Below are 82,711 nucleotides of genomic sequence, written 5' to 3'. Positions count from 1 at the left end.
CGGCTGTGACGGCGATCGGGGCCGGCCGGCAAGGACCCGCCGCCCGCGCGGGTCGTTGCCGGTGGTGACTGCGCCGCCCGCAGGCGGAGCCCCCGTTGTCGGGTGCGGTGGCCCGGCCTCGGGCGAGGACGCCGGACGGGTGGTTGTACGGGTCCGGTTGCGGGAGGTCGTCGGGCGGCTGTGACGGCGATCGGGGCCGGCCGGCAAGGACCCGCCGCCCGCGCGGGTCGTTGCCGGTGGTGACTGCGCCGCCCGCAGGCGGAGCCCCCGTGGTCGGGTGCGGTGGCCCGGTCTCGGGCCGGGACGCCGGGCGGGTGGTCGTACGGATCCGGTTGCGGGAGGGGTGAGGAGCGTGTCGGCGGGGCGTGGCGGGGGCCGGTTCCGTGGTGACGCGGCATCCTGGCGGGAAGGCGCATGGCACTGCCCGGGGCCCACTACTCTGGAGTGGTGACTATTCGCCTGTACGACACCAGCGCCCGGCAGATCCGTGACTTCACCCCGCTCAAGCCGGGCTGCGTCTCGATCTACCTCTGTGGCGCCACCGTGCAGGCGGCACCCCACATCGGCCACATCCGCTCGGGCCTCAACTTCGACATCATGCGCCGCTGGTTCGCGTACCGTGGCTACGAGGTGACGTTCATCCGCAACGTCACCGACATCGACGACAAGATCATCGCCAAGAGCCACGAGCAGAGCCGGCCCTGGTGGTCGATCGGGTACGAGAACGAGCGCGCCTTCAACGAGGGCTACGCCGCCCTCGGCTGCCTCCCGCCGACCTACGAACCCCGCGCCACCGGCCACATCCCCGAGATGGTCGAGATGATGCGGGGCCTCATCGAGCGCGGGCACGCCTACGAGGCCGACGGCAACGTCTACTTCGACGTACGGTCCTTCCCGCACTACCTGGAGCTGTCCCGGCAGGAGCTGGACAACCTGCTCCAGCCGTCCGGCGAGGGCGAGACCGGCAAGCGGGACCCGCGCGACTTCGCCATGTGGAAGTCCGCCAAGCCGGGCGAGCCGACCTGGCCGACCCCGTGGGGACCGGGCCGCCCCGGCTGGCACCTGGAGTGCTCGGCGATGGCCCACAAGTACCTGGGCAGCGCCTTCGACATCCACGGCGGCGGCCTCGACCTGATCTTCCCGCACCACGAGAACGAGATCGCCCAGGCCAAGGCCTACGGCGACGAGTTCGCCCGGTACTGGGTGCACAACGCCTGGGTGACCATGGCCGGCGACAAGATGTCCAAGTCGCTCGGCAACAGCGTGCTGGTCAGTGAGATGGTCAAGCAGTGGCGGCCCGTCGTGCTCCGCTACTACCTGGGCACCCCGCACTACCGCTCGATGATCGAGTACAGCGAGGAGTCCCTGCGCGAGGCCGAGTCCGCGTTCGCGCGGATCGAGGGCTTCGTGCAGAGGGTCACCGAGCTGGCCGGGAAGCCGGTCGAGCCGGCCGCCGAGGTCCCGCCCGCCTTCGCCGAGGCGATGGACGACGACCTGGGCGTCCCGCAGGCCCTCGCCGTCGTGCACACCACCGTCCGGCAGGGCAACAGCGCGCTGGCCGCCGACGACAAGGAGGCCGCCGTCGCCCGGCTCGCCGAGGTGCGGGCCATGCTCGGCGTCCTCGGCCTGGACCCGCTCGACCCGCACTGGGCCGGTGAGGCCGGCGACCGGGGCGAGGACCTGAACGGCGTGGTCGACAGCCTCGTACGCCTCGTCCTCGACCAGCGCGAGTCCGCCCGCGCCCGCAAGGACTGGGCCACCGCCGACGCCATCCGCGACCAGCTGGGCCAGGCCGGGCTGGCCATCGAGGACGGCCCGCAGGGCCCGCGCTGGAGCCTCGGCCCGCGCTAGCGCCCCGCTTGATCGATTGTGCCGCCCGGCCCTTCGGGCGGCACACTGCATAAGACGTACGTACGAAAGCTCACGAAGACAGGTAGGTCATGGCCGCGAACAACCGTCGCATGTCCGGCAAGAAGGGCGCGCAGGTCGGCAGTGGCGGCCAGCGGCGCAAGGGGCTGGAGGGCCGGGGGCCGACCCCGCCGGCCGAGATGCGCAAGGGCCACAAGAAGAACCGCATCGCCAACGCCAAGGCGAAGCAGGCCGTGCGCCGCCCCGTGGCCCGGGGCCGTGGCGGCAAGTCCGCCTCCGAGCTGGTCGTCGGCCGCAACCCGGTCGTCGAGGCGCTCCGCGAGGGCGTCCCCGCCTCCACCCTCTACGTCCAGCAGTTCATCGACAACGACGAGCGCGTCCGCGAGGCTCTCCAGCTCGCCGCCGAGCGCGGCGGCATCAACCTCATGGAGGCCCCGCGTCCCGAGCTGGACCGCATGACGAACGGCCTCAACCACCAGGGCCTGGTCCTCCAGGTCCCGCCGTACGAGTACGCGCACCCGGAGGACCTGCTCGACGCCGCGGCCGAGGAGGGCGAGGACCCGCTGGTCGTCGCCCTGGACGGGGTCACCGACCCGCGCAACCTGGGCGCCGTCGTCCGGTCCGTCTCCGCCTTCGGCGGCCACGGCGTCCTCGTGCCCGAGCGCCGCTCGGCCGGCATGACCGCCGGCGCCTGGAAAACCTCCGCCGGTACGGCCGCCCGTACGCCGGTCGCCCGCGCCACCAACCTCACCCGGACCCTTGAGGCCTACAAGAAGGCCGGCCTCACGGTGGTCGGCCTGGCGGCGGACGGCGAGGTCGAACTCGGCGACCTGGAGGCCCTGGGGGGTCCGGTCGCCATCGTCGTCGGCAGCGAGGGCAAGGGCCTGTCCCGCCTGGTCGGCGAGACCTGCGACTTCCGCGTCCGCATCCCGATGCCGGGCGGCGCCGAGTCGCTCAACGCGGGTGTGGCCGCCGGCATCGTGCTGTACGAGGCCGCGCGCCGGCGCAGCTGAACAACCGTCCGGACGGGCCTGAACGCCCGTCCGGAAGTTCACCCTTGCGGGGTAATTCGGGCGGCCATATGGCGCTCGGGGCCGCTTTGACGGGGTCCGGACACATCCGGGCGGTCAAAGCAGTGTCCTAACGCCACGTCACTCGGTTAGATGAGTGTGGACACCAGAACACCCCGCACACCCACGGGCGACCGTTCGTCGGGTTTCGACGACGCTCCCGCGCTGAGCATGGTGAAGGTGCCGAGCGATCCGGCGCAGGTCATCGTCAACCACGCCAGCTTCCGCGTGCAGCTGGGCGCGGCGGCCCGGCGCACCCAATCCCCGCGGATCGCCCGGCATCTGAGCGCCGGCCAGGACACCGCCCGGATGCCCGTCGTGGGCACGGCGGGCCGGGCCGGCGCCACCGGCCGCCGCCGCCCCGTCGTGTGGAGCGGCAAGTCCGCCCCCGACGACACCGGCGCCCACCGGCTCCTCCAGGCCGTGCGGGGCAGCAGCGTCCGCCACGCCGACGAGCCCGAGGCCGGCGCCACGCAGGTCATCCCGCGCGTCCAGACGGGTTACGCCGACACCTACGACGAACGCGACCTCACCGTCGAGACCCCCGTCGTCGGCCACCAGCGCACCGCCCCGGGCGCCGACGGCACCCGCCTCCTGCCGCACATGCGCACGGCCACCGGCGCCTACGACGACCCGCCCTACCCCGCCTACCCCGACGATCACGAGCCGTACGACACCTACCCGGCCGGCACCGACCCCGAGAGCGACCCCGCCGCGGACGCCGACGCCCCGCGCCGCGCCAGGCGCCAGGGCGACGACCCGGCCCGGCACGCCTACTACCCCGGCCGCCGGCTCAACCTCGGCGTCGTCCTGCTCCCGCTGCGCATCTTCCTCGGCTTCATCTCCATCTACGCCGGCATGGGCAAGCTGTGCGACCCCGTCTACTTCGACGGCGGCAAGCGCGGCTCCATGGTCACCTGGCTCAACACGCTGCACCCCTGGGACGTCGCCGAGCCGCTGCGCCAGTTCGCCCTGCACCACCCGGTCGGCTCCGGCCTGGTCATCGCGTTCCTCCAGGTCGTCGTCGGCGTCCTGACCATCCTGGGCTGCTGGCAGCGCGTCGCGGCGGTCGTCGGCGCGATGCTCTCCGCCGCCCTGATCGTCACCGTCAGCTGGAAGACCGTCCCGGTCTACGACGCCCCGGACATCATCTACCTCGCCGCCTGGTCCCCGCTGATCATCGCCGGCGCCCCCGTCTACTCCGTGGACGGCCGTCTCGCGGGCGGTGCCTGGCGCCGTCTCGGCCCCCGCGCCGACATCTGGGAGCTGCGCCGCCACGTCCTGCGCCGCGGCGCGCTGATCACGGCCGTCACGGTCGGCCTGACCCTGTTCATCGGGTCCCTGCTGGGCGGCGCGGTCCGCGACTCCAGCCGCGTGGTCGTCCCCGGACCCGGCGAGGCGCCCCGCAACCAGCTCCCCGGCTCCCCGCTCCCGCAGGAACCCGGCACGCGGCACGAGAAGACCCCGTCGGCGTCCAGCTCCCCGACGGGCGGCGCCACGGTCGGCGCGAGCCCCTCGGGGGCGGCGACGACCCCGGGCACCAGCCGGGCCACCTCCGGCGGCACCACCACGACCCCGACCCAGACCCAGGGCACCACGGGTCAGGTCCCGCCCCGCCGGACGTCCCCGACGACGGGCGGCGCCCCGAGCACGACGGCGGGTCCGACGAGCACGGGCGGCGGCGGCACCAGCACCGGTGGGTCGACGACGGGCGGCGGCAGCACGTCCACGGGCGGCGGCAGCACTTCCACCGGTCAGCCGGGCCTGGTGGGCGGCCTGCTGGGCTGACGGAGCAGGAACAGAACAGCAGGAGGGCCCCGTACCGGGAAAGGTACGGGGCCCTCTTCGCTCTCGGGGACTCGGGGACTCGGGGACTCGGGGCCGGCGGGCCCGCCCAGGGGCCCGCGGAGCCGTTCAGCGGCCGAGCGTCGCCAGCTCCTTGGCCGCCTCCGTCAGGTCCTTCGCCGTGTCGATGGCCCGCCAGTACGCGCCCTGCGGGATGGGGAACCCGGCCAGCTTCTTCTCCCGGGCCAGCCGGGGGAACGTGGTCCGCTCGTGGTCGCCCCGCTCGGGCAGCAGGGAGGCGAACTCCGGCGAGAACACGTAGACACCCGCGTTGATCTCGAACGTCGACGGCGGTGCCTCGATGAAGTCGGTGATGTGCCCGAACCCGTCGGTCTTCACCGCCCCCCACGGGATCCGCGGCCGGGCGAGCGCCAGCGTGGCGACGGCGTCCCGCTCGGTGTGGAAGTCGGCCATGTCCCGCAGGGAGAACCGCGTCCAGATGTCACCGTTCGTGGCGTACCAGGGCCGCTCCGGATGGGGCAGACGGGCCGCCGCGTACCGCAGGCCGCCGCCGCGGCCGAGGGGCTCGCTCTCCACGACGGTGGTGACGGAGACGGGAAGGTCGGCCGAGTCCAGCCACTTCTGCAGGACGTCGGCGAGGTGGCCGCAGGAGACCACGACGTCCGTCACACCTTCCTCGGCCAGCCAGGTCAGCTGGTGGCCGATGATCGGAGTGCCCGTACCGGGGATCTCGACCATCGGCTTGGGCCGGTCGTCGGTGTACGGACGCAGCCGGGAGCCCTGGCCACCGGCCAGGACCACGGCTTGAGTGGGGCGCGACGCGGCGTTCGGATGGGTCATGACCGCACTGTACGTGGCGCCCCACCGCTGTCCACGGGCGGCGGCGCGCTCCTTGGGGAGCCGTTACCCGGTTCTCACCGGCAACCCGCCGCCGGGGCTCAGCTGTGCGCGGCCAGCACGCCGGAGGCGAAGGCCGTGTCGCACACCGGGCGGGCGTACGACTGGGCGCGGGAGGCGCCGTAGATGTGCACCGCGGCCCTGCCGAGGGCGCGGGCGATGGAGGAGCAGTGCCGGGCCAGCGCGGGGCGGCCGTTGACGGCCTGCTGGAGGTGGGTGAGGACCACCCCCGGGTTCTTGTGCTGGAGCTCGGTCATCAGCTGGTCGCGGAGCACGTCCTGCGGGGCGCGGGTGGTCTTCTTGGCGGAGACCTCGACCGACGAGACGTCGGAGGCGGCCAGCACCGAGCTGGAGGGGCTCCCCGTCCAGTTGACCCGGGTGACCGCGAGGGTCCCGGAGAGCACCAGGACGACGGGCAGGACGAGGGCGAGAGTGCGGCCGATACGGCGGGCAGGGCCGCCCCGGTGGCCGCGTCGTGTCTGTGGGGTGGTGGAGTGCTTCACGCGTGTGAGGGTAGCGCCCCGTGATGATTTGGAGACATTGAGTCACCCTTATGGGGGATGAGAAGGTGCTGATTTCCGGGTAACGGGTTGACGAAGTGCCCCACCACAAGATCGACGGGAAGGGCCCCGCACGCCGAGCGTGCGGGGCCCTTGCGAAGCCGTCGGTCGTCGGCCGTCGGCCGTCAGTCGGACAGCCGCTCGCCGGTGGACGTGGAGAACACGTGGGTCTCGCCCGGCCGCGGCACGACGTGCAGCGTGGAGCCCTTCTCCGGCACGGAGCGGCTGCTGACGCGGACCACGAGGTCCTTCGTCTCGCCGCCGACCTCGACGGTGCCGTAGACGTAGCCGTCGGCGCCGGTCTCCTCGACGACGTTCACGGAGACGGCGAGGCCGGCCGGGGCGTCGGAGGCGTCCTTGGACAGGGAGGCGGCGACGGAGCCGTTGTGCTCGACCACGTCGAAGTGCTCGGGACGCACACCGACGGTGACCGTGCGGTCGCCCTTGTCGGCGGCGGCCTTCAGGGCCTCCCGGTTGACCGGGACGACGCTGTTGCCGAACTTCACGCCGCCGTCGGTGATCGGCACCTCGATCAGGTTCATGGCGGGGGAGCCGATGAAGCCGGCGACGAAGAGGTTCGCGGGCTTGTCGTACATGTTCCGCGGCGAGTCGACCTGCTGGAGGATGCCGTCCTTGAGCACGGCCACCCGGTCGCCCATCGTCATGGCCTCGACCTGGTCGTGGGTGACGTAGACCGTGGTGATGCCGAGGCGGCGCTGGAGGGACGCGATCTGCGTACGGGTGGAGACGCGGAGCTTGGCGTCCAGGTTGGACAGCGGCTCGTCCATGAGGAAGACCTGCGGCTCGCGGACGATCGCGCGGCCCATGGCGACACGCTGGCGCTGACCGCCGGAGAGCGCCTTCGGCTTGCGGTCCAGGTACTCGCTGAGGTCGAGGATCTTCGCGGCCTCCTCGACCTTCTGCCGGATCTCCGCCTTGTTCACGCCGGCGATCTTGAGCGCGAAGCCCATGTTGTCGGCGACCGTCATGTGCGGGTAGAGGGCGTAGTTCTGGAACACCATGGCGATGTCCCGGTCCTTGGGCGGCAGGTGCGTGACGTCGCGGTCACCGATGCGGATGGCACCGCCGTTGACGTCCTCCAGGCCCGCGAGCATCCGCAGGGAGGTGGACTTTCCGCAACCGGACGGGCCGACCAGGACGAGGAACTCGCCGTCCTCGATCGCGATGTCGAGTGCGTCGACGGCGGGCTTGGTGGAACCCGGGTAGATCCGGGTCGCCTTGTCGAACGTGACTGTGGCCATGGTGATGGGCCCCCTTCTACCGGCAGGAACGTGCCGGACGATCCGTTGTAGGAAGGTGGTTGGTGTAGTCCACGCGGGTGAACTGGATCAGGACGGTACCTGGCGTTCACTCGATCTGTCAGTAGCCCGGCCGGTGTGAACTTCACGGAAATTCTCGACGGAGCGGCCCCGAGACGTGGGTACACTGCACGGGCACCCAGGTGCACGCCTCCTTAGCTCAGCTGGTCAGAGCGCCGCTCTTGTAAAGCGAAGGTCGTCGGTTCGAATCCGACAGGGGGCTCGTGCGGTCCAGGTGGGACACCGTCCCGCCTGGGCTTTCTCATGTGAGCAGGCGGGCGATCTCCAGTCGGCGGGCCTCGATCGGGCGGCCGTCCTCCACGTCCCACAGGGCGTTCTGGAGCAGGCGGCCGAGGGTCCACGCGCGGGCCCGGGCGCGGTCCAGGCCGAGGACGTCGGTCATCGCGTCGAAGCGCCAGCGCACCTCGGCCGCGTCGAAGCGGTTGTCCAGGGCGGGCCACAGTTCGAAGCCGGGGTCGCCGGCCAGCGGCTTGGGGTCGATGGCGAGCCAGTCGGCGCGGTCGGCGGCGAGGACGTTCTCGTCGTGCAGGTCCCAGTGGAGCAGCCGGTCGCCGGGCTCGTGGGCGACCTCGCGCACGGCGGCGGCGCAGTCGGCGACGATCCGGCGGACCCCGGGGTCCGGGATGCGCGGCAGCGCCCGCGGGGTCCGTTCCAGCATGGCCTCGGCGATGTCGCCCAGGCGGCGCAGGCCGGGCGGGGCGGGGAAGGAGGTGAGGTGGGCCAGCAGCCGGGCGATGACCAGGACGGCCTCGCGGGTGTCGCCGAGGCCCGCGAGCATCCGGGACTCGTCCAGGCGCTCCAGGAGCATGGTGCCGGTGGCCGGGTCGTGGTCCAGGAGCCGTACCGCCCCGTCGCCGTCCCACACGCGCAGCGCGACCGGTTCGCCCACGCTCTCCGCGTCCGTCAGCTGGAGCTTGAGGACCGCGCGGAGGCCGTCGGCGCGGACGACGGGCAGGACGAGGGCGCTGACGCCGTTCATCGACGGCCCGTCGAGCGTGAGCCGCCAGCGGCCCAGGAACTCGGCCGCGAGGCCGGGCAGCGCGGCGATGAACGCCCGCCCCGCCGCGCCGTTGTACGTCTCCTGTGCCTTGGCCAGCTCGCCGGGGATGTCAATCACGAAGCGGACGATACTGGCGTGCGTGAATCGGCTCATGCGATTTCTCCGGGGCCTGAGCGGGGTGTGGGCGTACGTCCGCGCCGCTCCCGGCACGTACGTGTGGCTGGGCGTCCTGGTCGTGACGACCGTCGCGCTGCACCACATGTCGCCGGAGTTCGAGGAGCACTTCCTGCGGCGCCGGTCGACCAACATCCATGAGCTGTCCCGCAATCCGGTGCGGGTGCTGGTGGCCAGCGCGATGTGGATCGAGAGCGGGCACTGGGTGCCGTACGCCCTGCTGTACACGGTGTTCCACGCGCCGGCCGAGCGCTGGCTGGGCACGGCCCGCTGGCTGGCGGTGTGCGCACTCGCGCACGTGCTGGCCTCGCTGATCAGCGAGGGGGCGCTGCTGGAGGCGATCCGCCATGGCATGGCACCGCAGTCGGCGGTGAACACCCTGGACATCGGGGTGAGTTACGCGCTGGCCGGGGTGATCGCGGTGCTCGCCTACCGGATCGCGGCGCCCTGGCGGTACGTGTACCTGCCGGTGGTGCTGGCCGTGTTCGGGCTGCCGCTGGCCGCCGGGCCGACCTTCACCGACTTCGGTCACATCGTCGCCGTACTGATCGGTCTGGCCTGCTATCCGCTGGTCAGGGGCCGCGGAAAAGCATGGAATCCGAAGGAGACACTGGACGGGCTCAGGGGTTAACGTCCCCGCCATGAGCAGCTCGGCGAGCAGTGTCGTGAACGGTGGCATCTCCTTCTGGTACGCGGACGACGGCCTCCCGGCGGTGCGGGAGCCGCTGCCCGGGGACGCGTCCGCCGACGTCGTGATCGTGGGCGGCGGCTACACGGGGCTGTGGACCGCGTACTACCTGAAGAAGGCGGCGCCCTTCCTGCGGATCACCGTCCTGGAGCAGAAGTTCTGCGGCTACGGCGCCTCCGGCCGCAACGGCGGCTGGCTGTACAACGGGATCGCGGGCCGCGACCGGTACGCGAAGCTGCACGGCCACGAGGCCGCCGTACGGCTCCAGCGGGCGATGAACGACACCGTGGCCGAGGTGATCGCGGTCGCCGAGGCGGAGGGCATCGACGCCGACGTGCACCGGGGCGGCGTCCTGGAGGTGGCCACCACTCCGGCGCAGCTGGCCCGGCTGAAGGCGTTCCACCGGCACGAGCTGTCGTACGGGGAGAAGGACCGGGAGCTGTACGGGGCCCGGGAGACCGCCGAGCGGATCCGGATCGCGGACGCGGTCGGCTCCACCTGGACCCCGCACGGGGCCCGGCTGCACCCGGTGAAGCTGGTCAAGGGGCTCGCGGCGGCCGTGGAGGCGCTCGGTGTGACCATCCACGAGTCGACGCCGGTGACGGAGATCCGCCCCAAGCACGCGGTCACTCCCTACGGGACCGTCCGCGCGCCGTACGTGCTGCGCTGCACCGAGGGCTTCACCGCGTCCCTGCGGGGGCAGCGGCGGACCTGGCTGCCGATGAACTCCTCGATGATCGCGACCGAGCCGCTGACCGAGGAGCAGTGGGCGGCGATCGGCTGGTCGGGCCGGGAGACCCTAGGCGACATGGCGCACGCCTACATGTACGCCCAGCGCACGGCGGACGGCCGGATCGCGCTCGGCGGGCGCGGGGTGCCGTACCGCTTCGGTTCGCGCACCGACAACGACGGCCGGACGCAGGCGGCGACGGTCGAGGCCCTGCGGGAGATCCTGACCCGCTTCTTCCCGTCCCTGGCCGGGGTGCGGATCGAGCACGCGTGGTCGGGGGTGCTCGGGGTGCCGCGGGACTGGTGCGCCACGGTGACGCTCGACCGCTCCACCGGCCTCGGCTGGGCGGGCGGTTACGTCGGCTCCGGCGTCGCCACCACCAACCTGGCCGCCCGCACCCTGCGCGACCTGGTGCAGCGGGACTCCGGACAGGGCGGGCGGACCGCGCTGACGGACCTGCCCTGGGTGAACCACAGGGTCCGCAAGTGGGAGCCGGAACCTTTCCGCTGGCTGGGCGTCCAGGGCATGTACGCCACCTACCGCGCCGCCGACCAGCGTGAACGCCTCCACCCGGGCACGGAGTCCTCGCGCCTGGCGAAGGTGGCCGACCGGGTGGCGGGACGGCACTGAGGCCCGGTGGGCGGGCCGGTTACCCTCACGGCATGATTCGTACCGCGACCCCCGACGACGTCCCCGTCATCCACACCATGGTCCGTGAGCTGGCCGAGTACGAGAAGGCGCCCGAGGAGGCCCGGGCGAGCGAGGCGCAGTTGCGGGAGGCGCTGTTCGGGGAGCGGCCGGCCGCGTTCGCGCACATGGCGGTGGACGAGGCGAGCGGGGAGCCGGCCGGGTTCGCGCTGTGGTTCCTCAACTTCTCCACCTGGCGCGGGGTGCACGGCATCTACCTGGAGGACCTGTACGTCCGTCCGGAGGCGCGCGGCGGCGGCCACGGGCGGGCGCTGCTGGCCGAGCTGGCGCGGATCTGCGTGGAGCGCGGGTACGAGCGGCTGGAGTGGTCGGTGCTGAACTGGAACCGGCCGGCGATCGGCTTCTACGAGGCGCTGGGCGCCCGGCCCCAGGACGAGTGGACGGTGTACCGGCTCACGGACGGGGCGCTGACCGCACTGGGCTCGGCCGGCTGACACCGGTTCCGGCGGCGGTCGCGGTCGCGATCACGGTCGCGATCACGGTTTCGGTCCCGGCCGCCGGGGCGGTGGCGGTGGTCCGGTGACCCGGGGGCGTCCGTGGCCGGCCGCGCCGTTCCCCGCGCCCCGGGGGCCGGCGAGCCGCAGCAGCCCGCTCGCAGGCGCGGGTCCGTGCCGCTGTGCGGTTCCGCCGGGTGGTGGGTGTGAGCGACCGGCGGGCGCCCGCCCGGGACACCGAACCGCGCGGCCCCACTTCCGCGCGGCCCCGCCCCGCCGTCGCGGCGGCCCGCCTTCGTGCCGCCCCGCCTCCGCGCCGGCCCGCCCTGCGCCCTCGCCCTGCCCCGCCAACGCCCCGTGCCTTCACGCCCTCCCCCCCGCCCCCGCCCCGCCCCGCGCCTCCGCGCCAACCCGGTCACCGGCCGTCAGGGTTCCAGTACGACCTTGCCGATGGTTGCCCGTCCCTCCAGTGCCCGGTGTGCGGTGGCGGCCTGGGTGAGGGGGAAGCGGGTGACGGCCGGGCGCAGCCGGCCCCGGGCGGCCTCGGCGAGGGCGCGCAGTTCCAGCGCGCGCAGGCCGCCGGCGCGCTCCAGCATCGCCGGGCCGAGCACCGACTCCGAGACGCCCTCGACGTGGTACCCCCGGCCCTGCCCGATGCCCTCCGCCGACCAGCCGAACACCAGGTGCCGGCCGCCGGGGCCGAGCAGGGCGACGGCGTCCCGGGCGACCCGGCCGCCGACGCCGTCGTAGACGAGGGTGGCCGGCCGGCCGCCGAGGTGGGCGCGGACCTTGGCGGGCCAGTCGGGGTCGGTGTAGTCGACGGCGAGGCCGGCGCCGTCGGCGCGTACCCGGGCGGTCTTCTCCGGGCCGCCCGCGAGCCCGATCACGGTCGCCCCGGCGTTCCTGGCGTGCTGTACGAGCAGGGTGCCGATGCCGCCGGCCGCGGCCGGTACGACCACCACGTCGTCCGGTCCCGGCTCGGCGAAGCCCGCGATGCCCAGCGCCGTACGGCCCGTGCCGATCATGGCGACGGCGGCGGCGGGGTCCAGGCCGTCCGGGATGTCGTGCACACGCTCGACCTCGGTGACGGCCAGTTCGGCGTAGCCGCCGGGCGCGAAGCCGAGGTGGGCCACCACCCGCCGGCCGAGCCACAGGCCGTCCACGCCGTCGCCGAGCGCGTCCACGACCCCGGCGACCTCCCGGCCGGGCACGGTCGGCAGCCGGGGCGGTTCGGGCAGCGGGCCCTGGTGGCCCTCCCGCAGGGCCGCGTCGAGCAGGTGCACACCGGCCGCGGCGACCGCGATCCGCACCTGGCCGGGGCCCGGGACGGGGTCCGGGAGTTCCTCGTAGGTCAGGTTCTCGGCCGGGCCGAAGGCGTACAGGCGGACGGCGTGCATGGGACCCCCAGGGAGACGAGGTTCGGTGTGGTCCCCACCCTCGGACCTCAAGCGCGCTTGAGGTCAAGGGCGGGCCGGCCGAGGACCAGGGACACCGCCGTCACCGCGCTGTTGAACGACACCTCCGCGAGCACCCCCGGGGCCGCCACCTGGTCCCCCACGAGGTAGACCCCGTCGCCGCGGTCCACGGCGGGCCGGTCCCGCCAGCTGCGGCCCGGCAGGTCCACGGCCCCCGTACGGCCGTCCGCCACGGCCTCCCGCCGCCAGGTCACCCGCTCCCGCCACCCCCGGAAGCCGAGGTCCAGCAGCTGCTCGGCGCGGGCCACGCCGTCGGCCCGGGTCTGGCCGGGCCCGATCGGGAACTGCCCCTGGACCAGTTGCTCCCCGGCGGGCGCGAGGGACGGGTCCTGCGCGGTGAAGCGCTCGATCCAGCCGGGCGCGTCCAGGTCGGAGACGGCGAAGGCGTCCCCGCGCCGGGTGCGTACGGCGAGGTCGAGCAGGACGGTGCGGCCGCTCGGCCACTCCAGCGCGTCGTCGCGCAGCAGCCGCCGGGCGGCGGGCAGGCCGGTGGCGACGACCACCGGGGTGTCCTCCGGCAGCGCGTCCACCCGGGCACCGGTCTCGATCCGCACGCCCATGTTCCAGGCCCGTGCGGCCATCCGGTCGACGACCCCGCCCCAGCCGCCGCGCGGGTAGTGCGCCTCCGGCGGCAGCTTGGCGGCCCGGCGCAGCCGCTCCTGCACGAAGGCGGCGGACAGGCCGCCCGGGTCGTGGTGGAACAGGGCCACCGCGGCGTAGTGGGCGGCCGCGCGGGCGCCCTCCTCCCCGGCGATCCCGCTCGCCCAGCCGAGGAAGTCGACGTCGGCGGGGGCCGGGCCGACCCGGCGCCGCAGCAGCTTGAGCATGGCGAAGGGCGGGGTGCGGCGCAGTACGCCGTGGTGGCGCAGCCGCAGCCGGGCGGCCTGAAGGGGCGGCAGGGTGGCGAGCGGGCCGATCAGGTCCCGCTGCCTCAGCCAGGTCCAGTGCGGGCCGCCGGCGTAGAGGGCGTGCGGGCCCTCGTTGGTCCGGTACGGCCCCTCCGCCGTCCGGGCCCGCCCGCCCAGGGTGCCGTGGGCCTCGTACACGGTGACCCGGGCGCCGGCCTCGGCGGCGGTGATCGCGGCGGTGAGTCCGGCGAAGCCGCCGCCGATGACGGTGATGTGGTGCGCGGGCTTGTGCATGGTTCTCCCTGCGGTCGGTGCACCTGTCCGGCAGTACGACGGCCCGTGCCCCGCCGTGTGTGACATCCCGGGTGTTTCCCCAGCCCGGCGCCGGTTGTCAGTGGCGGGGTGCAGCATGGGCGCATGGTGAGGCGAGCGACGGGAAGCCGGCCCGCGGGCCGGGAGGCGGTGCGGGGCGCGCGGCGGCCGGAGGTGCGGCTGCCGCCGCTGGAACCGTGGACCGAGGGGGAGCTGGCGCCGGACGGCGACTACGACGGGCTGGAGTTCAGGGAGTGCGACCTCGCCGGGCAGGACGGCGCGGGCGCCCGGTTCATGGACTGCGCGCTGACGGGCTGCGCGGTGGACGAGACCGCGCTGGGCCGGGCCCGGGTGCTGGACTCGGTGCTGACCGGACTGCGCGGGGTGGGGACGCGGCTGGCCGAGGCCACGCTCAGGGACGTCGAGCTGGTCGACGCCCGTCTGGGCGGTACGCAGTTGCACGGAGCCGTGCTGGAGAGAGTCGTGATCCGGGGCGGCAAGATCGACTACCTGAACCTGCGCGAGGCCCGTCTCAAGGACGTCGTCTTCGAGTCCTGCGTGCTGGTCGAGCCGGACTTCGCGGGGGCGCGCCTGGAGCGGGTGGAGTTCACCGACTGCGCCCTGAAGGGGGCCGACTTCGGCGGGGCGACCCTGACCGACGTCGACTTGCGCGGGGCCGCTCCGCTGGAGATCACCCGGGGCCTGGACCGGCTCTCCGGCGCGGTGATCAGCACGGGCCAGCTCCTCGACCTGGCCCCGGTGCTGGCGGCGGCGATGGGCATCCGGGTGGAAGGCTGAGTCGGAGCCCGTGGTCCGGGCCGCCCGTCCTCACGGGTGGTCCGGCTTGCCGGCGCCGTACAGCCAGTCCTTCCAGATCCCGCCGAAGTCCTGGTCCGGGGCCTTCTCCTCGACGTACGCGGTGAAGTCGGCGGTGCTCGCGGTGGCATGGCGGTGGGCGGCGGCCCAGCCCTGGAGGATGGCGTAGAAGGTGTCGTCGCCGACCTTCTGGCGGATCTTCTGCAGGACCATCGCGCCGCGCTCGTAGACCGGGCTGCCCGAGATGTGCGCGGCGTCCGGCTGCTTCGCCGGCGGGAACGCCCAGACGTCCTGGCGGTCGCCCTCGTACAGGCGGGTGAACGTCTCCTGGGCGGTGGGCCCGCCGTGGTCCTCCTGGTACAGCCACTCCGCGTACGTCGCGAAGCCCTCGCCCAGCCACATGTCCCGCCAGGACCGCGGGGTGACCGAGTCGCCGTACCACTGGTGGGCGAGTTCGTGCACGAGGATCGAGGTGTCGAGCTGGTCGGCGGGGAAGACGGGCCGGTTCTGGGTCTCCAGGGCGTAGCCCGCGTCGTGCGGGCGGTCGACGATCGCCCCGGCCGAGGAGAACGGGTACGGCCCGAAGTTGTACTCCTCCCAGTCGAGGATCTCCGGGAGCTTCGCGAGCACCTTCGCGCTCGCCCCGGCCTGGGTGGGGTCGACGGCGGTGAGGACGGGCAGGCCGTGCGGGCCGGTGCTCCGGGTGATGTCGTAGTGGCCGATGGCGACGGTGGCGACGTAGCTCGCCATGGGCTGGCCGGTGTGCCAGTGGTAGGCGGTACGGCCGTCCTTCGTGCTCTGGCCCGTCAACTCGCCGTTGGAGACGGCCTGGAGCCCCTTCGGCACGGTGACCGTGATGTCGTACGTCGCCTTGTCGGAGGGGTGGTGGTTGCCGGGGAACCAGGCCATGGAGCCGACGGGTTCACCGAGGGCGAGGGCGCCGTCGGCGGTGGGCAGCCAGCCCTCCTCGGAGCCGTCGGGGTCGGTGAGGGTGCGCGGGGTGCCCGAGTAGCGGACGGTCGTGCGGAACGTCTCGCCCCGGGCGAGGTCGTCGTGCGGGCGGACGGTGAGTTCCTGGCCGGCGCGGTTCCAGCGGGCGTCCTCGCCCTCGACGGTGACCGAGTCGACGTGCAGCCCCGCGAGATCGAGGTCGAAGGCGGGCAGGTCCCGGGTGGCCCGGGCGGTGATGACGGCCGTGCCGGTGAGCCGGCGAGTGGCCGGGGTGTAGTCCAGGGTGAGGGCGTAGTGGCCGACGTCGTAACCGCCGTTGCCCGCCTTCGGGAAGTACGGGTCGCGCACCCCGGAGCCGCCCGGGGTGCCCCGCACGCCGCCGTCGCACGCGGTGCCGGTGAGGGCGAGGCCGAGGAACGCGGCGAGGACCGGGACAAGGCGCACGGATCTGGACATGCCAGCGATCTTAGGCACGGGGCCCGCCCCGGGCAGGCCCACCGCATCGACGACGAGACCGGGCCGGCGGGGGCCGCTGCGGGAGTCGGGCCGGCAGGGGCTGGTGGCGCGCGGTCGGGGCCGGGCCGGCAGGGCTCGGGGGCCGTGGGGTGGGACCGGGCCGGGTTGTGTCGGGGCGGGAGCCGGGTCGGCGGGACCGTGGCTGCGGAGACGGGCCGGGCCTCGGGCAGAGTTCCGCGAACCTCGGTGAGGCGGGCCGGCAGGGCTCGGGGGACCGGGGCTGGGCCGGGCCGGCGGGGCCGTGGCTTCGGTGGTGGGCCGGGTCGGCGGGGTCGGGTGACCGTGGGCGCGGCTCGGGTGGGGTGGCGTGACACCATCTCCTCCGTGCTCGACATCGGCTACGCCCTCTCCAACCGGTTCCCGGACCCCCCGCAGACCGACTACCGCCGCGCGGACGTCCACGCGCTGCGGCACGACCTGTTCTGCGGGGACGTCTACCTCGCGGACACCGAGTCCGACCGGGAACTGTCCACAGCCTGGGGATGGGTGCCGGTGCTGGACTTCGCGTGGGCGCTGTGCGACATCGTGGAGCGGCTGGACCGGGACCCGATGGGCTCCCGCGCCGCCCGCCCGCAGCGCGCGGAGCTGGACTTCACCGAGTCCACCGACCGCATGCTCTTCGAGCGCCGTTTCGGCTGGGTCGACGTCACCGCCGACTGGGTGCCGGCCGAGGAGTCCCCGCTGGCCTTCTCGCACGCCGAACTCCGCCGCGAGGCCCGCGACTTCCTGCACGACCTGCTCGCGGACCTCACCGACCTCCACGAGGACCTGGCGGAGAACCCGGCGGTCTGGACCCTCCAGGCCCGCTTCCCCCGGGTGCCGTGAAGCGGGCGCGGTGAAGCGGGTGCGGTGAGGAAGGCCCCTCGAATCCGTCGTGAACCGGGGGCCTCCTCGCACGGCTCACACCCGTCAGACGTTCACACCGAAGTCCTGGGCGATGCCCACCAGGCCCGAGGCGTAACCCTGGCCCACCGCGCGGAACTTCCACTCCGCGCCGTTGCGGTACAGCTCGCCGAAGACCATGGCCGTCTCGGTGGCCGCGTCCTCGGACAGGTCGTAGCGCGCGATCTCGGCGCCGCCCGCCTGGTTGACGATGCGGATGTAGGCGTTGCGGACCTGGCCGAAGTTCTGGCCGCGGTTCTCGGCGTCGTAGATGGAGACCGGGAAGACGATCTTCTCGACGTCGGCCGGGAGCGCGGCCAGGTTGACGTTGATCGCCTCGTCGTCGCCGGCGCCCTCGCCCGTGCGGTTGTCGCCCGTGTGGACGATCGAGTTGTCCGGGGTCTGCTTGTTGTTGAAGAAGACGAAGTGGGCGTCCGAGTAGACCCTGCCCTGGCCGTTCACCGCGATGGCGGAGGCGTCCAGGTCGAAGTCCGTGCCGGTCGTGGTGCGGACGTCCCAGCCGAGGCCCACGGTGACGGCGGTCAGGCCCGGAGCCTCCTTGGTGAGCGAGACGTTGCCACCCTTGGACAGGCTTACAGCCATTGTTGGGAGTCCCTTCCTTAGATATCCGTGCGTATCGGTGCACTCTGTGCCGACGAAGCTACCGTCACCGGGGACAACGTCGAGGGGGGTCCCCGTGGTTCCTGATCCCTTTACCTTTTTTACCGAACCGGAAATCCAGGTGACGTGAGGCGGGCCGGGCCGGGAACATGAAAGACATGTCCGGGCCCTACCTCATCCGTGGCTCGGTCTCGCTTCCCGAGGCCGAGCTGATGTGGCGTTTCTCCAGGTCGTCCGGGCCCGGGGGGCAGCACGTCAACACCAGTGACTCGCAGGTCGAGCTGCGCTTCGACCTCGCCCGCACCGAGGCGCTCCCTCCGGTGTGGAAGGAGCGGGCACTGCGGCGGCTGGCCGGCCGCCTCGTCGACGGGGTGGTGTCCGTACGGGCCTCGGAACACCGTTCCCAGTGGCGCAACCGGGAGGCCGCCGCCGTACGCCTCGCCGCGCTCCTCGCGGAGGCCACCGCGCCACCGCCCAAGCCCCGCACGCCGACCCGCATCCCGCGCGGCATCAACGAACGCCGGCTGCGGGAGAAGAAGCAGCGCGCGCAGACCAAGCGGGGCCGTTCGGGCCGGGACTGGGGCTAGCCGGGCCGGAGTCGCGCCCCGTCACGTCTCCCCGCGCCCCGTCTCATCTCCTGTCACATCTCCGCGCTCCCCGTCGTCAAGGTGGTGCAGGAGGACTCGGGACCGCCGGGGACGACGACGGAGAGGCCGCAGCCACCCATGACCGACGACGACTTTCTCGCCGAGCGCTTCGAGGCGCACCGGGGGCACCTGCGGGCCGTCGCCCACCGGATGCTCGGCTCCGCCGCCGAGGCCGAGGACGCCGTCCAGGAGACCTGGTTCCGGCTGAGCCGGTCCGACACCCGCGAGGTGGCGAACCTCGGCGGCTGGCTGACGACCGTCGTCGGCCGGGTCTGCCTCGACATGCTCCGCTCCCGCCGCTCCCGGGGCGAGCAGCCGCTGGAGACCTGGCGGCCGGCGCCCTCCGCCGAACCGGACCCGGTGCGGGACGCCCTGCTCGCCGACTCGGTCGGGCCGGCCCTCCTCGTCGTCCTGGACACGCTCTCCCCGGCCGAGCGGCTCGCCTTCGTGCTGCACGACCTGTTCGGGGTGCCCTTCGAGGAGGTCGGCGGCATCCTGGGCCGCAGCCCGGCCGCGGCCCGGCAGCTCGCCAGCCGGGCCCGGCGCCGGGTGCGGGGCGTGCAGGCGCCGGAGACCGACCTGGCCCGGCAGCGGGAGGTGGTGGACGCCTTCCTGGCCGCCGCGCGGAACGGTGACTTCGACGGGCTGCTGGCGGTGCTCGACCCCGCGGTGGAGGCCCGTAGCGAGGCCGGTGTGAACAGCGGCGCGGCCCGGGTCGCCGCCGCCGCGGCGACCTTCGCCCATCTGGCGCACGTCGCGCGTCCGGTGCTGGTGGACGGCGCGACCGGCCTCGCCGTGTTCGCCGGCGGCCGCCCGGAGCGGGTGCTGGCCTTCACCTTCGCCGCCGGCCGCATCTCGGTGATCGACGTCGTCACCGGGCCCGCCCGGCTGGCGGAGCTGACCGTCGAGGAGCTGTGAACGGGCCCGGCTCAGGCCAGGTCCAGCACCCCCACCGTCTGGCCCCCGCTCGTCTCCCCGTTCTTCCGGAAACCCAGGCGGAGGTAGAACTCCTCGGGGCCGTGCGGGCCGGGATGCCAGCTGACGTACATGCGCTTGCCGCCCCGGCGGCGGATCTCGGCGGCCACGGCGTCGACGGCGAAGCGGCCGTAGCCGTTGCCCTGCTCGTCGGCGGCGATGTTCAGCCGCCACAGCCCGGAGCGGCGCACGCTGCCGTCGCCGTGCCAGTCGATGTCGAAGAAGGCCATCAGGAAGCCGGTCGCGCGTCCGCCGTCGACGATATATAGGCAGGCGCTCCCCGGGTCCGCCACGCAATGAGCGGGCCGGCCCGGCGGGGCCGCGCGGTGCCCGGCTCAGCCCAACTGCCGGTACCGCCCCCGGAAGTACAGCAGCGGGCCCCCCTCGGCGCTCGGCACCCGGGCGGTGAGGACGCGGCCGATGACCAGGGTGTGGTCCCCGGCGGTCACCCGCTGCTCGGTCCGGCACTCCAGCGTGGCCAGCGCGCCGCCGACCAGCGGGGCGCCGGTGACCTCGCCCCGGACGTAGGGGATGTCCTCGAAGAGCAGCCGATCGCTGATGCGGCCCTTCATGGCGAAGCGGCCGGCGATGTGCCGCTGGCTCTCGGTGAGGACCGACACCGCCCACAGCGGCTGCTCGTCGAGCAGGTCGTCCATGCGGGCGCCCGTGCGCAGGCTGACCAGGACCAGGGGCGGGTCGAGGGAGACGGACATGAACGCGGTGGCGGTCATGCCGACGTCCTCCACGCCCGGCGCCTCGGGGTCGTCCGGGTCCAGCGGCGGTTCCTGCGCGGTGACCAGGACCACGCCGGCGGCCAGCCGGGACATCGCGGCCCGGAACTCGTCGTTGCTCACCCCCTCAGCATGCCCGGTAGGCAGGGGGGTCGTGGGGGAGGGAGTCTTCAGCACGCCGGAAACGCTAGTCGCCGCCCCGCGCGGCCCGCATCGGCCCTCCGCCCGAGCCGGGTCCTAGGACCAGCGGCGCACACAGGCGCCAATCGGCCGGATACGCGCATGATGTGAGCACGGGCGCACGCTCTGCGTTCAGGAAACGCACAGGGCAAACGCAGAAACTCCACTCAATTGTTCACGTTCTCCTGTGACTTGAGTCACAAGGGGCAGGAATTGTTGACCCTGTGTACCGAGTGGGCTTCGCGCTGTGATTCAGTGGCGGGGAAGCCACGAAGAGGTTCAGACACAACCCTTGATTCGCTGCGAGGTCTCGGGGGGAGGGTGAGCATGGAGACCGAGTCGGAGCCGTATGTCCGTCTTGCGTCCCTGCGACAGCTGCACCAGGTCATGGCCGACATGAACACGGCACGCAGCCTGGCGGACACACTGCAGACCGTCGCGGACGGCGCCGTGTCCGCCCTCGGCTACGAGATGGCGGCCGTCAACCTGGTACGCCAGGACGGCGATCTCGTGGTCGCCGCCTTCTCCGGCAACTCCGCCGCCGAGGCCCTGATCACCGGCCGGGCCGGCTCGCGGGAGTCCTGGGACCGGCGGCTGGGCATGGGCGAACGCTGGGGCGACCTCGTCTTCATACCGCACACCGAGGGCTGGGTCCTCGACGACGACGACGTCCCCCAGTGGTACACCGACGGGCCCGAGCCGCGCTTCCAGGACGAGTGGCACCCCTCCGACCGGCTCTTCGCGCCCATGTACACCCCCGGCGTGCAGGGCACCACCTGCGGCGAACTGCTCGGCGTCATATCCGTCGACCGGCCGCGCAACGGCCGCCGCCCCGGCGCCTGGGGCCGCGAGGCCCTCCAGATGTACGCCTTCCAGGCCGCCATCGCGATCAGCAACGCCCGCCTGCGCGCCAACATGCAGCGCGCCCTGGTCCGGCTGGAACGCGAGCAGCAGGCCCTGCGCGCCAGCGAGGAATCCTTCCGGCAGGCCTTCGAGTACGCCCCCTCCGGCATGGCCATCGCCGAGATGGGCGGCGACCAGCACGGCCGCATCCTGCGCACCAACGACGCCCTGTGCCGGCTGCTCGGCCGGCCCGCCTCCGCGATGCGCCGCTACTCCTTCGCCGACCTCGTCCACCCCGAGGACGTCGGCACCCTGCTGCGGACCTCCGCGGAGGGCGGCCGGGCGGAACTGCGGCTGGGCCGCCGCGACGGCACCTACGTCTGGGTGTCCCTGCGCAACAGCGTCGTCGCCGACGCCGCCGACGGCCCCCGCTTCCTGCTCACCCACGTCGAGGACATAGAGGAGCGCAAGCGGCGCGAGCTCCAGCTCGCCCACCGCGCCTCCCACGACTCGCTGACCGGCCTGCCCAACTCCGCCGAACTGCGCTCGCGGCTGTCCGCCCGGCTGTGCCGGCGCCCCGCGCACGCCGGCGCGCTGGAGTCCCTGGACGCGGCCTACGGCCACCCCGCCTTCGACGCCCCCGCGGACCACGGCTTCGACTTCACGCCGGGCGCGGAGGGCTTCGACGCCTACGACCACCATGTGCACACCGTCGCCCCCGAGGAAGGCCGCGACGACGGCACCAAGGGCCTCGCGGTCCTCTTCTGCGACCTCGACGGCTTCAAGTCGATCAACGACCGGTTCGGGCACAACGCGGGCGACGCGGTGCTCATCGAGGTCGCGCGGCGGCTGAGCAACGGCGTCCGGGACGGCGACACGGTCGCCCGGCTCGGCGGCGACGAGTTCGTGATCCTCGCCGACGGTCTCGGCCGGGCCGACGCCCAGGACCTCGCCGTACGGCTGCGCAACGAGATCATCCAGCCGATCCGCGCCGAGGGCCGGGCCGTCCGGGTGGGCGCGAGTTTCGGCATCGGCTGGGCGCACTGCGGGATGACGGCGGACGAGGTGCTGAAGTCCGCTGACGAGCGGATGTACGTAGAGAAACGATCTCGTCCCAAACAGCACCGTCGCGCTGGATGATGCGCAGGTCAGCGAGTTGATGCGGTCCGAGTCACCTGTTTGGGCCAGCGAGAGCGGGTAGGCTCGCCATTCCACACCCGTACCGCATCCGACCGCATCTGTTGAGGAGTACCAAGGGATGACGCCCGGCGACAACGGCGCGAGCACGCCCGAGGACGACGACCCGTTCGGCTACCTGTACGCAGACGGCCAGGCCCGGGGAGCCCAGCCGCCGTCCGGCGGTTACGGCTACCCGAACTCGGTCAGCAGGGTGCGCGCGGTCGGCGAGCGCAGCTACGGCGCGCAGCAGGCGACGTACGGCCAGGGCGTCCCCCAGCAGGGCGCCCACGGCCAGCCGAACGCCCACTACCAGGCCCCGGAGACGCTCCCGGGCGGCGCCCCGGCCTCCCACCGCCCCGCGGCCCCCGCGCCCGGCCGTCGCGGCCCCAACACCAAGGGCCTGCTGATCGGCGCGATCGCCGTGGTCGCCGCGGTCGTCATCGGCATCGGCGTCGCGATGATCAACGGCAACACGGGCGACGACAACTCCGGCAACGAGGCCGGCTCCACCCCGACCCAGTCCCAGACCAGCAGCCCGAGCCCGTCGGGCAGCGGTTCGGCGGCCCCGGGCGAGCTGCCGAAGTCGGACGCGAGCGCGCTCCAGCTGGCCGGCGGTGCGACCAAGGCGACGGACGTGCAGGGCGCACGGGCGGCCGGCGGCACCTATGTGGGCGGCCTGAACACGGTGGGCGCCTCGGTGACCTGGACCGTCGACATCCCCGAGGAGGGCGCGTACACCCTCCTCGCGCGGTACAACAACCCGGGTGAGAACCAGTCGATGACCCTCACCGTCAACGGTCAGAAGTACGGCAGCGGGTTCAACTTCGCCAACTGGACGCACCTGTCCGACCCGGCGAAGGCGTGGACCGAGAGCTACGCCTACCCGACGCTGAACAAGGGCTCCAACACCATCTCCCTGTCCTGCCAGCCGGGCGACAAGTGCGACGTCCTCCTGGACCAGCTCTGGCTGAAGAAGGGCAAGGTCGGCCGGGGCTAGGCCGCGCTGACCGCCCCGGTCACCGCCACCCGTTCCCGCAGCTCCTCGTAGGCCGCCCGGTCGAACTCGCCCGCCACGGGGGACCGCACCGTCGCCGCCGACAAGGCGACCGCGCGGGTGAGGCGGTCCGGCCAGGGGAGGTGTTCCGCCAGGCCGGACAGCAGGCCCGCCACCGCCGAGTCGCCCGCGCCGGTGGGGTTGCCGAACTCGGGGGCCGGCGGAGTGGCGCGCCAGCGGCCCTCGGGGGTGACGGCGAGCAGGCCGTCCGGGCCGAGGGAGGCGACCACCGTGCGGGCGCCGCGGCGCCGGGCGTCCTGGGTGGCGCGCAGCGGGTCGTGGGAGCCGGTGAGTTCGGCCAGTTCGTCGGCGTTCGGCTTGATGATGTCCGGGCGGGCCGCGACGCCCCGGCGCAGCGGTTCGCCGCTCGTGTCCAGCAGCACCGGCACACCGGCGGACCGGGCCGTGCGGACCAGGTTCGCGTACGCGCCGACCGGGACCCCCGGGGGCAGGCTGCCGCACAGGGCCACCGCCGAGGCGCCGCCCAGCAGTTCCTCGTAGCGGTCGAGGAAGGCGCCCCACTCGGCCGGCGCGATCTGCGGGCCGGGCTCGTTCAGCTGGGTCGTGTCACCCGCCAGTTCGTCGGCCACGGCTATCGTGCGCCGGGTCGCCCCGGCGACCGGCACCAGCGCGTCCGTCAGTCCGGGCGTGCCGGCCAGCCCGTCGCGTACCGCCCGGCCGGTCCCGCCGCCCGCGAAGCCGGTGACCGTCACCTCGTGGCCGAGCGCGGCCAGCACCCGGGCCACGTTGACGCCCTTGCCGCCGGGCCGTTCGGCCACCTCGGAGACGCGGTGCGAGGCATGCGGCCGCAGCGACCGAACGCGATAGGTGATGTCGAGAGCGGTGTTCAGCGTGACCGTGAGGATCACCCGGGCCGACCTCCCTCGAAGTCCGTGCGGCTGTCTCGGTTTCCGGGGCTTCGATCATGCCAAAGAGACGGCGGCCGGCCCAGTGCGCGGGTCGGCCTCCGTCTCCTCGACACCGGTACGGATCAGGGCAGTTGGGGCGCTACCACCCATTCGCCCTGCCGCATCACGCCCTTCAGCGCGAAGTCCGCGTCCAGCAGGACCAGGTCGGCGTCCTTGCCGGGCTCCAGGGACCCGACGCGGTCGGAGAGGCCGAGCAGCCGGGCCGGGTTGGCCGACAGGGCGGTCACGGCGTCCTCCACCGACAGCTTGTCGACGGTCACCGCCCGCTGGAACGCGCGGTCCAGCGTCAGCGTGGAGCCCGCGATCGAACCGCCCTCCACCAGCCGGGCCACGCCCTCGCTGACCTCGACCTCCAGCGGGCCGAGCATGTAGCGCCCGTCGCCGGTGCCGGCCGCGTCCATCGCGTCGGTGATGAACGCCACCCGCTCGGCGCCCGCGTGATGGAACGCCAGCTCCAGCGCGGCGGGGTGCAGGTGGACGCCGTCGTTGATCAGCTCGACCGTGACCCGCTCGTCCTCCAGCAGGGCGGCGATCGGGCCGGGCGAGCGGTGGTTGAGGGCGGGCATGGCGTTGAAGAGGTGGGTGGCGACGGTGGCGCCCGCGTCGATCGCCGCGGACGTCTGCTCGTAGGAGGCGTCCGTGTGCCCGATCGCCGCGATCACGCCGTGCTCGGCGAGCAGCCGTACGGAGTCGATGCCGCCCGGCAGCTCGGCCGCGAGGGTGACCATCCTCGCCTTGCCGCGCGCCGCGTCGATCAGCTTGCGGACCTCGGCCGGGTCCGGGTCGCGCAGCAGCTTCTCGGAGTGCGCGCCCTTGCGGCACGGCGAGATGAACGGCCCCTCGAAGTGGATGCCCGCGATGTCGCCCTGCTCGGCCAGCTCGCTCAGCAGGCCGGCCTGACGCACCAGCAGGTCCATCTCGTCGGTGACGGTGGAGGCGACGAGGGTGGTGGTGCCGTGGCGGCGGTGCGTGTGGATGGCGGTGAGGATCTGCTCGGCGGTGCCGGAGAAGGAGGCTCCGCCTCCGCCGTGGTTGTGGAGGTCCACGAAGCCGGGGACGAGCCAGTGGCCGGTGACGTCGACGACTTCGGCGCCGGCCGGGGCGGTACCGGCGATGCGCTTGCCGTCGACGGCCACCTGGCCGTTCTTCACCGTTCCGGTGGGGAGCACCACGTTCGCGCCGGTGAGCAGCTGCGGGCCGGTGGGGGTCGGCCGCGCCCCCGACGGGGCGCCGTGCCTGCCCGGAGTTTCCCGCTCGGTTGCCATCAGGTGCTTACCTCCGGAGTCGTAGAAGTGGCTGTCAGCAGGTCCTGCGCGAGCAGCCCCGCGCCCAGGCAGCCGGCCGCGTCGCCCAGCGCCGCCGGGACGATCGCCGGCAGTTTCTGGAAGGTGACCCGGTGCCGGACGGCGTCCCGCAGGGGCTGGAACAACACTTCCCCCGCCTCGGCCAGGCCGCCACCGATGATCAGCGTGCGGGGGTCCAGCAGGGTGAGGGCGGTGACCAGCCCGTCGGCGAGCGCGTCCACCGCCTCCCGCCAGACCCGGACGGCGTTCGGGTCACCGGACGCGACGGCGCGGGCGCAGTCCGCCGCGTCCGCCCCGGGGTCGCCGCAGGCCGCCGCCCAGGCCTCGCTGACGGCGGACGCGGAGGCGTACCGCTCCAGGCAGCCGCGCTGCCCGCAGGGGCAGAGCGTGCCCCCGGGGCGCACGACGATGTGGCCGATCTCGCCCGCGAAGCCGTGCGCGCCGGCCTCGACCCGGCCGTCGATGCCGATGGCACCGGCGATCCCGGTGCCCAGCGGCACGAACAGGAACCGGTCCGCGCCCCGGCCCGCGCCGATGCGGCCCTCCGCGAGGCCGCCGGTGCGGACGTCGTGGCCGAGGGCGACGGGCACCCCGAGCCGGTCGGTGAGCAGGTCCCGCAGCGGGACGTCCCGCCAGCCGAGGTTGGCGGCGTAGACGGCGGTGCCGGTCGTCTCGTCGACGATGCCGGGGACGGCGATGCCGGCCGCTCCGGCGGGCTCGCCGAGGTGCTCGACGCCGTACGCGCGCAGTTCGGCGGCGAAGTCGAGGATGCCCGCGAGCACCGCCTCCGGGCCGCGCTCGCGGCCGGTGGCGCGGCGGGCGCGGTGGAGCAGCCCGCCGTCGTCGCCGACCAGGGCGGCCTTCATCCCGGTACCGCCCACGTCGAGGGCGATGACATGTCTCACCACGGGCCTAGTGTGGCCCTCCCACCCGCGAGAGGTCTAGTCCACTCACGTGGTGTAGACCTTATGTGTCCACATATTGAACCGTCAGACAGCAGGGTTGGGGATTGAGCGTGCGTCGGCGTACGGCAGGAACGATCGCGGTGGTGTCCGCACTGGGCATGACGGCGGTCCTCGGCGGCTGCGGGAGTACGGGCTCCTCCGACGTGACCCTCAGGCTCGTCGCCGCCGACTACGGCGACTCCGCCGCCAACAGCTCCAGGAAGTACTGGGACGCCCTGGTCAAGGAGTACGAGAAGCAGCACCCGGACGTGAAGGTGGAGGTCAGCGTCTACTCCTGGAACGACGTCGACCGCAAGGTCAAGGAGATGGTCGACGCCGGCCACGCCCCGGACATGGCCCAGATCGGCGCCTACGCCGACTACGCCGCCGCCGGCAAGCTCTACCCGGTCTCCGACCTGCTCTCCATACGCACCCAGGCGGACTTCCTCTCCCCGCTCTCCGACGCCGGGCAGTGGAAGCACACGCAGTACGGCATCCCGTTCGCCGCCTCCACGCGCGTGCTCTTCTACAACAAGACCCTGTTCGCCAAGGCCAACCTGACGGCGCCCACCACCTGGGACGAGCTGGCCGCCGACGCCAGGGCGCTCAAGGCGCAGGGCGTGCAGTACCCGTACGCGCTGCCCCTCGGCCCCGAGGAGGCCCAGGCCGAGACCATGCAGTGGCTGCTCAGCGGCGGCAACGGCGGCAGCGGCTACACCGACGACGTCGGCACCTACACCATCGACTCCGCCACGAACGTCGAGACCTTCACCTGGCTCAAGGACGAGCTGGTCGGCAAGGGCCTGACCGGCCCGGTCGCCCCCGGCAAGCTGAACCGGGCCGCCGCGTTCGCCGCGTTCGCCGACGGCCGGGTCGGCATGGTCAACGGCCACCCCACGCTCATCCAGCAGGCGGCCAAGAAGGGCGTGAAGTTCGGCACGGTGCCGATGCCCGGCCGCACCGGCAGGGCCAGGGCCTCCATGGGCGTCGCCGACTGGATGATGGGCTTCAGGCAGAACGGGCACGCCGAGCAGATCGGCGACTTCCTGGACTTCGCCTACAACGAGAAGAACGTCCTCGAGTTCTCCCGCGAGTACGGGCTGCTGCCGGTCACCAGCTCCGCGTCCAACACCATGGCGGCGTCGGACGCCTCCGCCGACAAGGCCCTGCGCCCCTTCCTGGAGCAGCTGCCGACCTCGGAGCTGTACCCCGTCGGCAAGACCTCCTGGGCGGCGGTCAGCGCGGCCGTGAAGCAGAACATCGGCCAGGCGGTCGCCCCCGGCGGCAGCCCCGCCGGTGTCCTGACCCGCCTGCAGTCGGCGGCCCTGGCGGCCGACAGCAGCAGCGTGAACTGAAGCCCGCTGTCGGTGCCCGCCGCTACCGTGGCAGGCATGGAACTGGGCACCCGCGAGCAAGCGGTCCTCGCGCTGGAGCGCCGGGCCTTCCCCGGCCCCGGCGCGAAGGAACGCGCGATACGGGAGGAGCTGGACCTGTCCCCCGTCCGCTACTACCAGCTCCTCAACGCCCTCCTGGACGACGAGCGGGCCCTGGCCCACGACCCGGTGACGGTCAACCGCCTGCGCCGGATCCGCGAGACGAGACGCGCGGAACGCTGACCTTCCGCACGCCCCGGCGGGGGACCGGAGCCGGACCCCGGGGCGTGCGGCGCCGGCCCAGGCGTGAGCCGCCCCGAGCTGGATAGTGTCGCGGTATGGACGCTATGGACGCTCTGCCGACCCCGCGCACCCAAGCCGGCCAGGACGGCCTCGCCGCCCTGCTCGCGCAGCCCCGCACCGCCCTGGTCGGCCTGGACTTCGACGGCACGCTGGCCCCGATCGTCGCCGACCCCGAGCAGGCCCGCGCCCACCCCGGGGCCGTGCCCGCCCTCGCCGCCCTCGCCCCCGAGATCGCCTCCGTCGCCGTGATCACCGGCCGCCCGCCCGAGGTCGCGGTCCGCTACGGCGGCTTCGCCGGCGTCCCCGGCCTGGAGCACCTCACCGTCCTCGGCCACTACGGCGCCGAGCGCTGGGACGCGGCCACCGGCGAGCTGACCGCCCCGCCCCCGCACCCCGGCGTGGCCGCCGCCCGCGCCGAACTGCCGGGCCTGCTGGAGCGCGCCGGAGCGGGGGAGGGCACGTGGATCGAGGAGAAGGGCCGGGCGCTGGCGGTGCACACCCGCCGCGCCCCCGATCCGCGGGCCGCGTTCGAGGCCCTGCGCGCCCCCCTCGCCGACCTCGCCACCCGCCACGGCCTGATCGTCGAGCCCGGCCGGATGGTCCTGGAACTGCGCCCGCCGGGCATGGACAAGGGCGTGGCCCTCCTGGACCACGCCCGCGCCGTCCGGGCCGGCTGTGTCGTCTACGCCGGCGACGACCTGGGCGACCTCCCCGCCTTCGCCGCGATCGAGAAGCTGCGCACCAACGGCGTCCCCGGCCTGCTGGTGTGCAGCGGCAGCACGGAGGTCACGGAACTGGCGGACCGGGCCGATCTGGTGGTCGACGGCCCGGAGGGGGTCGTGGGCCTGCTGCGGGCGCTGGCCGCTCAGCTCGGCCGGGGGTCCAGCGCCGCCAGCTGATCGAGGAACCACCGGGCCGGCGGCAGCGCGGTCGCGGCGGCGGCCAGCCGCTTCGAGCGCTCCGCCCGCGCGTCCGCCGGCAGGCTCAGCGCCTCGTGCAGGGCCCGTGCCGTGCCCGCGATGTCGTACGGGTTCACCACGAAGGCGTCCTCGCCCAGCTCCTCGTACGCCCCCGCCTCCCGCGACAGCACCAGCGCGCAGCCCTCGTCGGAGACGACCGGGACCTCCTTGGCGACCAGGTTCATGCCGTCCCGGATGGGGTTCACCAGCGCCACGTCGGCCAGCCGGTAGGCGGCGAGGGAGCGGGCGAAGTCGTCCTTCACGTGCAGCACGACCGGGGTCCAGCCGGCCGTGCCGTACCGCTCGTTGATCTCGTCCGCGACCCGCCGCACCTCGGCGGTGTACTCCCGGTACACGGCGAGGTCCTGCCGGGACGGGTACGCGAAGGCCACGTGGACGACCTTCTCCCGCCACTCGGGGTGGTCCTCCAGCAGCTGCTCGTAGGCCAGCAGCCCGCGCACGATGTTCTTGGACAGCTCGGTCCGGTCCACCCGGACGATCGTCTTCCGGCCCGCTCCGATCTCCGCCCGCAGCGCCGCCATCCGCTCGTCCACGTCCGGCTCGTGCGCCCGCTCGCGCAGGAAGTCCGCGTCCGCGCCCAGCCCGTGCACCCCGATCCGGGTGCCGGAGGGGATGCCCGGCCCCAGCACCGCGTGGCAGCAGTCCGTGAACGCGTCCGCCCACCGCCGGGTGAGGAACGCCGCCCGGTCCGCGCCCAGGATGCCGCTGAGCAGCTCGGCCGCGATGTCGTCGGGAAGGAGCCGGAAGTAGTCCGGCGGCGCCCACGGGGTGTGCGAGAAGTGGCCGATGCGCAGGTCGGGCCGGAGCTGGCGAAGCATCCGCGGGGCCAGGGCCAGGTGGTAGTCCTGGATCAGCACGGCCGCGCCCTCGGCCGCCTCCTCGGCCAGCGCCTCGGCGAACGCCCGGTTGTAGGCCTCGTACGACGCCCACTGCCGCCGGAAACCGGCGTCGAAGACCGGCTCCAGCGGGGTCTGGTACAGCATGTGGTGGACGAACCAGAGCACCGAGTTGGCGATGCCGTTGTACGCCTCGGCGTGCACGGCCGCGTCGATGTCGAGCATCCGCACGCGCTGCCCGCCGGTCTCCTCGGCCGGCAGCAGCCCGCCGGCCGCGCGCCGGACGGCCGCCCGGTCGCCGTCGCCCAGCGCGGCGCACACCCACACCGAGCCCGCGTCGGAGCCGATGGCGGACAGTCCCGAGACCAGCCCGCCGCCGCCCCGCCGGGCGTGCAGCGAGCCGTCCTCGCCCACCTGATAGGAGACCGGGCCGCGGTTCGACGCGACCAGCACCTGAGCCTTCTGAGCAGCATCGAGCGTGGAAGCCATACGCCTCAACCTAGCCCGGCCCCCAACCGCTCAAACGTACGGCCCGCCCGGCGGACGGACCGTGTACGGCCCGTTCACGCCACCTTGCGCTCGGCGTACTCCGCGATCTCCGCCATGGGCGGCCGCTCCTCGGTGTCCACCGAGTAGGTGCGCGGCTCGAACCCCTCCTCCCCCCGCTCGAACTGGGTCAGCGCGGGCCGGATCAGATGGCCGCGGGCCAGCCGGAGCTGGGCGGTGCGGTAGATCGCGGCGGCCATCCGGCCGAGCGCCTGACCGTCCTGGTGCCGGTGCCTGCGCACGCCCACGTCGACCTGGGCCAGCGCGTCCAGGCCCACCAGGTGCAGCGCGTCCACCAGCATGCCCAGCTCCACGCCGTAGCCGACGGGGAAGGGCAGCTGTTCCAGCAGGGTGCGGCGGGCCGCGTACTCGCCGCCCAGCGGCTGCACGAACCCGGCCAGCCGCGGCCAGTGCATGTTCAGCAGCGGGCGGGCCATGAGCTCGGTGACCCGGCCGCCCTGCCCGGCACTGCCGCCGAGCGGGCGGTCGTACATCGCCTTGACCAGGTCGACGTCCGGGTCGGTGAGCAGCGGGCCGACGATCCCGGAGACGAAGTCGGAGGAGAACTCCCTGAGGTCCGCGTCGATGAAGCAGACGATGTCCCCGCCGGTCACCAGCAGCGACCGCCACAGCACCTCGCCCTTGCCGGGGACGGCCGGGAGGCGCGGCAGGATGGTGTCGCGGTGGACGACCCGGGCGCCGGCGCGCGCGGCGACCTCGGAGGTGCGGTCGGTGGAGCCCGAGTCGACGACCACCAGCTCGTCGACGAGCGGCACCCGCTCCATGAGGTCGCGGCGGACGACCGCGACGATGTCGCCGACGGTCTCCTCCTCGTTGAGCGCGGGCAGCACGACACTGACGGTCTGGCCCGTGCGCTGCTTGGCGGCGAGGATCTGGTGCAGCGGCCGGTCGGCCACGGACCAGGACCGGGTGGTCAGCCAGCGCTCGACTTCTTCCAGCACAGTCTGCGGCTCCTCACTCGTGTCTCGCGGTTCGGACGACTATCTCAACTGTCCCTGCCGTCGGTTACAGTCTTGAACAACGCCGATGACCATCGCATGTCGGGGGTCGCGTGCGTTCCACAACCGCATACCGCTCATCCAGAGGGGCAGAGGGACACGGCCCGGTGAAGCCCCGGCAACCCCCCTGACCGGACTCGTTCGCGCGAGGCTCACGGCCAGGGAAGGTGCCAATTCCGTCTCACGGCGAGGTGCGCCGTGAGGAAGATGAGGAGAAAGGGCCTCGCCTCCATGGCTGTGCAGACAGTTGCCACCACCAGCGAATCCACCGTCGACCTCGGCCCCGCCGCGGCCCTGAGCTGTCGCGAGTGCGGCCACCGGGTGCCGCTCGGCCCGGTCTTCGCCTGCGAGGAGTGCTTCGGCCCGCTGGAGATCGCCTACGACTTCTCCGCCTACGACACCGAGGACCTGCGCCGCCGCATCGAGGCGGGCCCCGCGAACATCTGGCGCTACGCGCCCCTGCTGCCGGTCCCGGCGGACGTCGCCGGCAAGCCGAACATCAACCCCGGCTGGACCAAGCTCGTCAAGGCCGACAACCTGGCCCGCGAGCTGGGCGTGACCGGCGGTCTGTACGTCAAGGACGACTCCGGCAACCCGACCCACTCCTTCAAGGACCGGGTCGTGGCCCAGGCCCTGGAGGCCGCCCGCGCCTTCGGCTTCACCACCCTGTCCTGCTCCTCGACCGGCAACCTGGCCGGCGCCGTCGGCGCCGCCGCCGCCCGCGCCGGCTTGCGCTCCTGCGTGTTCATCCCGCACGACCTGGAGCAGGGCAAGATCGTCATGGCCGCGGTCTACGGCGGTGAACTCGTCGGCATCGAGGGCAACTACGACGACGTGAACCGCTTCTGCTCCGAGCTGATCGGCGACCCGGCCGGCGAGGGCTGGGGCTTCGTCAACGTCAACCTGCGGCCGTACTACGCGGAGGGCTCCAAGACCCTGGCGTACGAGATCTGCGAGCAGCTCGGCTGGCGGCTGCCGGACCAGATCGTGGTCCCGATCGCCTCCGGCTCCCAGCTCACGAAGATCGACAAGGGGCTCCAGGAGCTGATCAAGCTGGGGCTGGTCGAGGACAGGCCGTACAAGATCTTCGGTGCCCAGGCCGAGGGCTGCTCCCCGGTCTCGACCGCCTTCAAGGCCGGCCACGACGTCGTACGGCCCCAGAAGCCGAACACCATCGCCAAGTCGCTGGCCATCGGCAACCCGGCCGACGGGCCGTACGTCCTGGACATCGCGCGCCGCACCGGCGGTGCCGTGGAGGACGTGACGGACGAGCAGGTCGTGGACGCGATCAAGCTGCTCGCGCGGACCGAGGGCATCTTCGCGGAGACCGCCGGCGGCGTGACGGTCGGCGTCACCCGCAAGCTGCTGGAGGCGGGCGTGCTGGACCCGGCGAAGACGACGGTCGTCCTGAACACCGGTGACGGCCTGAAGACCCTGGACGCGGTGGCCGGGACCGGCCTCACCGCCACCATCCGCCCGACCCTGGACTCCTTCCGCGAGGCCGGCCTCGCATGACAGGCCCCGCCGTACCCGTGAACCCGACCGGAGGTCCGACCGCATGAGCGTGACCGTTCGCATCCCCACCATCCTGCGCACCTACACCGGCGGGCAGGCCGAGGTCGCCGCCGAGGGCGCGACGCTCGGCGAGGTCATCGCCGACCTGGAGAAGAACCACACGGGCATCGCCGCGCGCGTCCTGGACGACCAGGGCAAGCTGCGCCGGTTCGTCAACGTGTACGTCAACGACGACGACGTCCGCTTCGAGCAGGGCCTGGACACGGCGACCCCCGAGGGGGCCGGCGTCTCGATCATCCCGGCGGTCGCCGGCGGCTGAGCCGCGGATCCGCCCGCTCATTACCTTCGGTAACCGCGATTACCGGCTGTTCGCCCGATTGCCCCCTCCGTGAGAGAAGCGGAGGGGGCAATTCTGTGTGATTGAGCGCGGTAGAGTTGGGGAACGCGGTCGCGGCCTCCGGGTCGCGGGCCCTGCGTTCCATGCCGCCCGCCCGACAAGAAGTAGCCAAAGTGTGTGGGTTGTCTGCGGCTTTTGTGGCTTTTATGGGGCCCGACTTGCCCTGAATTCCGATGAATTCTCACTACATTCCGGACCGCTCGCGTCCAGAATTCTCGTCCGATTGACCTGTTGCAGACGGCAGTTGGACAGATACATTCAGCCGCGGTCGACGCGTTCCGGCGCACGCCCCCGACCAATTGGGGGGTGAGGTCTGACCCGGGTCCGCGAAGTGTGGATCTGTGCAAGGGCCAGTAATAGGGGAGTTAGGCATGGCTCAGGGCACCGTCAAGTGGTTCAACGCGGAGAAGGGGTACGGCTTCATCGCGGTCGACGGTGGTGCGGACGTCTTCGTCCACTACAGCGCGATTCAGATGGACGGCTACCGCACCCTGGAAGAGGGCCAGCGGGTCGAGTTCGAGATCTCGCAGGGCCAGAAGGGTCCGCAGGCCGACATGGTTCGCGTCACCGCCTGAACGTCTCTTGTCCGAAGGGCCCGCACCTCGCAGAGGGTGCGGGCCCTTCGCCGTGCCCCGGTTCCGCTGTTCGCGTGCGGCTGACGGGGGGCTCCCACCCGCCCAGGCGCTTGCACTCGACCATGCCGAGTGCTAATCATTGGCGTTAGCACTCTGAAGGTGAGAGTGACAGCGAAGGACCGGGTCGGTGAGGCCCGCGGGCCGGGTGGGGCAAGGAACCACGAGGCGCGCGAGCCGTCCGTCGCGGGCGCGGGCGCGGTCCGAAGGAATCACCCCCAGTCCTGGAGGGACCACTTCACATGGCCAAGATCATCGCGTTCGACGAGGAGGCGCGGCGCGGCCTCGAGCGCGGCATGAACCAGCTCGCGGACGCCGTGAAGGTGACGCTCGGCCCCAAGGGCCGCAACGTCGTCCTCGAGAAGAAGTGGGGCGCCCCCACGATCACCAACGATGGTGTCTCCATCGCCAAGGAGATCGAGCTCGAGGACCCGTACGAGAAGATCGGCGCCGAGCTGGTCAAGGAAGTCGCCAAGAAGACGGACGACGTCGCCGGTGACGGTACGACCACCGCGACCGTGCTCGCCCAGGCCCTGGTCAAGGAGGGCCTGCGCAACGTCGCCGCCGGTGCCAACCCGATGGCTCTGAAGCGCGGTATCGAGAAGGCCGTCGAGGCCGTCTCCGCCGCCCTGCTGGAGCAGGCGAAGGACGTCGAGACCAAGGAGCAGATCGCCTCCACCGCGTCCATCTCCGCCGCCGACACCCAGATCGGCGAGCTGATCGCCGAGGCCATGGACAAGGTCGGCAAGGAAGGCGTCATCACCGTCGAGGAGTCCAACACCTTCGGTCTGGAGCTCGAGCTCACCGAGGGCATGCGCTTCGACAAGGGCTACATCTCCGCCTACTTCGCGACCGACATGGAGCGCATGGAGGCGGTGCTGGAGGACCCGTACATCCTCATCGCCAACTCCAAGATCTCCTCGGTCAAGGACCTGCTCCCGCTGCTGGAGAAGGTCATGCAGTCGGGCAAGCCGCTGCTGATCATCGCCGAGGACGTCGAGGGCGAGGCCCTGTCGACCCTGGTCGTCAACAAGATCCGCGGCACCTTCAAGTCCGTCGCCGTCAAGGCCCCGGGCTTCGGTGACCGCCGCAAGGCCATGCTCGGCGACATCGCCATCCTCACGGGCGGCGAGGTCATCTCCGAGGAGGTCGGCCTCAAGCTGGAGAACGCGACCCTGGACCTCCTGGGCCGCGCCCGCAAGGTCGTCATCACCAAGGACGAGACCACCATCGTCGACGGTGCCGGCTCCTCCGAGCAGGTCAACGGCCGTGTGAACCAGATCCGCACCGAGATCGAGAACAGCGACTCGGACTACGACCGCGAGAAGCTGCAGGAGCGCCTGGCGAAGCTCGCCGGCGGTGTCGCGGTCATCAAGGCCGGTGCCGCCACCGAGGTGGAGCTCAAGGAGCGCAAGCACCGCATCGAGGACGCCGTCCGCAACGCGAAGGCGGCCGTCGAGGAGGGCATCGTCGCCGGTGGTGGCGTGGCCCTGCTCCAGGCCTCCCAGGTCTTCGAGAAGCTGGAGCTGGAGGGTGACGAGGCGACCGGCGCCAACGCCGTGCGCATCGCCCTGGAGGCCCCGCTGAAGCAGATCGCCGTCAACGCCGGCCTCGAGGGCGGCGTCGTGGTGGAGAAGGTGCGCAACCTGACCCCGGGTCACGGCCTGAACGCCGCGACCGGCGAGTACGTCGACCTGGTCGCCGAGGGCATCATCGACCCGGCGAAGGTGACCCGTTCCGCGCTGCAGAACGCCGCCTCCATCGCCGCGCTGTTCCTCACCACCGAGGCCGTCATCGCCGACAAGCCGGAGAAGGCCGCGGCCCCGGCCGGCGGCGGCATGCCGGGCGGTGACATGGACTTCTGATCGACCTGACGGCCGATCGCTCGTCCTGCGGACCGAGGGCGGCACTCCCAGCTACCGGCTGGGGGTGCCGCCCTCGGCGTTTCCCGGGACCGGCGGAGAGTGTCCGGTATCACGTGAGCGAAACGGAGACCGGTCCGGTACACGGGCCGGTGGGGTGTTTACTTAAGACGCTGCAACAATGCGTGCGCACATACCAACCGGTTCACCCCGTCGACTCACGAGGAGCCCCCCACGTGACCGTGACCACGCCCGCCGCCTCGCGCGCGGCCCGCGTCCTGTCCCGCCCCGTCAGGCTGAACGGCCTCACCGTCCCGAACCGCATCGTGATGGCGCCCATGACCCGCATGTTCTCGCCGGGCGGCGTCCCGGGCGAGGACGTCCGCTCGTACTACGCCCGCCGGGCCGCCGCCGGTGTCGGCCTCATCGTCACCGAGGGCACGTACGTCGGCCACGAGTCGGCCGGCAACAGCGCGCGCGTCCCGCGCTTCCACGGCGAGGAGCAGCTGGCGGGCTGGGCGAAGGTCGCCGAGGACGTGCACGCGGCCGGCGGCACGATCGTCCCGCAGCTGTGGCACATCGGCATGGTCCGCAAGCAGGGCGACGCCCCCTTCCCGGACGCGCCCGCCGTCGGCCCCTCCGGCCTGGAGGCCGCCGGCGCCGAGCCCACCGGCAAGGCGATGACGCAGTCGGACGTGGACGACGTCGTCGCCGCGTTCGCCGAGGCCGCTGCCGCCGCCGAGCGCATCGGCTTCGACGGCGTGGAGCTCCACGGCGCCCACGGCTACCTCCTCGACCAGTTCCTGTGGGCGGGCACCAACCGCCGCACCGACGCGTACGGCGGCGACCCGGTGGCCCGCACCCGGTTCTCCGCCGAGATCGTCGCCGCCGTGCGGGCGGCGGTGTCGCCGGACTTCCCGGTCCTCTTCCGCTACTCGCAGTGGAAGCAGCAGGACTACACCGCCCGGCTCGCCGAGACCCCCGAGGAGCTGGAGGCCATCCTCACCCCGCTCGCGGAGGCCGGCGTCGACGCCTTCCACGCCTCCACCCGCCGCTACTGGCTGCCCGAGTTCGACGGCTCCGACCTGAACCTGGCCGGCTGGACGAAGAAGCTCACCGGCAAGCCCGTCATCTCCGTCGGCTCGGTCGGCCTCGACGGCGACTTCATCAACGCCTTCCAGGGCGAGGGCTCCCCGGTCAAGGGCATCGACAACCTCCTGGACCGCCTGGAGGCGGACGAGTTCGACCTGGTGGCCGTCGGCCGCGCGCTGCTCCAGGACCCCGAGTGGGCGGCCAAGGTGCTCTCCGACCGCTTCGACGAGCTGAAGCCGTACGACGCGGCGGCCCTGAAGACCCTGAGCTGACCGGGGTCCCCCCGGGGGGCGCCGGGGGCTAGAGGTTGCCCATCGGCTCGATGTCGACCCGCACCGGCGTCCCCCACACCCGCAGCACCTCGTAGTCGGTGAACTCGTGCACGAGCCGGTACGCCAGGGCGGGCCGGGAGCCGCGCCGCTGGGCGGCGAGGTACGCCTCCGCCTCGCGCCGGTCCCGCCTCGGCGTCCCGCACAGCTGCCACTCCTGGCCGTTCCACAGCTCCGGCAGCCACCGCTGCTGCGCCTGCGGCCGGTCACCGCGCACGCCGTACCGGGAGGGGGCGGTGGGCACCGGCTCGCCCGGCCGGGGCCTGCCGCCCTGGAACTCCGACCGCCGGGCGGCCCGGCGCCGGGTCTCGCACAGCAGGCACAGGTCGGGCGCGCTCTCGTCCACCGGTCCCTGCGGGTGCTCCGGGCAGCGGGTGGCGGGCGCGGCGGTGGTCACGGTGTCGTCCAGCAGGTCGAGGGCCCGCCGCAGGTCGTCCTTGATCTCGTGCAGCCGGGCGTCGGGCGTGTCGGCGGTCAGGGCGTCCCCGTGCTCCCCGAGCAGCCGGAGAGCCCGTCCGAGGGCGGTGAGCTGGGCGTGATTCATGTCGGTGGGTGCCTCCTTGCCTCCATGGTGCCCTGACCGCGCGGTCCGTCAGCGTGCCGCGTGGCCCAGCGCCGTGCGCAGATGGCCGCCGGACTCCGCCAGCAGGCGGGCCGCCGTCGGGCCGTCCACGCCGGCGAGGAGGGCCAGGATCGCGTGCTTCACCTCGCCGCCGGTCTGAGTGAGGGCCTTCTCGATGTCGGCGTCGCTCGCTCCGGTGGCCAGGGAGACGATCCGGTGGGAGCGGGCCCGGAGCTTGTCGTTGGAGGCGCGCACGTCGACCATCAGGTTCCCGTACGTCTTGCCGAGCCGGATCATCGTGATCGTCGAGAGCATGTTCAGCACCAGCTTCTGGGCCGTGCCCGCCTTCAGCCGGGTGGAACCGGTGATCAGCTCCGGCCCCACGACGACCTCGATGGGGTGCTCGGCCGCGGCGGCCAGCGCGCTGCCCGCGTTGCAGGCCAGGCCGATGGTCAGCGCACCGAGCGCGCGGGCGTGCTCGACGGCGCCGACGGCGTACGGGGTGCGGCCGGAGGCGGAGACGCCGACCACGGTGTCGTCCGGGGTGAGCTTCAGCGCGTCCAGGTCCCGGCGGGCCAGCTCCGCTGAGTCCTCCGCGCCCTCGACCGAGGTGACCATGGCCGCGGGACCGCCCGCGATCAGGCCGACGACCCGCTCGGGGTCGGTGTTGAAGGTGGGCGGGCACTCGGAGGCGTCCAGCACGCCCAGCCGGCCGGCGGTCCCGGCACCGGCGTAGACGAGCCGCCCGCCGCGGCCCATGCGCGCGGCGACCGCGTCGACGGCGGCGGCGATCCGGGGCAGCTGCGTCGCCACGGCGGCGGGCACGCCCGCGTCCTCGCCGTTCATCAGCCGCGCGATGTCGAGGGTGGGCAACCGGTCGATCTCGGCGAGTTCCGGGCGGAAGGCCTCGGTGGTCAGCGAGGCCAGCTGGTCGCGCAGGTCGAGGGAGGTCATGTCGTGCGAGGTCGTGTCGCGAGAGGTCATAGGGGGCGGCTCTCTCCGGTGACGTGTGAGGGGGGTGAACCTGGTGCGGTTCCTTCCTACCCCCTAGCGCGAACCGCTCCGGTGCCGGTGCGCCAACGCCTCGTAGGAGGCGGCCAGCGCGGGCGCCGCCGTCTCGTACGTCCGCTGCGCCACTCCCACGAACAGACAGTCCACGACCAGCAGCTGGCTCGTCCGGGAGGACATCGCGGCGGGCCGCAGCTCCGTCTCCCGTGACGTCGACGTCGTCAGCACGAGGTCGGCGTACTGCGTGACCGGCGAGTCCGGCCGCCCGGTGATGGCCACCGTCGTCGCCCCCCGCTCGAAGGCCACCCGGAGCGGTTCGATGACGTCCCCGGTGGACCCGGAGTGCGTGATCGCGAGGGCCACGTCACCCGAACGGAGCTGCACCGCGTTGGTCACCGCGAGGTGCGGGTCGCTGTGCGCGTGGGCTATGAGCCCTATCCGCAGCAGCTTCTGGGTGAGGTCCTGGGCGACCAGCCCGGACGCCCCTATGCCGTACACGTCGGTGCGCCGGGCGGCGGCCAGCGCCGTGACGGCCGCGCCGAGCTGGACGGTGTCGAGTCCGGCGGCGGTGTCGGCGAGGGTCTGCTGCTCCTCGTAGGCGAGCTTGGTGACGACGTCGGCGATGGGGTCGTCCACCGCGATGTCCGTCGTGATCGCGGGCGCGCGCCCGGACTGCTGCTGGGCGGCGAGCCCGGCGAGGGCGAGGCGCAGGTCGCGGTAGCCCGGATAGCCGAGCAGCCGGGCGGTGCGGACGACCGTCGCCTCGCTGGTGCCGGTGAGTTCGGCGAGGCCCGTGACCGTGAGGGCGGCGCAGCCGGCCGGGTCACCGGCGACGGCCTCGGCGACGCGCTGCATGGACCGGGTCATGGACGGGGCGAGCGTGCGCACCTTGGCGGCGAGTGATCCGCCCGGACTGCCGAAAATTTCCTTCACGTCCTGGGTCACTCCTGAAAGATATTTTCGGTTCGGTGTCCTGGTCAAGAGTGCGCACAATGGGGGCATGGACCCCATCAGCCCCCTGGAGCAGTCACTGCACGCGGCCCGCGCCCTCGTGCTCGCGGATCTCGTCGCGGGAGACGTCGCGGAGGCCGACGTCGTCTCCCTGGTGGAGGACTCCATCGCCCAGCGGCGCTGGTGGGTCGAGCAGTGGCCGGACGGCGCCGCCTTCGTGGCCGGGCTGGTCGCCCAGGACGTGCAGGACGCGCTGCTGGAGCGGTACGGCCGCTGGCCGCTGTGCCCGGTCTGCGGCTCGGGCGACCCGCACGCGCTGGACGTGGAGCCGGAACTGGGCCCCGATCCGCACTGGGTGTGCCACAAGGCCGGCGTGAAGGTCTCGCCGGTGGGCTCGCTGGGGCCGGCCCTGCGCGGGACGACGTCCTCCTGAGGCGCCGGTGACCCTCTACATCGACCCGCCGACCTGGCCCGGCCACGGGCGCATGTGGTCGCACCTGGTCAGCGACGTGTCGTACGACGAACTCCACCTGTTCGCCGAGGGCCTGGGCATGCCCCGCCGGGCCTTCGACAGCGACCACTACGACGTCCCGTCCCACCGCTACGCGGACGCGGTGGCCGCGGGCGCGGTGCAGGTCAGCAGTCGCGAGGTGGTCCGCCTGCTGCACTCGGCCGGTCTGCGCAGGCGCAAGGGGCGTCAGGCCCGGCGGACGTAGAGCCGCAGCCCGGCCTCGGTGTCGTCCTCGTCGTGGGCCGTGCGCTCCTCCTCCACGGTCGCGCGGGTGAAGCCCGCCCGGGTGACCACCCGTTGGGACGGCAGGTTGGCCGGTTCGATCGTGGCGATGACCGAGTCGACGTCGTCCCGGGCCAGCGCCCACTCGGTCAGCGTGCGCAGCGCCTCGGTCGCGTAGCCGTGGCCGCGGGCGCTGCCGACCAGGTCGTAGCCGATCTCCACCCGGCGCTCGTCGTCCGGCGCGCCGTGGAAGCCCATGCCACCCACCGCCCGGCCGTCCTCGGCCCGCACCAGGGCGAAGACCCCGAACTCGGGGCGGTGCACGCCGGCTTCGTACGCCTTCGTCAGATAGGAGCAGGCCTCCCGGGTGCCCTCGTACGGGCCGTCGTCCAGCCAGTCGAAGCCGCCGTCGCCGCCGAGGGCCAGATCGCGGGCGGCGGCCGGGCGGATGCCGGTGAGGGTGACGCGTCCGGCCGGCAGGACGAGGTTGTTGTACCAGGTCCAGTCGGTGACCGGGGCGCGGCCGGGCAGCTCGCCGCGGCCGGTCGCCCACAGCAGCGTCGGCCAGGGCGCGGGGCCGGGCTGGACGTGCGGGAAGAGCCGGGTCAGAACGGACTCGGCGAGTCCGGCGGGCGGTTCGTAGGGCAGGCCGAGGCCCCGGGCGATGTCGTGGGTGTGCAGCAGGGCCTCGGCGACGCCCATCGCGGCGTAGCCCTCGCCGTCGGCGCTGCCGAAGCGGGCGGGGTGGAAGGCGCGGACGCCGGGCGGGGTGGTGCGGACGGCGGCGGCCAGCAGGGCGCCGGTGGCCTCGATCACCTGGAGCAGGCCGGCGTTGTCGGTGCCCTCGGGGAGGGTGATGCGCAGCGGGAGGCGGTCCTGGGCGCGGGCGGCGAGGCGGCTCGCGTACGCGGCGAAGTCCTCGGCGATGTGAAAGGCCGTGGTACGGCAGCTCCACTCCAGACCGGCCGCGCCGACCGCGTCCCAGTCCCGGTCCAGCGCCGTGCGCAGGACCGCCGCGCAGCTCGCGACGGCCTCCTCCACCTGATCCCCGCTCATGGTCCGCATGCGCGCACAGTACGGCGGTGGTGTCCTCAGGTCGACAGCATTTCCAGCTCGGACGTGAGGTTGTAGCGGGCGGTGGCCTCCCAGTGCTCCTGCCCGTACGGGGTGCGGTACAGCCGGGGCAGGGCGAGGAGCTGACGCAGGACCGCCGAGCGGCCGGCGCGGAAGGCGTCGCCCGGTACGAAGTGGTACTCCTCGCGGACCTCGGCGGTGTAGACGGCGTACGCCGACGGGGGCGCGGCCAGGATCGCGAGGTCGGCGTCGCACAGCACCTGCCCGTCGCGGTCGTCGTCGGCCGGGTCGTGGCCGACGGTGAGCCGGACCAGCCGGGCCACCTCGGCCGTCCTCGCCTCCGGCACGCCGGCCTCCGGGAGGGCGCGCTCGGCCAGCCGCGCGGACCGCTCCTCGTTCTCGGAGCGTTCGGGGAGGTAGACGGCGTCGTGGAACCAGGCGGCGAGGCGGACCGCGTCCGGGTCGGCCGCGTACTCCTCCAGCACGTCGACGTGGTCGAGCACGGCGGTGAGGTGGGCCACCGTGTGGTAGCGGCGCTGCGGCTCCTGCCAGCGGGCGAGCAGGTTGTCGGCGTAGGGGGCGGGGTCGGGGCCGCCGCCGGGGGAGCGGGCTGCTTCCAGGGCGCGGGCGAAACGGAGGCGCAGGGCGTCGAGGTCGGCCATGTCCCCATTCTGTCGGGTGCCGGTGCCGGTGCCGGTGCCGGTGCCGCGTCCCGGCCGCCCGTCCGTTTCGCGCGTGACGGGCGTCCCCGGCGGCCCTAGCGTGCTCCCCATGACTGAGACGCAGGAAGTACGCGATCCCGAGCTCCCCGGGCGGTTGCTGGCCACCGAGCGCGACGCCCTCGTACCGCTGCTGCGGTCGCGGCCCGACGCCGACTTCGCGCTGCCGTCGGCCGGGTGTCCCGGCTGGTCGGTGCGGGACGTGCTGGCGCACTGTTCCGCCGTGCTGACGCGGGTGGTGGAGAACCGGTTCGAGGCGGGCGTGTTCTCGCCGGAGTCGAACGAGCGGGACATCGCCGAGCGGGCCGGCTGGACGAACGCGCGGGTCGTGGACGAGCTGGAACGCGGGATGACGGAGGCCGGACCGGTGATCGCCGGGTCGGACGGTTCGCTGGACGCGATCGCCCTCGGTGAGTGGGTGCACGCCGGGGACGTGCGGGAGGTGCTGGGGGCGCCGGGGGCGTACGCCGGGGCCGGGCTGCCCCACGCGCTGACGCTGCTGGCGCGGCTCACCCGGCAGAAGGAACACGTGCCGCTCCACGCCGACCTGGACGACCTCGACGAACCGCTGCGGCTCGGCGCGCCGGCCGCCGACGGCCCGCCCGCCCGGTACATCGGCGACGCGGCCACGCTCGTACGGCTGTACGCGGGGCGGCCGCTGAACGGGGCGTCCTACGAGCTGGCGGGGGCCCGGGAGGAGGAGCTGAACATCTTCGGGTGAAGGGCGTCCTCCGGCAGGCGTAGTCTTGGACCGGATTGGACTAGACCTGTAGCGCCGACGAATGGGGTGCCATGAGCAAGCGTGCAGTCCTGGAGGTGATCGCGCTCGACGTCGAGGACGCGGTCGCCGCCCAGGCCGGAGGCGCGGACCGACTGGAGCTGGTCACCGAGATGGCGGCCGACGGGCTCACCCCCGCGCCCGCCACCGTCGCCGCGATCCGCGCCGCCGTCGACATCGACCTGCGCGTGATGCTCCGCCTCGCCGACGGCTTCGCGGCCGGCGACCTGGACCGGCTGATCGGCGTCGCCGACGCGCTGCGCCAGGCCGGCGCCGACCAGTTCGTGCTCGGGTTCCTCGACACGGACGGCGGCGTGGACCTGGGCGCGGTGGAGCGGGTCGTCGACGCGCTCGGCGGCTGCCGCTGGACCTTCCACCGGGCGATCGACCGGGCCGCCGACCGGGACGCCCTGCGCAAGCAGCTCGCCGACCTGCCGGGTCTGGACACCTACCTCACCGCCGGCTCCGCCACGGGCGTGGACGACGGCCTGCCCACGCTGCTCGCGGAAGCGGCACACGATGGCGAGCCCGGGTACGAGCAGCAGATCATGGTCGGCGGCGGACTGCGCCTCGACCATGTCGCGCGGCTGCGCGCGGGCGGGATCACCGCGTTCCACATCGGCGGCGCGGCCCGCCCCGACGGCTGGCAGGGCCCGGTCTCGGCAGCGGCGGTCGCCCAGTGGCGCACGACGCTGGACGGCGAGGCCGCCTAGCCGCGCGCGCGGCGCGGGCCCCGCGGTTGCGGTCGCGGTCGCCGGGTGGCGCACGGCGCGGACGGCGACGCGAGCCCCGGCTTCGGTAGCTGCGGTCCGCCCAGTGGCGTACGGCGTTTGACGGCGGGGCTGCCCAGTCGCGCGCGCAGTGCGCTCGGGGCGGTCGCCCACCCAGTGGCGGACGCACTGGGACGGGGGCACGGCTGTCGGCGCGCGACCTGGTTCCGGTGGCGGCGCTCGGCGGCGACGCACCCGTTCGCGCGCGGGTGGCGCACGGCGCTGGACGGATGCGCGCGGCCCGGTTTCGGCGGCTGCCCGGTCCGCCCAGTGGCGTACGACCTTTGACGGCGGGGCTGGCCGGTCGCGCGCGGGGTGCGCTCGGGGCGGTCGTTCACCCAGTGGTGTTCGCGCGCGGCGCGGTCTCGCCGGCCGCGGTCGCCGGGTGGCGCTCGGCGCTGGACGGCGCCGCCGCCTCGCGCGCGGGGCCCGGTTTCGCCGGACGGGGTCTCCGGGGCGGCGCCCTCGTCCCCGCTGCCTACTCGGTGAGCTGCGGCGGCAGAGGGGCCGTGTGCGTCACGATCAGGCCCGACACCGCGCGGGTCAGCGCCACGTACAGGCGCCGCAGGCCCGTGCGTTCGTCCGGCTCGCCGTCCACCACGGCCTGCGGCTCGTCGAGGACCACGTAGTCGTACTCCAGGCCCTTGGCGAGCGAGGCGGGGACCAGGGTCAGCCGGGTCTCGCGGGTGGTCTCCTCACCGGGGGCCAGGTACGGGATGCCGGCCGCCGTCAGGGCCTCGGCGAGCGCCGGGACGCGGGCGTCGGCGGCGATCAGGCCGGTCGAGCCCTCGTTGCGCAGCAGCTCGGTGCACGCGGCGACGACGTCGCCCGCCCCCGTGGCCGTACGCACCTCGAAGAACCCGGGGTTCTCCCGGACGGAGGCGACCGGGGTGAGGCCGGGCGCGATGTGCGGCAGCAGCCGGGAGGCGTACGCGATGACGTCCGCCGGCACGCGGAAACCGGCCGTCAGCTCCTCGACGGCACCCTCCGGCTTGCCGAGGTGGGCCAGTGCCTCCGCCCAGCTCCGGGTCGCCCACGGGGTCGTCCCCTGCGCGAGGTCGCCCAGCACGGTCGCGCTGCCGGTGGTGCAGCGGCGGCCGACGGCCCGGTACTGCATGGGCGAGAGGTCCTGCGCCTCGTCCAGGACGACATGGCCGAGCGAGTGCGTGCGCTGGATCAGATCGGCCGCCTCGTCGATCAGCACGGCGTCCGCCGGCGACCACGTGGCCGCCTTCACGCTGCGCACCGCCTTGGCCCACAGGATCGTCTTCTGCTCGTCCTCGTCCAGGAGCCCGTCCGCGTGCTCGGCGAGGAACTCCGCGTCGGTCAGCAGCCGCAGCACCAGCTTGGCCGGGTCGACGGCCGGCCAGACCGCCTTCACGGCCGCCTTCACCGCGCTGTTGCGGGCGACCGCGTCCTGCACCCGGTCGTCCGGGGCCTCCCCGGCCCGCTCCATCTGCACCAGCACCGCGTGCGCGATGCGCTGCGGCAGGGCCTCGCGGGCCGCGCCGTAGCGGATGTCCCGGTCCAGCAACTCCCGGACGATCTCCTCCAGTTCGTACGCCGGTACCCGCCAGCGCCGCGAGCCGCGCACGACCACCACCGGCTCGCCGGGCATGGTCACGTGGGAGTACAGCGCGCGCCGGAGGACCTCGGCCATCCGGGCGTCGCCCTTGACGATCGCGGCGGCGGCGTCGTCCGTGCCGCGCACCTCCACCTGCGCGACCAGGTCGTCCACGGTCGCCTGCCGCACGCTCAACTCGCCGAGCGCCGGCAGGACCTGCTCGATGTAGTGCAGGAAGGACCGGTTCGGCCCGATGACCAGCGTGCCGGTGCGGGCCAGCCGCTCCCGGTGGGCGTAGAGCAGGTACGCGACCCGGTGCAGGCCGACGGCGGTCTTCCCGGTGCCCGGGCCCCCCTGCACGCACACCGTGCCGCCGAGCCCGCTGCGGACGATCTCGTCCTGCTCGGGCTGGATGGTGGCGACGATGTCCCGCATCGGGCCGACGCGGGGCCGCTCGATCTCCTGCTGGAGCAGCTTGCTGGTGGTGGCGGCCCCCGACGACTCCGCGGGGTCGGAGAGGTGCTCGTCCTCGTAGGCGGTCAGATCGCCGCCGGTGTACCCGAAGCGGCGGCGCAGCCCGACGTCCAGGGGGTCCTTCCTGGACGCCCGGTAGAACGGCTGGGAGACCGGTGCGCGCCAGTCGATGACCATGGGGTCGCCGTCGGCGTCGTGGACGTGCCGCCGCCCGATGTAGAACCGCTCGCCGCCGGCGCCCTCGGCCCGCTCGGCGCCCGGGGCGTGCAGGTAGTCGAGCCGGCCGAAGAACAGCGGGGTGTCGCTGAGGTCGGCCAGCGCCTTGATGCGGTCGTCGATCTGGCGGGAGAGCACCGCGGCGTTGACCCAGTTGGCGGTGACGTCGCTGATGTCGAGCGCCTCCACGTCCTCGCGCATGGCGCGCAGGGCGGTACGGGACGCGGCGAGGTGGGCGCGCTCCCGGGCAAGGGGGTCGTCGAGCGGGTCGTGGGCGGGCGTGGACAAGGGGGTGCCTCCGGTTGGCCTGCTGCGGGCTACGACGATGCCGCCCGGTTTCCGGCCGGGCGACGGCACTCCGTGGGGGAGGCGGGCAAGAGCGGAGATTTTAGGTGAGGGGGCCGGGTCGGGGCCACTGCATTTCCGAGCCCCGCCGGCCGGGACCCCTAGGGGACGGGTGGTCCCAGGGCCAGGGACGGCGTCCACCCGGAGATCTACGCGGGGCCGTCCAGGTCTGCACCCGCAGACCGATGCGGCCGAGGGGTCCGGAGTTCCACCATGGAGACATGAGCGCAGCAAGCATCACACCGGCACCCGTCCGCCCCCCATCCGGCGCCACGGCCGTCGACGGCCCCCACCACCACCCGCTGGGCAACGCCCTGCGCGCCGTGAAGGTGTTCCTGGAGGCTGCCTTCAGCGTCGTCATCCTCGGCGAGTACGGCGAGGAAGCGGGCATACACCACAAGTGACGGCATAGGGTCGCGTCCGTGCGGAAACGGACGTTGACGCCCTCCTGCCCTGCCCTGCTCCTCCTCGCCCTCTCCCTCGCCGCCTTCGTCACCCTGTGCGTCCTGCGCGGCGCGCCCATGGCCGATCTCCTCGTCTACCGGGCCGAGGGCGCGGCGGTGGTCCACGGCACCGACCTGTACGGCTTCACGGTCACCGAGTGGCACCTCCCGGCGACCTATCCGCCCTTCGCGGCGCTCCTGTTCGTCCCCGCGGTCTGGCTTCCGCTCCCGGTCCTGAAGGCCCTCTTCCTCGCGGGCAACGCGCTGCTGCTCGCCGCCCTGGTCGCCCTCTCCGCCCGCCTGGCCTCCCGGCCCCTGCCCCCGGCCCCGCTCTGCGCGGCCACGGCCCTCGCCCTGTGGCTGGAACCGGTCTTCCAGACGCTCCTGTTCGGGCAGATCAACCTGGCCCTCGCCTGCCTCGTCCTGTGGGACCTGACCCGCCCGCCCGGTGCCCGCGCCAAGGGCGTGGCCCTCGGCATGGCGGCCGGGCTCAAGCTCACCCCGGCCGTGTTCATGGCGTACCTGCTCGTGCGCGGCCGGGTGCGGGAGGCGGCGACGGCGGGGGCGGCCTTCGCGGGGACGGTCGCGCTCGGTGCCGCCCTGCTGCCCTCGGCGAGCGTGGACTTCTGGACCCGGCGGCTGTTCGAGACCGGCCGGGTGGGCAAGGCGTGGATCGTGGACAACCAGTCCCTGCGCGGGCTGGTCGCCCGGGCGCTGGGCGACCCCGCGCCGGGCCTGGCCTGGGCGCTGCCGGCGGCGGTGGTCGCCGTGGTGGGCCTGGCGCTGGCCGCACGGGCCCGCCGGGAGAGCCACGGCCTCCTGCTGACCGCGGGCACGGCCCTGCTGGTCTGCCCGATCAGCTGGACCCACCACTGGGTGTGGTGCGTGCCGCTGCTCGCCGTGCTGCTGGCGGAGGGCCGCGCCCGCACGGCCGTACTGGTGGCCCTGGTCTTCACCGCCCGCACGATGTGGCTGGTGCCCCACGAGGGCGCCCGCGATCTGCAACTGCCCTGGTGGCAGCAGCCGTTGGCGGCCGCGTACCCCCTGCTGGCGCTGGGGCTGCTGGTGTCGTACGACAGCGTGGCCGGCCGCTGTGCACCGGCCCCGGCCACCAGTCCCCGGTGAAGGGGCCGGCCAACCGGTCCGGTGTCACCCCGCCGACGGGTCCGTGCCGTCCCCGGCACGGGTGTCCGGGGCGCGGGCGTCCCCTCCCGAACGGCCGTCGCCGTGGCCGTCACCGTCGTGGCGTTCGTCCCGCGCCTCGCGGCTCCGCGGAACGCGCCCGCCGCCGCCCGCGCGGCCCTGGCCGGCGCCGGCGATGACGACGACCTCGTCACCGGCGGTCCAGCACCGGCGTTCGGCCTTGGGCGGATTGACGCGCAGCCCGTAGCCGGGGGCGCGGCCGGCGTCGGCGTGGCTGCGGTACCCGATGGCGCACTCGCCCCGGCCGCGCGCCGCGGCGACGACCGTGGCGAACGACGCCTCCTGGCCGGACAGGACGTAGTCGGCGGCCGGCCGCAGATGGACCTGGGTGCCGCCGGCCGAGAACAGCTCGTCGAACACCGCCGCCAGATGGCGGTTCTGGGAGATCTGCGTCATCAGCAGCCCGACCAGCTTGCCGCTGATGATCACGTCGGCTCCGGGGCCGAGCGGTGCGAGGGGCCGGTTGCCGTCGTCGGCGAGTTCGGTGACCACCGGCAGCTCCCGGCCGATCCGCTGTTCGAGGTGGCGCAGCACGAGCAGGGTGACGAGCGTGCGGTTGTCCGGCTCCTCCGGGGGTTCCCCGGGCCGCGGGTCCCGGCCGAGCACGATGACGCTGTCGTAGGAGGCGATGTCCAGGCCGTACAGCGTCTCCGGCCGGGTGGTGTCGCCCGCGCGGTGCACACATCTCCCATGGGCCTCGCCGGTGCCGCACGCCGTCCGCACGCTCGCCCCGTCCTCCTCCGTCACCACGTCGGCGACGGAGCCGGGCGGTGCGTTGCGGCCCCACTCCCGCAGGATGAGCGGCGCCCGGCGGTTCCAGCCCAGCACCAGCAGCCGCTCCGGCCGGGTCTCCCGCGGCCGGGGTGCCGCCACGAGCCGCTCCTCGACCCACCGTGTGCAGTCGGCGAGTTCGGCGGTGTCGTCGTCGGCGGCGATGACGATGATCCGGTCGTCCGGCCCGATCACCGTCCCCGCCGGGGGGTTCAGCCAGGGCCCGTCGGCACGGACCAGCCCGACCGCGCACGCGTTGCCGTAGGAGAGCAGCACGTCACCGAAGTCGCGGCCGACCAGCGACGGGTGTGAGGCCGGGTAGAACTCGTCCCCGGCGAAGTCGAGGAGTTCGCGGTGGACGAGGGACAGCCCCGGGCGGCGCGCGGCCTGGGCGATGAGCCGCGCGGTGACCGTGTCGCTCTCCACGACGATGCCGTGCTCTCCCGCCGCCAGGCGGGCCGCGAGCAGGTAGGCGCTGTCCCGGACCGCGGCCACGACGGGCGCGGCGGCGTCGTCCCCGGACACCGCCGCCCGCAGGGCCAGCAGGGTCTTGACCACGTCCGCGTCGCCGCGCGGGTCGTCGGGCGGCAGCACGAGCACCGAGTCGGCCGTGGCCGGACTGGTCAGCGCCAGCACGGCCGGATCGGTCGGCGGACCGCTGCGGCAGACCAGCCGGGTCCGGCCGGTGGGCCCCACCTTGCTGTACAGGGCCTCCTCCATGGCCGTCTTGTCCCGGTCGGCCAGGACGGCCACGGCCGAGCGCCGCTGGTTGGCGCCCGCCGCGACCAGTTCGCCCACTACCGTGAACACCTGCTCCGACCAGCCCAGCACCACCACGTGGCCGTGCTCGACCAGCGTGGAGCGGCCGCGCCGCAGGGCGATGAGCCGCTCGGTCAGCCCGGTGGTGATGAGGCCGACGAGGGTCGAGACGTACACCAGGGCGACGAGGGCCAGCAGCACCGACAGCAGCACCCGCACCGGGGTGCCGGTGGTGCCGCCCAGCCGCAGCGTCTCCCCGGTCAGGCGCCAGACCTGCGCCAGTTTCCCGGAGAGGCCGGCCGGGGGGTGCGGAGCCGTCCACACCAGCACCGCGCTCGCGGGGACGACGAGGGCCAGGCAGACCGCCACCAGCCAGCCGACCAGGGCCGAGGTGCCGCGCGCCAGGGTCGTGTCGAACCAGTACCGCGCTCGCGCACCCGCCCCGGGACGCCGCTGTTCCACCTTGTTCCCCCTCCGCACACGGGCCTGTAGGGGGCAGTGTCCTGACCCGGCGCCCCGCGACGCGCGGCGCGCGGCGCGATTCATCCCTTCGCCGTAATCGGGTGCGGCCGGACCACCCCGGCGTGCCCCCGCGCACCCCTGCCGCACCGGTTTGAACGGCGGTCTTCGCCCGTCCGTGCCCATTCGCCGCGATCCGGGGTGCGGCGGCCCGGCGGGCCAGTAGAAGTTCGCCATGACCGAAGACCACCAGGCGGGCGCCGGCAACGGCGGCCTGACCAGGCGTACGCTCACGGCCGCCGCCGGCACGACCACCGCGGCCACCCTCCTCGGCGCGGGCAGCGCGGCGGCCCTGCCCGCCGCGGCGCCCCCTCGCGCCCCCGCCCCGGCGGCCCCCTCCGGCGGGCGCGGCCCGGACTTCGACCGCTGCCTCGCCGCCGCACGGGCCCTGCTCGTCGTGGACTCCGGCGACCGGCCCCTCGTCCCCGGCTACCAGCGCGTGCTCAAGGACGGCCTCCCGCGACGGCGGGCGGGCGGGCCGAGGAGCGTCCTGGTCATCGGAGCGGGCCCGGCCGGCCTCGTCACGGCCTGGCTGCTGAAGCGGGCCGGGCACCGCGTGACCGTCCTGGAGGCCAACGGCAACCGGGCGGGCGGACGCATCAAGACCTTCCGCCGCGGCGGCCACGAGAAGGCGGCGCAGCCCTTCGCCGACCCTCACCAGTACGCCGAGGCCGGCGCGATGCGGCTGCCCGGCAGCCATCCGCTGGTGATGGACCTCATCGGCCAACTGGGCCTGAAGAAGCGGCCGTTCTACTACGTCGACGTCGACGCGGACGGACGCCCCGCCTCCCACACCTGGATCCACGTCAACGGCGTCCGGGTGCGGCGCGCCGACTACGCCCGCGCACCCCGGCGCGTCAACCGCTCCTTCGGCGTCCCGCGCGCCCACTGGGACACACCGGCCGCGGCCATCCTGCGCTCGGTCCTCGACCCGGTGCGCGACGAGTTCAGCACCGTCGGCCCGGACGGCAAGCGCGTCGACAAGCCGCTGCCCGAACGGGTGCGGGGCTGGGCCAGGGTGATCCAGCGCTTCGGCGACTGGTCGATGTTCCGCTTCCTGACCGAGCACGCGGGCCTGGACGAGCGGACGGTCGACCTCATCGGCACCGTCGAGAACCTCACCTCACGGCTGCCCCTGTCCTTCGTCCACAGCTTCATCGGCTCCTCCCTGATCAGCCCGGACACCGCGTTCTGGGAGCTGGAGGGCGGCACGGCCGTCCTGCCCGACGCCCTGCTGGCCAAGGTCCGCGACACCGTGCGGTTCGACCGGCGGGTCACCCGGATCGAGTACTACGACCCCGCCCGCGCCGCCGGCGACACGCGGCACGTCCACGCCAAGGGCCCCCACGTGTGGGTGGACACCGTCTCCGAGGGGCGCGGGGGCCGGGTCGTGCGGGAGCAGTTCACCGCGGACGCGGCCGTGGTGACCGTGCCCTTCTCCGGACTGCGGCACGTGCAGATCAGCCCGCTGATGTCGTACACCAAGCGCCGCGCGGTCACCGAACTGCACTACGACTGCGCGACCAAGGTGCTGCTGGAGTTCAGCCGCCGCTGGTGGGAGTTCGACGAGGCCGACTGGAAGCGGGAGCTGAACCGCGTCGACCCCGGCCTCTACGACGCCTACCGCACCGGGCGGACTCCCGGCGACGGCCGCCTGCTCGGCGCGCACCCCTCCGTCCCGCGCGGGCACATCACCCCCGGCCAGCGCGTGCACTACGCCGCCAACCGCGCCGGCGGCCGGGACCAGCCGGAGGCGGCCCACGTCATCGGCGGCGGCTCGGTGTCGGACAACGCCAACCGCTTCATGTACCACCCGTCCCACCCGGTCCCCGGCAGCGAGGGCGGGGTCGTCCTGGCCTCCTACAGCTGGGCCGACGACGCCCTGCGCTGGGACTCCCTCGACGACGACGCCCGCTATCCGCACGCCCTGTGCGGCCTCCAGGAGGTCTACGGCCAGCGGATCGAGGTCTTCTACACCGGCGCGGGCCGCACCCAGAGCTGGCTGCGCGACCCCTACGCCTACGGTGAGGCGTCCGTGCTCCTGCCCGGCCAGCACACCGAACTGCTGCCGTCCATCCCGGAGCCCGAGGGCCCCCTGCACTTCGCGGGCGACCACACCTCCGTCAAACCGGCGTGGATCGAGGGGGCCCTGGAGTCCGCCGTGCGCGCCGCCCTGGAGGTCCACTCGGCCTGACGGATCAGCTCTCGGCCAGGATCTCGTCCGCGTCGACGATCCGGTAGGCGTACCCCTGCTCGGCCAGGAAGCGCTGCCGGTGGGCGGCGAAGTCCTGGTCGATGGTGTCGCGGGCGACGACCGAGTAGAAGTGGGCCTGGTGGCCGTCGGCCTTGGGGCGCAGCACCCGGCCGAGCCGCTGGGCCTCCTCCTGCCGGGAGCCGAAGGTGCCGGACACCTGGACGGCGACCGTGGCCTCGGGCAGGTCGATGGAGAAGTTGGCGACCTTCGACACCACCAGCACGCTGATCTCGCCCTCGCGGAACGCGTCGAAGAGCTTCTCGCGCTGCGCGTTGGAGGTCTCGCCCTTGATCACCGGGGCGTTCAGGTGCTCGCCCAGCTCGTCCAGCTGGTCGATGTACTGCCCGATGACGAGGATCTGCTGCCCGGCGAACCGGCGGACGATCGCCTCGGTGACCTTCCGCTTGGTCGCCGTCGTGGCGCAGAAGCGGTACTTCTCCTCCGTCTCGGCCGTCGCGTACGCCAGCCGCTCGGATTCGGTCAGGTTGACCCGGACCTCGACGCAGTCGGCGGGCGCGATGTAGCCCTGCGCCTCGATCTCCTTCCAGGGCGCGTCGAACCGCTTGGGCCCGATGAGGGAGAACACGTCCGACTCGCGGCCGTCCTCGCGCACGAGGGTGGCCGTGAGCCCGATCCGCCGCCGCGCCTGGAGATCGGCGGTGAACTTGAAGACGGGCGCGGGCAGCAGGTGCACCTCGTCGTAGACGACCAGGCCCCAGTCCCGGGAGTCGAACAGCTCCAGGTGCGGGTAGACGCCCTTCCGCTTGGTCGTCAGCACCTGGTAGGTCGCGATGGTGACGGGCCGGATCTCCTTCCGCGTCCCGCTGTACTCGCCGATCTCGTCCTCGGTCAGCGAGGTCCGCTTCACCAGCTCGTGCTTCCACTGCCGGGCGGAGACGGTGTTGGTGACGAGGATCAGCGTGGTCGACTTCGCCTGGGCCATGGCCCCGGCCCCGACCAGCGTCTTCCCGGCGCCGCAGGGCAGCACGACGACCCCGCTGCCGCCGTGCCAGAAGTTCTCCACGGCCTGCTTCTGGTACGGGCGCAGCGTCCAGCCGTCCTCCAGCAGCTCGATCGGGTGCGCCTCGCCGTCGACGTATCCGGCGAGGTCCTCGGCCGGCCAGCCCAGCTTCAGCAGCGTCTGCTTGATCTGCCCGCGCTCGGAGGGGTGCACGGCCACGGTGTCCGGGTCGAGCCGGGCGCCGACCAGCGGGGCGATCCGCTTGGACTTCAGCACCTCCTCCAGCACCGGCCGGTCGGTGGTGGTGAGGACCAGCCCGTGCGCGGGGTGCTTGGTCAGGGTGAGGCGGCCGTAGCGGTCCATCGTCTCGGCGATGTCCACGAGCAGGGCGTGCGGCACGGGGTAGCGGCTGTACTGCACCAGGGCGTCCACGACCTGCTCCGCGTCGTGCCCGGCGGCGCGCGCGTTCCACAGCCCGAGCGGGGTGACCCGGTAGGTGTGGATGTGTTCGGGGGCCCGCTCCAGCTCGGCGAAGGGCGCGATGGCACGCCGGCAGTCGTCGGCCCGCTCGTGGTCGACTTCCAGGAGCAGGGTCTTGTCGGACTGGACGATCAGCGGACCATTCACGCGCGGCACCCTTTCCATGACGGCCAAACGTCCAGTGTGCCTCATGCGGCCTCAGGGCTCCACGGCCGCAAGATCGGCGGCGGCGCCGGACACCGGGCGCAACCCCCGCGCCCCGCCGCGAGTCCTGACACACGACGAGGCGGCGCGGGTGCGCGGCCGGGTGAGGAGTTCGGGGATGTCGGCACGCAGATGGGCCGTCGGCAGCGGAGCCGTGGTGGTCCTGGTGGCCACCGGCACCTGGGCGATGCGGCCGGGAACCGTCGACACCCGGCTGTGGGAGGAGATACGGCCGGTCGTCGAGGCCCGGCTCGCGGCGGACAGCCACGGCACCGGCTACGGCGAGGACGTGCCCGCGCTGCACGCGCGCTGGTTCTGCCGGGCCGAGGCGCTCGACGTGGCGGAGCACGGCGGCGAGGTGCGCGCGGGCGTCGACACGCTGTGCCTGGAGTACGGGGTGCGCGGCGGCGGCCTGGTGGAGTGCGGCGGCGGACGGGGGCCGCAGGTGGTGCGGCTGGAACGGGACACGGACGGCGGGTACCGGGTCCTCTCGCGCGAGGCGCCGCCGGACGGCGCCGGGAACGAGGACTGGACCGAGGCCCACTTCGGCTTCCTGGCCCGTTCCCCCCTGGACGACACGACCCCGTCCGACGTCCTGGAGAGCGCCGCCCGCGCCCACTTCGGCCTCCCGGCGGACACACCGGTCGGGGACTGCTAGAACCCTTTCAGTCGTCCGCCAGCTCCGCGACCCCGGTGATCCGGTGCAGGGGGAACGTCCGCACCTCGTCCGCCGTGTGGTCGTACGCCGTCACGAAGCCGCCCTCGACCCGGATCGGGGCGATGACCCGCTGGCTGGCGGCGCCCTCGGCGTTGACGTAGCCGATCCACACCGAGTCGCCGGTCAGGACGGCGGCCTGCACGGTGGCCAGGGTCTCGGCGGCGGAGGTGCGGGGCAGCTCGCCACCCGCCAGGGGCTCGCCGACGGGCTTGCGCGGGGTGGTGGCGGCCAGGTCACCGGCCCGGATCGCGCGGATCGCCGCCGAGAGCAGCGTGGCGTCGGGCGGCGGCGGCCCGTCCGGCACCGGCTCGGGCGCGGTGCGCGGCGGGGTGCGGTGGGCGTGCGCCCGGGTGATCAGGACATCGCCCTCCGCGGACTCGGCGGCGGGCGCGTACCCCATCGCGCGCAGCCCCTCCAGCAGCGCCGCCGGGTCGGCCGGGGCGGCCAGCACGGTCGGCGCCAGGCGGCGCAGGCTCAGGGCCGCGGCGCGCTTGTCGGCGAGGATCTCGTTCAGCAGGGCGTCGTCGTCGCAGCGGACGTACGCCGAGGCCGCGCCGACCCGCAGGTGGCCGTGCCGGCGGGCCACGTCGTCGATCAGGTAGGCGAGCGGCTGCGGGATCGGGGTGCGGGAGTGCTCGACGAGGAAGGCGTGCAGGTCGGCGGCGGTCCGGCCGGCGTCCAGGGCACGGCGGACGGAGGCCGGGGTGAACCGGTACACGGTCGCGCCGCCCTTGGACTCCACGTTCGCGAGCACCCCCAGCATGTCCGCGAGCGGGCGCCGCAGCGGGCCGGGCGCCACCGCCGTCAGGTCGGCCTGGAGCAGCACGTGGTCCAGCGGCTCGGGCAGCAGCGGGGCGAGCAGCCGGGCAGCGGCGTCGGCCGCGGCGCCCTGCTCGGCGGGGGAGAGGGGCGCGGGCCGCTCGGGGGCCCGGTGGTGGTGCACCGGGAGCTTGTCACCGGGGCCGGTGGGCTCGGCGGGGCCGGCGTCCGGGGCGGCGGGGCCGGCCGGTGCCCCCAGCAGCGCGCGTCCCTGGGACGACAGCGCGCCCCGGCCCGTCACCCCCAGCAGTTCCGCCTCCGACAGGGTCCAGCGGGCCAGCCGGGAGCGCAGGTCGTCGTCGCGGGCACCGTCGCGCCGGGCCCCCCGCAGGGGCCGCTCCCAGCGCAGCCGGGCCAGCACCGACTCCGCGTCCGGCGCCGCGCCCCGCGGCAGCGCGGCCAGCAGGGACAACACCCGGTGCCGCACCTCGGGCGCGGCGGAGCGGTCGAGGCCCGGACCGAGCGCCGACAGCGTCCGGTCCTTGGCGTCCCGGCCGCCGACCAGCCCCGGCGTACGGGTGGCCGTCAGCCAGGTCCGGGCGAGCCGGGCCCAGCGCTCGGCCGGGGGCAGCTCCAGCCACTCGTCGTAGGCCGGGGTGGCCGCGTACCGCTCGTCGGCCTCGCCGTCGGAGGCGATCAGGCCGGACGCGTAGGCCAGCTCGGCCCAGAACGCGGCGACCGGCTCGGACACGTCCAGCGCCACGGCGGTCCGCTTCAGGTCACGGACGCTCAGACCGCCCGCCCGCAGCACCGCGGGCCCGCCCTCGTCCCAGTCCTTGAGCAGCTCCTCCACCGTGGCCAGCGCGGTGTACGCCTGCCCGGCCGCCGTCGCGTCGACCACCTGCGGGCTGTGGGTCGCGGCCGGCGCCACGGCGGGCGGCAGCGGTTCGGGCGCGCGGTGGGCGCGGCCCTCGCGCAGATGCAGGGCGACCTCGCGGGGCAGCACGACCGTGCCGGGCGCCGTCGGCAGCAGCAGACCGCGGTCCAGCAGCCAGCGCAGGTGCGCCGCCGGATCGGCGGTGACCTGCCCGTACGGCGGCCCCCACACCAGCCGGGACAGCACCTCGCGGGCCGCCTCCGGGGCCCCGGCGAGCAGCTTCGCCATCTTCTTGCGGTGGGTGAACAGCCCGGTCAGCGCGGCCACGGCGGACACCGAGTCATGGGTCGACGGCAGCCCGGCCGTCGTCACGATCTCCTGGATCCGCCCCGGCGACATGCCCGAGGTCGCCTCCTGCACGGTCGGGCCCAGCCCGGTCGGGGACGGGTGCTGCGCGGACGGCGCGAGCAGCTCACGGGCGGTCCGCACCAGCCGCAGCCGGTCGTCGTCGCCCCACACCAGGGCCTGCTCGCGCAGGGTGGCGACGGCCCGGGGCAGCGCGCGGGCGACCGTCTCGTCGCCGGCGTCCCCGGCCATCAGACCGAGCAGCGTGTCGTACGACGCCGGGTCCGGGGCCACGGCCAGCGCCTCCGCCGTCTGCAGCGCGAACCGGTCCAGCCGCTCCAGGGCGCGCAGCACCGAGGCACGGGTGCCGGCGCGGGTGGCGAGCTGGGTGAGGTCGGTGGGGACGGGGGTGATGAGGTCGGGGCGGCTGCGCAGCAGCGCGGCCAGGGAGGCGTCGTCCCGCGCGCGGAGCGCCTCCGCGAGGGACCGAGGGGCTGAGTGGGCCTCGGGGCTCATCCGGCCAACGGTAGCGGACTTCCATATGCCTGCGGCATCCGCGAGAAGCGGTACGGTCCTCACGGAGTATCAGTCGGCGTCACCCCGGAGGGGTCGCGTGGGGATCGAGAGCGACCAGGTCGTCTACGAGTATCTGAGCCGCGTCGGAGACATCGCCCAGCAGCGCCAGCTGCCGTCGGCGACGCGGATGCGGCTCGTGTCGGAGCTGCGCAACGAGATCGACCGGCACCGGGCGCAGTCGACGGTGGACTCGCCCGCCGCGGTCCGCCGCATCCTGGACCGCATGGGCAGCCCGGACGAGGTGGTCGCGGCGGCGGGCGGCACCGGCGGCCTCCCGCAGCCCCCGCCCACCGCCGTACCCGAGCAGCCCTCCTCGCGGGAGCGGGCGCCGGAGCCGGCCGGGCGGACGCGGCCGAAGGGGTTGCGCCGGGTAGTGCCGCGCCCGCGCCCCGCCGAGCCGGAGCCGCCGGCCGCGCGGGACGTACCGGCCCCGCCGCACCTCGCCCCCGCGCACGAACTGGGGGACGCCGCGGCACCGCCCGACTGGTGGCGCGTGGGCACCGCCGGGCCCGCGGGGGACACCGACCCGGTGCCGGGGTTCGTCGGCGGCGTGGAGATCCCGGAAATGCTCAGGAAGCCCCCGCGGGCGGCTGCCGCCGAGAAGGCCGAGCCGGCGCCGGAGCCCGCCGTGGCCGCGCCGGAGGCGGCGCCCAAGCGCCGCCGCCGCCGCCTCCTCCTCCCCCTCCCGTCCGCCGGCTGGTCCAACCCCCTGCTGCTGCTGGCCGCCGCCGCGCTCGTCGCCGGCGCGGTGCTCGGCAACTGGTTCGCGCTGCTCCTCGGCTGGGCCATCGCCTACGGCTCCCGGCGGCTGACCCCCGCCGAGACCAAGTGGGCGGTGATGGTCCTGCCGGGCACGGCGGTCGCGGCGGGGCTGGTGTGGCTGTGGGGCCGCAACGAGGGCCGCTGGGGGGACCCGATCGCCCAGGGCCACATGAACGACGCGGTGACCGCCACCTGGCCGTGGGTGGTCAGGGGAGCGGCGCTCGCCTCGGCCCTGTTCCTCCTCTGGCGCTCCCAGAGAAAGTCCGGTTAGCCGCCGTGGGGCTTGCGGCCGTCGTCAGGCCGCGGGTGCGTGGGGGCTGATCGCGCAGTTCCCCGCGCCCCTTGACCACGCTGCGGCTGACCCACCCAAGGGGCGCGGGGAACTGCGCGGGCGACCACGACGCACCCGCACCCGGCGGACAACCCTCACCCCCCGAACCCCACCCGGCCGAACCGCCGGAGGCACCCGGCACAATGGCCCCCATGGCCTCCTCGCTGACCGTCGGTTTCGACCTCGACATGACCCTCATCGACTCCCGCCCGGGCATCCGTGCCTGCTACCTGGCCCTGGCGGAGCGGACGGGGACGTTCATCGACGCCGACCTGGCGGTGACCCGGCTGGGCCCGCCGCTCGCGGAGGAGCTGATCCACTGGTTCCCGGCCGACGAGGTGCCGGCGGTGGCCGACCTGTACCGGGAGATGTACCCCTCCATCGCCATCGCCGCGACGCCCGCGATGGACGGCGCCCGGGAGGCGATCGAGGCGGTGCGGGCGGCCGGCGGGCGGACGATGGTGGTGACGGCGAAGTACGAGCCGAACGCCAAGCTGCACCTGGCCCACCTCGGCATCGAGCCGGACGTGGTCGTCGGCGACCTGTGGGCCGAGCAGAAGGCGGCGGCGCTGCGCGAGTACGGCGCGGGCGTGTACGTCGGCGACCACGTCGGGGACGTCCGCGGGGCCCGTGCGGCGGGTGCGTTCTCGGTCGCCGTGGCGACCGGCCCGTGCCCGGCCGGTGAGCTGCGCGCGGCCGGCGCGGACGTCGTCCTGCCGGACCTGTCCGCGTTCCCCGCGTGGCTCGGCGGCTACCGCGAGGCGCCCGGGGCCGCGCCCCTCGCCTGACGCCGCCCGGCGGCGACGGAGCGCAGGACACCCGCGCCGGCCACGAGAAATCCGACGGCCATGAGCATGCTCAATCCGAACATGTAGGCCGGAAAAGGCTTCGCTCCGAGGAACAGCGGGGCCACCGTGACGAGGGTGGCCACGGCCCCGAGGAAGAAGACGACGGCACCGGCGCGGATCAGTCGGTCGCCGGGCGCGGGGGAATTCGGTTGGGTTTTGTCACGCACCGGACCAGGGTAGTTCCCTGCGCGAGAGAACAACCGGGGGACGTCTTGTCACCCGCCCCAAGACCATTAGCCTTGGTACCGGCGGGTCGTGGTCGACCCGCTCTAGTGCTATCAAGAGCCGTTTCCAAGCAGTTTTCCCGACGAGATACGAGGACGAGGACAGACGTGCCTACCGGCAAGGTCAAGTGGTTCAACAGCGAGAAGGGCTTCGGCTTCCTCTCCCGCGACGACGGCGGTGACGTCTTCGTCCATTCCTCGGTTCTCCCCGCCGGAGTCGATGCGCTCAAGCCGGGACAGCGCGTGGAGTTCGGTGTCGTCGCCGGTCAGCGCGGTGACCAGGCCCTGTCGGTGATCGTGCTCGACCCGACGCCGTCCGTCGCCGCCGCCCAGCGCAAGAAGCCGGACGAGCTGGCGTCGATCGTGCAGGATTTGACGACCCTTCTCGAGAACATCACGCCGATGCTGGAGAAGGGCCGTTACCCCGACAAGACCTCCGGCAAGAAGATCGCCGGTCTGCTCCGCGCGGTCGCCGATCAGCTCGACGTCTGAGCGGTATCCGGAGGTCCGGCCCGCATTACGGGAAAGCGAGCGCGTCGGGGCCGAGGGGCGGCACCAGTCCCTCGGCCGCCGCGCGCGTGAGGAGGCCCCGGACGGCCGCGTAGCCGTCCTCGCCGAGGCCGGCCGTGAACTCGTTGACGTACAGCCCGATGTGCTGGTCGGCGACGGCCGGGTCCATCTCCTGGGCGTGCTCCATGACGTACGGCCGGGAGGCCTCCGGGTCGTCCCAGGCGGCGCGTACGGAGGCCCGGACGGCGTCGGCGAGCCGGCCGAGCCGCTCGGCGCCCAGGGACCGCTTGGCGATGATCGCGCCCAGCGGGATCGGCAGCCCGGTGGTGCGCTCCCAGTGCTCGCCCATGTCGGCGAGCTTGTGCAGTCCGTAGTTCCGGTAGGTGAAGCGGGCCTCGTGGATGACCAGGCCCGCGTCCACCTTGCCGTCCCGCACGGCCGGCATGATCTCGTGGAACGGCATGACCACGATCTCGCCCACTCCGCCCGCCCGTCTCCCACCACCGCCCTCAACCGAGGGCCCTGCGGGCCCGCCCCTCTCAATCCCAAGGGTGTCGGCGGCCCACAGCCGGAACAGAAGGTACGCGGTCGATTTCTCGCTCGGCACCGCGACCGTACGGCCCGTCAGGTCGGCGTCGGCCTCCCGGGTGAGCACCAGCGGTCCGCAGCCCCGGCCCAGCGCACCGCCGCACGGCAGCAGCGCGTACTCGCCGAGGACGTACGGCAGGACGGCGTACGACACCTTCAGCACGTCGAACTCGCCGCGCTCGGCCATGCCGTTGGTGATGTCGATGTCGGCGAAGGTCACGTCCAGCGCGGGGGCGCCGGAGACGCGGCCGTGGGCGAGGGCGTCGAAGACGAAGGTGTCGTTCGGGCAGGGGGAGTACGCGATCTGCAGCGGTTCAGCGGTCATGTGCGTTCCAACTCTCCAATGCGGGCGCGAGCTTCCCGAAGCCCCCGGTGAGGGCGGCGAGGGCGTCACCGATGCGCCAGGCGGCGCGGTCGCGGGGCCCCACCGGGTTCGAGACCGCGCGGATCTCCAGCACGGGCACCCCGTGCGCGGCGGCGGCCTCCGCCACCCCGAACCCCTCCATGCCCTCGGCGAGCGCGCCGGGGTGCCGGTCGCGCAGGGCGGCGGCGCGGGCGGCGGTGCCGGTCACCGTGGACACGGTCAGGATCGTGCCGGTCCGGGCACCGGTGGCCTCGGACACGACTCGTACGAGTGATTCCGGCGGCCGGTGGGTGACGGTCCCGAATCCGAGTTCGGTGACCGGCAGGAACCCGTCGGCGGTCTCGGCGCCGAGGTCGGCGACGGTGATCGCGTCCGCGACGACGAGCGAGCCGAGGGGCGCCCGGGGGGCGAAGCCGCCGCCGATCCCGGCCGAGACGACCAGGCCGTAGGGGCGGCCGGCCAGCGCGGCGGCGGTGAGGGCGCCGGCGGTCGTGGCGGCGGCGAGCGCCGGGCCGACGCCGGCGGCGAGCAGGTCCCAGCCCGCGGCCGTACGGACCAGGGACGCGCCCGGCAGCCGTACCTCCCCGCCCGGTCCGGGCAGCGCCCCGGCCACCGCGTCCCGCTCGACGGGGACCGCGGTGGCGACGAGGACCGGGACCGGAAGAGACGTCGTGATCAGGCCTTCTTCAGCTTGAAGGACCACATGCCCTTGTTCGTGTTCTCGCCCATCCGGATCGACAGGGTGTTGGTGTTGCCCTGGGTGCCGTACTGGACGTTGAAGAACGCGCTGCTCGGGATCGTGCGGTACGTCTCCTTGCTGGAGTCGCTGAACTGGCGGCCGTTGACCAGCACGATCCAGCCCGCGTCCGCGATCTTCGGGTCGACGCCGATGCGGACGGTCTGGTCCTGGCCGATCTTGATCGACTTGATGTCGTCGGCGTTCTTGACGCACTCCTTCAGCGACTTCTCGTCCAGCGCCTTGCCGTCGTTGTAGCAGACGGCCTCGGAGTTGACCGAGTCCCCGCCGACGGTGATCGTCGCGACGGGGCTCGGCTTGTCACAGGCCGACAGGACGAGCAGTCCGGCGGAAACGGCGCCGGCGGCGGCGACGACGCGGCGGCGTCGCGCAACGCGGGGTACATCAGCGGCTTCGCCGCGGGGCAGCGTGGTCATGGCCGAAGGCTATCGGGCGCCCCGAGCCGTCCCCCCACGTGGGGTACGGCGTGCCCGGTTCGTTACGCCACGCGTGCCCGTGCCCGCCAGGGCGTCACGCCACCCGGGTCCGGGCCCGGCCGCCCTGCCGGGCCGAGGCGAGCAGCCCCCTGAGCGTGCTCAGCCAGCCGACGGCCACGAATGCGGCGCCGACCAGCAGCCCGACCGCGCCGTTGAGCGGCATCACGATGCCGACCGCGCCGCCGAACACCCACGCCATCTGGAGCAGCGTCTCGGAGCGGGCGAACGCCGAGGTGCGCACCAGCTCGGGCACGTCCCGCTGGATCAGCGCGTCCAGCGCCAGCTTGGCCAGCGCCTGTGCGAACCCGGCGACCGCGGCCAGGCAGGCCACCAGGAACGCCCCGAAGAGGATCGCCGCGACGACCGCCGTGCCGAGCACCACCGCCACCACCGTCACGATGATGATTTCCGGCGCGCGGGAGCGGAACCAGGCGCCCACGGCCGTGCCGAGGGCGTTGCCCGCCCCGGCCGCGACGCCCACTATCCCCAGCGACACCGCCGCGCTCTCCCCGGTCAGCGGGTGCTCGCGCAGCAGGAAGGCGAGGAAGAAGATCAGGAAGCCGGACAGGCAGCGCAGGGCGGCGTTGGCGCCGAGCGCGTGCGTGACGGCCGGCCCGACCGTCCGCAGCCCCGGCCGCCTGGCCTGCCCCCGGTGCGGCCCGCGCAGGTGCTGCTCGTCGGCCGCGAGCAGCGCCACGTCCTCGCCCTTGGCCGAGTCCACCTTGGGCGGCAGGGAGAACGACAGCAACGTACCGGCGACGAAGATCACGAAGGCGCCGTAGAGCGGCCACGGATCGCCGAGGGCGTGCAGCCCCGCCGCGACCGGCGCGGCGGCACCGGTGGCCAGCAGCCCGGCGAGGGTCACCCGGGAGTTGGCCTTCACGAGCGAGAACCGCGGCGGCAGCAGCCGCGGCACGACGGCACTGCGGACCACCCCGTACGCCTTGGACGCCACCAGCACGCCCAGCGCGGCCGGGTACAGCTCCAGGCTGCCGCTCGCCACCGCCCCCGAGATGATCAGCGAGAGCAGCGCCCGCGCCAGCATCGCCCCGGCCATCGCGGCCCGCCGCCCGTGCGGCAGCCGGTCCAGGAGGGGGCCGATCACCGGCGCGAGGACCGTGAAGGGCGCCATGGTGATCGCGAGGTAGAGGGCGACCCGGCCGCGCGCCTCGTCGGTCGGCACCGAGAAGAACACCGTGGACGCGAGGGCCACGGTGACCATGACGTCCCCCGCGCCGTTCACCGCGTGCAACTCGATCAGCTTGCCCAGACCCGACTCGCCCGCGCCGTGCGCGTGCGTGGCCCTGCGGATGCCGCGGGCCGTTCCGGTCACGGGAAACTGCAGGGCACGGCCGACCGAGCGGACGGCACCACCCACCCGGCCCGAACCGCCGCCCCGACCATTCGCCCTGTCCGCGGCTGCCACGACGTTCATAGTGCCCCGAGATACGGCCGGATAGTGCGGATCGGACGGGTGTGGCGGCTCACGACCCCGGTCGGCGCAGGCAGAGGGGCGGGTGGGAATATGCACGAATCCCGTCCGGTGTAGCGTGCCTATCTCAGCCATAACGCAGAATGGATGGCAGAGGTGCGCCCAGGCGCGCGGATGCAGACGTCGATGCGGTCCCCAGGTCCGCTCCGTCGGCGAAACCGCCGGAGGCAGCCGCACTCGACGAGACGGCGTAGGAGAGAAGCGATACCTGTGAGCGCAGCGACCACGCGAAGCCGCACCCCCGACCGCCTGTGCGCCGAGGCCGTCGACCTCGCCCGCGCCGCCGCCGAGGAGGCCGCCGCGCCCGGCGTGGTCGGCGAGCACGCCGGCCTGGTGTCGGAGGGCGACCGCGTCGTCACGCACTTCTTCGCGTGCGAGGAACTGGGCTACCGCGGCTGGCGCTGGGCGGTGACGGTGGCCCGCGCCTCCCGCGCCAAGATCGTCACGCTCGACGAGGTCGTCCTGCTGCCCGGCCCCGACGCCCTCCTCGCCCCCGAGTGGGTCCCGTGGAGCGAGCGCCTGCGCCCCGGCGACCTCGGCCCCGGCGACCTGCTCCCCACCGACCAGGACGACCTGCGTCTGGAGCCCGGTTACACGGGCGAGGAGGAGCCGCCGCCGAACTCGGCGGTGTCCGAGGAGATGCGGGAACTGGCGGAGGCGGAGGACGCCGACGTCACGCCGGGCACGCCCGCCGTCCAGCCGACGACCCCTTCGCGCGGCACCATCGCGTCCTTGGCCGAGGAACTGGGCCTGCGCCGCGCGCGCGTCCTGTCCCGCTACGGCCTGCACACCGCCGCGGACCGCTGGGAGGAGGCCTTCGGCCCGAAGACGCCGATGGCCCAGGCGGCCCCCGCCACCTGTGTGAGCTGCGGCTTCCTCGCCCCCATCGGCGGCTCCCTCGGCCAGGCCTTCGGCGTCTGCGCCAACGAGTTCTCCCCGGCCGACGGCCGCGTGGTCTCCCTCGCCTACGGCTGCGGCGGCCACTCGGAGGCGGCGGTCATGCCCAAGCCCCCGCAGCCGGCCCCGCCGGTCGTCGACGAGACCCGGGTCGACGCCTTCCCGCTCCGCCCGGCCCGCGACTCCGGTTCGGTGCCGGAGACCGGCGACGACGAGACGGCGGAACTCGGCCACTCCTGACCCCCCACGCGCACCTCGGCCCACACCGTCTTCCGCGGCGCGGGCCCGTGCGCCGTACCCCAGCGCTCCGCCAGCGCCTCCACGAGGAGCAGCCCCCGCCCGCCCTCGGCGTCCGGTTCCGGACGGCCGAGTTCGGGCAGCCGGTCACCGCGCGTGTCGGTCACCTCGACACGGAGCGTGTCCCCGACGGCGTACAACGTCAGCCGGAAGTCCCGTCCGGCCACCCGGCCGTGACCGGCCGCGTTGGCGGCCAGCTCGGCCACGATCAGCTCCGCCGGGTCCAACGGCAGGCCCCAGGAGCGCAGTTGCTCCCTGGCGAGCAGCCGGGCGAGACGGGCCCCGCGGGGCGTGGGGGAGAGCCGCACCGTGAAGTGCGGGACGGGGGTGGAGATGTGGGTGGAGATTTCCTGGTTCACATCACTCAGAGTGGCTGTGCCTGTTACCCCTGAACAGTGACGACGCGGTTGCGTAGGGTCACTGTCCAGCGCGTGTCCGGTGGTGTCCGGGCATGTCGAGAAGGGGGTGGTGCGGTGTGGGTGAGGAAGAGGAGCCGGGCTGGGAGGTCGAGCCGGACGACGAGTGGGGCGTCGCCGTCATCGCCACCGTGGGCCGCCAACTCAGGCTGCGCCGGGAAGCGGTGGCCCTGCGCGCCGCCGACTTCGCCAAGGCCGTGGGCTACAGCGAGGACATGGTCTACAAGGTCGAGTCGGGCAAGCGGATTCCTCGGCCGGAGTACCTCGACAAGGCGGACAAGCTTCTCGATGCGGGTGGGTTGCTCGCGGCGATGAAGGAGGACGTGGAGAAGGTCCGCTATCCGAAGAAGGTTCGGGCTTTGGCGGAGGTGGAGGCGAAGGCGGTGGAGCTTCAGCTGTATGACCCGCTCAGCGTCCATGGGTTGTTGCAGACGCCGGAGTACGCGCGTGCGCTCCTGATGATGCGGCGCCCGGCGTACAGCGACACCGAGATCGAGCGGTACGTAACGGCGCGCATGGCTCGCAAGTCCGTCTTCGAGCGGGACCCGGCCCCGGAGATCAGCTTCGTCTTGGAGGAGTGGACCCTGCGTCGGCCCCTGGGAGGGCGGGAGGCGCTCCGTAGCCAGCTGCAACATCTGCTGGAAGTCACAAAGTTGCGGAATGTCGAGCTACAGGTGATGCCGATGGACCGCCAGGAGCATGCTGGAGTGGACGGGAGTATCGAGATGCTGAAGTTCTCCGACGGGTCAGCCGTAGGACGGTCGCCCGCATTGGCCAATGGCCGACCGGTCGAGCAGCCCAAGCACCTCCGTATCCTTGAGCTGCGCTACGGCATCATCCGGGCCCAGGCGCTCACTCCACGCGAGTCGACATCCTTTATCGAGCAACTGCTGGGGGCAACATGATCCGTTGGTTCAAGAGCAGCTACAGCAGCGGCAGTGAAGGCGACTCCTGCGTCGAAGTCGCCCTGGACTGGGACGCCGCCCCCACCCCCGCCACCATCCACATCCGCGACTCCAAGCAGGACAACGGCCCCCTCCTCACCGTCGCCCCCGCCACCTGGACGGAGTTCGTCACGTACGCCGCCCGGCGCTGAATCACCCGGTGAGGCTCGCCTCGTGGACCGTTTCGAGGCTCGCCTCCTTGCCGGTGCGTTCCAGGCGCAGGCGGGCCGAACGGCCGTGCAGCGTCAGCGTCATGAGCTGGTTGCCGAACCACGGCCCACCCCGCTTGCGCCACCGCACCGGCGGCTTGGGCGTGCGGCCGTGCCGGGCGAGGAGGCGGCCCAGGACGCGGGCCGGCGCGCTCCAGCCGACGCGGAAGCCGACCCGCATGGCCGCCGGCACGGAGTTGTGCACGGGTGAGCAGGTGAGCTGGACGACGGGCACGCCGAGGTCGCCGGAGCGCCAGGTGGCCTCGGCGACGTAACCGTGGTGCACGTCCCCGGAGAGCACGCACACGCTCGCCGGGGCGCCCGGTGCCGTCGCCACCTCGGCTATGAGGCCGGCTAGGTCGGCGAAGGAGCGGGGGAAGGCCGCCCAGTGCTCCAGGTCGGCCCCGCGGCGCAGCCACTCGCCGAAGCGGGCCCAGCGGTCGCCGCGTTCCCCGGCGCACAGGGCCGCGTCCCAGCCCTCGGTGTCGTGCACCAGGTGCGGCAGCAGCCAGGGCAGGGAGGTGCCGATCAGGAGGTGGTCGTAGGCCCCCTCGTCGCCCAGGACCTGCGCGCGCAGCCAGTCGGCCTCGCCCGGGTCCAGCATGGAGCGGCGGCCCTCCTCCAGGACCCGCGCGGCCCGGGAGTCGACCATCACCACCCGGACCCGGCCCAAGTCGCGCCGGTAGCTGAAGCGGACCGTGGCGGAGTCGGCGTCGGCCTGTTCGGCCAGCGCGCGCAGCGCCTTCGTACCGTCCGGGGTGGCCCGTACCGCGGCCCAGGTCGGGTCGTCGGCCAGTTCGGCGGGGGAGAGGTTGCCGATGTGCTGGTGGACCCAGTACGACATCAGGCCGCTCAGCAGCCGTTCCTGCCACCAGTCGGTGGCGCGCATGTCGGCGAGCCAGGAGGCGGAGGTGTTCCAGTCGTCCACGATGTCGTGGTCGTCGAAGATCATGAAGCTGGGCACGGTGGACAGCAGCCAGCGGACCTCCGGGTCGAGCCAGGACTCGTAGTAGAGGTGGCAGTACTCCTCGTAGTCGGCGACCTGGCCGCCGGGCGGCTCGTCCAGGCTGCGGCGGCCGGCCAGCCAGCGCCGGGTCTCCTCGGAGGTCTCGTCCGCGTAGATCTGGTCGCCCAGGAGCAGCAGGACGTCGGGGCGTTCGGCGCCAGGGTCGGCGGACAGCCGGCGGGCCAGGGTGTCGAGGGCGTCGGGGCCCACCGGGTCCTTGCCGTCCGCCGGGGGCGCGGCCCAGCGGCACGACCCGAAGGTGACGCGGACGGTGTCGCCGCTGCCGGGCGTGCGGATGACGGACGGCGGGAAACGGGAGTCGGGCAGGGGCCACACCGGGGTGCCGTCCAGCACCACCTCGTAGGAGGGGGCGGTGCCCGGTCGCAGTCCGGTCACCGTGACGAGCGCGTAGTGGTGCCCGGCCACCTGGAAGGTGGGGGCCGTGCCCGCCGCGCCGTCGGAACAGCGCACCTCGGCCGTGCAGGGCGCGCTCGTCTCGACCCACACGGTGGCGCGGGAGCCGTCGGTGTACCTCAGCAGCGGGCCAAGGCGCAGTTCGGGCATGTGATCGCCTTCCTGTCTCGGACGGTACGGAAAGGAACGGCCACAGCGACGGTACAGGCGTCTGGGACCCGTCCGGGCGGGCACGTGTGAGGAGACCGGGGCGGGGCGGCCCCGGTGCGGGGCGAGGCGGAAAGGTGGTGCCGTGGCCGAGCACGGGCGGGCGACGGAGGCACGGGAGACCCGGGGCACGGGGGGCGAGGACGACCTGCTGCGCGGGTTCGAGGTGGACGACCGGCAGCCGGAGCGGCCGGTGCTGCTGGACGCCGGCGGCCGGCCGGTGGAGACCTGGCGGGAGAACCACCCCTACGACCACCTGATCGGCCGGCGCGAGTACGAGCGGACCAAGCGGATCCTGCAGATCGAACTCCTCAAGCTCCAGCGCTGGGTGAAGGACACGGGGCAGCGGATCGTCGTGGTGTGCGAGGGGCGGGACGCGGCCGGCAAGGGCGGCACCATCAAACGGTTCACCGAGCGGCTGAACCCGCGGGGGGCACGCGTGGTGGCGCTGGACAAGCCGACCGAGCGGGAGGCGGGTCAGTGGTACTTCCAGCGGTACGTGACGCACCTGCCGGCCCGCGGGGAAATGGTCTTCTTCGACCGGTCCTGGTACAACCGGGCCGGCGTCGAGCGGGTCATGGGATTCTGCACGGAGGCCGAGTACCGGCAGTTCCTGCGGCAGGCACCGCTGTTCGAGCGGCTGCTCACCGACGACGGAGTCCTGCTGGTCAAGCTCTGGTTCTCGGTGTCCCGCGCCGAGCAGCGGACCCGGTTCGCCATACGGCAGGTCGACCCGGTGCGCCGCTGGAAGCTCTCCCCCACCGACCTGGCCTCGCTCGGCCACTGGGACGAGTACACCGCGGCCAAGGTCGACATGTTCCGGGCGACCGACACCGCGCACGCGCCCTGGACGGTCGTGAAGAACAACGACAAGCGGCGCGGCCGGCTGGAGGCGATGCGCAGCCTCCTGGACCGCTTCGACTACCCCGCCAAGGACCACGAAGCGGTCGGCACCCCCGACCCGCTGATCGTCGGCGCCGCGGACACCCTGCTCGAACCGGGCGAGGAACCCACGGCCCTGTCGCCGACCCCGCTGGCCGGACCGGGCGGCGGACCCGGGAACCACCCGGACCCCGCGGTGCCGGCCGGCCGCGGCCACAGCTGAGGAGGGACCCGGACCATGGGAACGGTGGTGCACGTCCCGCAGACACGGGACATGATCGGGGACGAACTCTCCGGCGACGAGGCCTTCACCGCGCTGCGCCGCTACGGGGGCACGCGCCTGCTGCTCGACGCCTTCTCCCGGTTCCGCTACGCCGACGGCTTCACCAACGCCCGCGCCCTCGGCTTCCAGATCGTGCTCGGCCTGGTGCCGTTCACCATCGCGCTCGTCGGCCTCGCCACGGCCGCGCACACGGAGAGCCTGGGGCGGATCGTCGAGCTGACCCTGGGCAGGATCGTGCCGGGAGCCAGCGCCGACGTGGTCCGCGAGGCGCTGCGCGGCACCCGCCGCACCGCCGGCTCCGACGCGTGGAGCACCGTCGCGCTGTGCCTGGGGCTCGCCTTCTCCGTCCTCAACCTCGCCTCCGCCATGGGCCAGGTGGAACGGGGCGCCAACCGGATCTACGGCATCGAACGGGACCGGCCCTTCCCGCGGAAGTACGGCAGGGCCGTGCTGCTCGCCTTCGCCGCCGGCGTGCCCATGGTCCTGGGCTTCCTGGTCCTGGTCGCCGGGCAGGCCGTGACCGCGGCGACGGCCGAGGCGCTGGGCACCTCCCGGCCCCCGGCGTGGTGGGGCGCCCTGGAGGTGCCCGTGGGAATCGCCCTCGCCTGGATCGCCTCCGCCGTCATCTTCCGCTGGTCGCCGCGCCGGGACCAGCCCGGGTACACCTGGCTGGCGTTCGGTTCCGCCGTCCACCTGGTGCTGTGGGTCACCGCGACCTGGCTGCTGACGCTCTACGTCTCCCGCAGCGGCTCCTTCGGCGCCGTGTACGGGCCGCTCACCGCCTTCGTGGCCCTGCTGCTGTGGGCCAACCTGACCGGCATCGCCCTGTTCCTCGGCATCGCGTTCGCCGCCCAGCTGGAAGCGGCCCGCGCCGGCCTGGGCCGTGCCGTCGAGCCGGACCCGGGGCCGGGCCCCTGAGCCCCCGGCCCCGGGGGCGCGGGTCAGGACGACTTCACGAGCCGGCGCACGTTGTCGGCCGAGCCGCACCCGGACTTCAGTAGACGCTCACGCTCCTCCCAGAACGCCGCGCCCAGCTCCGCGCGCCGCTCCGCCGCCACGTTCTCGCGCGCGCCGTTGAGGATCGTGCGCTCCTCCTCGTCGGCGTGGTGGGTGACGGCCTCCACCAGCGCCTCCAGCTTCTCGTCCCACTCCTCGGAGCCGACCTCCTCGACCTGTAGGAGTTCCAGCAGGGCCTCGTTGCCCTCGTCGTGCTCGTGCTCGCCGTGCTCGACCTCTTCGTCGTCGATGTTCTTGTACCGCTTCAGGGCGGGGTAGACCTTGGCCTCCTCGGCCAGCGCGTGCGCGATCAGCAGGTCCGCGAACTCCTCCAGCGCGGCCGCGCGGTCGGCCTCCACGCTGCGCATGAGGCGGAACAGGTCCTCCATGCGGCGGTGGTCCTTCAGGATCAGCTCGACGACATCCCGGGTCTCGGCCATGGAACGGGCACCACTTTCGTACGTACCGGCACTACCGTGCCAACGGATGGTCCCTACCGCCTACCCTCACCGTCCGCGTTGATGGCCTCCCCGCTTTGCGCTGTACCTTCGTCCTCACGTCGTAGAGGAGAGTCAACGTGAGCAAGTTCGTGCGGCCGGCGGCCGAGGGCGCCGACCCCTTCGGCACCGCCCGTCTGCGTCGCGGTGTCCTCGACGCCTGGGCGACCAGCCCCGCCCGGTTCCGGGAGGACGCCAACGCCGAGGAGGACCTGGTCCTCGGGGGGTACCGGGACCGGCTCGTCGTCGAGCTGGCCCAGAACGCCGCCGACGCCGCCGCGCGGGCGCACGTGCCGGGCCGGTTGCGGCTCACCCTCCGCGACGGCGTGCTCGTGGCCGCCAACACCGGGGCCCCGCTGGACGCGGCCGGTGCCGAGTCGCTGTCCACGCTGCGCGCCTCCGCGAAGCGGGACGCCGAGGCGACGCCCGGTGCCGTCGGCCGGTTCGGCGTCGGGTTCGCCGCCGTGCTCGCCGTCACCGACGAACCGGCGATCGTGGGGCGGCACGGCGGGGTGCGCTGGTCCCTCGCCGAGGCCAGGGAGCTGGCCGCCGACACCGCCCGGCACAGCCCCGGGCTCGGGGACGAGGTGCGGCGGCGCGACGGGCACGTGCCCCTGCTGCGGCTGCCCTTCGCCGCCGAGGGCACCGCTCCGGAGCCCTACGACACCGCCGTCATCCTGCCGCTGCGGGACGCCGCCGCCGCCGACCTCGCCGAGCGGCTGCTCGCGGGCGTCGACGACGCCCTGCTCCTCGCGCTGCCGGGGCTGGCGGAGGTCGTCGTGGAGGTCGGCGACGAGGCCCCCCGCACGATCAGCCGGCGTACCGACGGCCCCTTCACCATCGTGGAGGACTCCCGGGACGGCATCACCAACTGGCGCACGGTCTCGGCCGACGGGCCGCTCACGCCCGACCTCCTCGCCGGCCGGCCGGTCGAGGAACGGCTGCGGCCGCACTGGTCGGTGACCTGGGCCGTGCCCGTCGACGCCTACGGCGCCCCGGCCCGGCCCCGTACGAGCCCCGTCGTGCACGCGCCGACGCCGAGCGACGAGCCCCTCGGCGTGCCCGCCCTGCTCATCGCCTCCTTCCCGCTGGACACCACCCGCCGGCACGCGGCGCCCGGTCCGCTCACCGACTTCCTGGTGGAGCGCGCCGCCGACGCCTACGCCGCACTGCTCGCCTCCTGGCGGCCGGTGCTGGCCGGGATCATCGACCTCGTGCCGGGGCCGCTCGGCAAGGGCGCGCTGGACGGGGCCCTGCGGCAGGCCGTGCTGGAGCGGCTGCCGCGCACCGCCTTCCTGCCCCCGGCGGTCGAGGCGAAGGGCGACGACGAGCTGCCGGAGGCGCTGCGGCCCCGCGACGCCGAGATCGTGGAGGGCGCCGGCACGGACACGGTGCGGGTGCTCGCCGAGGTGCTGCCCACCCTGCTCCCGGCCGGGCTGGAGCGGCGCGCCGAGCTGCGCACCCTCGGGGTCGCCCGGCTGCCGCTCGCCGACGCCGTCGACCGGCTCGCCGGGCTGGAGAGGGAGCCGCGGTGGTGGTGGCGGCTGTACGACAGCCTCGCCGGGGTCGACCCCGAGCGGCTGTCCGGGCTGCCGGTGCCGCTGGCCGACCGCAGGACGACCATCGGGCCCCGGCAGGTGCTGCTGCCCACGCCGGACGCCGCCCGGATCGACCCGGACGTGCTGGGGCGGCTCGGGCTGAAGGTGGCGCACGCGGACGCCGCGCACCCGCTGCTGGAGAAGCTCGGGGCGCTGCCCGCGACCCCGCGCGCGGTGCTGACCACCCCTCAGGTGCGGGCCGCCGTCGCGGGCTCGCTGGAGGACGACGGCGCCCTCGGCTGGGAGGAGGACGCGCCGGACGCCGAGGAGCTGGCCGACACGGTGCTCGCACTGGTGCGGGACGCGGCGCTCGAACCGGGCGACGAGCCCTGGCTGGGCGCCCTCGCGCTGCCCGACGAGGACGGGGAACTCGCGCCCGCCGGTGAGCTGGTGTTCCCCGGCAGCCCCTTCGCCCGGGTCATCCGGGAGGGTGAACTGGCCGCCGTGGACGCCGACCTGGCGGAGAAGTGGGGTGAGCAGCCGCTCGCCGCGTGCGGGGTGCTCGCCGGCTTCGCGCTCGTCCGGGCCACGGACGTCGTCCTCGACCCCGACGAACTGGAGCCCCGGGACGGCGACTACGCCGAACCCGACGACGCCGGTCTGCTGGACGCCGTGGACGTGTGGTGCGAGGACATCCTCGACCGGTTCCCGGACAGCCCGGTGCCGCCGGTCGCCACCGAACTCGTCGCCGTCCGCGACCTGGACCTGGTGGACGACGACCACTGGCCCGAGGCGCTCGCCCTGCTGGCCCGGCCGCCGCTGCGGGACGCTCTGACCCAGCCCGTGCGCGTCCTGCTGCCCGACGGCACCCACGAGGCCGTACGGCCGTACACCGCGTGGTGGCTGCGCGGGCACCCGGTGCTCGACGGCCGGCGCCCGGCCGGGCTGCTCGCGGCCGGCGGCGACCCGCTGCTGCGCGGGCTGTACGACGAGGCCGACGCCACCGGGTTCGAGGACGAGCAGGTGCTGCGGGCGCTCGGCGTGCGCACCTCCGTCGGCGCGCTGCTGGACGAGCCCGGCGGCGCCGCCGAACTGCTGGACCGCCTCGCCGACCCGGAGCGGCCCGTCACCCCCGCCCAGCTGCACGGCCTGTACAGCGCGCTGGCGGAGCTGGAGCCCGAGCGGGTGACCCTGCCGGACGAGCTGCGGGCCGTGGTCGACGGGCGCGTGGAGGTCGTGGACGCCGGGTCGGCCGTCGTGGTCGACTCGCCGGACCTGCTGCCGTTCACCTCGGGCGTGCCGCTGCTGCCGGTCCGCCCGGCGCGGGCCGCCGAGCTGGCCGAGCTGTTCCAGGTGCGCCGGCTGAGCGAGTCCGTCACCGGGGAGGTGCACTCCGAGGGGAGCGAGCACGACGTACCGGACGCGGTGCGGGTGCTGCTCGGGCCGCGTACGCCGGGCACCTACGTCGAGCACGAGGAACTGGTCGTGGACGGCGTGGAGATCGACTGGCGGCTCACCGGCGACGGGGTGCTGCACGCGGCCACCCTGGAGGGGGTCGCGGCGGGGCTGGCGTGGGCGGCGGGGCAGTGGCCCCGGCGGTTCGAGGTGGCCGCGCTGCTGGAGGACCCGTCGCGGACGCAGGAGCTGGCGCGGGACCGGTGGTTCGACTAGCCGGGCCGGCTCCGCCGGGGCCGGCCCCCGCTGAAACACGCCCGCACAAAATTTTCACTACTCGTACAACCTTTCACTTTGTTCCCGCGTCACATCTGCGGAGTCACCCGACTCCCCAGATCACAACGTGGGGACCACACATGCGCATCCGTGCCTCTGTCGCCGTCGTCGGCGGCGCCCTGGCCCTGTCCGCCCTCGCCGTCCCGGCCGCCCAGGCCGACGGCGGTTACGGCGACACGAAGATCACCAAGGTGGTCGTCGACGGCGACAACAAGGTGCAGATCGGCACCTCCAGCGCGGTCACCGTGAAGGTCAGCGTGACCGCCACGGACAACTCGGGCATCAAGGGCGCCGAGGCGTTCACCCTCTACGGCCCCGACAACGGGTACGCGGACACGGGCAAGCCCACCTGCACCAAGGTCAACGCCACCACCTCCACCTGCACCGCCTCGGTGAAGATCGACCCGAAGACGGACTACCTCACCAACAAGAGCGCCGGCACCTGGTACGTGGACGCGTGGATCGACGCCAAGGACGGCGACTTCGTCTGGAAGCAGAAGGCCGGTTCCTTCTCCTTCCAGCGCGCCGCCAAGCTCACCGCCAACGCCACCCCCGAGCCGGTGAAGAAGGGCAAGACCGTCACCGTGACGGGCGCCCTCACCCGCGCCAACTGGGAGTCGCTGAAGTACGGCGGCTACGGCTCGCAGTCCGTGAAGCTCCAGTTCCGCAAGAAGAGCTCCAGCACCTACACCACGCTGAAGACCATCAAGGCGGACACCAAGGGCAACCTGAAGACGACGACCACCGCCACGGTCGACGGCTACTACCGCTTCTCCTTCGCGGGCGGCTCGACCACCTCGGCGGTCAGCTCCGCGGCCGACTTCATCGACGTGCAGTAAGCGGCACGGTTCCGCCCCCGGGAGTGCCTCCCGGCACCCCCGGGGGCGGAACGTTCCTTCTCAGTTGTGTCATGTGCTGGTAATCCGAGGCCCAAATCTGGCCGGAACGCGGCCTTGCCGTACAACCAGTCCTCTGCCTCGCGGATCTGACCGCGTGAGTCGACCGACTCCACGATCACTTCTCCCTCCAGGGGAAACGCACATGCGCATACGTGCCACCGTGGCCGCCGTCTCCGGCGCCCTGGCCCTCTCCGCCTTCGCCGTCCCGGCCGCCCACGCGGCCGCCGCGGCGCCGAACGTCACCTTCTCCAACGTGAAGGTCAACAGCGGCAAGGCGATCACCCTCGGGGCGACCTCCACGGTCAAGGTCAAGGCGACCTACACCGTGACCCACCCCACCACTGTCTCGATGTCCAACGTCCTGACCGGCCCGGTGCTCTACCGGGGCGCGTCGGCCAAGGACGCCGACACCCAGGTCGTCAGCGACGACCCGGGCACCTGCACCACCGTGAACAGCACCACCGTGAACTGCACGGCCTACATCACCCTCCCCGCCGACGAGCTGTACAACTCGGACGCCGGCACCTGGAAGGAGGGCGGGCTCGCGGTCGACAAGAAGACCGAGGCCGAGAAGTGGCAGAACGACCTCGGCACCATCCCGGTCCGCCGCGCGGCCAAGCTCACCGCCGACGCCACCCCGGAGCCGGTCAAGAAGGGCAAGACCCTGACCGTCACCGGCAAGCTGACCCGCGCCGACTGGCAGCACGGCACCTACATCGGCTTCGGCGGCCAGTCCGTCAAGCTCCAGTTCTGCAAGGCGGGCAGCACCACCTACACCACCGTCAAGACCATCACCTCGTCCTCCACGGGCGCCCTGAAGACCACGGTGACGGCCGGCTCCGACGGCTACTACCGCTACAGCTTCGCCGGTACGTCCACCACGTCGGCGGTCAGCTCCGCGGCCGACTACGTCGACGTGCAGTAACGGCACCCGGCCGGACTCAGTCCGGGAAGCGGCGGCCGACCCACCTCCACAGGTACTCCAGGACGGCCGCCGCGACCGCGGCCACGCCGACCGCCGTCCACGGCAGCTCCATGCCGACCAGCTTCAGCGCGAAGAAGTCCTGGAGCGCCGGGACGGCGAGGACGAACAGGAAGGCCACGGCCATCGCGGCCACCAGGGCCACCCGCCACCAGGTGTAGGGGCGGGCGATGATCGCCAGGACCCACATGGAGATCAGGAACAGGGTCAGGGTGGCCGCGCTCGTCTCCGCGGCCAGCGCGCCGGGGCCGGTGTAGTGGTGCCGCGCCAGCAGGTACGTGAAGAAGGTCGCGACGCCGGCCAGCACCCCGCCGGGGATCGCGTACCGCATCACCCGGCGCACGAAGTGCGGTCTCGCCCGCTCCGTGTTCGGCGCGAGGGCCAGGAAGAAGGCCGGGACGCCGATGGTGAGCGTGGACAGCAGGGTCAGGTGCCGGGGCAGGAAGGGGTACTCCACCTGCCAGCACACCACCAGCACCGCCAGCAGCACCGAGTAGACCGTCTTCACCAGGAACAGCGTTGCCACGCGCGTGATGTTGCCGATCACCCGGCGGCCCTCGGCGACCACCGACGGCAGGGTCGCGAAGCTGTTGTCCAGCAGCACGATCTGGGCCACCGCCCGCGTGGCCTCCGAACCGGAGCCCATGGCGACCCCGATGTCCGCGTCCTTCAGGGCCAGCACGTCGTTCACGCCGTCCCCGGTCATCGCGACCGTGTGCCCGCGCGACTGGAGCGCGCCCACCATGTCCCGCTTCTGCTGCGGGGTCACCCGCCCGAAGACCGTGCCCGCGTCCAGGGCCTGCGCCATCGCCGGCCGCTCGGCGGGCAGCCGCCGCGCGTCCACCGCCGCACCCTCCAGGCCCAGCTTCGCCGCGACCGCGCCGACCGACACCGCGTTGTCACCGGAGATGACCTTGGCGCGGACGTCCTGCTCGGCGAAGTAGCGCAGGGTGTCGGAGGCGTCGGGCCGCAGCCGCTGCTCCAGGACGACCAGGGCGGTGGGGCGGGCGCCCCGGGCCGGCTCGGAGTCGTCCAGGTCCCGGTGCGCGCGGGCCAGCAGCAGCACGCGCAGGCCCTGTTCGTTCAGGCGCGCGGTCTCGGCGAGCGCCGGGTCGTCGGCGCCGAGGAGCACGTCCGGGGCGCCGAGCAGCCAGGTGCTGGTCTCGCCGTCGCCCTCGCTGAACGCGGCCCCGCTGTACTTGCGGGCGGAGGAGAAGGGCAGCGACTCGACGCAGCGCCAGTCGTCGCTGTCCGGGTAGGCGTCGATGATGGCCTGGAGGGAGGCGTTGGGGCGCGGGTCGGACTCGCCGAGCGCGCCGAGCACCTTGCGGACGTACGTCTCGTCCGCCCCGTCCAGCGTCCGCAGCTCGGTGACGTCCATGCCGCCCTCGGTGAGCGTGCCGGTCTTGTCCAGGCAGACGGTGTCGACACGGGCCAGGCCCTCGATGGCCGGCAGCTCCTGCACGAGGCACTGCTTGCGGCCGAGCCGGATGACGCCGATCGCGAAGGCCACGGAGGTGAGCAGCACCAGCCCCTCGGGCACCATCGGGACGATCCCGCCGATCGTGCGGGCGACGGAGTCCTTCAGGTCGTCGTTCTTGACGACGAGCTGGGTGATGACGAGTCCGACCGCCGCCGGCACCATCATCCAGGTGACGTACTTGAGGATCGTGGAGATGCCGGTGCGCAGCTCGGAGTGGACGAGCGTGAACCGGGACGCCTCCTCGGCGAGCTGGGCGGCGTAGGCCTCGCGGCCGACCTTGGTGGCCGTGAAGGCGCCGCCGCCCGCGACCACGAAACTGCCGGACAGCACCGGGTCGCCGGGGCGTTTGACGACGGGATCGGCCTCGCCGGTGAGCAGCGACTCGTCGATCTCCAGTCCGTCCGCCTCCGCGCACACCCCGTCGACCACGATCTTGTCGCCCGGACCGATCTCGATGAGGTCGTCCAGGACGATCTCATGGGTGGCCACCTCGGTCGCGACCCCGTCCCGCCGTACCGTGGGCCGGGCCTCCCCGATCACCGCGAGCGAGTCCAGGGTCTGTTTGGCGCGCCACTCCTGGACGATGCCGATGCCGGTGTTGGCGAGGATCACGAAGCCGAAGAGGCTGTCCTGGATCGGCGCGACGAACAGCGTGATCAGCCACAGGACACCGATGATCGCGTTGAACCGGGTGAAGACGTTGGCCCGGACGATCTCCCCGAGCGACCGGCTGCTGCGCACCGGTATGTCGTTGACCAGGCCCCGGCCGACGCGGTCGGCGACCTCGGCGCCGGTCAGCCCGGTCGCGGCGCGCCCCGGCAGGGCCACGGGACGCACGGGGTCGATCTCGGCGCCCGCGTCTATATGGCTCATGCAGTCGACGGTACGTGCGATGCCGCCCGCTCGCCCACCAGACGGGGCCCGGGAGGAGCGGAGCCCCCGCCGGCTACTCGGCCGACGCCGCCTCCGGAGCCGCCGCCCGCTTGATCGCGGCGTCCCGCCTGCGGACGTACCAGACCCCGATCAGTCCCAGCCCGCCCCCGGCCAGGCACGTCCACAGCCACCACAGGTGCCCGTGGTCCTCGAACCAGCCGTAGAAGGGGAGCTGGACCAGGAAGAGGACGAACCACACGAGGGTGCCGCCGGTGATCGTGGCGACCACGGGCCCCTCCAGGGGCTCCGGCGCCTCGTGCTTGGGGGTCCACTTAGCCATGCGCACAGCTTAAGCGCCGCCGCTGTCTACGCGCGGAGATAGCGATCTGCCCCTCATACGTTCATACTGAAACGGTTTGCCTTTGACCGCTTCTTATCGTAGGAAACTCCAACGGGGCTCGGGGGAACCCCGCTGGTGATGAGGTCCCGCATGTCCACCTCGGCACCCGCCAAGGTCCCCACCCCCGAGAAGCCGGGTGGCGCGTCCGCCTATGGCGCCCTCGACCGCTACTTCAAGATCTCCGAGCGCGGCAGCACCCTCGCCCGTGAGGTCCGTGGCGGTTTCGCCACCTTCTTCGCCATGGCGTACATCATCGTGCTGAACCCGATCATCCTCAGCAGCGCGAAGGACATGTACGGCCACCACCTGGACAACGGCCAGCTGGTGACGGCGACCGCGCTGACAGCCGCGTTCTCCACGCTGCTGATGGGCGTCATCGGCAACGTGCCGATCGCGCTCGCCGCCGGCCTCGGCGTGAACTCGGTGGTCGCCCTCCAGCTCGCGCCGCGCATGTCCTGGCCGGACGCCATGGGCATGGTCGTCCTCGCCGGTTTCGTGGTCATGCTGCTGGTCGCCACCGGGCTGCGCGAGCGCGTGATGAACGCCGTGCCGTTCGGCCTGCGCAAGGCGATCTCCATCGGTATCGGCCTGTTCATCATGCTGATCGGCCTGGTCGACTCCGGCTTCGTCACCCGGGTGCCGGACGCCGCCCAGACCACCGTCCCGGTGCAGCTCGGCACCGGCGGCCACCTCACCGGCTGGCCGGTGCTGATCTTCATCCTGGGCGCGCTCCTCACCTTCGCGCTGATCGTCCGCAAGGTGCCGGGCGCGATCCTCATCTCCATCGTCGGCATGACCGTCCTCGCGGTGATCATCAACGCGGTCGCCACGATCCCGTCCTGGGGCCTGACGGTCCCGAAGTGGCCGGGCAACCCGGTCGACACCCCCGACTTCGGCCTGGTCGGCCACATCAGCCTGTTCGGCGGCTTCTCCAAGGTCGGCGTGCTGACCGGCATCCTGTTCGTCTTCACGGTCCTGCTGTCGTGCTTCTTCGACGCGATGGGCACGATCATGGGCATCAGCGACGAGGCCAAGCTGACGGACGCCGAGGGCTACATGCCGGGCATCAACAAGGTCCTCTTCGTGGACGGCCTCGCGGTCGCGGCGGGCGGCGCCAGCTCCTCCTCGGCCACCACCGCCTTCGTGGAGTCCACGGCCGGCGTCGGCGAGGGCGCCCGCACCGGCTTCGCCAACGTCGTCACGGGCGGCCTGTTCGCCGTCGCGCTGTTCCTCACCCCGGTCGCCACGATGGTCCCGTCCCAGGCGGCCACCCCGGCGCTGGTCGCGGTCGGCTTCCTGATCCTGTCGAACTCCATCAAGGAGATCGACTGGGCGGACTACACCATCGCGATCCCGGCGTTCGTGACGATGCTGATGATGCCGTTCACCTACTCGATCACGAACGGCATCGGCATGGGCTTCATCACCTTCACGGTGCTGCGCCTGGTCGCCGGGCGGGCCCGGGAGATCCCGGCGGCGATGTACGTCGTCTCGGCGGTCTTCGCCTTCTACTACCTGATGCCGGCCCTGGGCCTGACCTGACCGGCGGGCGTCAGGTGACGCCGTAGAACTTCTCCGTCTCCTCGACGGCGGTCTGGAACCGCTCGTCGAAGTCATCCCGAATGAGCGTCCGGACGACATAGTCCTGGACGCTCATTCCTCTTCTCGCCGCGTGCTGCCGGAGCCGTTCGAGCAGCTCCCCGTCCATCCGCAGGCTGAGCACACTGGTCCCCATGCCTACGAGGGTCGCCACAGCGGGCCGTCCGGTGCGTCGTTTTCCGGACCCGGCTCACCCGTTCGGGTGATCGCAAGGTTCAGTGGCGGGCGTCACGGGCATCCTGGGCACGCCCGATTGGTCTTTAGCGAGAGTAATGAGTTACGCTAAAGAACATGCCGGACCTTACCCATGGCGACGACGCGGCCGCCGTGAACGCACTCCGCTCCGCAGTGATGCGGCTGTCCCGTCGGCTCAAGCACCAGCGGGTCGACGAGTCGCTGAGCCCCACCGAGATGTCGGTGCTCGGCACCCTCGCCCGCTGCGGCTCCGCCACCCCGGGCGAACTGGCCCGCAAGGAGCACGTCCAGCCGCCGTCGATGACCCGCATCGTCGCGCTGCTCGAAGCCAAGGGCCTGGTCAGGCTGGAGCCGCACCCCGAGGACCGGCGCCAGAAGGTCGTCACCCAGACCGAACAGGCCGAGGCCATGCTCGAAGAGAGCCGCCGCAAGCGCAACGCCTTCCTGGCCGGCCTGGCCGACGGCCTCGACGACGACGAGTGGGCGACCCTGCGCGCCGCCGCCCCCGTGCTGGAGAAACTCGCACACCTGTAAGCGCGCCATCCGAGGAGGCGAACCCTTTGAGTACGGGATCCGGAACACCTTCCGCCCCCGCACCGGCCACCCCTACGACCCGTGTTTCCCGCAAGTCGTCGATGTTCAGCTCGCTGAGGATCCGTAACTACCGCCTCTTCTTCATCGGGCAGGTCGTCTCCAACACCGGCACCTGGATGCAGCGCATCGCCCAGGACTGGCTGGTGCTCAGCCTCACCGGCTCCTCCGCGGCCGTCGGCATCACGACGGCCCTCCAGTTCCTGCCGATGCTGCTGTTCGGCCTGTACGGCGGCGTCCTCGTGGACCGCCTGCCCAAGCGCCCCGCTCTGCTGGTCACCCAGAGCGCGATGGCCCTCACCGGTCTCGCCCTCGCCGCGCTGACCCTCTCCGGTCACGTCCAGGTCTGGCACGTCTACGTCGCCGCCTTCGCCGTCGGCCTCGCCACGGTGGTCGACAACCCCGCCCGGCAGTCCTTCGTCTCCGAGATGGTCGGCCCCGAGCAGCTCCAGAACGCGGTCAGCCTGAACTCGGCGAACTTCCAGTCCGCCCGGCTCGTCGGCCCCGCCGTCGCCGGCCTGATGATCACCGGTGTGGGCACCGGCTGGGCGTTCCTCGCCAACGGCCTGTCCTTCGCCGCGCCGATCGCCGGGCTGCTGCTGATGCGCGCCGGCGAGCTGCACGTGGTGGAGCGCGCCCCGCGCGGCAAGGGCCAGCTGCGCGAAGGGCTGCGGTACGTGGCCAAGCGGCCGGAGCTGATCTGGCCGATCGTGCTGGTCGGCTTCATCGGCACCTTCGGCTTCAACTTCCCGGTGTGGCTGTCCGCCTACGCGGACCACGTCTTCCACGCCGGAGCCGGTGCCTACAGCCTCTTCAACACCCTGATGGCCGTCGGTTCCCTGGTCGGCGCCCTGCTGGCCGCCCGGCGCGGCACGGCCCGGCTGCGCGTGCTGATCGCCGCCGCGCTGGCCTTCGGCCTGCTGGAGACCGTGGCCGCGGTGGCCCCGTCGTACTGGCTGTTCGCGCTGCTCATGGTCCCGATCGGGATCTTCGGCCTGACGGTGAACGTCACCGCGAACACCGCCGTGCAGATGGGCACCGACCCGGCCATGCGCGGCCGGGTGATGGCCCTGTTCATGATGGTCTTCATGGGCGGTACGCCGCTGGGCGCCCCGGTGGTCGGCTGGATCACCGACACCTACGGCGCCCGCGTCGGCTTCGCGGCCGGCGGTGTGGTGTCGGCGGCGGCGGCCGCGGCGATCGGCCTGGTCCTGGCCCGCGTCGGCGGCCTGCGGCTGTCGGTGGGCTGGCACCACGGCCATCCGCGGGTGCGGTTCGTGCCGCGCGAGCGGGAGCGGTTGGCCACGGCGGCGTGAGCTTGCCGGCCGCTTGCCGGAGGGGTTCTCCCGGAGGGTCCTTCGGGGCGGGGCCGTTGTGCCGGCGGTGTGGTGTCGGCCGGGGCGATCGGCCTGGTGCCGGCGCGCGTGGGCGGGCCGGCACCACGGCCATCCGCGGGTGCGGTCGGCCACGGCGGCGTGAGCTTGCCCGGCCGTCCCGTCAGCGCTCGTCCGGAGGGTCCTGGTCGACCCTCCGGGCCAGCACCTGTCCCGGCCAGTCGTCCGGGCCGTGGGTGTAGGTGTGCGTCGGGGT

Annotated in this window: 76 protein-coding genes, 1 tRNA gene, 2 pseudogenes and 1 riboswitch (1 of these 80 cut by a window edge); of the genes and pseudogenes, 43 read left to right on the top strand and 36 right to left on the bottom strand. The window is 73.4% G+C overall.

What is annotated here, in order from left to right; translation table 11 throughout:
* Nucleotides 1-447: 447 nt before the first annotated feature.
* From cysS to AB0947_RS10590, 3 genes are all read left to right on the top strand, one after another.
* Nucleotides 448-1,851, top strand: a complete 1,404-nt coding sequence (gene cysS / locus AB0947_RS10600) for a cysteine--tRNA ligase (RefSeq protein ID WP_366749925.1) — start codon at nucleotides 448-450, stop codon at nucleotides 1,849-1,851.
* A gap of 89 nt (nucleotides 1,852-1,940) precedes the next feature.
* On the top strand, nucleotides 1,941-2,882 hold the full coding sequence (rlmB, locus tag AB0947_RS10595; protein ID WP_366749924.1) for a 23S rRNA (guanosine(2251)-2'-O)-methyltransferase RlmB: 942 nt from the start codon (nucleotides 1,941-1,943) through the stop codon (nucleotides 2,880-2,882).
* A gap of 150 nt (nucleotides 2,883-3,032) precedes the next feature.
* The gene (locus AB0947_RS10590) at nucleotides 3,033-4,727 is read left to right on the top strand and encodes a DoxX family protein (protein ID WP_366749923.1); all 1,695 of its coding nucleotides are present in this window, start codon (nucleotides 3,033-3,035) and stop codon (nucleotides 4,725-4,727) included.
* Between the two features lie 126 nt (nucleotides 4,728-4,853).
* Here the strand turns inward: AB0947_RS10590 and AB0947_RS10585 are convergent, their stop codons facing one another.
* The 3 genes from AB0947_RS10585 to ugpC all read right to left on the bottom strand — a co-directional run bounded on the left by AB0947_RS10585 (nucleotide 4,854) and on the right by ugpC (nucleotide 7,464).
* Nucleotides 4,854-5,585 (bottom strand): nucleotidyltransferase family protein, encoded by a 732-nt coding sequence (locus AB0947_RS10585; protein ID WP_366749922.1) that lies wholly within the window; start codon nucleotides 5,583-5,585, stop codon nucleotides 4,854-4,856.
* Nucleotides 5,586-5,683: 98 nt separating this feature from the next.
* Nucleotides 5,684-6,145 (bottom strand): hypothetical protein, encoded by a 462-nt coding sequence (locus tag AB0947_RS10580; protein WP_366749921.1) that lies wholly within the window; start codon nucleotides 6,143-6,145, stop codon nucleotides 5,684-5,686.
* Between the two features lie 182 nt (nucleotides 6,146-6,327).
* Nucleotides 6,328-7,464: a sn-glycerol-3-phosphate ABC transporter ATP-binding protein UgpC gene (gene ugpC / locus AB0947_RS10575; protein ID WP_366749920.1), complete on the bottom strand. Its 1,137-nt coding sequence runs from the start codon at nucleotides 7,462-7,464 to the stop codon at nucleotides 6,328-6,330.
* Between the two features lie 206 nt (nucleotides 7,465-7,670).
* On the opposite strand from ugpC, the gene AB0947_RS10570 reads away from it, so the two are divergent.
* A tRNA-Thr gene (locus AB0947_RS10570) sits at nucleotides 7,671-7,744 on the top strand.
* A 39-nt stretch (nucleotides 7,745-7,783) separates the two neighbouring features.
* Here AB0947_RS10570 and AB0947_RS10565 read toward each other — a convergent pair.
* Nucleotides 7,784-8,695, bottom strand: coding sequence for an aminoglycoside phosphotransferase family protein (locus tag AB0947_RS10565; protein WP_366749919.1), 912 nt, complete (start codon nucleotides 8,693-8,695; stop codon nucleotides 7,784-7,786).
* On the opposite strand from AB0947_RS10565, the gene AB0947_RS10560 reads away from it, so the two are divergent.
* The 3 genes from AB0947_RS10560 to AB0947_RS10550 are packed head-to-tail and all read left to right on the top strand — an operon-like array spanning nucleotide 8,694 to nucleotide 11,276.
* Nucleotides 8,694-9,347: a rhomboid-like protein gene (locus AB0947_RS10560; protein ID WP_366749917.1), complete on the top strand. Its 654-nt coding sequence runs from the start codon at nucleotides 8,694-8,696 to the stop codon at nucleotides 9,345-9,347. The genes AB0947_RS10565 and AB0947_RS10560 overlap by 2 nt on opposite strands.
* A 10-nt stretch (nucleotides 9,348-9,357) precedes the next feature.
* Complete coding sequence (locus AB0947_RS10555) at nucleotides 9,358-10,764, top strand: FAD-dependent oxidoreductase (protein WP_366749915.1); 1,407 nt, start codon at nucleotides 9,358-9,360, stop codon at nucleotides 10,762-10,764.
* A 32-nt stretch (nucleotides 10,765-10,796) separates the two neighbouring features.
* Nucleotides 10,797-11,276 (top strand): GNAT family N-acetyltransferase, encoded by a 480-nt coding sequence (locus AB0947_RS10550; protein ID WP_366749914.1) that lies wholly within the window; start codon nucleotides 10,797-10,799, stop codon nucleotides 11,274-11,276.
* Between the two features lie 425 nt (nucleotides 11,277-11,701).
* On the opposite strand, the gene AB0947_RS10545 is transcribed toward AB0947_RS10550, so the two are convergent.
* Both AB0947_RS10545 and AB0947_RS10540 read right to left on the bottom strand, forming a co-directional pair.
* Entirely contained in the window at nucleotides 11,702-12,673 is a 972-nt protein-coding gene (locus tag AB0947_RS10545; RefSeq protein ID WP_366749912.1) for a zinc-binding dehydrogenase, read from the bottom strand.
* Between the two features lie 47 nt (nucleotides 12,674-12,720).
* A complete protein-coding gene (locus AB0947_RS10540) occupies nucleotides 12,721-13,893 on the bottom strand; it encodes an FAD-dependent oxidoreductase (RefSeq protein ID WP_366749911.1) in 1,173 nt (390 codons plus the stop codon).
* A gap of 123 nt (nucleotides 13,894-14,016) precedes the next feature.
* Here AB0947_RS10540 and AB0947_RS10535 point away from each other — a divergent pair, with 123 nt between their 5' ends.
* The gene (locus AB0947_RS10535; RefSeq protein WP_366749910.1) at nucleotides 14,017-14,709 is read left to right on the top strand and encodes a pentapeptide repeat-containing protein; all 693 of its coding nucleotides are present in this window, start codon (nucleotides 14,017-14,019) and stop codon (nucleotides 14,707-14,709) included.
* Nucleotides 14,710-14,739: 30 nt separating this feature from the next.
* Here AB0947_RS10535 and AB0947_RS10530 read toward each other — a convergent pair whose 3' ends face one another.
* The gene (locus tag AB0947_RS10530) at nucleotides 14,740-16,134 is read right to left on the bottom strand and encodes a M1 family metallopeptidase (protein WP_366749908.1); all 1,395 of its coding nucleotides are present in this window, start codon (nucleotides 16,132-16,134) and stop codon (nucleotides 14,740-14,742) included.
* A 384-nt stretch (nucleotides 16,135-16,518) separates the two neighbouring features.
* Between AB0947_RS10530 and AB0947_RS10525 the strand changes: the two genes are divergently transcribed.
* On the top strand, nucleotides 16,519-17,019 hold the full coding sequence (locus AB0947_RS10525; protein WP_366749907.1) for a hypothetical protein: 501 nt from the start codon (nucleotides 16,519-16,521) through the stop codon (nucleotides 17,017-17,019).
* A gap of 84 nt (nucleotides 17,020-17,103) precedes the next feature.
* On the opposite strand, the gene AB0947_RS10520 is transcribed toward AB0947_RS10525, so the two are convergent.
* Entirely contained in the window at nucleotides 17,104-17,679 is a 576-nt protein-coding gene (locus AB0947_RS10520; RefSeq protein WP_366749906.1) for a TerD family protein, read from the bottom strand.
* Between the two features lie 167 nt (nucleotides 17,680-17,846).
* Here AB0947_RS10520 and arfB point away from each other — a divergent pair, with 167 nt between their 5' ends.
* Nucleotides 17,847-18,284, top strand: a complete 438-nt coding sequence (gene arfB, locus AB0947_RS10515; protein WP_366749905.1) for an alternative ribosome rescue aminoacyl-tRNA hydrolase ArfB — start codon at nucleotides 17,847-17,849, stop codon at nucleotides 18,282-18,284.
* A 138-nt stretch (nucleotides 18,285-18,422) separates the two neighbouring features.
* Nucleotides 18,423-19,262: a sigma-70 family RNA polymerase sigma factor gene (locus AB0947_RS10510; protein WP_366749904.1), complete on the top strand. Its 840-nt coding sequence runs from the start codon at nucleotides 18,423-18,425 to the stop codon at nucleotides 19,260-19,262.
* 11 nt (nucleotides 19,263-19,273) lie between these two features.
* On the opposite strand, the pseudogene AB0947_RS10505 reads toward AB0947_RS10510, so the two are convergent.
* Nucleotides 19,274-19,582: pseudogene (locus AB0947_RS10505) on the bottom strand (GNAT family N-acetyltransferase); the annotation flags it as partial.
* A 72-nt stretch (nucleotides 19,583-19,654) separates the two neighbouring features.
* On the bottom strand, nucleotides 19,655-20,227 hold the full coding sequence (locus AB0947_RS10500) for a flavin reductase family protein (protein ID WP_366749903.1): 573 nt from the start codon (nucleotides 20,225-20,227) through the stop codon (nucleotides 19,655-19,657).
* 330 nt (nucleotides 20,228-20,557) lie between these two features.
* On the opposite strand from AB0947_RS10500, the gene cdgB reads away from it, so the two are divergent.
* Nucleotides 20,558-22,213 (top strand): diguanylate cyclase CdgB, encoded by a 1,656-nt coding sequence (cdgB, locus tag AB0947_RS10495; RefSeq protein ID WP_366749902.1) that lies wholly within the window; start codon nucleotides 20,558-20,560, stop codon nucleotides 22,211-22,213.
* 118 nt (nucleotides 22,214-22,331) lie between these two features.
* Complete coding sequence (locus AB0947_RS10490) at nucleotides 22,332-23,249, top strand: CBM35 domain-containing protein (protein ID WP_366749901.1); 918 nt, start codon at nucleotides 22,332-22,334, stop codon at nucleotides 23,247-23,249.
* Here the strand turns inward: AB0947_RS10490 and AB0947_RS10485 are convergent.
* The 3 genes from AB0947_RS10485 to AB0947_RS10475 all read right to left on the bottom strand — a co-directional run bounded on the left by AB0947_RS10485 (nucleotide 23,246) and on the right by AB0947_RS10475 (nucleotide 26,444).
* Nucleotides 23,246-24,175: a 1-phosphofructokinase family hexose kinase gene (locus tag AB0947_RS10485; RefSeq protein WP_366749900.1), complete on the bottom strand. Its 930-nt coding sequence runs from the start codon at nucleotides 24,173-24,175 to the stop codon at nucleotides 23,246-23,248. The genes AB0947_RS10490 and AB0947_RS10485 overlap by 4 nt on opposite strands.
* A 122-nt stretch (nucleotides 24,176-24,297) precedes the next feature.
* Nucleotides 24,298-25,425, bottom strand: coding sequence for an N-acetylglucosamine-6-phosphate deacetylase (gene nagA / locus AB0947_RS10480; RefSeq protein ID WP_366749961.1), 1,128 nt, complete (start codon nucleotides 25,423-25,425; stop codon nucleotides 24,298-24,300).
* Between the two features lie 74 nt (nucleotides 25,426-25,499).
* Nucleotides 25,500-26,444, bottom strand: a complete 945-nt coding sequence (locus AB0947_RS10475; protein WP_366749960.1) for an ROK family protein — start codon at nucleotides 26,442-26,444, stop codon at nucleotides 25,500-25,502.
* 140 nt (nucleotides 26,445-26,584) lie between these two features.
* Between AB0947_RS10475 and AB0947_RS10470 the strand changes: the two genes are divergently transcribed.
* From AB0947_RS10470 to otsB, 3 genes are all read left to right on the top strand, one after another.
* A complete protein-coding gene (locus tag AB0947_RS10470) occupies nucleotides 26,585-27,838 on the top strand; it encodes an extracellular solute-binding protein (protein WP_366749899.1) in 1,254 nt (417 codons plus the stop codon).
* Between the two features lie 36 nt (nucleotides 27,839-27,874).
* On the top strand, nucleotides 27,875-28,099 hold the full coding sequence (locus tag AB0947_RS10465) for a DUF3263 domain-containing protein (protein ID WP_366749898.1): 225 nt from the start codon (nucleotides 27,875-27,877) through the stop codon (nucleotides 28,097-28,099).
* Between the two features lie 95 nt (nucleotides 28,100-28,194).
* On the top strand, nucleotides 28,195-29,058 hold the full coding sequence (gene otsB, locus AB0947_RS10460) for a trehalose-phosphatase (protein WP_366749897.1): 864 nt from the start codon (nucleotides 28,195-28,197) through the stop codon (nucleotides 29,056-29,058).
* Here the strand turns inward: otsB and AB0947_RS10455 are convergent.
* Together AB0947_RS10455 and AB0947_RS10450 are read right to left on the bottom strand one after the other, a co-directional pair.
* Entirely contained in the window at nucleotides 29,025-30,464 is a 1,440-nt protein-coding gene (locus tag AB0947_RS10455) for a trehalose-6-phosphate synthase (RefSeq protein WP_366749896.1), read from the bottom strand. The genes otsB and AB0947_RS10455 overlap by 34 nt on opposite strands.
* A gap of 74 nt (nucleotides 30,465-30,538) precedes the next feature.
* A complete protein-coding gene (locus AB0947_RS10450) occupies nucleotides 30,539-31,483 on the bottom strand; it encodes a glucosyl-3-phosphoglycerate synthase (RefSeq protein WP_366749895.1) in 945 nt (314 codons plus the stop codon).
* A 131-nt stretch (nucleotides 31,484-31,614) separates the two neighbouring features.
* A riboswitch (SAM riboswitch) is annotated at nucleotides 31,615-31,754 on the top strand.
* 17 nt (nucleotides 31,755-31,771) lie between these two features.
* Here AB0947_RS10450 and thrC point away from each other — a divergent pair.
* The 5 genes from thrC (at nucleotide 31,772) to AB0947_RS10425 (ending at nucleotide 37,310) form a co-directional block, all read left to right on the top strand.
* The gene (gene thrC / locus AB0947_RS10445; protein ID WP_366749894.1) at nucleotides 31,772-33,055 is read left to right on the top strand and encodes a threonine synthase; all 1,284 of its coding nucleotides are present in this window, start codon (nucleotides 31,772-31,774) and stop codon (nucleotides 33,053-33,055) included.
* Between the two features lie 43 nt (nucleotides 33,056-33,098).
* Entirely contained in the window at nucleotides 33,099-33,374 is a 276-nt protein-coding gene (locus AB0947_RS10440) for a ubiquitin-like small modifier protein 1 (protein WP_030341971.1), read from the top strand.
* A gap of 449 nt (nucleotides 33,375-33,823) precedes the next feature.
* Nucleotides 33,824-34,027 (top strand): cold-shock protein, encoded by a 204-nt coding sequence (locus AB0947_RS10435; RefSeq protein WP_004986573.1) that lies wholly within the window; start codon nucleotides 33,824-33,826, stop codon nucleotides 34,025-34,027.
* A gap of 299 nt (nucleotides 34,028-34,326) precedes the next feature.
* Nucleotides 34,327-35,949 (top strand): chaperonin GroEL, encoded by a 1,623-nt coding sequence (groL, locus tag AB0947_RS10430; protein WP_366749893.1) that lies wholly within the window; start codon nucleotides 34,327-34,329, stop codon nucleotides 35,947-35,949.
* 233 nt (nucleotides 35,950-36,182) lie between these two features.
* Nucleotides 36,183-37,310 (top strand): NADH:flavin oxidoreductase, encoded by a 1,128-nt coding sequence (locus AB0947_RS10425; RefSeq protein WP_366749892.1) that lies wholly within the window; start codon nucleotides 36,183-36,185, stop codon nucleotides 37,308-37,310.
* Nucleotides 37,311-37,338: 28 nt separating this feature from the next.
* On the opposite strand, the gene AB0947_RS10420 is transcribed toward AB0947_RS10425, so the two are convergent.
* The 3 genes from AB0947_RS10420 to AB0947_RS10410 all read right to left on the bottom strand — a co-directional run bounded on the left by AB0947_RS10420 (nucleotide 37,339) and on the right by AB0947_RS10410 (nucleotide 39,882).
* Nucleotides 37,339-37,911, bottom strand: coding sequence for a hypothetical protein (locus tag AB0947_RS10420; protein ID WP_171155172.1), 573 nt, complete (start codon nucleotides 37,909-37,911; stop codon nucleotides 37,339-37,341).
* Between the two features lie 48 nt (nucleotides 37,912-37,959).
* Complete coding sequence (gene murQ / locus AB0947_RS10415; RefSeq protein ID WP_366749959.1) at nucleotides 37,960-38,883, bottom strand: N-acetylmuramic acid 6-phosphate etherase; 924 nt, start codon at nucleotides 38,881-38,883, stop codon at nucleotides 37,960-37,962.
* Between the two features lie 93 nt (nucleotides 38,884-38,976).
* Nucleotides 38,977-39,882: a MurR/RpiR family transcriptional regulator gene (locus AB0947_RS10410; RefSeq protein ID WP_365711072.1), complete on the bottom strand. Its 906-nt coding sequence runs from the start codon at nucleotides 39,880-39,882 to the stop codon at nucleotides 38,977-38,979.
* Nucleotides 39,883-39,937: 55 nt separating this feature from the next.
* Here AB0947_RS10410 and AB0947_RS10405 point away from each other — a divergent pair, with 55 nt between their 5' ends.
* Nucleotides 39,938-40,321: a hypothetical protein gene (locus AB0947_RS10405; RefSeq protein ID WP_366749891.1), complete on the top strand. Its 384-nt coding sequence runs from the start codon at nucleotides 39,938-39,940 to the stop codon at nucleotides 40,319-40,321.
* A 7-nt stretch (nucleotides 40,322-40,328) separates the two neighbouring features.
* On the top strand, nucleotides 40,329-40,604 hold the full coding sequence (locus tag AB0947_RS10400) for a DUF4031 domain-containing protein (protein ID WP_366749890.1): 276 nt from the start codon (nucleotides 40,329-40,331) through the stop codon (nucleotides 40,602-40,604).
* Here the strand turns inward: AB0947_RS10400 and AB0947_RS10395 are convergent.
* Together AB0947_RS10395 and AB0947_RS10390 are read right to left on the bottom strand one after the other, a co-directional pair.
* The gene (locus AB0947_RS10395; RefSeq protein ID WP_366749958.1) at nucleotides 40,586-41,677 is read right to left on the bottom strand and encodes a GNAT family N-acetyltransferase; all 1,092 of its coding nucleotides are present in this window, start codon (nucleotides 41,675-41,677) and stop codon (nucleotides 40,586-40,588) included. The genes AB0947_RS10400 and AB0947_RS10395 overlap by 19 nt on opposite strands.
* Before the next feature lie 35 nt (nucleotides 41,678-41,712).
* The gene (locus AB0947_RS10390; RefSeq protein WP_366749889.1) at nucleotides 41,713-42,357 is read right to left on the bottom strand and encodes a hypothetical protein; all 645 of its coding nucleotides are present in this window, start codon (nucleotides 42,355-42,357) and stop codon (nucleotides 41,713-41,715) included.
* Nucleotides 42,358-42,466: 109 nt separating this feature from the next.
* Here AB0947_RS10390 and AB0947_RS10385 point away from each other — a divergent pair, with 109 nt between their 5' ends.
* Together AB0947_RS10385 and AB0947_RS10380 are read left to right on the top strand one after the other, a co-directional pair.
* Nucleotides 42,467-43,135 carry a maleylpyruvate isomerase family mycothiol-dependent enzyme gene (locus AB0947_RS10385; RefSeq protein ID WP_366749887.1) on the top strand — a complete coding sequence of 223 codons (669 nt, stop codon included), beginning with the start codon at nucleotides 42,467-42,469 and terminating at the stop codon, nucleotides 43,133-43,135.
* 71 nt (nucleotides 43,136-43,206) lie between these two features.
* A complete protein-coding gene (locus AB0947_RS10380; RefSeq protein ID WP_366749885.1) occupies nucleotides 43,207-43,905 on the top strand; it encodes a copper homeostasis protein CutC in 699 nt (232 codons plus the stop codon).
* A 535-nt stretch (nucleotides 43,906-44,440) separates the two neighbouring features.
* Here AB0947_RS10380 and AB0947_RS10375 read toward each other — a convergent pair.
* Nucleotides 44,441-46,504 (bottom strand): UvrD-helicase domain-containing protein, encoded by a 2,064-nt coding sequence (locus tag AB0947_RS10375; RefSeq protein ID WP_366749884.1) that lies wholly within the window; start codon nucleotides 46,502-46,504, stop codon nucleotides 44,441-44,443.
* A gap of 278 nt (nucleotides 46,505-46,782) precedes the next feature.
* On the opposite strand from AB0947_RS10375, the gene AB0947_RS10370 reads away from it, so the two are divergent.
* Both AB0947_RS10370 and AB0947_RS10365 read left to right on the top strand, forming a co-directional pair.
* Complete coding sequence (locus tag AB0947_RS10370; RefSeq protein WP_171155187.1) at nucleotides 46,783-46,965, top strand: hypothetical protein; 183 nt, start codon at nucleotides 46,783-46,785, stop codon at nucleotides 46,963-46,965.
* Between the two features lie 33 nt (nucleotides 46,966-46,998).
* The gene (locus AB0947_RS10365; RefSeq protein WP_366749957.1) at nucleotides 46,999-48,129 is read left to right on the top strand and encodes a glycosyltransferase 87 family protein; all 1,131 of its coding nucleotides are present in this window, start codon (nucleotides 46,999-47,001) and stop codon (nucleotides 48,127-48,129) included.
* 24 nt (nucleotides 48,130-48,153) lie between these two features.
* Here the strand turns inward: AB0947_RS10365 and AB0947_RS10360 are convergent, their stop codons facing one another.
* Nucleotides 48,154-50,199, bottom strand: coding sequence for an NAD-binding lipoprotein (locus tag AB0947_RS10360; RefSeq protein WP_366749883.1), 2,046 nt, complete (start codon nucleotides 50,197-50,199; stop codon nucleotides 48,154-48,156).
* A 232-nt stretch (nucleotides 50,200-50,431) separates the two neighbouring features.
* On the opposite strand from AB0947_RS10360, the gene AB0947_RS10355 reads away from it, so the two are divergent.
* Nucleotides 50,432-52,450: an FAD-dependent oxidoreductase gene (locus tag AB0947_RS10355; RefSeq protein WP_366749882.1), complete on the top strand. Its 2,019-nt coding sequence runs from the start codon at nucleotides 50,432-50,434 to the stop codon at nucleotides 52,448-52,450.
* 4 nt (nucleotides 52,451-52,454) lie between these two features.
* On the opposite strand, the gene AB0947_RS10350 is transcribed toward AB0947_RS10355, so the two are convergent.
* Complete coding sequence (locus AB0947_RS10350) at nucleotides 52,455-54,098, bottom strand: DNA repair helicase XPB (RefSeq protein ID WP_366749881.1); 1,644 nt, start codon at nucleotides 54,096-54,098, stop codon at nucleotides 52,455-52,457.
* Nucleotides 54,099-54,273: 175 nt separating this feature from the next.
* Between AB0947_RS10350 and AB0947_RS10345 the strand changes: the two genes are divergently transcribed.
* Entirely contained in the window at nucleotides 54,274-54,813 is a 540-nt protein-coding gene (locus AB0947_RS10345; RefSeq protein WP_366749880.1) for a hypothetical protein, read from the top strand.
* A gap of 7 nt (nucleotides 54,814-54,820) precedes the next feature.
* On the opposite strand, the gene AB0947_RS10340 is transcribed toward AB0947_RS10345, so the two are convergent.
* Nucleotides 54,821-57,370 carry a helicase C-terminal domain-containing protein gene (locus tag AB0947_RS10340; protein ID WP_366749879.1) on the bottom strand — a complete coding sequence of 850 codons (2,550 nt, stop codon included), beginning with the start codon at nucleotides 57,368-57,370 and terminating at the stop codon, nucleotides 54,821-54,823.
* Between the two features lie 97 nt (nucleotides 57,371-57,467).
* On the opposite strand from AB0947_RS10340, the gene AB0947_RS10335 reads away from it, so the two are divergent.
* On the top strand, nucleotides 57,468-58,463 hold the full coding sequence (locus AB0947_RS10335; protein ID WP_366749878.1) for a hypothetical protein: 996 nt from the start codon (nucleotides 57,468-57,470) through the stop codon (nucleotides 58,461-58,463).
* Between the two features lie 203 nt (nucleotides 58,464-58,666).
* Nucleotides 58,667-59,311 carry an HAD family hydrolase gene (locus AB0947_RS10330; RefSeq protein WP_366749877.1) on the top strand — a complete coding sequence of 215 codons (645 nt, stop codon included), beginning with the start codon at nucleotides 58,667-58,669 and terminating at the stop codon, nucleotides 59,309-59,311.
* On the opposite strand, the gene AB0947_RS10325 is transcribed toward AB0947_RS10330, so the two are convergent.
* On the bottom strand, nucleotides 59,275-59,538 hold the full coding sequence (locus AB0947_RS10325) for a hypothetical protein (RefSeq protein WP_366749876.1): 264 nt from the start codon (nucleotides 59,536-59,538) through the stop codon (nucleotides 59,275-59,277). The genes AB0947_RS10330 and AB0947_RS10325 overlap by 37 nt on opposite strands.
* A gap of 165 nt (nucleotides 59,539-59,703) precedes the next feature.
* Between AB0947_RS10325 and AB0947_RS10320 the strand changes: the two genes are divergently transcribed.
* A complete protein-coding gene (locus AB0947_RS10320; protein ID WP_189884831.1) occupies nucleotides 59,704-60,087 on the top strand; it encodes a cold-shock protein in 384 nt (127 codons plus the stop codon).
* Nucleotides 60,088-60,112: 25 nt separating this feature from the next.
* Here the strand turns inward: AB0947_RS10320 and AB0947_RS10315 are convergent, their stop codons facing one another.
* The 4 genes from AB0947_RS10315 to AB0947_RS10300 form a co-directional block, all read right to left on the bottom strand.
* Nucleotides 60,113-61,018 carry a 1,4-dihydroxy-6-naphthoate synthase gene (locus AB0947_RS10315; protein WP_366749875.1) on the bottom strand — a complete coding sequence of 302 codons (906 nt, stop codon included), beginning with the start codon at nucleotides 61,016-61,018 and terminating at the stop codon, nucleotides 60,113-60,115.
* Nucleotides 61,008-61,760, bottom strand: coding sequence for a futalosine hydrolase (locus tag AB0947_RS10310; RefSeq protein ID WP_366749874.1), 753 nt, complete (start codon nucleotides 61,758-61,760; stop codon nucleotides 61,008-61,010). Before AB0947_RS10310 ends, AB0947_RS10315 begins: the two co-directional genes overlap by 11 nt.
* The gene (locus AB0947_RS10305) at nucleotides 61,733-62,230 is read right to left on the bottom strand and encodes a DUF2771 domain-containing protein (RefSeq protein ID WP_366749873.1); all 498 of its coding nucleotides are present in this window, start codon (nucleotides 62,228-62,230) and stop codon (nucleotides 61,733-61,735) included. Before AB0947_RS10305 ends, AB0947_RS10310 begins: the two co-directional genes overlap by 28 nt.
* 94 nt (nucleotides 62,231-62,324) lie before the next feature.
* A complete protein-coding gene (locus AB0947_RS10300; RefSeq protein ID WP_366749871.1) occupies nucleotides 62,325-63,725 on the bottom strand; it encodes an MFS transporter in 1,401 nt (466 codons plus the stop codon).
* Between the two features lie 267 nt (nucleotides 63,726-63,992).
* Between AB0947_RS10300 and AB0947_RS10295 the strand changes: the two genes are divergently transcribed.
* Complete coding sequence (locus AB0947_RS10295; protein WP_366749870.1) at nucleotides 63,993-64,919, top strand: DUF3027 domain-containing protein; 927 nt, start codon at nucleotides 63,993-63,995, stop codon at nucleotides 64,917-64,919.
* A gap of 71 nt (nucleotides 64,920-64,990) precedes the next feature.
* On the opposite strand, the pseudogene AB0947_RS10290 reads toward AB0947_RS10295, so the two are convergent.
* A pseudogene (locus tag AB0947_RS10290) lies at nucleotides 64,991-65,284 on the bottom strand (ATP-binding protein); the annotation flags it as partial.
* Between the two features lie 167 nt (nucleotides 65,285-65,451).
* Between AB0947_RS10290 and AB0947_RS10285 the strand changes: the two are divergent.
* A complete protein-coding gene (locus AB0947_RS10285; protein ID WP_366749869.1) occupies nucleotides 65,452-66,297 on the top strand; it encodes a helix-turn-helix transcriptional regulator in 846 nt (281 codons plus the stop codon).
* Nucleotides 66,294-66,488: a DUF397 domain-containing protein gene (locus AB0947_RS10280; protein ID WP_366749868.1), complete on the top strand. Its 195-nt coding sequence runs from the start codon at nucleotides 66,294-66,296 to the stop codon at nucleotides 66,486-66,488. The genes AB0947_RS10285 and AB0947_RS10280 overlap by 4 nt, the downstream gene beginning before the upstream one ends.
* 1 nt (nucleotide 66,489) lies before the next feature.
* On the opposite strand, the gene AB0947_RS10275 is transcribed toward AB0947_RS10280, so the two are convergent.
* Nucleotides 66,490-68,115, bottom strand: coding sequence for an alkaline phosphatase D family protein (locus AB0947_RS10275; protein ID WP_366749867.1), 1,626 nt, complete (start codon nucleotides 68,113-68,115; stop codon nucleotides 66,490-66,492).
* Nucleotides 68,116-68,257: 142 nt separating this feature from the next.
* Between AB0947_RS10275 and ppk2 the strand changes: the two genes are divergently transcribed.
* Both ppk2 and AB0947_RS10265 read left to right on the top strand, forming a co-directional pair.
* Complete coding sequence (gene ppk2 / locus AB0947_RS10270) at nucleotides 68,258-69,277, top strand: polyphosphate kinase 2 (protein WP_366749866.1); 1,020 nt, start codon at nucleotides 68,258-68,260, stop codon at nucleotides 69,275-69,277.
* A gap of 15 nt (nucleotides 69,278-69,292) precedes the next feature.
* Nucleotides 69,293-70,255, top strand: coding sequence for a YihY/virulence factor BrkB family protein (locus tag AB0947_RS10265; protein ID WP_366749865.1), 963 nt, complete (start codon nucleotides 69,293-69,295; stop codon nucleotides 70,253-70,255).
* A 23-nt stretch (nucleotides 70,256-70,278) separates the two neighbouring features.
* On the opposite strand, the gene AB0947_RS10260 is transcribed toward AB0947_RS10265, so the two are convergent.
* Nucleotides 70,279-70,773: a hemerythrin domain-containing protein gene (locus AB0947_RS10260; protein ID WP_366749864.1), complete on the bottom strand. Its 495-nt coding sequence runs from the start codon at nucleotides 70,771-70,773 to the stop codon at nucleotides 70,279-70,281.
* A gap of 137 nt (nucleotides 70,774-70,910) precedes the next feature.
* Here AB0947_RS10260 and AB0947_RS10255 point away from each other — a divergent pair, with 137 nt between their 5' ends.
* The 3 genes from AB0947_RS10255 to AB0947_RS10245 all read left to right on the top strand — a co-directional run bounded on the left by AB0947_RS10255 (nucleotide 70,911) and on the right by AB0947_RS10245 (nucleotide 75,923).
* On the top strand, nucleotides 70,911-74,039 hold the full coding sequence (locus tag AB0947_RS10255; protein WP_366749863.1) for a molecular chaperone Hsp90: 3,129 nt from the start codon (nucleotides 70,911-70,913) through the stop codon (nucleotides 74,037-74,039).
* Nucleotides 74,040-74,179: 140 nt separating this feature from the next.
* Nucleotides 74,180-74,938, top strand: a complete 759-nt coding sequence (locus AB0947_RS10250) for a calcium-binding protein (protein WP_366749862.1) — start codon at nucleotides 74,180-74,182, stop codon at nucleotides 74,936-74,938.
* 202 nt (nucleotides 74,939-75,140) lie between these two features.
* Nucleotides 75,141-75,923 carry a hypothetical protein gene (locus AB0947_RS10245; RefSeq protein ID WP_366749861.1) on the top strand — a complete coding sequence of 261 codons (783 nt, stop codon included), beginning with the start codon at nucleotides 75,141-75,143 and terminating at the stop codon, nucleotides 75,921-75,923.
* 16 nt (nucleotides 75,924-75,939) lie between these two features.
* On the opposite strand, the gene AB0947_RS10240 is transcribed toward AB0947_RS10245, so the two are convergent.
* Together AB0947_RS10240 and AB0947_RS10235 are read right to left on the bottom strand one after the other, a co-directional pair.
* Nucleotides 75,940-78,336 (bottom strand): HAD-IC family P-type ATPase, encoded by a 2,397-nt coding sequence (locus tag AB0947_RS10240; RefSeq protein WP_366749860.1) that lies wholly within the window; start codon nucleotides 78,334-78,336, stop codon nucleotides 75,940-75,942.
* Between the two features lie 73 nt (nucleotides 78,337-78,409).
* Entirely contained in the window at nucleotides 78,410-78,676 is a 267-nt protein-coding gene (locus AB0947_RS10235; RefSeq protein ID WP_366749859.1) for a DUF2530 domain-containing protein, read from the bottom strand.
* A gap of 150 nt (nucleotides 78,677-78,826) precedes the next feature.
* On the opposite strand from AB0947_RS10235, the gene AB0947_RS10230 reads away from it, so the two are divergent.
* Nucleotides 78,827-80,278: an NCS2 family permease gene (locus tag AB0947_RS10230; protein ID WP_366749858.1), complete on the top strand. Its 1,452-nt coding sequence runs from the start codon at nucleotides 78,827-78,829 to the stop codon at nucleotides 80,276-80,278.
* A gap of 10 nt (nucleotides 80,279-80,288) precedes the next feature.
* Here AB0947_RS10230 and AB0947_RS10225 read toward each other — a convergent pair whose 3' ends face one another.
* Nucleotides 80,289-80,471 carry a ribbon-helix-helix protein, CopG family gene (locus AB0947_RS10225; protein ID WP_366749856.1) on the bottom strand — a complete coding sequence of 61 codons (183 nt, stop codon included), beginning with the start codon at nucleotides 80,469-80,471 and terminating at the stop codon, nucleotides 80,289-80,291.
* Between the two features lie 155 nt (nucleotides 80,472-80,626).
* Between AB0947_RS10225 and AB0947_RS10220 the strand changes: the two genes are divergently transcribed.
* The gene (locus AB0947_RS10220) at nucleotides 80,627-81,064 is read left to right on the top strand and encodes a MarR family transcriptional regulator (protein WP_171155238.1); all 438 of its coding nucleotides are present in this window, start codon (nucleotides 80,627-80,629) and stop codon (nucleotides 81,062-81,064) included.
* Between the two features lie 26 nt (nucleotides 81,065-81,090).
* Nucleotides 81,091-82,437: an MFS transporter gene (locus tag AB0947_RS10215; RefSeq protein WP_366749854.1), complete on the top strand. Its 1,347-nt coding sequence runs from the start codon at nucleotides 81,091-81,093 to the stop codon at nucleotides 82,435-82,437.
* Nucleotides 82,438-82,618: 181 nt separating this feature from the next.
* Here the strand turns inward: AB0947_RS10215 and AB0947_RS10210 are convergent, their stop codons facing one another.
* On the bottom strand, nucleotides 82,619-82,711 hold the end of the coding sequence (locus AB0947_RS10210; protein ID WP_366749853.1) for a GNAT family N-acetyltransferase. 453 nt of this gene lie beyond the right edge of the window; only the last 93 of its 546 coding nucleotides appear in the window; its start codon lies off the right edge, out of view — the gene reads right to left on this strand; its stop codon occupies nucleotides 82,619-82,621.

The sequence above is a fragment of the Streptomyces sp. NPDC047841 genome (genome assembly GCF_040704085.1).
Classification (GTDB): domain Bacteria; phylum Actinomycetota; class Actinomycetes; order Streptomycetales; family Streptomycetaceae; genus Streptomyces; species Streptomyces argyrophylli.
This window is presented reverse-complemented; position numbering and strand designations above follow the sequence as displayed.

Bases quoted from the DNA above. Each gene is read 5' to 3' on its own strand.
- murQ (WP_366749959.1), bottom strand. From the start codon at position 38,883: ATGACCTCCCTCGACCTGCGCGACCAGCTGGCCTCGCTGACCACCGAG.
- AB0947_RS10530 (WP_366749908.1), bottom strand. From the start codon at position 16,134: ATGTCCAGATCCGTGCGCCTTGTCCCGGTCCTCGCCGCGTTCCTCGGC.
- AB0947_RS10395 (WP_366749958.1), bottom strand. From the start codon at position 41,677: ATGAGCGGGGATCAGGTGGAGGAGGCCGTCGCGAGCTGCGCGGCGGTC.
- AB0947_RS10345 (WP_366749880.1), top strand. From the start codon at position 54,274: ATGTCGGCACGCAGATGGGCCGTCGGCAGCGGAGCCGTGGTGGTCCTG.
- AB0947_RS10245 (WP_366749861.1), top strand. From the start codon at position 75,141: ATGCGCATACGTGCCACCGTGGCCGCCGTCTCCGGCGCCCTGGCCCTC.
- AB0947_RS10330 (WP_366749877.1), top strand. From the start codon at position 58,667: ATGGCCCCCATGGCCTCCTCGCTGACCGTCGGTTTCGACCTCGACATG.
- AB0947_RS10355 (WP_366749882.1), top strand. From the start codon at position 50,432: ATGACCGAAGACCACCAGGCGGGCGCCGGCAACGGCGGCCTGACCAGG.
- AB0947_RS10420 (WP_171155172.1), bottom strand. From the start codon at position 37,911: ATGAATCACGCCCAGCTCACCGCCCTCGGACGGGCTCTCCGGCTGCTC.
- AB0947_RS10305 (WP_366749873.1), bottom strand. From the start codon at position 62,230: ATGACCACGCTGCCCCGCGGCGAAGCCGCTGATGTACCCCGCGTTGCG.
- AB0947_RS10560 (WP_366749917.1), top strand. From the start codon at position 8,694: ATGCGATTTCTCCGGGGCCTGAGCGGGGTGTGGGCGTACGTCCGCGCC.
- groL (WP_366749893.1), top strand. From the start codon at position 34,327: ATGGCCAAGATCATCGCGTTCGACGAGGAGGCGCGGCGCGGCCTCGAG.
- otsB (WP_366749897.1), top strand. From the start codon at position 28,195: ATGGACGCTATGGACGCTCTGCCGACCCCGCGCACCCAAGCCGGCCAG.
- AB0947_RS10240 (WP_366749860.1), bottom strand. From the start codon at position 78,336: ATGAGCCATATAGACGCGGGCGCCGAGATCGACCCCGTGCGTCCCGTG.
- AB0947_RS10250 (WP_366749862.1), top strand. From the start codon at position 74,180: ATGCGCATCCGTGCCTCTGTCGCCGTCGTCGGCGGCGCCCTGGCCCTG.
- AB0947_RS10520 (WP_366749906.1), bottom strand. From the start codon at position 17,679: ATGGCTGTAAGCCTGTCCAAGGGTGGCAACGTCTCGCTCACCAAGGAG.
- cdgB (WP_366749902.1), top strand. From the start codon at position 20,558: ATGGAGACCGAGTCGGAGCCGTATGTCCGTCTTGCGTCCCTGCGACAG.
- arfB (WP_366749905.1), top strand. From the start codon at position 17,847: ATGAAAGACATGTCCGGGCCCTACCTCATCCGTGGCTCGGTCTCGCTT.
- AB0947_RS10490 (WP_366749901.1), top strand. From the start codon at position 22,332: ATGACGCCCGGCGACAACGGCGCGAGCACGCCCGAGGACGACGACCCG.
- AB0947_RS10510 (WP_366749904.1), top strand. From the start codon at position 18,423: ATGACCGACGACGACTTTCTCGCCGAGCGCTTCGAGGCGCACCGGGGG.
- thrC (WP_366749894.1), top strand. From the start codon at position 31,772: ATGGCTGTGCAGACAGTTGCCACCACCAGCGAATCCACCGTCGACCTC.
- AB0947_RS10405 (WP_366749891.1), top strand. From the start codon at position 39,938: ATGGACCCCATCAGCCCCCTGGAGCAGTCACTGCACGCGGCCCGCGCC.
- AB0947_RS10390 (WP_366749889.1), bottom strand. From the start codon at position 42,357: ATGGCCGACCTCGACGCCCTGCGCCTCCGTTTCGCCCGCGCCCTGGAA.
- ugpC (WP_366749920.1), bottom strand. From the start codon at position 7,464: ATGGCCACAGTCACGTTCGACAAGGCGACCCGGATCTACCCGGGTTCC.
- AB0947_RS10385 (WP_366749887.1), top strand. From the start codon at position 42,467: ATGACTGAGACGCAGGAAGTACGCGATCCCGAGCTCCCCGGGCGGTTG.
- AB0947_RS10545 (WP_366749912.1), bottom strand. From the start codon at position 12,673: ATGCACGCCGTCCGCCTGTACGCCTTCGGCCCGGCCGAGAACCTGACC.
- AB0947_RS10300 (WP_366749871.1), bottom strand. From the start codon at position 63,725: ATGAACGTCGTGGCAGCCGCGGACAGGGCGAATGGTCGGGGCGGCGGT.
- AB0947_RS10225 (WP_366749856.1), bottom strand. From the start codon at position 80,471: ATGGGGACCAGTGTGCTCAGCCTGCGGATGGACGGGGAGCTGCTCGAA.
- AB0947_RS10435 (WP_004986573.1), top strand. From the start codon at position 33,824: ATGGCTCAGGGCACCGTCAAGTGGTTCAACGCGGAGAAGGGGTACGGC.
- AB0947_RS10540 (WP_366749911.1), bottom strand. From the start codon at position 13,893: ATGCACAAGCCCGCGCACCACATCACCGTCATCGGCGGCGGCTTCGCC.
- AB0947_RS10315 (WP_366749875.1), bottom strand. From the start codon at position 61,018: ATGACCGCTGAACCGCTGCAGATCGCGTACTCCCCCTGCCCGAACGAC.
- AB0947_RS10230 (WP_366749858.1), top strand. From the start codon at position 78,827: ATGTCCACCTCGGCACCCGCCAAGGTCCCCACCCCCGAGAAGCCGGGT.
- AB0947_RS10370 (WP_171155187.1), top strand. From the start codon at position 46,783: ATGAGCGCAGCAAGCATCACACCGGCACCCGTCCGCCCCCCATCCGGC.
- AB0947_RS10275 (WP_366749867.1), bottom strand. From the start codon at position 68,115: ATGCCCGAACTGCGCCTTGGCCCGCTGCTGAGGTACACCGACGGCTCC.
- AB0947_RS10550 (WP_366749914.1), top strand. From the start codon at position 10,797: ATGATTCGTACCGCGACCCCCGACGACGTCCCCGTCATCCACACCATG.
- AB0947_RS10280 (WP_366749868.1), top strand. From the start codon at position 66,294: ATGATCCGTTGGTTCAAGAGCAGCTACAGCAGCGGCAGTGAAGGCGAC.
- AB0947_RS10590 (WP_366749923.1), top strand. From the start codon at position 3,033: ATGAGTGTGGACACCAGAACACCCCGCACACCCACGGGCGACCGTTCG.
- AB0947_RS10465 (WP_366749898.1), top strand. From the start codon at position 27,875: ATGGAACTGGGCACCCGCGAGCAAGCGGTCCTCGCGCTGGAGCGCCGG.
- AB0947_RS10565 (WP_366749919.1), bottom strand. From the start codon at position 8,695: ATGAGCCGATTCACGCACGCCAGTATCGTCCGCTTCGTGATTGACATC.
- AB0947_RS10220 (WP_171155238.1), top strand. From the start codon at position 80,627: ATGCCGGACCTTACCCATGGCGACGACGCGGCCGCCGTGAACGCACTC.
- AB0947_RS10340 (WP_366749879.1), bottom strand. From the start codon at position 57,370: ATGAGCCCCGAGGCCCACTCAGCCCCTCGGTCCCTCGCGGAGGCGCTC.
- AB0947_RS10380 (WP_366749885.1), top strand. From the start codon at position 43,207: ATGAGCAAGCGTGCAGTCCTGGAGGTGATCGCGCTCGACGTCGAGGAC.
- AB0947_RS10265 (WP_366749865.1), top strand. From the start codon at position 69,293: ATGGGAACGGTGGTGCACGTCCCGCAGACACGGGACATGATCGGGGAC.
- AB0947_RS10585 (WP_366749922.1), bottom strand. From the start codon at position 5,585: ATGACCCATCCGAACGCCGCGTCGCGCCCCACTCAAGCCGTGGTCCTG.
- rlmB (WP_366749924.1), top strand. From the start codon at position 1,941: ATGGCCGCGAACAACCGTCGCATGTCCGGCAAGAAGGGCGCGCAGGTC.
- AB0947_RS10440 (WP_030341971.1), top strand. From the start codon at position 33,099: ATGAGCGTGACCGTTCGCATCCCCACCATCCTGCGCACCTACACCGGC.
- AB0947_RS10535 (WP_366749910.1), top strand. From the start codon at position 14,017: ATGGTGAGGCGAGCGACGGGAAGCCGGCCCGCGGGCCGGGAGGCGGTG.
- AB0947_RS10555 (WP_366749915.1), top strand. From the start codon at position 9,358: ATGAGCAGCTCGGCGAGCAGTGTCGTGAACGGTGGCATCTCCTTCTGG.
- AB0947_RS10235 (WP_366749859.1), bottom strand. From the start codon at position 78,676: ATGGCTAAGTGGACCCCCAAGCACGAGGCGCCGGAGCCCCTGGAGGGG.
- AB0947_RS10455 (WP_366749896.1), bottom strand. From the start codon at position 30,464: ATGGCTTCCACGCTCGATGCTGCTCAGAAGGCTCAGGTGCTGGTCGCG.
- AB0947_RS10260 (WP_366749864.1), bottom strand. From the start codon at position 70,773: ATGGCCGAGACCCGGGATGTCGTCGAGCTGATCCTGAAGGACCACCGC.